At 62.1% G+C, this 114,508-nt stretch carries 104 protein-coding genes and 3 pseudogenes (1 of these 107 cut by a window edge); 55 read left to right on the top strand and 52 right to left on the bottom strand.

Annotated features, from left to right (window positions below; genetic code table 11):
* Window positions 1-481, top strand: a 481-nt coding sequence (locus tag IVA74_RS06150; protein WP_247340803.1) for a transposase, incomplete at its 5' end; no start/stop codon positions are given.
* A 122-nt stretch (window positions 482-603) separates the two neighbouring features.
* Here IVA74_RS06150 and IVA74_RS06155 read toward each other — a convergent pair.
* From IVA74_RS06155 to cysS, 4 genes are all read right to left on the bottom strand, one after another.
* Entirely contained in the window at window positions 604-981 is a 378-nt protein-coding gene (locus IVA74_RS06155; protein WP_247340804.1) for a VOC family protein, read from the bottom strand.
* Between the two features lie 154 nt (window positions 982-1,135).
* Window positions 1,136-2,734: a citramalate synthase gene (cimA, locus tag IVA74_RS06160; protein ID WP_247340805.1), complete on the bottom strand. Its 1,599-nt coding sequence runs from the start codon at window positions 2,732-2,734 to the stop codon at window positions 1,136-1,138.
* Window positions 2,731-3,240 (bottom strand): GNAT family N-acetyltransferase, encoded by a 510-nt coding sequence (locus IVA74_RS06165; protein ID WP_247340806.1) that lies wholly within the window; start codon window positions 3,238-3,240, stop codon window positions 2,731-2,733. The genes cimA and IVA74_RS06165 overlap by 4 nt, the downstream gene beginning before the upstream one ends.
* Window positions 3,240-4,634: a cysteine--tRNA ligase gene (cysS, locus tag IVA74_RS06170; protein WP_247340807.1), complete on the bottom strand. Its 1,395-nt coding sequence runs from the start codon at window positions 4,632-4,634 to the stop codon at window positions 3,240-3,242. Before cysS ends, IVA74_RS06165 begins: the two co-directional genes overlap by 1 nt.
* A 294-nt stretch (window positions 4,635-4,928) precedes the next feature.
* On the opposite strand from cysS, the gene IVA74_RS06175 reads away from it, so the two are divergent.
* Window positions 4,929-5,234 (top strand): hypothetical protein, encoded by a 306-nt coding sequence (locus IVA74_RS06175; RefSeq protein WP_247340808.1) that lies wholly within the window; start codon window positions 4,929-4,931, stop codon window positions 5,232-5,234.
* A 129-nt stretch (window positions 5,235-5,363) separates the two neighbouring features.
* Window positions 5,364-6,551 (top strand): DUF2865 domain-containing protein, encoded by a 1,188-nt coding sequence (locus tag IVA74_RS06180; RefSeq protein WP_247340809.1) that lies wholly within the window; start codon window positions 5,364-5,366, stop codon window positions 6,549-6,551.
* Between the two features lie 51 nt (window positions 6,552-6,602).
* Here IVA74_RS06180 and IVA74_RS06185 read toward each other — a convergent pair whose 3' ends face one another.
* Complete coding sequence (locus tag IVA74_RS06185) at window positions 6,603-7,511, bottom strand: DUF2189 domain-containing protein (RefSeq protein ID WP_247340978.1); 909 nt, start codon at window positions 7,509-7,511, stop codon at window positions 6,603-6,605.
* A gap of 587 nt (window positions 7,512-8,098) precedes the next feature.
* On the opposite strand from IVA74_RS06185, the gene IVA74_RS06190 reads away from it, so the two are divergent.
* The 5 genes from IVA74_RS06190 to IVA74_RS06210 all read left to right on the top strand — a co-directional run bounded on the left by IVA74_RS06190 (window position 8,099) and on the right by IVA74_RS06210 (window position 12,630).
* Complete coding sequence (locus IVA74_RS06190; protein WP_247340812.1) at window positions 8,099-8,932, top strand: cytochrome c oxidase subunit II; 834 nt, start codon at window positions 8,099-8,101, stop codon at window positions 8,930-8,932.
* Window positions 8,933-9,010: 78 nt separating this feature from the next.
* Window positions 9,011-10,786: a cbb3-type cytochrome c oxidase subunit I gene (locus IVA74_RS06195; RefSeq protein ID WP_247340814.1), complete on the top strand. Its 1,776-nt coding sequence runs from the start codon at window positions 9,011-9,013 to the stop codon at window positions 10,784-10,786.
* Window positions 10,783-11,490 carry a cytochrome c oxidase subunit 3 gene (locus tag IVA74_RS06200; RefSeq protein ID WP_247340815.1) on the top strand — a complete coding sequence of 236 codons (708 nt, stop codon included), beginning with the start codon at window positions 10,783-10,785 and terminating at the stop codon, window positions 11,488-11,490. Before IVA74_RS06195 ends, IVA74_RS06200 begins: the two co-directional genes overlap by 4 nt.
* Window positions 11,491-11,505: 15 nt before the next feature.
* The gene (locus IVA74_RS06205; protein WP_247340816.1) at window positions 11,506-12,228 is read left to right on the top strand and encodes a heme-copper oxidase subunit III family protein; all 723 of its coding nucleotides are present in this window, start codon (window positions 11,506-11,508) and stop codon (window positions 12,226-12,228) included.
* 9 nt (window positions 12,229-12,237) lie between these two features.
* Complete coding sequence (locus IVA74_RS06210; protein ID WP_247340817.1) at window positions 12,238-12,630, top strand: cytochrome C oxidase subunit IV family protein; 393 nt, start codon at window positions 12,238-12,240, stop codon at window positions 12,628-12,630.
* Between the two features lie 27 nt (window positions 12,631-12,657).
* Here IVA74_RS06210 and IVA74_RS06215 read toward each other — a convergent pair whose 3' ends face one another.
* The 3 genes from IVA74_RS06215 to IVA74_RS06225 form a co-directional block, all read right to left on the bottom strand.
* Window positions 12,658-14,415, bottom strand: coding sequence for an NAD+ synthase (locus IVA74_RS06215; RefSeq protein WP_247340818.1), 1,758 nt, complete (start codon window positions 14,413-14,415; stop codon window positions 12,658-12,660).
* A 98-nt stretch (window positions 14,416-14,513) separates the two neighbouring features.
* Complete coding sequence (locus IVA74_RS06220; protein WP_247340819.1) at window positions 14,514-14,867, bottom strand: diacylglycerol kinase; 354 nt, start codon at window positions 14,865-14,867, stop codon at window positions 14,514-14,516.
* A 4-nt stretch (window positions 14,868-14,871) separates the two neighbouring features.
* Window positions 14,872-16,260, bottom strand: coding sequence for a 3-deoxy-7-phosphoheptulonate synthase class II (locus IVA74_RS06225; protein WP_247340820.1), 1,389 nt, complete (start codon window positions 16,258-16,260; stop codon window positions 14,872-14,874).
* Window positions 16,261-16,440: 180 nt separating this feature from the next.
* On the opposite strand from IVA74_RS06225, the pseudogene IVA74_RS06230 reads away from it, so the two are divergent.
* Window positions 16,441-17,336, top strand: a pseudogene (locus tag IVA74_RS06230) (alpha/beta fold hydrolase).
* Window positions 17,337-17,345: 9 nt separating this feature from the next.
* On the opposite strand, the gene IVA74_RS06235 reads toward IVA74_RS06230, so the two are convergent.
* Both IVA74_RS06235 and IVA74_RS06240 read right to left on the bottom strand, forming a co-directional pair.
* On the bottom strand, window positions 17,346-17,609 hold the full coding sequence (locus IVA74_RS06235) for a hypothetical protein (protein ID WP_247340821.1): 264 nt from the start codon (window positions 17,607-17,609) through the stop codon (window positions 17,346-17,348).
* Window positions 17,610-17,796: 187 nt separating this feature from the next.
* Window positions 17,797-19,281, bottom strand: a complete 1,485-nt coding sequence (locus IVA74_RS06240) for an aldehyde dehydrogenase family protein (protein WP_247340980.1) — start codon at window positions 19,279-19,281, stop codon at window positions 17,797-17,799.
* Between the two features lie 113 nt (window positions 19,282-19,394).
* Here IVA74_RS06240 and IVA74_RS06245 point away from each other — a divergent pair, with 113 nt between their 5' ends.
* Window positions 19,395-20,477: a substrate-binding domain-containing protein gene (locus tag IVA74_RS06245; RefSeq protein ID WP_247340822.1), complete on the top strand. Its 1,083-nt coding sequence runs from the start codon at window positions 19,395-19,397 to the stop codon at window positions 20,475-20,477.
* Window positions 20,478-20,597: 120 nt separating this feature from the next.
* On the opposite strand, the gene IVA74_RS06250 is transcribed toward IVA74_RS06245, so the two are convergent.
* The 5 genes from IVA74_RS06250 to IVA74_RS06270 form a co-directional block, all read right to left on the bottom strand.
* Window positions 20,598-21,185, bottom strand: coding sequence for a TIGR00645 family protein (locus tag IVA74_RS06250; protein WP_247340824.1), 588 nt, complete (start codon window positions 21,183-21,185; stop codon window positions 20,598-20,600).
* Between the two features lie 33 nt (window positions 21,186-21,218).
* Complete coding sequence (locus IVA74_RS06255; RefSeq protein WP_247340826.1) at window positions 21,219-21,857, bottom strand: TerC family protein; 639 nt, start codon at window positions 21,855-21,857, stop codon at window positions 21,219-21,221.
* The gene (locus IVA74_RS06260; RefSeq protein ID WP_247340828.1) at window positions 21,854-22,216 is read right to left on the bottom strand and encodes a hypothetical protein; all 363 of its coding nucleotides are present in this window, start codon (window positions 22,214-22,216) and stop codon (window positions 21,854-21,856) included. Before IVA74_RS06260 ends, IVA74_RS06255 begins: the two co-directional genes overlap by 4 nt.
* Window positions 22,217-22,218: 2 nt before the next feature.
* Window positions 22,219-22,692: a tellurite resistance TerB family protein gene (locus tag IVA74_RS06265; RefSeq protein WP_247340829.1), complete on the bottom strand. Its 474-nt coding sequence runs from the start codon at window positions 22,690-22,692 to the stop codon at window positions 22,219-22,221.
* A 303-nt stretch (window positions 22,693-22,995) separates the two neighbouring features.
* On the bottom strand, window positions 22,996-23,376 hold the full coding sequence (locus tag IVA74_RS06270; protein WP_247340830.1) for a nuclear transport factor 2 family protein: 381 nt from the start codon (window positions 23,374-23,376) through the stop codon (window positions 22,996-22,998).
* Window positions 23,377-23,546: 170 nt separating this feature from the next.
* Here IVA74_RS06270 and IVA74_RS06275 point away from each other — a divergent pair, with 170 nt between their 5' ends.
* The 4 genes and pseudogenes from IVA74_RS06275 to IVA74_RS06290 all read left to right on the top strand — a co-directional run bounded on the left by IVA74_RS06275 (window position 23,547) and on the right by IVA74_RS06290 (window position 27,639).
* Window positions 23,547-25,304, top strand: a complete 1,758-nt coding sequence (locus IVA74_RS06275) for an MOSC and FAD-binding oxidoreductase domain-containing protein (RefSeq protein ID WP_247340831.1) — start codon at window positions 23,547-23,549, stop codon at window positions 25,302-25,304.
* 171 nt (window positions 25,305-25,475) lie between these two features.
* Window positions 25,476-25,814: pseudogene (locus IVA74_RS06280) on the top strand (winged helix-turn-helix domain-containing protein); the annotation flags it as partial.
* Window positions 25,814-25,990, top strand: a pseudogene (locus IVA74_RS06285) (FMN-binding negative transcriptional regulator); the annotation flags it as partial. The pseudogenes IVA74_RS06280 and IVA74_RS06285, both read left to right, overlap by 1 nt.
* Window positions 25,991-26,499: 509 nt before the next feature.
* A complete protein-coding gene (locus IVA74_RS06290; RefSeq protein ID WP_247340832.1) occupies window positions 26,500-27,639 on the top strand; it encodes a hypothetical protein in 1,140 nt (379 codons plus the stop codon).
* A gap of 9 nt (window positions 27,640-27,648) precedes the next feature.
* Here the strand turns inward: IVA74_RS06290 and gor are convergent, their stop codons facing one another.
* From gor to rpiA, 3 genes are read right to left on the bottom strand one after another with little or no spacing between them, the layout of a single operon-like run.
* The gene (gor, locus tag IVA74_RS06295) at window positions 27,649-29,037 is read right to left on the bottom strand and encodes a glutathione-disulfide reductase (RefSeq protein WP_247340833.1); all 1,389 of its coding nucleotides are present in this window, start codon (window positions 29,035-29,037) and stop codon (window positions 27,649-27,651) included.
* A gap of 46 nt (window positions 29,038-29,083) precedes the next feature.
* Window positions 29,084-29,602, bottom strand: coding sequence for a DUF2059 domain-containing protein (locus IVA74_RS06300; RefSeq protein WP_247340834.1), 519 nt, complete (start codon window positions 29,600-29,602; stop codon window positions 29,084-29,086).
* 2 nt (window positions 29,603-29,604) lie between these two features.
* A complete protein-coding gene (gene rpiA, locus IVA74_RS06305) occupies window positions 29,605-30,318 on the bottom strand; it encodes a ribose-5-phosphate isomerase RpiA (RefSeq protein WP_247340835.1) in 714 nt (237 codons plus the stop codon).
* 167 nt (window positions 30,319-30,485) lie between these two features.
* On the opposite strand from rpiA, the gene IVA74_RS06310 reads away from it, so the two are divergent.
* The 5 genes from IVA74_RS06310 to IVA74_RS06330 all read left to right on the top strand — a co-directional run bounded on the left by IVA74_RS06310 (window position 30,486) and on the right by IVA74_RS06330 (window position 35,375).
* Window positions 30,486-31,160 carry an HAD family hydrolase gene (locus IVA74_RS06310; protein ID WP_247340836.1) on the top strand — a complete coding sequence of 225 codons (675 nt, stop codon included), beginning with the start codon at window positions 30,486-30,488 and terminating at the stop codon, window positions 31,158-31,160.
* Window positions 31,161-31,313: 153 nt separating this feature from the next.
* Window positions 31,314-31,802, top strand: a complete 489-nt coding sequence (locus IVA74_RS06315) for a hypothetical protein (protein WP_247340982.1) — start codon at window positions 31,314-31,316, stop codon at window positions 31,800-31,802.
* Window positions 31,803-31,905: 103 nt separating this feature from the next.
* Complete coding sequence (moaA, locus tag IVA74_RS06320; protein WP_247340839.1) at window positions 31,906-32,940, top strand: GTP 3',8-cyclase MoaA; 1,035 nt, start codon at window positions 31,906-31,908, stop codon at window positions 32,938-32,940.
* A gap of 169 nt (window positions 32,941-33,109) precedes the next feature.
* On the top strand, window positions 33,110-33,691 hold the full coding sequence (locus tag IVA74_RS06325) for a TRAP transporter small permease subunit (protein ID WP_247340840.1): 582 nt from the start codon (window positions 33,110-33,112) through the stop codon (window positions 33,689-33,691).
* Window positions 33,692-33,719: 28 nt separating this feature from the next.
* Window positions 33,720-35,375, top strand: a complete 1,656-nt coding sequence (locus IVA74_RS06330) for a TRAP transporter large permease subunit (RefSeq protein ID WP_247340841.1) — start codon at window positions 33,720-33,722, stop codon at window positions 35,373-35,375.
* Between the two features lie 77 nt (window positions 35,376-35,452).
* On the opposite strand, the gene IVA74_RS06335 is transcribed toward IVA74_RS06330, so the two are convergent.
* The 3 genes from IVA74_RS06335 to IVA74_RS06345 all read right to left on the bottom strand — a co-directional run bounded on the left by IVA74_RS06335 (window position 35,453) and on the right by IVA74_RS06345 (window position 38,839).
* Window positions 35,453-36,541 carry a TRAP transporter substrate-binding protein gene (locus IVA74_RS06335; protein ID WP_247340842.1) on the bottom strand — a complete coding sequence of 363 codons (1,089 nt, stop codon included), beginning with the start codon at window positions 36,539-36,541 and terminating at the stop codon, window positions 35,453-35,455.
* A 245-nt stretch (window positions 36,542-36,786) separates the two neighbouring features.
* On the bottom strand, window positions 36,787-38,097 hold the full coding sequence (locus tag IVA74_RS06340; RefSeq protein WP_247340985.1) for an ATP-binding protein: 1,311 nt from the start codon (window positions 38,095-38,097) through the stop codon (window positions 36,787-36,789).
* A 67-nt stretch (window positions 38,098-38,164) separates the two neighbouring features.
* Window positions 38,165-38,839, bottom strand: a complete 675-nt coding sequence (locus IVA74_RS06345; protein WP_247340843.1) for a response regulator transcription factor — start codon at window positions 38,837-38,839, stop codon at window positions 38,165-38,167.
* 342 nt (window positions 38,840-39,181) lie between these two features.
* On the opposite strand from IVA74_RS06345, the gene IVA74_RS06350 reads away from it, so the two are divergent.
* The 4 genes from IVA74_RS06350 (at window position 39,182) to IVA74_RS06365 (ending at window position 42,993) form a co-directional block, all read left to right on the top strand.
* Window positions 39,182-40,243 carry a class I SAM-dependent methyltransferase gene (locus IVA74_RS06350; RefSeq protein WP_247340844.1) on the top strand — a complete coding sequence of 354 codons (1,062 nt, stop codon included), beginning with the start codon at window positions 39,182-39,184 and terminating at the stop codon, window positions 40,241-40,243.
* Between the two features lie 179 nt (window positions 40,244-40,422).
* Entirely contained in the window at window positions 40,423-40,689 is a 267-nt protein-coding gene (locus IVA74_RS06355) for a hypothetical protein (RefSeq protein WP_247340845.1), read from the top strand.
* Between the two features lie 137 nt (window positions 40,690-40,826).
* Complete coding sequence (locus IVA74_RS06360) at window positions 40,827-41,684, top strand: metal-dependent phosphohydrolase (RefSeq protein WP_247340846.1); 858 nt, start codon at window positions 40,827-40,829, stop codon at window positions 41,682-41,684.
* Between the two features lie 250 nt (window positions 41,685-41,934).
* A complete protein-coding gene (locus tag IVA74_RS06365) occupies window positions 41,935-42,993 on the top strand; it encodes an alpha/beta hydrolase (RefSeq protein ID WP_247340847.1) in 1,059 nt (352 codons plus the stop codon).
* 175 nt (window positions 42,994-43,168) lie between these two features.
* Here the strand turns inward: IVA74_RS06365 and IVA74_RS06370 are convergent, their stop codons facing one another.
* From IVA74_RS06370 to IVA74_RS06385, 4 genes are all read right to left on the bottom strand, one after another.
* Window positions 43,169-43,513: a hypothetical protein gene (locus tag IVA74_RS06370; protein WP_247340849.1), complete on the bottom strand. Its 345-nt coding sequence runs from the start codon at window positions 43,511-43,513 to the stop codon at window positions 43,169-43,171.
* 442 nt (window positions 43,514-43,955) lie between these two features.
* Complete coding sequence (locus IVA74_RS06375) at window positions 43,956-45,047, bottom strand: TRAP transporter substrate-binding protein (RefSeq protein ID WP_027517246.1); 1,092 nt, start codon at window positions 45,045-45,047, stop codon at window positions 43,956-43,958.
* A gap of 218 nt (window positions 45,048-45,265) precedes the next feature.
* Complete coding sequence (locus IVA74_RS06380; RefSeq protein ID WP_247340851.1) at window positions 45,266-46,423, bottom strand: Mrp/NBP35 family ATP-binding protein; 1,158 nt, start codon at window positions 46,421-46,423, stop codon at window positions 45,266-45,268.
* Between the two features lie 53 nt (window positions 46,424-46,476).
* The gene (locus IVA74_RS06385) at window positions 46,477-46,914 is read right to left on the bottom strand and encodes a VOC family protein (protein WP_247340854.1); all 438 of its coding nucleotides are present in this window, start codon (window positions 46,912-46,914) and stop codon (window positions 46,477-46,479) included.
* 199 nt (window positions 46,915-47,113) lie between these two features.
* Between IVA74_RS06385 and IVA74_RS06390 the strand changes: the two genes are divergently transcribed.
* The 5 genes from IVA74_RS06390 to IVA74_RS06410 all read left to right on the top strand — a co-directional run bounded on the left by IVA74_RS06390 (window position 47,114) and on the right by IVA74_RS06410 (window position 51,850).
* The gene (locus IVA74_RS06390; RefSeq protein ID WP_247340855.1) at window positions 47,114-47,986 is read left to right on the top strand and encodes an NAD(P)-dependent oxidoreductase; all 873 of its coding nucleotides are present in this window, start codon (window positions 47,114-47,116) and stop codon (window positions 47,984-47,986) included.
* Window positions 47,987-48,008: 22 nt separating this feature from the next.
* Window positions 48,009-49,286: a sodium:proton antiporter NhaD gene (gene nhaD / locus IVA74_RS06395; RefSeq protein WP_247340856.1), complete on the top strand. Its 1,278-nt coding sequence runs from the start codon at window positions 48,009-48,011 to the stop codon at window positions 49,284-49,286.
* Between the two features lie 137 nt (window positions 49,287-49,423).
* On the top strand, window positions 49,424-51,019 hold the full coding sequence (locus tag IVA74_RS06400; protein WP_247340857.1) for a HAMP domain-containing sensor histidine kinase: 1,596 nt from the start codon (window positions 49,424-49,426) through the stop codon (window positions 51,017-51,019).
* Window positions 51,020-51,063: 44 nt separating this feature from the next.
* Window positions 51,064-51,267, top strand: coding sequence for a DUF1289 domain-containing protein (locus IVA74_RS06405; RefSeq protein ID WP_247340858.1), 204 nt, complete (start codon window positions 51,064-51,066; stop codon window positions 51,265-51,267).
* A 28-nt stretch (window positions 51,268-51,295) separates the two neighbouring features.
* A complete protein-coding gene (locus tag IVA74_RS06410) occupies window positions 51,296-51,850 on the top strand; it encodes a TIGR02281 family clan AA aspartic protease (RefSeq protein WP_247340859.1) in 555 nt (184 codons plus the stop codon).
* 122 nt (window positions 51,851-51,972) lie between these two features.
* On the opposite strand, the gene dusA is transcribed toward IVA74_RS06410, so the two are convergent.
* The 4 genes from dusA to IVA74_RS06430 all read right to left on the bottom strand — a co-directional run bounded on the left by dusA (window position 51,973) and on the right by IVA74_RS06430 (window position 55,500).
* Window positions 51,973-52,968: a tRNA dihydrouridine(20/20a) synthase DusA gene (dusA, locus tag IVA74_RS06415; RefSeq protein ID WP_256467592.1), complete on the bottom strand. Its 996-nt coding sequence runs from the start codon at window positions 52,966-52,968 to the stop codon at window positions 51,973-51,975.
* A 458-nt stretch (window positions 52,969-53,426) separates the two neighbouring features.
* The gene (locus IVA74_RS06420) at window positions 53,427-54,386 is read right to left on the bottom strand and encodes an OmpA family protein (RefSeq protein ID WP_247340861.1); all 960 of its coding nucleotides are present in this window, start codon (window positions 54,384-54,386) and stop codon (window positions 53,427-53,429) included.
* Window positions 54,387-54,601: 215 nt separating this feature from the next.
* Window positions 54,602-54,922 carry a hypothetical protein gene (locus IVA74_RS06425; protein WP_247340862.1) on the bottom strand — a complete coding sequence of 107 codons (321 nt, stop codon included), beginning with the start codon at window positions 54,920-54,922 and terminating at the stop codon, window positions 54,602-54,604.
* A 173-nt stretch (window positions 54,923-55,095) separates the two neighbouring features.
* A complete protein-coding gene (locus tag IVA74_RS06430) occupies window positions 55,096-55,500 on the bottom strand; it encodes a hypothetical protein (RefSeq protein ID WP_247340864.1) in 405 nt (134 codons plus the stop codon).
* Between the two features lie 872 nt (window positions 55,501-56,372).
* Between IVA74_RS06430 and IVA74_RS06435 the strand changes: the two genes are divergently transcribed.
* From IVA74_RS06435 to IVA74_RS06445, 3 genes are all read left to right on the top strand, one after another.
* Window positions 56,373-58,238 carry a caspase family protein gene (locus IVA74_RS06435; RefSeq protein WP_247340867.1) on the top strand — a complete coding sequence of 622 codons (1,866 nt, stop codon included), beginning with the start codon at window positions 56,373-56,375 and terminating at the stop codon, window positions 58,236-58,238.
* A gap of 274 nt (window positions 58,239-58,512) precedes the next feature.
* Window positions 58,513-58,854 (top strand): hypothetical protein, encoded by a 342-nt coding sequence (locus IVA74_RS06440; protein ID WP_247340868.1) that lies wholly within the window; start codon window positions 58,513-58,515, stop codon window positions 58,852-58,854.
* Window positions 58,855-58,991: 137 nt separating this feature from the next.
* The gene (locus IVA74_RS06445) at window positions 58,992-59,336 is read left to right on the top strand and encodes a hypothetical protein (RefSeq protein WP_247340869.1); all 345 of its coding nucleotides are present in this window, start codon (window positions 58,992-58,994) and stop codon (window positions 59,334-59,336) included.
* A 24-nt stretch (window positions 59,337-59,360) separates the two neighbouring features.
* On the opposite strand, the gene IVA74_RS06450 is transcribed toward IVA74_RS06445, so the two are convergent.
* The 3 genes from IVA74_RS06450 to IVA74_RS06460 are packed head-to-tail and all read right to left on the bottom strand — an operon-like array spanning window position 59,361 to window position 63,586.
* On the bottom strand, window positions 59,361-60,008 hold the full coding sequence (locus IVA74_RS06450; RefSeq protein WP_247340870.1) for a DUF4384 domain-containing protein: 648 nt from the start codon (window positions 60,006-60,008) through the stop codon (window positions 59,361-59,363).
* A gap of 17 nt (window positions 60,009-60,025) precedes the next feature.
* Complete coding sequence (locus IVA74_RS06455) at window positions 60,026-61,804, bottom strand: caspase family protein (protein WP_247340871.1); 1,779 nt, start codon at window positions 61,802-61,804, stop codon at window positions 60,026-60,028.
* Window positions 61,805-61,861: 57 nt separating this feature from the next.
* A complete protein-coding gene (locus IVA74_RS06460; RefSeq protein WP_247340872.1) occupies window positions 61,862-63,586 on the bottom strand; it encodes a hypothetical protein in 1,725 nt (574 codons plus the stop codon).
* Between IVA74_RS06460 and IVA74_RS06465 the strand changes: the two genes are divergently transcribed.
* Both IVA74_RS06465 and IVA74_RS06470 read left to right on the top strand, forming a co-directional pair.
* A complete protein-coding gene (locus IVA74_RS06465) occupies window positions 63,585-64,028 on the top strand; it encodes a hypothetical protein (RefSeq protein ID WP_247340873.1) in 444 nt (147 codons plus the stop codon). The two genes, IVA74_RS06460 and IVA74_RS06465, sit on opposite strands and share 2 nt — an antisense overlap.
* 98 nt (window positions 64,029-64,126) lie before the next feature.
* A complete protein-coding gene (locus tag IVA74_RS06470; protein WP_247340874.1) occupies window positions 64,127-65,110 on the top strand; it encodes a DUF4424 domain-containing protein in 984 nt (327 codons plus the stop codon).
* Between the two features lie 9 nt (window positions 65,111-65,119).
* On the opposite strand, the gene IVA74_RS06475 is transcribed toward IVA74_RS06470, so the two are convergent.
* From IVA74_RS06475 to tssI, 9 genes are read right to left on the bottom strand one after another with little or no spacing between them, the layout of a single operon-like run.
* Complete coding sequence (locus IVA74_RS06475; RefSeq protein WP_247340875.1) at window positions 65,120-66,925, bottom strand: serine/threonine-protein kinase; 1,806 nt, start codon at window positions 66,923-66,925, stop codon at window positions 65,120-65,122.
* Entirely contained in the window at window positions 66,922-67,698 is a 777-nt protein-coding gene (locus IVA74_RS06480; RefSeq protein WP_247340877.1) for a protein phosphatase 2C domain-containing protein, read from the bottom strand. Before IVA74_RS06480 ends, IVA74_RS06475 begins: the two co-directional genes overlap by 4 nt.
* Before the next feature lie 6 nt (window positions 67,699-67,704).
* Window positions 67,705-68,406, bottom strand: coding sequence for a type VI secretion system-associated protein TagF (tagF, locus tag IVA74_RS06485; protein ID WP_345947003.1), 702 nt, complete (start codon window positions 68,404-68,406; stop codon window positions 67,705-67,707).
* Complete coding sequence (gene tssM / locus IVA74_RS06490; RefSeq protein ID WP_247340880.1) at window positions 68,403-71,939, bottom strand: type VI secretion system membrane subunit TssM; 3,537 nt, start codon at window positions 71,937-71,939, stop codon at window positions 68,403-68,405. Before tssM ends, tagF begins: the two co-directional genes overlap by 4 nt.
* 43 nt (window positions 71,940-71,982) lie before the next feature.
* Complete coding sequence (gene tssL, locus IVA74_RS06495; protein WP_256467591.1) at window positions 71,983-73,509, bottom strand: type VI secretion system protein TssL, long form; 1,527 nt, start codon at window positions 73,507-73,509, stop codon at window positions 71,983-71,985.
* Window positions 73,506-74,843: a type VI secretion system baseplate subunit TssK gene (gene tssK, locus IVA74_RS06500; protein ID WP_247340881.1), complete on the bottom strand. Its 1,338-nt coding sequence runs from the start codon at window positions 74,841-74,843 to the stop codon at window positions 73,506-73,508. The genes tssL and tssK overlap by 4 nt, the downstream gene beginning before the upstream one ends.
* Window positions 74,844-74,891: 48 nt before the next feature.
* On the bottom strand, window positions 74,892-76,271 hold the full coding sequence (gene tagH, locus IVA74_RS06505; protein WP_247340987.1) for a type VI secretion system-associated FHA domain protein TagH: 1,380 nt from the start codon (window positions 76,269-76,271) through the stop codon (window positions 74,892-74,894).
* Window positions 76,272-76,283: 12 nt separating this feature from the next.
* The gene (locus tag IVA74_RS06510) at window positions 76,284-76,847 is read right to left on the bottom strand and encodes a hypothetical protein (RefSeq protein ID WP_247340882.1); all 564 of its coding nucleotides are present in this window, start codon (window positions 76,845-76,847) and stop codon (window positions 76,284-76,286) included.
* A 5-nt stretch (window positions 76,848-76,852) separates the two neighbouring features.
* On the bottom strand, window positions 76,853-78,721 hold the full coding sequence (gene tssI / locus IVA74_RS06515; RefSeq protein ID WP_247340883.1) for a type VI secretion system tip protein TssI/VgrG: 1,869 nt from the start codon (window positions 78,719-78,721) through the stop codon (window positions 76,853-76,855).
* A 347-nt stretch (window positions 78,722-79,068) separates the two neighbouring features.
* On the opposite strand from tssI, the gene IVA74_RS06520 reads away from it, so the two are divergent.
* The 9 genes from IVA74_RS06520 to IVA74_RS06560 all read left to right on the top strand — a co-directional run bounded on the left by IVA74_RS06520 (window position 79,069) and on the right by IVA74_RS06560 (window position 91,149).
* Window positions 79,069-80,382 (top strand): type VI secretion system ImpA family N-terminal domain-containing protein, encoded by a 1,314-nt coding sequence (locus IVA74_RS06520; protein ID WP_247340989.1) that lies wholly within the window; start codon window positions 79,069-79,071, stop codon window positions 80,380-80,382.
* Window positions 80,383-80,509: 127 nt separating this feature from the next.
* Window positions 80,510-81,037, top strand: a complete 528-nt coding sequence (gene tssB / locus IVA74_RS06525) for a type VI secretion system contractile sheath small subunit (protein ID WP_247340884.1) — start codon at window positions 80,510-80,512, stop codon at window positions 81,035-81,037.
* 16 nt (window positions 81,038-81,053) lie between these two features.
* The gene (gene tssC / locus IVA74_RS06530; protein WP_247340885.1) at window positions 81,054-82,556 is read left to right on the top strand and encodes a type VI secretion system contractile sheath large subunit; all 1,503 of its coding nucleotides are present in this window, start codon (window positions 81,054-81,056) and stop codon (window positions 82,554-82,556) included.
* A 50-nt stretch (window positions 82,557-82,606) separates the two neighbouring features.
* The gene (locus IVA74_RS06535) at window positions 82,607-83,092 is read left to right on the top strand and encodes a type VI secretion system tube protein Hcp (protein ID WP_247340886.1); all 486 of its coding nucleotides are present in this window, start codon (window positions 82,607-82,609) and stop codon (window positions 83,090-83,092) included.
* A gap of 182 nt (window positions 83,093-83,274) precedes the next feature.
* Window positions 83,275-83,823, top strand: a complete 549-nt coding sequence (tssE, locus tag IVA74_RS06540) for a type VI secretion system baseplate subunit TssE (RefSeq protein ID WP_247340887.1) — start codon at window positions 83,275-83,277, stop codon at window positions 83,821-83,823.
* A 1-nt stretch (window position 83,824) separates the two neighbouring features.
* Window positions 83,825-85,792, top strand: coding sequence for a type VI secretion system baseplate subunit TssF (gene tssF / locus IVA74_RS06545; protein WP_247340889.1), 1,968 nt, complete (start codon window positions 83,825-83,827; stop codon window positions 85,790-85,792).
* Window positions 85,756-86,820, top strand: coding sequence for a type VI secretion system baseplate subunit TssG (gene tssG, locus IVA74_RS06550; RefSeq protein WP_247340891.1), 1,065 nt, complete (start codon window positions 85,756-85,758; stop codon window positions 86,818-86,820). Before tssF ends, tssG begins: the two co-directional genes overlap by 37 nt.
* Before the next feature lie 97 nt (window positions 86,821-86,917).
* The gene (tssH, locus tag IVA74_RS06555) at window positions 86,918-89,557 is read left to right on the top strand and encodes a type VI secretion system ATPase TssH (RefSeq protein WP_247340893.1); all 2,640 of its coding nucleotides are present in this window, start codon (window positions 86,918-86,920) and stop codon (window positions 89,555-89,557) included.
* A gap of 5 nt (window positions 89,558-89,562) precedes the next feature.
* Entirely contained in the window at window positions 89,563-91,149 is a 1,587-nt protein-coding gene (locus tag IVA74_RS06560) for a class I SAM-dependent methyltransferase (protein ID WP_247340991.1), read from the top strand.
* Window positions 91,150-91,237: 88 nt separating this feature from the next.
* Here IVA74_RS06560 and IVA74_RS06565 read toward each other — a convergent pair whose 3' ends face one another.
* Window positions 91,238-91,813, bottom strand: coding sequence for a hypothetical protein (locus IVA74_RS06565; RefSeq protein ID WP_247340895.1), 576 nt, complete (start codon window positions 91,811-91,813; stop codon window positions 91,238-91,240).
* 250 nt (window positions 91,814-92,063) lie between these two features.
* Between IVA74_RS06565 and IVA74_RS06570 the strand changes: the two genes are divergently transcribed.
* The 4 genes from IVA74_RS06570 to IVA74_RS06585 all read left to right on the top strand — a co-directional run bounded on the left by IVA74_RS06570 (window position 92,064) and on the right by IVA74_RS06585 (window position 95,752).
* Entirely contained in the window at window positions 92,064-92,942 is an 879-nt protein-coding gene (locus IVA74_RS06570; protein ID WP_247340898.1) for a hypothetical protein, read from the top strand.
* Window positions 92,943-93,151: 209 nt separating this feature from the next.
* Window positions 93,152-94,150 (top strand): LysM peptidoglycan-binding domain-containing protein, encoded by a 999-nt coding sequence (locus IVA74_RS06575; RefSeq protein WP_247340900.1) that lies wholly within the window; start codon window positions 93,152-93,154, stop codon window positions 94,148-94,150.
* A 414-nt stretch (window positions 94,151-94,564) separates the two neighbouring features.
* Window positions 94,565-95,302 carry a hypothetical protein gene (locus IVA74_RS06580; RefSeq protein ID WP_247340901.1) on the top strand — a complete coding sequence of 246 codons (738 nt, stop codon included), beginning with the start codon at window positions 94,565-94,567 and terminating at the stop codon, window positions 95,300-95,302.
* A gap of 96 nt (window positions 95,303-95,398) precedes the next feature.
* Window positions 95,399-95,752: a hypothetical protein gene (locus IVA74_RS06585; RefSeq protein WP_247340902.1), complete on the top strand. Its 354-nt coding sequence runs from the start codon at window positions 95,399-95,401 to the stop codon at window positions 95,750-95,752.
* Between the two features lie 420 nt (window positions 95,753-96,172).
* Here IVA74_RS06585 and IVA74_RS06590 read toward each other — a convergent pair whose 3' ends face one another.
* From IVA74_RS06590 to IVA74_RS06630, 9 genes are all read right to left on the bottom strand, one after another.
* Window positions 96,173-96,808, bottom strand: a complete 636-nt coding sequence (locus tag IVA74_RS06590; protein WP_247340903.1) for a response regulator transcription factor — start codon at window positions 96,806-96,808, stop codon at window positions 96,173-96,175.
* Between the two features lie 154 nt (window positions 96,809-96,962).
* A complete protein-coding gene (locus tag IVA74_RS06595; RefSeq protein ID WP_247340904.1) occupies window positions 96,963-97,580 on the bottom strand; it encodes a response regulator transcription factor in 618 nt (205 codons plus the stop codon).
* Window positions 97,581-97,691: 111 nt separating this feature from the next.
* Window positions 97,692-98,423 carry an ATP-binding protein gene (locus IVA74_RS06600; protein ID WP_247340905.1) on the bottom strand — a complete coding sequence of 244 codons (732 nt, stop codon included), beginning with the start codon at window positions 98,421-98,423 and terminating at the stop codon, window positions 97,692-97,694.
* Window positions 98,424-99,173: 750 nt separating this feature from the next.
* Window positions 99,174-99,929: an outer membrane beta-barrel protein gene (locus tag IVA74_RS06605; RefSeq protein WP_247340906.1), complete on the bottom strand. Its 756-nt coding sequence runs from the start codon at window positions 99,927-99,929 to the stop codon at window positions 99,174-99,176.
* A gap of 267 nt (window positions 99,930-100,196) precedes the next feature.
* Entirely contained in the window at window positions 100,197-100,379 is a 183-nt protein-coding gene (locus tag IVA74_RS06610; protein WP_247340907.1) for a hypothetical protein, read from the bottom strand.
* A 151-nt stretch (window positions 100,380-100,530) separates the two neighbouring features.
* Complete coding sequence (gene arcA, locus IVA74_RS06615; RefSeq protein ID WP_247340908.1) at window positions 100,531-101,778, bottom strand: arginine deiminase; 1,248 nt, start codon at window positions 101,776-101,778, stop codon at window positions 100,531-100,533.
* Window positions 101,779-101,801: 23 nt separating this feature from the next.
* Window positions 101,802-103,235, bottom strand: a complete 1,434-nt coding sequence (locus IVA74_RS06620) for a basic amino acid/polyamine antiporter (protein WP_247340909.1) — start codon at window positions 103,233-103,235, stop codon at window positions 101,802-101,804.
* A gap of 92 nt (window positions 103,236-103,327) precedes the next feature.
* Window positions 103,328-106,414 carry an efflux RND transporter permease subunit gene (locus tag IVA74_RS06625; protein WP_247340910.1) on the bottom strand — a complete coding sequence of 1,029 codons (3,087 nt, stop codon included), beginning with the start codon at window positions 106,412-106,414 and terminating at the stop codon, window positions 103,328-103,330.
* Entirely contained in the window at window positions 106,411-107,475 is a 1,065-nt protein-coding gene (locus tag IVA74_RS06630) for an efflux RND transporter periplasmic adaptor subunit (RefSeq protein ID WP_247340993.1), read from the bottom strand. Before IVA74_RS06630 ends, IVA74_RS06625 begins: the two co-directional genes overlap by 4 nt.
* 456 nt (window positions 107,476-107,931) lie before the next feature.
* On the opposite strand from IVA74_RS06630, the gene IVA74_RS06635 reads away from it, so the two are divergent.
* The 7 genes from IVA74_RS06635 to IVA74_RS06665 all read left to right on the top strand — a co-directional run bounded on the left by IVA74_RS06635 (window position 107,932) and on the right by IVA74_RS06665 (window position 112,724).
* On the top strand, window positions 107,932-108,426 hold the full coding sequence (locus IVA74_RS06635; protein WP_247340911.1) for a Na+/H+ antiporter subunit E: 495 nt from the start codon (window positions 107,932-107,934) through the stop codon (window positions 108,424-108,426).
* Window positions 108,419-108,709 (top strand): monovalent cation/H+ antiporter complex subunit F, encoded by a 291-nt coding sequence (locus IVA74_RS06640; RefSeq protein ID WP_247340912.1) that lies wholly within the window; start codon window positions 108,419-108,421, stop codon window positions 108,707-108,709. Before IVA74_RS06635 ends, IVA74_RS06640 begins: the two co-directional genes overlap by 8 nt.
* Window positions 108,706-108,996: a monovalent cation/H(+) antiporter subunit G gene (locus tag IVA74_RS06645; RefSeq protein ID WP_247340913.1), complete on the top strand. Its 291-nt coding sequence runs from the start codon at window positions 108,706-108,708 to the stop codon at window positions 108,994-108,996. The genes IVA74_RS06640 and IVA74_RS06645 overlap by 4 nt, the downstream gene beginning before the upstream one ends.
* Complete coding sequence (gene mbhE, locus IVA74_RS06650) at window positions 108,993-109,931, top strand: hydrogen gas-evolving membrane-bound hydrogenase subunit E (RefSeq protein WP_247340914.1); 939 nt, start codon at window positions 108,993-108,995, stop codon at window positions 109,929-109,931. The genes IVA74_RS06645 and mbhE overlap by 4 nt, the downstream gene beginning before the upstream one ends.
* Window positions 109,932-109,933: 2 nt before the next feature.
* Window positions 109,934-110,275, top strand: coding sequence for an NADH-quinone oxidoreductase subunit K (locus IVA74_RS06655; protein WP_247340915.1), 342 nt, complete (start codon window positions 109,934-109,936; stop codon window positions 110,273-110,275).
* 50 nt (window positions 110,276-110,325) lie between these two features.
* Complete coding sequence (locus IVA74_RS06660; protein WP_247340916.1) at window positions 110,326-112,047, top strand: proton-conducting transporter membrane subunit; 1,722 nt, start codon at window positions 110,326-110,328, stop codon at window positions 112,045-112,047.
* 173 nt (window positions 112,048-112,220) lie between these two features.
* Window positions 112,221-112,724, top strand: coding sequence for a DUF1269 domain-containing protein (locus tag IVA74_RS06665; protein ID WP_247340917.1), 504 nt, complete (start codon window positions 112,221-112,223; stop codon window positions 112,722-112,724).
* Between the two features lie 219 nt (window positions 112,725-112,943).
* Here IVA74_RS06665 and IVA74_RS06670 read toward each other — a convergent pair whose 3' ends face one another.
* Window positions 112,944-113,654 carry a Bax inhibitor-1/YccA family protein gene (locus IVA74_RS06670; protein WP_247340919.1) on the bottom strand — a complete coding sequence of 237 codons (711 nt, stop codon included), beginning with the start codon at window positions 113,652-113,654 and terminating at the stop codon, window positions 112,944-112,946.
* Between the two features lie 221 nt (window positions 113,655-113,875).
* On the opposite strand from IVA74_RS06670, the gene IVA74_RS06675 reads away from it, so the two are divergent.
* Window positions 113,876-114,070: a hypothetical protein gene (locus IVA74_RS06675; protein ID WP_247340920.1), complete on the top strand. Its 195-nt coding sequence runs from the start codon at window positions 113,876-113,878 to the stop codon at window positions 114,068-114,070.
* A gap of 197 nt (window positions 114,071-114,267) precedes the next feature.
* Window positions 114,268-114,508: the 5' portion of a basic amino acid/polyamine antiporter gene (locus tag IVA74_RS06680; protein WP_247340921.1), read on the top strand. Its footprint extends 1,199 nt past the window's final position; 241 of the gene's 1,440 nt are visible here — the first part of the coding sequence; it begins with the start codon at window positions 114,268-114,270; its stop codon lies beyond the right edge, outside the window.

A 114,508-nucleotide genomic window follows, 5' to 3' on the forward strand; every position in this document is an offset into this window, starting at 1 on the left:
GGCCAAGCTTTGCTATATGGGCCACGCCACCATGGAGAACCGGCATGGGCTGGCGGTGGCCGGCAGGGTCACGCATGCCAATGGCACCGCCGAACGCCGGGCTGCGGAGGTCATGCTGAAGGCGAGACGCAAAGCCGCAGGTCGCCGCATCACGGCTGGTGAGGACAAGGCATACGATACGGCCGATCATGTCGCCAACCTTCGCGCCATCGGCGTGACGCCGCATGTGACACAGAACCAGGCCATCACCAAAACCGGCAAGAACCGTAACAGCGCGATCGACGAACGAACCACGCGGCATCCGGGATACGGCATGTCGCAATCGCGCCGGGCGATGGTCGAGTGCATTTTCGGATGGGGCAAGCAGCATGGCACCATGCGCAAGACCAAACATCGGGGCATCGCTCGCGTCGCCGCCGACTTCCTGCTTAATCTGATCGCCTATAACCTGATCCGAATTCCCAAACTGCTCGCCGCATAGCCACCCCGCGCCGGGGCACACTCAATAACAAGCTAGAAATTACATCCAACTCTACCGCGCCGCTCCAAAAACGACCGGCGGAAAAATGAAAATTCTCCATTTCAAGGTTTTTCAGCAGACTACTAGTCCGCAGGAAACGTCACCGCCTCGATCCGATTGCCGTCGGGATCGATGACGAAGGCCGCGTAATAGCGCACGCGGTCGTGCGGGCGGATACCCGGCGCACCGTCGGATGCACCGCCGGCGGACAGTGCTGCAGCGTGAAATGCATTGACCTCGGCGGTCGTCTTGGCCCGCAGGCAGATATGCACGCCGCTCTCTGGCGTGACGTGCGTCATTCCCTCGCGCAGATTGATCCAGAATTCGGGATAGGCCTTGCCGAAGCCGATCGTCCGCGGTCGCGTGACGAGGCGCGTGAGCCCGAGGGCGGCGAGCGTCGATTCGTAGAATGTAGCGGAACGTTCGAGATTGCTCACGCCGACGGAGATGTGGTCGATCATTGGTCGCGCTCCCCTCTCTCCTCGTCATTGCGAGCGAAGCGGCGAAGCGAAGCAACCCAGACCGGCTCTGCGGAAGCAGTCTGGATTGCTTCGTCGCTTCGCTCCTCGCAATGACGGCGTTTTATGGCGCCGCCATAGCTCACCTCACTATCCCCTACGCCGGCGCCCCCGACTTCACCAGCTTGTAGATCACCGAATCCATCAGTGCCTGGAACGAGGCGTCGATGATGTTCGGGGACACGCCGACCGTGGTCCAGCTGTCGCCGTTCTCGTCCTCGCTCTCGATCAGCACGCGCGTGACCGCGCCTGTGCCGCCGTTGAGGATACGCACGCGGTAGTCGATCAACGTCAAACCCTCGATGTATTTCTGGTACTTGCCGAGATCCTTGCGCAGCGCAACGTCAAGCGCATTGACGGGGCCGTTGCCTTCAGCCGCCGAGATCAAATGCTCGCCGGCGACGTCGACCTTCACGACAGCGAGCGCCACAGTGACGCGCTCGCCGTGCGAATTGTAGCGCTGCTCGACATTGACGTCGAACTGCTCGACCTCGAAATAATGCGGCACCTTGCCGAGCGTGCGGCGCGCCAAAAGCTCGAACGAGGCGTTGGCGGATTCATAGGCATAGCCTTGCGCCTCGCGCTCCTTCAGTTCCTCGACCAGCCGCGTCAGCTTCGGATCGCTCTTCTCGTAAGCGATGCCGGCGCGGTCGAGCTCGGCGATGACATTGGAGCGGCCGGCCTGGTCGGACACCAGCACCTTGCGGTGGTTACCGACCAATTCAGGCAAGATGTGCTCGTAGGTCTGCGGATCCTTCAGCACCGCGGAGGCATGGATGCCGGTCTTGGTGACGAAGGCGCTCTCGCCGACATAGGCCGCATGCCGGTTCGGCACGCGGTTGAGCATGTCGTCGAGCGTGCGCGAGACTTTGACCAGGGTCGCGAGCTTCTCGGACGTGACGCCGATCTCGAAGGCGTCGGCAAATTCATGCTTCAGCTTCAAGGTCGGGATCAGTGAGCAGAGATTGGCGTTGCCGCAGCGTTCGCCGAGGCCGTTCAGCGTGCCCTGGATCTGCCGCGCGCCGGCGCGCACCGCGGCGAGCGAATTCGCCACCGCCTGCTCGGTGTCGTTATGGGCGTGGATGCCGAGATGATCGCCGGGGATCTGCTTTGCCACCTCGGTGACGATGGCCTCGACCTCGTTTGGCATGGTGCCGCCGTTGGTGTCGCATAGCACCACCCAGCGCGCACCGGCCTCATAGGCAGCCTTGGCGCAGGCGAGCGCGAAGGCGGCGTCCTCCTTGTAGCCGTCGAAAAAGTGTTCGCAGTCGAGCATGACCTCGCGGCCGGCGGCCTTGGCCGCCCCGACGCTGTCGCGGATCGAGGCGAGATTTTCCTCCTTCGTCGTCTCCAGCGCGACACGCACCTGATAGCCTGAGGCCTTCGCCACGAAGCAGATCGCGTCCGCCTTCGCCTCCAGTAGCCCGGCGACGCCGGGATCGTTGGAGACCGAGCGCCCTGCCCGGCGCGTCATGCCGAAGGCGGTGAATCGCGCATGATGGAGCTTGGGCTTGGCGCCGAAAAACTCGGTGTCGGTCGGATTGGCACCGGGATAGCCGCCCTCGACATAGTCGATGCCGAGATCATCGAGCATCGCCGCGATGACTTGCTTGTCCTTCAGCGTGAAATCGACGCCGTTGGTCTGCGCGCCGTCGCGCAGCGTGGTGTCGAAAAGATAGAGACGCTCCTTGCTCATTGCAGTGCTCCCGACGCGGGTCCGGTGCCGAGCGTCTTCTGCATGGTGGTGTTGGCGAGCCACTCGTCGTTGACGGTGATGCTGTTGCGCTGCATGGCGACATAGCCGCGCTTGGCAAAAAAGCCCTGCGCGTTGTCGCTGGCGTCGACCGTCAGCTTGTCCGCGCCGCGGCCGCCGGCAAGCTTTTCCAGCGCATCGACGAGCATCGTCGCCAGGCCCTGCCCGGCCACGGCCGGATGCACATAGAGCATGTGGATATGATCCTTGCCGCGCAGCGACGCGAAGCCCACCGGCGATCCCTCCAGCGTTGCGATCAGCGTCAGGTCTGAGGCGAGCCGCTTGCCGAATTCTTCGTCCTCCGCCGCCGCCATCCAGGCTTGCTGCTGCGCTTCGCTGTAGTCGTCGCCCGTCAGCTCCTCGATGCTTGCTATGAAGATCGCGGCGAGAACCGGCACGTCCTCCGGCAGGAACGGCCGCAAGCCGGGCTTTGGAAGCGCATGTGCCATCACGCCAGCTCCCAGGTCGTCACCGGCTTGCCGTCGGCGTCCTTGCCATCCTTGAGCACCACGCCCTTGGCGACGAGCTCGTCGCGAATGCGGTCGGACTCCCTAAAGTCTTTTTGCGCACGCGCAGCCGCGCGCGCCGCGATCAAGCGGTCGATTTCGCCGGCGTCGACGCCAGTTGCCTGCTGCTTGCGGCTTTCCCATTGCGCAGCGCTCTCGGACAGGAAGCCGAGCAGACGCAGCGACCCCGCCAGGGCGCTGACATCGGTGCCACGCAGGCTGTGCAATGCCGCGATCGCGAGCGACGTGTTGAGGTCGTCGAGCAGCGGCTCGACCACGGATGCGGCCGGCTGGCCGGGCGCGACGTCGGCCGCGACGCGATACCAGTCGTCGAGCGTCCTGGCGCTCTCCTCCAGCGACTTCATGGTCCAGTCGATCGGCGAGCGGTAATGCGTCTTGAGCATATTCAGGCGCAGCACCTCGCCCGGCCAGTCCGCAAGCAGCTCGTGGATGGTGACGAAATTGCCGAGCGACTTCGACATCTTCTCGCTCTCGACCTGCAGGAAGCCGTTGTGCATCCAGTAGTTCGCCATGCGCTCTCGGTGGAAGGCGCAGCAAGTCTGCGCGATTTCGTTCTCGTGATGCGGAAACACGAGATCGATGCCGCCACCATGGATGTCGAAATGTTCACCGAGATGTTTCCAGGCCATCGCCGAGCACTCGACGTGCCAGCCCGGCCGCCCCTGCGCGGCGATGCCGGCCGGCGACGGCCATGACGGCTCGCCCGGCTTGGAGGGTTTCCACAGCACGAAATCGGTATTGCCCTTCTTGTAGGGCGCGACATCGACGCGGGCGCCGGCGACCATCTCGTCCAGCGAGCGATTGGACAGCGCGCCATAGCGCGGCAGGACGGAGTTGGCCGCGTTCATCGCCTGCGGCGAGAACAGCACATGGTCCTCGGCGACATAGGCAAAGCCGCCGGCGACCAGCCTTTCGATGATCTCGCGCATTTCGGCGACATGCTCGGTCGCGCGCGGCTCGACGCTCGGCCGCAGCGCGCCGAGCGCATCGACGTCGGCGTGAAATTGCCTGCCGGTCTGCTCGGTGACTTTCCGGATCGCTTCGTTCAGCGGCAGGCCGGGGAAATCGCGCGCGGCGCGGTCGTTGATCTTGTCGTCGACGTCGGTGATGTTGCGGACATATTTGACGTGGGCCTCGCCATGGAGATGGCGCAGCAGCCGAAACAGCACGTCGAACACGATCACGGGCCGCGCATTGCCGATATGGGCGAAGTCATAGACGGTCGGCCCGCAGACATACATGCGGACGTCCTTCGCATCGAGCGGCACGAAGCTGCGCTTTTCCCGGCTCAGCGTATCGTAGAGGCGCAATTCCATATGGATACCCGTCGGCTGTTGGCCGGGCGTCCAGTGCTCTCAATGTTTTTGAGATAAAGACGGCTCCAGCCAGCGAATCGCTAGCTAATAATCTCGCGGCAAATGGCGCAAATGGCGAGGAGACCGTTCATGCGGCGACATATGGGCCACGAAGGGCCCACGCGTCAAGGGAGCCGCGGAAATGCCGTCTTATCTCCGCATTGCGCGGCAGCTCCGCCTTGATGGTTCATCATCCTTAACCATTTGAGCCCATTCTGGAACTGGCAGTTCCTTCTTTTTGCCCCCGGTGTTTTCATGCGATCATTGCTCGCGCTCATTTCCTGCGTCTCCATCCTTGCGGCATCCAGCGCTTTCGCCGAGACTCGCGTCTTCATCATCGCCAATCAGGCGGACGGCTACGGTGTCGACCAGTGCCTCGCCAAAAGCGAGAAATGCGGCGCACAGGTCGCGCGTACCTATTGCCAGTCACGCGATTTTGCCCAGGCTTCGGCCTATCGCCGGGTCGATCCCGACGAAATTACCGGCTCTGTCCCCAAATCCGGCGCAAACTGCTCCCATGGCCATTGCGACGAATATGTCGCAATCACCTGCCAGCGCTGAATTCGCTCGGAACTGGCGTATCTTAGGCGCAATCTTTGGCCCCTGAAACGACGTGACGATGCCGCAGGAAGCGGCTATGGGAGGGCGCGCTTCGCCCCCCAAATCACGCGTGGCCGTGACCTCGCTAGAATGGCGGATATGCCTGAATTTTTGTCTCTCCCCCGTGCTCGCTTCCTCCTTGCCTGCACCGTGCTCCTAAGCACGGTCGTGCTTGTCACCGGCGCTTTCGCACAGGCCGGCCCGCCCGGGCCGCCGCCGCCTCAGCCCGGCCAGAACGGGCTTGGACCGAATCCGATGTGCGTGCGACTGGAGGGCCAGCTCGCCGCGCTCGATCGTAGCGGTGGCGGCGGTGACCCCGCGCGCGAAGACCAGATCCGCCGCTACCAGGAGTCCCAGACCCGGCAGCAGGCCGAGCTCGACCGCGTCACCATGCAGGCCAAGCGCATGGGCTGCGATTCCTCCGGCTTCTTCTCGCTGTTCAGCGGCCAGTCGGCGCAATGCGGTCCGGTCAACACCCAGATCCAGCAGATGCGCGCCAATCTGGACCAGATCACCGGCAATCTCGAACGCCTGCGCGGCAGCGGTCCCGGCGGCTTCAGTCCGGAGCGCGACAACCAGCGCCGCTCGGTGCTGGCGGCGCTGGCGCAGAACAATTGCGGCCCGCAATATGCCAACGCCGCGCAGTCGCAAGGCGGCAACTTCCTGAGCAATCTGTTCGGCGGCAACAACCCCAACAGTCCACAAGGCGTGCCGCCCACCGATCTTGGGCCGCAGTCAGGCACCTATCGCACCGTGTGCGTGCGCACCTGCGACGGTGCGTACTTCCCGGTCTCGTTTGCGACCGTGCCGGCGCGCTTCCCCGACGACGAGAAGACCTGCAAGGCGCTGTGCCCGGCTGCGGAAGCCGTGCTCTACACCCATCGCAATCCCGGCGAAGACATGAACTCCGCGGTCTCCATCAGCGGCCAGCCCTACACGGCGCTGCCGACCGCGTTCAAATTCCGCAGCGAGTTCAACCCGTCCTGCTCCTGCAAGGCCGCGGGCCAGACCTGGGCCGACGCGCTGAAATCGGCTGACGACAAGGCGTCGGCCGAGCAGCAGGGTGACATCATCGTCACCGAGGAGAGCGCCAAGAAGATGCAGCAGCGGCAGCTCACCAAGGGCACGCCTGCAAATGCCAAGAAGGGCGCAGCGCCGGCACCGGCCACGGCCGGCACACCGGCCGCCGCACCGCCCGCCGATACTGGCACCGCTGCGACCACCGAGAACAAGCCGATCCGTTCGGTCGGACCGACCTTCATCCCACCGAAGCAATAATTCTGCACCAATCTCGAGCCAAGTGGGCCGCCGGGAGCGGCCCTCTTGCTGTTACGGCTCGCCCTCGCGGCTCCACGGGAAGAGATTGGCCGGAAAGTCCGCCGCATAGCGCCGCCCCTTCGGGGGCGGCGGCGGTTCATCAGGTGGATTCGGATTCGGCTCGACCACCCTCCGGTAAAGATGCCAAGTGGCATGACCGAGCACCGGCAGAACGACAGCGAGACCGACGAAGAGCGGCAGTGAGCCGATCACGAGCAGTGCCGCGACGACCAGCCCCCACCCCGCCATCGCAACCGGATTGGCCGCCACCGCCCGCAGGGAGGCCCGGATCGCATCGATCGCCGTCGCATGCCGATCGAGCATCAATGGAAACGATACGACGCTGACGCATAGGGCCGCGACGGCAAACAGGAAGCCGACACCGCAACCGACGATGATGAGCGACCATCCTTCCGGCGTCGTCAGCACGCGGGTTGCGAAGTCAGGAATGCTTGCGGCCGCCGCGTGACCGAAGATGGCGACATAGATCGCGTTCGCGACGCCGATCCAGACCCCGAAAAGGACGAGCAAGAGCACGCCGAGCTCGAGCATGGCGCCGAAGGACGGTGCACGCAAAACCTTGATCGCGTCCCACGCCTCGACCTCCTCGCCGCGCTCGCGGCGACGGCTGAGTTCGTAGAGACCGATCGCGGCAAAGGGCCCTATCAAGGCAAATCCGGCCGCCAGCGGAAACAGCAGCGGCAGGACCGAATGGCCGAGGACCATCCTGAACAGGACGAGACCGAGAACGGGATAAATCAGGCATACAACGACCGCGTGACTCGGCATCGCCTGGAAATCCTCCCAGCCCAGGCGCAGCACCTCTCTCAGGTCGGACAAGCCGATCTTGCGAATGGGATAAGAGACCGCCTCGCCGAACAGGTGCCGTTTTACGATGTTGTTGGAATAAAGAGTGGCCATGGACACACCCTCCTCTGCTGAAGTCGCCGCCGCGAACCGCGCGCTTTCCGGCCGCGCGCATCCGCCTTTATGTGCGGGAGACGCGATCGAGCCGAATACGGCAGTTCCAGGCTCAACGAGGAAGGAGCTTAGCCGGACGAAACCCGTCGCGACCTGCGCCGCAAGCTTAGCGCGGGCGCATCGGAATGACCAGCGCTCCCACTTGGTGAATTGTGTTTCGCATATTTTGTGCGATGCATCACATCGAGAATGCAACTGGCGCTCGCCAGCTTGCACCGCGACAGGACCAGCTTGCACCGCGACAGGAATCGTCGCGCCAGCTAAGCGCGTTGACATGCTATTGACGTCGGGTTCGCGGGGGATCATCTTAAAAACCTAGACGCCCCCAGCAGTGAGCGGTCGCGATCTTTCTCTTGAATGTCGCGACCGGTTGAATGGGCGAGACAAGAGGCGCGGCGATGGCGCATATGTCAGTATAGATGCCAGCACAACAGAAGAGTCCGCCATCGCGACCAATGTGAGCTTCGCCCTGGATTCGTATCCGCAGCCTTCGATGGCGCAGCCTTCGATGGCAAGGATGGATCAGGATGGCTGTCGCACTGATACTGCTTCTGGTCGCGATCGGCTCGGTGCTGTTTCACCTTTACAGCCCGTGGTGGTGGACGCCCATTGCCACTAACTGGAGCTACATCGACCAGACGATCAACATCACATTCTGGATCACCGGATTCGTCTTTACCGCGGTCGTTGCATTCATGGCCTATTGCGTCTTTCGCTTCCACCATAGGGAGGGAAGACAGGCAGACTACAATCCCGAAAACAAAAAGCTTGAATGGTGGCTCAGTATCGGGACCGGAATCGGCGTCGCCGCCATGCTCGCACCCGGCCTGGTCGTCTGGCACCAGTTCGTGACGGTGCCCGCAGACGCCACCGAGATCGAAGTCATGGGCCAGCAATGGCAATGGAGCTTCCGCTTGCCGGGGAAGGATGGTCGGTTGGGCACGTCCGACGTCGGCAACATCAGTCCAGACAATCCGATGGGCCTCAATCGCAGCGATCCGCATGGCCAGGACGACGTCGTGATCGAGAACGGCGACCTGCATCTTCCAACGGGCAAGCCCGTCAAGGTTCTGCTCCGCTCCGTCGATGTCCTGCACGATTTCTATGTGCCGGAGTTCCGGGCCAAGATGGACATGGTCCCAGGCATGGTCACCTATTTCTGGATAAGGCCGATCCGAACCGGGACCTTTGATGTTCTCTGCGCGGAACTATGTGGCGCCGCTCATTATCAAATGCGGGCCAAGGTGATCATCGAGGAAGAGAGCGACTATCACGCCTGGCTCGATCAGCAGAAGACGTTTGCCGAATTATCCGGCCCAAAGGCCGTCGTGAGGGCGACGTACCAATCGGGCGGCAAATAGGGAAATGCCGCTGCGAACATGGATCGGGCGCGTGAACCAACTCATCGCCCCCGAAGGAAACGACCGAGGAGGTGCTCTATGGTCGATGTTCCATATGATGGGATCACAGGCATTCCGCCTGCCGAAGTGCCTGAAGTCGAGCTCTACCATCCGAAAAGCTGGTGGACGCAGTACGTCTTTTCGCAGGACGCCAAGGTCATCGCCATCCAGTACTCGCTGACAGCCTCGGCCATCGGTCTCGTGGCCCTGGTGCTGTCGTGGCTGATGCGACTGCAACTGGGATTTCCCGGCACCTTCTCCTTCATCGATGCCAACCAGTACCTCCAGTTCATCACCATGCACGGCATGATCATGGTGATCTATCTGCTTACCGCATTGTTCCTCGGAGGCTTCGGCAACTACCTGATCCCGCTGATGGTCGGAGCACGGGACATGGTCTTCCCCTATGTGAACATGCTGAGTTACTGGGTCTACCTGCTCGCGGTCCTGGTGCTGGCTTCGACCTTCTTCGTGCCCGGCGGCCCCACCGGCGCCGGCTGGACGCTGTACCCGCCGCAGGCGATTCTCTCCGGCACGCCCGGACAGGAATGGGGCATCGTCCTCATGCTGTCCTCCCTGATCCTGTTCATCATCGGCTTCACCATGGGCGGGCTGAATTACGTGGTGACCGTGCTGCAGGCACGCACCCGCGGCATGACCTTGATGCGTCTGCCCTTGACGGTGTGGGGCATCTTCACCGCCACCGTTATGGCGCTGCTGGCATTCCCTGCGCTGTTCGTTGGCTCGGTGATGTTGCTGCTCGACCGTCTGCTGGGAACCAGCTTCTTCATGCCGTCGCTGGTCGAGATGGGCCAACTCAGCAAATATGGCGGTGGCAGCCCGCTGCTTTTCCAGCACCTGTTCTGGTTCTTCGGTCATCCCGAAGTCTACATCGTAGCTTTGCCCGCCTTTGGCATCGTCTCCGACCTGATCAGCACGCATGCGCGAAAAAACATCTTCGGCTATCGCATGATGGTCTGGGCAATCGTGGCGATTGGCGCGCTAAGCTTCGTCGTGTGGGCGCACCACATGTATGTGAGCGGGATGTACCCATATTTCGGGTTCTTCTTCGCCACGACGACGCTGATCATCGCCATTCCCACCGCCATCAAGGTCTACAACTGGGTCCTGACCCTTTGGCGTGGCAACATACATCTCACGATACCGATGCTGTTCGCGCTTGGATTCATCGTCACCTTCGTGAACGGTGGGCTTACCGGCCTATTCCTCGGCAACGTCGTGGTCGATGTGCCGCTTTCGGATACCATGTTCGTCGTCGCGCATTTCCATATGGTGATGGGCGTCGCGCCGATCATGGTTGTGCTAGGGGCGATCTATCATTGGTACCCGAAGGTCACGGGGCGAATGTTGAACAACGTTCTGGGCCAGTTTCATTTCTGGGTCACGTTCCTCGGCGCCTACCTGATCTTCTTCCCCATGCACTATCTCGGGCTGCTCGGCGTTCCGCGCCGATACTTCGAGCTCGGCGAGGCGGCGTTCATTCCGCCGTCCGCCCACTCGCTCAACCAGTTTATCACCGTGGTCGCGTTGACGGTTGGCTTCGCCCAGATGGTGTTCCTGTTCAATCTGGCCTGGAGCCTGTTCGAGGGCGAGCCGTCGGGAGGTAATCCTTGGCGAGCGACGACGCTGGAATGGCAGACGCCGGAGACGCCGCCAGGGCACGGCAACTGGGGCAAGGAGCTCCCGGTCGTCTATCGTTGGGCCTATGACTACAGCGTGCCGGGTGCTGCTGAGGACTTCATTCCACAGAACCAGCCGCCCACGACGGGGGCCATTCAGGGAGCTGCTCCGTGAGCGCCGTTATCCTGTTCCTGGGCGTGATCGCGGTCATCGCCGGATGGTGGCTCTCGCAGCAACGGCTGACTGCCAAGCCGTGGCTGGAGGCGGGTCCGATCGATGACTTCCCAGGCACGGGCGCAATGACCTGGCCGGCAGCGAAGGTCGGACTTGGCGTATTCCTCGCCGTCGCCGGCTCGCTGTTCACACTTTTCATCAGCGCCTACTCCATGCGCATGAACATGGCGGACTGGCGGACAATGCCCGTGCCGACGGTACTGTGGTTCAACACGGGCGTGCTGGTCATAAGCAGTGTCGCATTGCAATGGGCGTACGTTGCGACGCGCCGGAACGACATCGACGGCGCCATCGTCGGTCTGCTCGCCGCTGGAGGGGCAGCGATCACGTTTCTCGCAGGACAGCTTCTGGCGTGGCAACAGCTGAACGCCGCCGGCTATTTCGTGGCGTCCAATCCGGCCAATGCCTTCTTCTACATGATCACCGCGGTGCACGGGCTGCACCTGACCGGCGGCTTGCTGGCGCTCGGCAGGACCACAGCCAAGGTATGGCACCGTAACGCCGCGACGGCCGAGATGCGCCTGAGCGTGGAGCTCTGCACCATCTACTGGCATTTCCTCCTGCTGGTCTGGGTTGTCCTGCTCGGTCTCCTGACGGGTTGGACGAACGATTTCGTCGACATCTGTCGCCAGTTGCTGAGCTAGGGAGGGTGAAAACAGATGGCTGAGACTGTGCTGACGAACACGGGGCAAGGTGCTGGGCGACTTCCGGGCTGGCAAGGCATCGCCGCGGACTGGGCTTCTGATCAGCGCGCCTTCAAAAACGTGTCCTGGGGCAAGGCCATGATGTGGATCTTCCTCCTCAGCGACACCTTCATTTTCAGCTGTTTCCTCCTGTCCTACATGACGGCACGGATGTCGACGACCGTGCCATGGCCCAACCCAAGCGAGGTCTTCGCGCTTAATCTCGGCGGCAAGGACGTCCCCCTTATCCTGATCGCCATCATGACCTTCGTCTTGATCAGCAGCAGTGGGACGATGGCGATGGCCGTCAATTTCGGCTACCGCAGGGATCGCGTCAGGACCGCAATCCTGATGCTGGTCACGGCAGCATTCGGCGCGACGTTTGTTGGCATGCAGGCCTTCGAATGGACAAAGTTGATCATGGAGGGCGTTCGCCCCTGGGGCAACCCGTGGGGCGCGGCGCAGTTCGGCTCTTGCTTTTTCATGATCACCGGATTCCACGGCACCCACGTCACGATCGGCGTGATCTTCCTGATTGCAATTGCGCGCAAGGTCTTGCGGGGCGACTTCGATGTCGAAAGGCGCGGCTTCTTCACGAGCCGGAGAGGCTATTACGAGATCGTCGAAATCACCGGCCTGTACTGGCACTTCGTCGATCTCGTGTGGGTGTTCATCTTTGCGTTTTTCTATCTTTGGTGAGGTCGGCGCATGACAAATGCCACGGTACACATGGAAGGACAGCTCCAGGCCCATGTGCATGACGCAGTCGCAGCGGCGGCGGCACACGCCAAGGGCCAGCAGCACCCGATCAAACTCTACCTCGTGGTCTGGGCATGGTTGTTCGTGCTCAGCACCTGCTCCTATCTCGTCGACTATTTTGGCCTGCACGGCAGTCTGAGATGGTCGCTGATCCTGCTGTTCATGGTGTTGAAGGCCGGCCTCATCGTTGCCGTCTTCATGCATATGGCCTGGGAGCGGCTGGCCCTGGCCTATGCCATCCTGCTACCGCCGGTCGCGGTGTTGGTTTTTGTGTCGATCATGGTGCTTGAGTCCGAGTACACGCACTTGCTTCGAGTGGTGTTTTTCGCGACGCCGTTGTAGAACCCGCGGGCTCGCAAGGCCGGGAATTCACCCCTCGAACGCGTCGATCGACGCTTTGCTCCCACGCGACACCAGCGTCTCGTCCGGGGCGGCTAGCTGCTCGCCTTTGTCGCGAAAGCGGTTGGTGATGGGATAGCGGCGGTCGCGGCCGAAATTCTTGGCCGTCACCTTGACGCCGGGTGCCGCCTGGCGGCGCTTGTATTCGGCGACGTTGAGGAGATGGTCGATGCGCACCACCGTCTCGCGGTCGAAGCCGGCGGCGATGATTTTGTCGAGCGGCGCTTCGCGCTCGATGAGACGCTCGAGAATGGCATCGAGCACCTCGTAAGGCGGCAACGAATCCTGGTCAGTCTGGTTCTCGCGCAGCTCCGCCGTCGGCGGACGTGTGATGATATCGGGCGGGATCACCTCGCCGGCCGGCCCGAGCGCGCCATCGGGCTTCCAGACATTGCGCAAGCTTGCCAGCCGAAACACCTGCGTCTTGTAGATGTCCTTGATCGGATTGAAGCCGCCGTTCATATCGCCGTAGAGCGTGGCGTAGCCGACCGACATTTCCGACTTGTTGCCGGTGGTCATCACCATCAGCCCGGTCTTGTTCGAGATCGCCATCAGCAGCGTGCCGCGGGTGCGGGCCTGGAGATTTTCTTCGGTGATATCCGGCGGCAAATTCTTGAAGATGCCGGACAATATGGTCTCGAACCCGGTCACGGCTTCGGCGATCGGCAGCACCTCATAACGAATCCCGAGATGGCCGGCGAGCTCGCCGGCGTCCGCGATCGAGCTTGCCGCAGTGTAGCGGTAAGGCAGCATCACACCGTGCACCTGATCGGCGCCGAGCGCATCGACCGCGATTGCCGCGCAGAGGGCAGAGTCGATGCCGCCGGAGATACCGAGCAGCACACCGGGAAAGCCGTTCTTGGCGACGTAATCACGCAAGCCGAGCACGCAGGCTGCATAGTCGGCATAGTCGCCCTCGGGCTGCTCCGCGACAGGACCGGTGCAGCGCCAATCGTCGCCGTTTCTGGTGAAGCGCAGTGTGGTGATGCTTTCCGCGAACGCCGGCAATTGCGCCGCGAGCGAAAGATCGCCGTTGAGCGCGAAGGAAGCACCGTCAAACACCAGCTCGTCCTGGCCGCAAACCTGGTTGAGATAGACCAGCGGCAAGCCGCTCTCGGTGACGCGCGCGACCGCAACCGACAAACGCACATCGGCCTTGTCGCGGGCGTAGGGCGAGCCGTTCGGCACCAGAATGATCTCGACGCCGGTCTCGGCCAGCGTCTCGACCACGTTCTCGTAATCCTCGGACTCTTCCAGCCAGATGTCCTCGCAGATCGGCACACCGATCCGAACGCCGCGCACGGTCACCGGCCCCGCGGCGGGGCCGCGCGAAAACAGCCGCTTCTCGTCGAACACGCCGTAATTCGGCAGGTTGCATTTGAAGCGAAGCGCGGCGATACGGCCGCCATCGAGCAGCGCGCAGGCATTGTAGAGTCTGCCCTCCTCCACCCAGGGCGTGCCGACCAGCATGGCCGGGCCGCCATCAGCGGTCTCGCGCGCGAGCGCCTCGATCGCGGCGCGGCAAGCGGCCTGGAAGGAAGGCTTCTGCACGAGATCTTCCGGCGGGTAGCCGGCAATGAACAATTCCGGAAACAGCACGAGATCGGCACCGTCGGACTTGGCCTGCGCGCGCGCGGCACGCGCCTTGGCGGCATTGCCGTCGATGTCGCCCACGGTCGGATTGAGCTGGGCGAGCGTGACCGCGAATTCGTTGAGACGTTCGGTCATGGCCGCCGCGCTCCGATCAGAGCATGATCCGGAAAAGTGTGAAGCGGTTTTCCGAAAAGATCATGCTCAAAACAACAACCTAAAGCGCGATTAGCGCTTTAGAGGAACCCCAACCGCTCGATGATGGCGATGATCCAGAACGCGCCGGCCATCAGGAGCGCAACACCGACCGCGGCCGAGCCCATGTCCTTGACCCGGCCGATCTGTTTGTCGTGATCCATGGTCAGCCGGTCGGCAAGCTTCTCGATCGCGGTGTTGAGCAGCTCGACCACCAGCACGAACGCGACTGAACACACCAGCTCGACCGCGCGCATCGCGGTCGCGCCGACGAACCACGCCAGCGGCAGCGACAAAAGGAGCGCGACAATCTCCTCGCGGACGGCCTGCTCCGACCGGAACGCAAAGGCCAGACCGTTGCGGGAATTGACCGTGGCCTTCAAGATCCGCAGCAAGGTCTCAGAGCCCCGCTGCGGCCGGCACCGGCATGACCTTGCCGGCGCGCTCCTGCTTGAGCAGCTCCGCGATCAGGAAAGCCATGTCGATGGATTGCTCGGCATTGAGCCGGGGATCGCAGACCGTGTGATAGCGATCGTTGAGATCCTCGTCGGTGATCGCGCGGGCGCCGCCGATACACTCAGTGACATTCTGGCCGGTCATCTCCAGATGCACGCCGCCGGCGTGCGTGCCTTCTGCCGCGTGGATGGTGAAGAACGACTTCACCTCGGACAGGATGCGGTCGAAGGGGCGCGTCTTGTAACCCGACGTCGAGGTGATGGTGTTGCCGTGCATGGGATCGCACGACCAGACCACCACTTTGCCCTCGCGCTTCACGGCGCGGATCATGTTCGGCAGGTGCTCGCCGACCTTGTCGGAGCCGAAGCGACCGATCAGCGTCAACCGGCCCGGCTCGTTGTCGGGATTGAGCACGTCGATCAGCTTCAGCAGTTCGTCGGGCTTGAGCGACGGACCGCATTTGAGCCCGATCGGGTTCTTGATGCCGCGGAAATATTCGATATGGCCGTGATCGAGCTGGCGGGTGCGGTCGCCAATCCAGATCATGTGGCCCGAGGTCGCGTACCAGTCGCCCGTGGTGGAATCGACGCGGGTCATGGCCTGCTCATAGCCGAGCAGCAGCGCCTCGTGGCTGGTGTAGAAATCGGTGGCGCGCAGCTCGGGGTGAGCTTCGAGATCGAGGCCGCAGGCGCGCATGAAGTTGAGCGCGTCCGAGATGCGGTCGGCCAATTCCTTGTAGCGGCGGGACTGCGGCGAGTCCTTGAGGAAGCCGAGCATCCACTGATGCACGCTGCCGAGATTGGCGTAGCCGCCGGTCGCGAACGCGCGCAACAGGTTCAGCGTCGCCGCCGATTGCCGGTAGGCCATCAGCTGGCGCTGCGGATCAGGGACGCGCGCTGCCTTGGTGAAGGCGATGTCGTTGACGATGTCGCCGCGATAGCTCGGCAGCTCGACGCCGTCGATCTTCTCGGTCGGCGACGACCGCGGCTTGGCGAACTGACCGGCGACACGGCCGACCTTCACCACCGGCACGGCACCGGCATAAGTCAGCACCACCGCCATCTGGAGCAGCACGCGGAAGAAGTCGCGAATGTTGTTGGCGCCGTGTTCGGCAAAGCTCTCGGCGCAGTCGCCGCCCTGCAGCAGGAAGGCCTCACCGGCAGCGACTCGCGCCAGCGACTTCTTCAGGTTGCGCGCCTCGCCCGCGAACACCAGCGGCGGAAAGGTCGCAAGCTGCGCCTCGACGTCGGCCAGGGCCTTGGCGTCGGGATAGTCGGGCACCTGTAGCACCGGCTTGCTGCGCCAGGACTCGGGCGTCCACCGCTCGGACATCGCAATCTCTCCGTGAAGCAAAAAGTGCAACCTGATCTGTGGGTTGCGAGGGCCGCCTTATACACAGGCTAATCCTTGGCCGCCAGTTGTAAATCCATCTGGCACTGCAAACCCTTGCGGGAAAAGCCAAATTCGCATTTGCTGGGAACGGCGAGGAAACTGGCAGGATACCTTCTGCCCATGGACGCGGCATTGGACGACGTTTTCGTTGACGAGATCAGCTTCCCGGCGACCGACGGGTATGCGCTGAGCGGCACCCTGTTCCTGCCGCGCGGCACCAAACGCCATGCCGTACTGATCAACTCCGCCACCGCCGTCCCGCGGAAAATCTATCGCGGCTTTGCCTCCTATCTCGCCCATCGCGGCTGCGCGGTCCTGACTTACGACTATCGCGGCATCGGCGACTCCCGGCTGCCGGCGATGGTCGGCTACAACCAGCCGAAATCACTGGTCGGTTTCAAGGCCTCGATGTCGGACTGGGCCGCGCTCGACGTCACCGCCGCCGTGCACTGGATGCGCGCGCTACCGCACCCTTCCCCTGGCCTATGTCGGCCACTCCTTCGGCGGCCAGGCGCTCGGGCTGATCGCGAACAGCGTGGACATCTCGCGCGCCGCGTTTGTGGCCTCGCAGGCGGCCACCTGGCGGCTGATGACGTCGCCGGAAAAATACCGGGTCTTCGCCTTCATGAATTTTGTCGGAGTGCCGCTCGTCCACGCGCTCGGTTACGCGCCGGGCTGGGCCGGCATCGGCGAGGATTTGCCCAAGGGCGTTTTCCTGCAATGGGCCGAGTGGGTCTCGAGCCCGCGCTATCTCTTCGATTCAAAGCTGCCGGCGCTGGAGAATTTTGCCAAAATTCAAGGGCGAGCTGCGCACACTCTGCTTCTCCGACGACCCGTGGGCGACGCGGCCCGCCGTCGAACTGCTTGCGAGCGGGTTCACCGCGATCAAGCCAGAGGTGGTGACGGTCAAACCGTCAGAGGTCAGCGCCAAGGGAATAGGCCATTTCGGCTTCTTCCGCCCCGAGCATCGCGACACGCTGTGGCGCGGCGTGGCGGAATGGATCCAGGGGGAGTGAGGCGGACACTTAACGAATGATCGTCGTCAGCGACGAGTAGCGCTTGTTCGGCTTGCCTTCGCCCGGCGCGAATTGCGCAAACGCCTCGCTGACGCGGACCGCCGGCGGCGTATCGCCGGCGAAACGAAACTCCTTCGGCTGCGGCGCGTAGAAGCTGCCGCTGTAATAGGCGTCGTCGAAGCGCGCCTCGCCGACCCCGAACAATGCGTCGCACGCGATCAGGAGCGCGTAGACTCCCGCGACCGCGACGACGACCTCCCTGAGAACTGACATGCTGGTGCCCCACACTGTTGCAGGCAGGATGCACGCCGGTTCCAAAGCCGGGGTTTAAGGCCGCGTGGTTCTTGTCCGCAGGGTTTGCCGCCGCTGAGCGGAATGCAGGCAATTTTACCGATCTCGAAAAAAGAGCCCGCCGGATCGGGCGATCAGGCGGGCTCCAGGCTTGGCCGCTCGGGAGGTATCAGACGGCCAGGTTCATCCACACAGCCTTCGGCTCGGTGAAGTTGTCGAGCGCGGCGCTGCCGTGCTCGCGGCCGAGGCCGGAGTCGCGCTCGCCGCCCCAGGGCAGGCGCACGTCGGTGTAGCCATAGGTGTTCATCCAGACCGTGCCCGCGCGCGCCCGCTTGGCGAAGCGCTGGAGCTTACCGATGTCGCGGCTCCACACGCCGGCAGCCAGGCTGTAGGCCGTGCCGTTGGCGATCCGCAGCGCGTCGGCTTCATCCCTGAACTTGATGACACTGACGACGGGGCCGAAGATCTCCTCCTGCGATATCCGCATCTCGTGCGCGACATTTGCGAACACTGCGGGGCTGATGAAGTAACCACGCTCGCCGACACGTTCGCCCCCGGTGACGAGGGTCGCGCCCTCCTTCCGGCCGATGTCGACATAGTCGAGGATCGACTTCATCTGCTTCTCGGAGATCACGGGCCCGAGCACCGTCTTGCGGTCGAGCGGATCACCGATCCTGAGCGACTTTGCGCGCGCCACCAGTCGCTCGACGACCTCGTCATAAACCTTCTCCTGCACCAGGACGCGGGAGCCGGCCGAGCAGACCTGGCCGGCATTGAAGAAGATGCCGGAGGCCGCTGCTTTGGATGCGGCTTCGAGATCGGCATCGTCAAAGATGACGTTGGCCGACTTGCCGCCGAGCTCGAGCGAGACACGCTTGAAGTTGCTTGCGGCGCCCTTCATGATTCCACGACCCACGCCGGGTGAGCCGGTGAAGGTGACCTTGTCGACGTCAGGGTGATTAACCAGCGCATCGCCGACGACCCGGCCGGGCCCCGTGACGACGTTGAAGACGCCCGCCGGCAGGCCGGCCTCAAGCGCGAGTTCGGCGATGCGCAGCGCCGACAGCGAGGTCAGCTCGGCCGGCTTCATCACGATGGTGCAGCCGCAGGCCAGCGCCGGCGCCAGCTTCCACATCCCGATCATCAGCGGGAAATTCCAGGGCACGATGGCGGCGACCACGCCGACCGGCTCGCGCAAGGTGTAGGTCAGGGCGTCGTCGCGCACGGGCACGACGTCGCCGCTGATCTTGTCGGCCCAGCCGGCGTAGTAGATCAGCGTGTCGACCGCGGCCGGGAAATCCTGCCGCGAGGTCGCGGCGATCGGCTTGCCGGCATCGATCGACTCGAGTTCGATGATCTCGTCGGCGTGCTGCTTGAGCAGGTCTGCCCAGCGCAGCAGGATCTGGCCTCGTTCGGATGGCCGCATCGTGCGCCATGGGCCTTCGAAAGCCCGGCGCGCGGCGGCAACCGCATGCTCGACATCGGCCTCGTTGCCTTCGGCGACGACGGCGATGAGCTGCCCGGTGGCCGGATTGAGCGATTTGAAGGTGCGACCGGAGCTTGCGGGGACGCGGCGGCCGTCGATCAGCAGATGCTGGGGCCGGGACATGAACTCGGTGGCCGGTGAGTGTGCAAAGTCATATGCAACAGACATCATATTTCCTCCAGTTCTGGTATACCAGACTAAGCGCCGGTTGACCGGAGTAAATATGATATGATTTGCAAATGGGCGCCCCACATATGAAGCGCAGTTCATAAGGATAAGAGATGCTTCAGATCGAGATCGAGGCCGTCTGGCGGTTTCGCCGCGAGGGCAATCCGCGCACCGCCATCATCATGCTCGGCGTCCTCAACGAAATCAGGAGGACCGGGAAGATCACCAGCGCGGCCCGCGACGCGCACCTCTCCTATCGCCACGTCTGGAATCTGATCGAGCAATGGTCGGAGTTTTTCGGCACGCCCCTGGTCGAGACCCAGCGCGGCAAAGGCTCGAAACTCACGCCGTTCGGCGAGCGGCTGGTGTGGGCGGGTGAGCGCATGCAGGCCCGCCTCGGACCTCAGCTTGAGAATCTGGCGCAGGAGCTGGCGAGCGAGATCAAGCCGTTCCTCGAGCAGCGCCCGTCGGTGATCCGCGTGCATGCCAGCCACGGCTTTGCGGTCGCAAAACTGCGCGAATTCCTCGACCGCGAGCCGGGCATCGGCGTCGACCTGCGCTATGTCAGCAACCAGCATTCGCTGGTCTCGCTGGCGCAGGGCGCCTGCGATCTCTCCGGCCTGCATCTGCCGCACGGCGCGCTGCGGGCCCAGGGCATCAAGGCTGCCCGCGAATGGCTCGATCCGCGCGAGGACCGCATCATCAGTTTCGTCACGCGCGAGATGGGGCTGATGGTCGCGCGCGGCAACCCGCTGCGCATCGCTTCGCTTGATGATCTGACCGGACCAAAAGTCCGCTTCGTCAACCGCGACCACGATTCCGGCACGCGGCTTCTGTTCGACCAACTGCTCGCGGCAAACGGCATCGAGGAGAGTCGCATCAACGGTGCGCAGCAGATCGAATTTACCCACGCCGCGGTCGCGGCCTATGTCGCGAGCGGCATGGCGGATGCGAGCTTTGGCGTCGAAGCCGCCGCCCGGCATTTCGGCCTCGATTTCATCCGGCTCCTGACCGAGGATTATTTCTTCGTCTGCAAGCGCGCGTTTCTGGACACCGGGCCGATGCAGCGCATCCTCGAGATCATCCGCAGCGCTGATTTTCGCGCAGCGGTGGCTACCCTGCCCGGCTACGTGCCGTCGGACACGGGCACCGTCACCGGCGTGAAGGCCTTTCTGGAGATGCACGCCGTGCGATGATCATGGCGCGTTCACCTTGTCCGTGACGGGCAGGAATGCCAATCTCCGCAGCAATGATCCAAGAGAGTCCGTCATGCCGCGCGCGAGCGCCAAATCGGCGCCTGAGAAGGCCGATCGCGCTCAGCCGTGACGGGCCGCCTTGTTGCGGTGGCCGCTCTCGCTGAGGCGGTCGACCCAAGCGATGCCGATCGCGGAGATGATGAAGGTCAGGTGGATCAGCACCTGCCACATCACGCCGGACTCGGTGAAATTGCTGCGCGTCGTGCCGAGATTACCCGCCTCGATGAAGGTCCTGAGCAGCGAGATCGAGGAGATGCCGATGATCGCCATCGCAAGCTTGATCTTGAGCACGCTGGCATTGACGTGGCTGAGCCATTCCGGCTCGTCCGGATGACCGTTCAGGTTCAGGCGCGAGACGAAGGTCTCGTAACCACCGACGATCACCATCACCAGCAGGTTCGAGATCATGACGACGTCAATCAGCCCGAGCACGACCAGCATGATCTGTTGCTCGCTGGCGTCGAACGAGTGCACGACCAGGTGCCAGAGCTCCTTCAGGAACAGCAGCACATAGACGGCCTGCGCGACGATGAGACCGACATAGAGCGGGACCTGCAGCCAGCGCGAGCCGAAGATGAGCTGGGCAAACGGGCCGATTTGCGGCGCCGGCACCGGATCGGCCGAAAGTGCTTTGGGTTCAGACGTCATTGATCACTCCGGATGATAGACAGAAGCGTTGCCCTACAGGCTCGCGATGACAGGCGCGAGCTCGAGCGAGCCGCGATAGATCATCTCGAAGGCGACGTAGACGATGATAGCGAGACCGACATAGCCGATCCAGCGCTGCTTCTGAAGCACGCGGCCGAGCAAATCGGCAGCGACGCCCATCAGCGCGACCGACAATAGCAGGCCGAAGGCGAGGATGTAGGGATGCTCGCGCGCCGCGCCCGCGACCGCGAGCACGTTGTCGAGCGACATCGAGACGTCGGCGGCGACGATCTGCACCGCCGCCTGCCTGAAGGTCTTGCGCGGAGCGGCAGCAGCGCTCCCGTCTCCGCCATGGCTGAACGCGAGCTCGTTCGCATGCGCGGCCTGCTCGCGCAGCTCCCGCCACATCTTCCAGCACACCCAGAGCAGCAGCACGCCGCCGGCGAGCAACAGCCCGATCACTTGCAGAAGCTGGGTCGCGACGCCGGCAAAGACGATGCGCAAGGCGGTGGCGGCGATGATGCCGACGACAATGGCGCGCCGGCGCTGCTCGGCCGGGAGGCCGGCTGCGGCAAGGCCGATGACGACGGCGTTGTCGCCGGCGAGCACGAGGTCGATCAGGACGACCTGAAAGAGCGCGGTCAGCGCTTCGGTGGTGATGAATTCAGTCATGATTGATCGCTTTTAGGTGCGGACGGATCGAGCCATTGCGGCTTCTTCCGCTCGACCCAATCCAAAACCTTGCCGCGCGCGGATCGCAACGCGGGCACGTCTTCCGCAAGCAAAGCGAGGCCGAGCGGCAGCATCCAGACGCCGAGCACCGGCAGGAAGGAGAGCACGCCGCCGACAATGAGCAGCGCGCCCGAGGGGATTCTCACCCAGCGGCTGGACGGCTTGAGCAGATAGGTGACGGTGTCGCCCATGCGCGGCGGCAGGCGCCGGACAAGCTTGTCGAGACGCGGGTCGCCGCCGGCCATCTGGCCGGTAGCGCCCGCAGCCCCTGTCTTATCCTCGTCCGAAACTGCGCTCATGCTTACTCCTCGGCGGCAATGCGCTGTTCGGCACGCACTGCACCCGGCGCCACCTGCTTTGCGCGCGGCAGCACCAGCGTCAGCAGGCGCAACAGCTTGATCGCCTGCAGTTCATGGGGATGGACGTCCTCGTCCGCGGCCGCGACGCGCTCCGACAGTTCCACCAAATGAGCCGACAGCCGCAGGTCCGAGACCGGACGCAGATTGTCGATCACCACATTGGCGAAATCCGGTTCCTCGAGCCGTTCGGCAAGCTCGTCGAACATCGCATAGAGCCGGTCGTCCGGGATGTGCGGTGCCAGCTTGCGATCCCGGATGAAACGGACGACCTCGTCGCGTTCGACCGGTGAAACTTGCCGGTCGGCGACCGCAACCAGCGCGCCGACGATCACCAGCGCCACCGCAGCCTGCTCGTTCAGGCTGGACGGCTCGGTGATCTCGATTTCGATCGGATTTGAATGCTTGGCGTCAGACATCGTTGCTCCCTTATCTTGCGAAATGACCGCACGGAGCTGCGATGGGGACGATTGGGTCGGAGAGACTCTCAAGAAGGCCCGACGATCGGCCGATCCATCGCATTCGCGCGGGACAGGTCATCCGACATCACGAGGTTTTGCCGACAGCGTCGACTTCCTCGCCAGAGGGGCCCGGATTCTTGTTCCTTTCACACATAAAGATGGGCCTGTCGGAATCAAGGCGACGACACTGCGACCAGCCGCCGCATCGGGTTCCGTGTTGGTCTGTTTGGCAGACGCACCGTCATTGCGACGAAGCCCGTGTTACTCCACCCGCTCGACAAGATGCGCCCGCGAGGGCGACCGCTCGAACTTGTCGCCAAAATACTGCGTCTCCTGCGCCACCAGACCGTCGCGGAATTCCATGATGCTCACCACGTAAGACGGCACCCCATCATACGTCAGCACGAATTCGCTCACCCACAGATCGCCGCCCCCGACGATGCGCCGAACTGTGAAGCGCTTCTTGTTCGGCTGCACGAAGCGGCTCTCCTGAATGTTCCTGCGGCCGCGGATGCGCTCGCCGGACTGCGGATAGTCGAGCACCGCGTCCTCGCGATAGATGTCGTGCTCGGCCTCGAAATCGTTGGCGTCCGACGCGTCCCAATGACGCTGGAGCGCGGCCAGCTTGCCCTGATCATCCATCGCGATCTCCCTCTTTGCGGACTTTGTCTCGTGACGCCCATCTGAAATTGGCCTGAGGGCCGCCGGTGGCAAGGCTTGCTCGCAACGTCTAACAACGCCTAACGAGCCAAAAACCCGGTCCGGGTGCAAGGATGACGGCAGAGCCGCGCAGTCACGGTTGGGAACACGCAATGGCACGTTTGCTTTCGGTCAATGTCGGCCTGCCGCGCGACGTCGCCTGGCAGGGAAGGACCGTCCACACCGGTATCTGGAAGGCACCAGTCAAAGGCCCGCGCAAGGTGCGCCGGCTCAACATCGATGGCGACGGCCAGGGCGATACGGCCGGTCATGGCGGCGAGCATCGTGCCGTATTCGTCTATCAGGACGATGCTTATCGATACTGGCAGGAACATCTGGGTCGATCGAACCTCGTTCATGGCGAGTTCGGTGAGAACTTTACGGTCGAGGGCCTTGCCGACAGCAACGTGTGCATCGGAGACCGCTACAGGATCGGCTCGGCCCTGTTCGAAGTGACGCAGCCGCGCGTCACCTGCTACCGGCTCGGCATTCGCATGGACGAGCCGGACATGGCGGCGCTGGTGGTCAGGCACGGCCGGCCCGGGTTCTATTTTCGTGTGATCGAGGAAGGCGACGTCGAGGCCGGTGACGAAATCATTCAGATCGCCGTGGGGCCCGAGCGCATGAGCGTGTTCGAGATCAATGCGCTGCTTTACCTGCCGCCTCATCCGCGCGAACGCCTGGAGCGGGCGCTGCGGATTCCGGCGCTGAGCCGCGGCTGGCACCGCTCTTTCGAGGCGCTGCTCGAGCAGCGCAAGGAGAACAAAGCGGCGGGAAACGCCGGGCTCGGATCGGCGGCGAGCCCACCTCCGGCCTGGCGCGGATTCCGGCCGTTTCACGTAGCCCGCAAGATCGCAGAAAGCGGCAACGTGACGTCGCTGATCCTCGAACCCGTCGACGGACATCCTGTGGCCGCCGCCCTGCCCGGTCAGTTCGTCGTTGTCCGACTCGGGCCGCTGGCTGCGCAAGCGATGACGCGCAGCTATTCGCTCTCGAGCGGCTCCGATGCCGCGCCCTATCGGATCAGCATCAAGCGCGAATCGCACGGTGCCGCCAGCCGTTACATCGCCGATGATCTCGGAATTGACGACGTCGTGCAGGTCGGTGCACCCCGCGGCAGTTTCACGCTCCGGCAAGATGCGCGCCCCGTCGTCCTGTTGAGCGCCGGAATCGGCGTGACGCCGGTGCTCGCAATGCTCCACGCGCTCGCCGCTGAAGAGACGACGCGGGACGTCTGGTGGCTTCACGGCACTCGCGACGGCCGCAAACATGCGTTCGCCGCCGAGGCGCGCGAATTGCTAAGTGGGCTCGCTCATCACCATAGCCACGTCTGTTACAGCGCGCCTGACCCGGGCGATCGTCTCAATGTGGAGTTCGATACAGCCGGACATCTGGACGCACGCCTGCTCCAGAGTCTCAGCGTGCCACGTGACGGCGATTTCTATCTGTGCGGACCGGCCGCTTTCATGAGCGATCTGAAAGCTGGCCTAACCACGTTGGGCGTCGCGCCGGATCGCATCCACACCGAATTGTTCGGCGCCGGACCATCCTTGACGCCCGGCATAGCGTCCTCCCCGCAGAAGCGAGCGCACTCGCCGGCCGGCGCCCCCGGCCCCGGCCCGATGGTTTCGTTCGTCCGAAGTGGACTCAATGTGTGCTGGGGACCGGCCTACGCCAGCCTGCTGGAGCTGGCCGAAGCCTGCGACGTCCCCGTGCGCTGGTCGTGCCGGACCGGCGTCTGCCACAACTGCGAGAGCGGACTGATCGCGGGAGCGGTCAGCTACGCGCCGGATCCACTCGACCCGCCAGCGGAGGGCAACGTCCTGATCTGCTGCTCGCGGCCCCGAAGTGATGTCGTGATTGATCTGTGAAAGTGGAGACTCATTATGCGAGTCGGCGCCCGGTCTCAGGGCGCTGTGGGACCAGGGCCGCAAGGAGCATTTTTATCCCTACGGCAAGGCTTACGTCGAAACTCTCGGCGAACCGGACTGGAACCACATTCCGACATCGTCCGCTCGGGCGAATGCCGGCTTGGAATGTGGATGATCCAGATGAAGACCAATCCCGCTCCCCGGGCCGGCCGCATGGGCGCGCGCCAGATCTACGATGCCCTGAGGGATCAGATTTTGGCGCGGGTATACGGGATCGACGGGTTGCTGCCGTCCTCGCGCGCGCTTGCCGGCGAGATGGGTGTGGCCCGCTCGACCGTCAGCGTCGCCTACGAACAGCTCGCCGCCGAAGGCTTTATCGAGACACGCCATGGCGCGCGGCCGCGTGTGGCTCGCGCCATCGTCGAGCGAGGACGCACGCGCGTGGCGTCGGGGCCGTCGGCGCGGAAGGTACGGCCGTCGGTCTTCGGCGAGCGGTTGCTTCGGGACCCGCTGCGCAGCTGCGCGGAATCGTCGGCGTGCGCATTCCCGTCGTGCGGTTCGAAGGCAAGCGCAAGATGAGCCAGAACCGTCCCGAGGCCGACCGTGTCGGCGTCGCGCAAGGACTTGCGGCGAGCGAGAACGCGCTTGATCGGGAGGTTGCGCCCCTCATTCCGGTGCCGATGTGAGCGAAGTTCGGCGCGCCGAGGCGCGCTTGAATAGTTGCAGGGCGGCGTCGTTTCGATCCGCATGTAGCAGACCGGAGCCATCCTGGCGTCAGGCTGCCGTGGACATGGCGAAGTGGGCCGACAGTCCGTACGGCAAGCCCGAGCGGACTGTCCGTCGGTCGTTCGAATGAATGGCATCAGACACCCGGCCGCTGGCACTTGCTGATCGGCGCAGCTGCACGTCCGCGCAGGACGTGCCGACAAATTAGACAAGACGCGTCTCGTCACTGGATCTGCAGGCTTGGCGAAGAGGGCCATGCAGGCCCGTGAAGCGGGTCATCTAACATCAGGTGCAACCTCGATTTTTCTTGGCGTGGCGGCGAGCCGAAGAGCCCGCGTGCTGCGCGTCACCTCGACTGGCCCAAATTTCGCAAGGCAGCATCAAGCCTGATTCCCTGCTCTCCCACGATTGGAGCGGCAAGATGCGTGCGCCGAGAGACCGGGTGAGCGGCCCAGAATCGGAGAATGCCATGAACGTGCATGCCGCCGGCGATCTCAAATTCACCGGGCTGACCCGCCCGGACGGCGCGCCCGTTCGCCTCAACGCTCGGGATTTCGTGGCGATCGATCGCGACCGGAATGCGAAGTTCGAAGCGACGTACCGGCCGCAAGCGCTCTACAATCGCGCCAACGAAGGCTTTCACGCCAACAACGAAACCTTCCTGCTGCACGAAGTCGCGACCAATCTGCCGATCTACCGTCCGGACACCGGCCCTACCGATTTCCACCTGCATCTTCCGCCGGGCGGCTTTCAGCTCGTGCTGGTCACCTCCGGCGCGTTCACCTTCGACTATGACGGGCGCTTCCACAGTGTCGGCCCTGGCGCGGTGATGTTGCAGAGCGCGATCGTGCACCGCCAGCTGTTCTACACCTGGTCGGGACTGTCGACCGAAGAGAACCTGAAGACGCCGCAGACGGTGGTGCCGGATCCGATTTCCATGGGCTATTCGGGCAAATTCCTCGAAGCCTTCGTGACCGATCCCACCACCTTTCCAAACCCGAGCATCGTCGGCCCGGACCAGATCAACGAGGCCGAGACGCCGCGTGTGGCCTGGAGCCACTCACTGCATGATCGCCCGGCCGATGCAGGCTTCTGGCTTCAGGATCCCCTGGCGCTGGATGCGCTGTTCAAGCCGTTCACCGACAGCCCTGTCAAATCGGCGATGCCGGTCTATGTGCGCGATATCGGGATCGAGGCCCCGAGCGGCCATCTCGTCACCGGCCACATCATCGCGACCGACCCGCGTGGCCAGTCACTTTTGCCGAAGAGCACATCGGCTGCAGCCGATGGTAGCTGTTTGGCCAAGGGCGAGGTTGCGATCTATCGCGTCATTCGCGGCACGGCTGAATTCAAGAGCAAGGCCGGCGAGACCTTTGAGCTCGCGGCTGGCGATGTGGTGACCGCCGGCAACAACGCGATCAGCCTCACAGGCATCGGTGACAACACGCAAGTTCTCCGGCTCGGCCTTCTCAAGGGCATGAACGACCTTCGCAGCTGGACGCCGACGCAGCGCGACGAGATCGACGGCCTCGCCGGCCAGATCATCACGCAGAAGGACATCCGTCCCCTGCGCACCGAAGGCAAGCAGGTCGGGTATCTGTACGGCTGAGCGCGGGGGTTACTCCGCCGCCTGGCGCACATGCCGCGCGGTCGGGGTGCGCATCGTGACGAGCTCTTCGGCCGCGGTCGGATGCAGCGCAATGGTCGCGTCGAAATCGGCCTTGGTCGCCTTCATCTTCACCGCAATCGCGACTGCCTGCGTGATCTCGGCCGCGGCATCACCGACGATGTGACAGCCGAGCACGCGATCGGAGGCACCGTCGACGACGAGCTTCATCAGCACGCGGGTATCGCGGCCCGACATCGTCGCCTTGATGGGGCGGAACGTCGTCTTGTAAATGTCGACATGGCCAAATTGCGCCCGCGCCTCGGTCTCGGTGAGGCCAACGGTGCCGACCTCCGGCTGCGAGAACACGGCGGTCGGGATGGTGGCGTGATCGACCTGCACCTCGCGCTTGCCGAACACGGTATCGGCGAACGCATGGCCCTCGCGGATCGCGACCGGCGTCAGGTTGAAGCGGTGGGTGACGTCGCCGATCGCATAGATGCTGTCGACCGAGCTCCTCGAGAAATGATCGACCGCGATGCCGCCATTCCTGGGATTGATGGCGACGCCGGCCTTCTCCAGGCCGAGATTGGCCACCGCCGGATGGCGGCCAATCGCGAACATCACCTGGTCGGAGGCAAGGCTCGATCCGTTCGACAGATGCGTGGTGAACTCCTCGCCGTGCCGATCGACCTTCGCTACCGTGCAGCCGGTGAGGATGGTGATGCCCTGCTTCTCCATCTCGGCCCGGACGTGCGTGCGAACATCCTCGTCAAAGCCGCGAAGGATGTTGTCGCCGCGATAGATCACGGTGACGTCGGAGCCGAAGCCGGCGAAGATGCCGGCGAATTCCAGCGCGATGTAGCCGCCGCCCTGGATCACGATCCGCTTCGGCAGCTTGGTCAAGTGGAAAGCTTCATTGGAGGAGATCACGTGCTCGATGCCGGGGATCGAGGCGCCGTGATTGGGCGCGCCGCCAGTGGCGATCAAAATGTATTTTGCCGTGATCTTCTTGTCGTTTTCGAGCAGGCGGACGGTGTGCTTGTCCTCGATCACCGCACGGCTCTTCACGACCTGCGCACCCGCCTTCTCGACGTTGGCAGTGTAGATCGCCTCGAGCCGGGCGATCTCCCTGTCCTTGTTGGCGATCAGTGTCGGCCAGTCGAAGCTGGCAGGCGGAACGGTCCAGCCGAAACCCGCGGCATCCTCGATTTCATGACGGAAATGCGAGCCGATCACGAACAGCTTCTTCGGCACGCAGCCGCGGATCACGCAGGTCCCGCCCATGCGGTACTCTTCCGCGATCGTCACACGGGCGCCGTAGCCGGCCGCGATGCGGGCGGCACGCACGCCGCCCGAACCACCACCGATGACAAAGAGGTCGACGTCGAATTCAGCCATTGTCCACTCCGACCTCTTTCAGCAACTCCTGATCAGATAGTATCTGTCAGATCTCCTTGCCACGCTTGCGCATCTCGGCGCGGAAGTTGCCCATCACGGTCTCGGAGAAATTTTGGGCCCAGGAGTTCATGAAGGCCATGCTCAACCCGATTGCGCGCGGCTCGGCCTCGATCAGCTTCTTGCCCAGCGGCGACTTGTAGAAGGTGACGAGATCCTTCAGCTCCTGCTCGGTGAACTCGCTGGCATAGACCTGCGCCATGCCGTCGCCGATTTCGCTCTCGCGGCCCTTGAGCTGCTGGGCGACGATCTGTGCGACCTCGTTGAGGTCCTTCTGGTAGTTGAGGTTCTGCTGGATCAGCGTGATCTTGGTCTTCTCGACCATGCCGGGCACCGCGTTGGCGTACATCGCGCCGGCGTTCTTGATCGCCAGGATCTCCTTGGCGGCCGCGATGGCGCTCGGTGAGGATTTCGGCGGGGCCGCCTGCTGGGCGAGCGCCGGGGCGGCCGAGAGGGCCAGTCCCACAGCGAGAGTCAGGACCGGCAAGAACTTCAAAACGCTCTTCATTCCTAGTCTCCTTTCGGCTTTCGCCGTTCAACCACGCGGATTCCCTCGCCACCCGCCAAAACAGCCGAGCTGGCCAAGCCGATAAACAACCCATGCTCGACCACGCCGGGGATCGCGCTCAACGCCTTGGCGAGGCGGGGCGGATCCACGATCTGTCCGAGCTGGGCATCGACGATCCAGTGGCCGCCATCGGTGACGAAAACGTGGCCGTCCTTGCCTTTGCGGACCGCCATTTGCCCGGAAACGCCGCATTCCGCAAATGCCTTCTCGATCGCACGCCGCGTTGCGCCGAGCCCGAACGGGATGACCTCGACCGGCAGCGGAAAGCGGCCGAGCGTCGGCACCCACTTGGTGTCGTCGGCAATCACGATCATGCGATCGGAGGCGGCCGCCACGATCTTCTCGCGCAAAAGCGCGCCGCCACCGCCCTTGATCAGGTTGAGCGCGGGATCGATCTCGTCGGCGCCGTCGACGGTGATGTCGAGATGGTCGATCGCGTCCAGCGTGGTCAGCGGCACGCCGCAGCGCTCGGCATCGAGCCGCGTCGCCTCGGAGGTCGGCACGCCGATCACCTTCAGCCCGGCGCGGACCCGCTCGCCGAGCAGCTCGACGAAATGTTTGGCGGTCGAGCCGGTGCCGAGCCCGAGCTGCATGCCGTCACGGACATCTTCGAGGGCGCGCGCCGCAGCCTGCCGCTTCAACTGGTCCATGTTCACGATGCGCCCGCCTCTGGATTAGGGAGTGTGCCGACGATAAAGCTCGCTTGCGGCGGCCTATGTAGCCCCGTTTCCCCTCGGAGAACAGGGTCTGGGAACAGCTCTATAAGCTGATCTTATGGCGCCGCCCCTTGCGCCTATACGGCCAGGCCGGTAGCGCTGGGATCATGACCTCTCCTCACACCATCGTCTTCGATCTCGACGGCACGCTTGTGGATACGGCGCCCGACCTGATCACCGCGCTCAATTACGTGCTCGACCGCGAAGGGCTGCCGCCCGTGCCGATGGCCTCGGCCCGCAACATGATCGGCGCCGGCGCCCGCAAGCTGATCGAGCGGGGGCTGGAGGCCGAGGGCCGCAGCGTCACGCCCGCCGACATGGACCGGCTGACGGCAGATTTCATCGTCTATTACGCCGACCATATCGCCGTCGAATCCCGGCCCTTCGAGGGGCTGGAAGCCGCGCTCGACCATTTTGCGGCCCAGGGCCATCGCCTCGCGGTCTGTACCAACAAGCTGGAATGGCTGTCGAAGCGGCTGCTGGACCAGCTGGACCTGAGCCGGCGCTTCGCGGCGATCTGCGGCGCCGACACTTTTGGCGTCCAGAAACCCGATCCGGCCATTTTTCGCGAAACGGTGGCGCGGGCCGGCGGCGAGGTCAAAGCCAGCATTATGGTCGGCGATGCCGGACCCGATGTCGGCGTGGCCCGGCGCGCTGGAGTTCCCGTGATCGGGGTCAGCTTCGGCTATACGGACGTGCCGATCGCCGAGCTCAAGCCGGACCGGCTGATCCATCACATGCGCGACCTGCCGGCGGCAGCCCACAGCCTGATGACGGCGTAAGAACACATCAAGCCACTGAAATCACGTGGTTATTTTTCTGTACCTGCGTTAACCATCTATTAATTATGCGCGGCCCGCCGGTTGCTTGCCTGGAACGACGCTCCTAGGTTTAGCCGGGGATGTGGCGGTTCGTCGCAGCAGAAGTGGATGGTCATGCGTCGTGTCATCGCGATTGCGTTAACTGGGGCAAGCCTCCTGGGGGCAACAAGCCTCGCCGGCTGCTCCTCGATGTCCTTGGACGTGTTCAAATCGGCCCCGCCGACGGTCCAGGTCCGGCTCGAATCCAATCCTCCGGGTGCTGACGCCACAACCTCGCTCGGTCCGGGCTGCAAAACCCCCTGCTCCGTCTCGGTTCCGGCCGCCGACGCCTCCTTCATGGTGGCTTTCGCCCTGCCAAAATACCAGCCGGCGAGCGTGCCGGTGAACGTCATCAAAAATCCGGGCGATTTCACCACACCCGCCTCGGTCACAACCGACCCGAGCCCGGTTTTCGCTGAACTCCAGCCGGCCACCCCGCCAAAACCGGTCCGCAAGCCGCACCGGCCCAAGAAGCCGAAACCGGCGGCGTCCGCCACTGCCCCGGCTGAGGCCGCACCGGCCGCGGGTTCGCCGTTCCCCGATCCGAATGCCGGCAAGCGCTGACCTCCGTTCCCAATTGTCTCTGACGCCCCTGATGCTTAGATTGCTTCCAGAGCACCGCTGACGCAAAGCTGCGCCCGTTGCCGTAAGGGACAAGGCATTTGGTATGAACGGACTTTCCGCGAGCCCCCGCGCCGCGCTGTCGAGCGCGATGACCGATCCGTTCGGACGGACCATCTCGTATTTGCGCGTCTCCGTCACCGACCGCTGCGACCTGCGCTGCTTCTACTGCATGTCGGAAGACATGACGTTCCTGCCCAAGGCGGATCTGCTGACGTTGGAAGAACTCGACCGGCTCTGCTCGGCCTTCATTGCCAAAGGCGTGAAGAAGCTGCGGCTCACCGGCGGCGAGCCGCTGGTCCGCCGCAACGTGGTGACGCTGGTGCGTTCGCTGTCGCGGCATCTCGAGAGCGGCGCGTTGGGCGAGCTGACGCTGACCACCAACGGCACCCAGCTTGCGAAACATGCCAGTGAGCTCGCCGATTGCGGCGTCCGCCGCATCAACGTCTCGCTCGACACGCTCGACCCGCAAAAGTTTCGCGAGATCACCCGCTGGGGCGAGATCGACAAGGTGCTGGAAGGCATCGAGGCCGCACGGGCCGCGGGGCTTGCCGTGAAGATCAACGCAGTGGCGCTGAAGAACCTCAACGAAGACGAACTTCCCGACCTGATGCGCTGGGCCCACGGCAAGGGCATGGGCCTGACGCTGATCGAGGTCATGCCGATGGGCGAGATCGGATCGGGACGGCTCGACCAGTATCTGCCGCTGTCGCTGGTGCGCGCGCGCCTCGCCCAGCAATTCACGCTGACGGATCTGGCCGAGAGCACCGGCGGGCCGGCGCGCTATGTCAGCGTCGCCGAGACCGGCGGCAAGCTCGGCTTCATCACCCCGATGACCCACAATTTCTGCGAATCCTGTAACCGGGTGCGCGTCACCTGCACGGGAACGTTGCACACCTGTCTCGGCCACGAGGACGCCTCTGATTTGCGCAAACCTCTGCGTGCATCCGATGACGATATGCTGCTTGCGGATGCGATCGACCGCGCCATCGGGCTCAAGCCCAAGGGCCACGACTTCATCATCGACCGCCGCCACGACCGCCCCAGCGTTTCGCGGCACATGAGTGTCACCGGCGGCTAGCATCGGCTGGCCGGCCGCGACTTATTCCCCTTAACTATCAACAAACTTCCGATTGACTGGCGGCACGCTCACTGGTTTGGTGCGGCTGCCTCATGCCTGCGCGGCGAGACAAGCCAACGCGCCACTCGGCGCAGTCAAGACGGCCGGGGCAAATCGGGGAGGACCAATCTTGCAAGCGCTCCTGAAGCTGAGCAATGGAATTGACGCGTTCACACGTTGGACGGGCAAGCGCCTGGCGTGGCTGATCCTGGTTGCCGTCGTCATCTCGGCGCTGAATGCGATTATTCGAAAGACGTTGGACACGTCCTCCAACTCGTGGCTCGAGCTGCAATGGGTGCTTTTCAGCATCGTGTTCCTGCTGTGCTCGTCCTGGACGCTGCTCGATAACGAGCACATCCGGATCGACATCTTCAACAGCATGATGCCGAAGCGGGTTCGCAACGTCATCGACGTGATCGGGCACCTCTTCTTCCTGATACCGCTGACCGTCGTCATGATCGTAACCGGCGTACCGTTCTTCCTGCGTTCGCTCCAGATCAACGAGCAATCCGGCAATGCGGGCGGCCTGCCGCAATGGCCGGCCAAGTCACTCGTCATGATCGGCTTCACGCTCCTGCTTGTTCAAGGCATCTCCGAACTGATCAAGCGGATCGCCATCATGCGTGGCATGATTCCGGATCCCCACGAGTCGCAGATTTCGGCGCTGGAGGCCGAAGTCGAGCACCTCGTTGAAGCGATCGAACAGAAGTGATCGCCAAGCGGCATCGTAGGGGGATTCAATGACCGCGTTTCTCATCGCCAATATGGCGCCAATCATGTTCGCCACGCTGGTGATCGTGCTGCTGCTCGGCTACCCGGCGGCATTTTCGCTCGGCGCCGTCGGCCTCTTCTTCGCTGTGATCGGCATTCAGCTCGGCGAATTCCATCCGGATTTCCTGCAGGCGCTGCCTGAGCGCGTCTACGGCGTGATGAACAACGACACGCTGCTCGCCATTCCCTTCTTCACCTTCATGGGACTGGTGCTCGAGCGCTCCGGCATGGCCGAGGATCTGCTCGACACTATCGGCCAGTTGTTCGGCACGATCCGGGGCGGCCTCGCCTACGCGGTGGTGTTCGTCGGCGCCCTGCTTGCAGCGACGACCGGCGTCGTGGCGGCTTCGGTGATCTCGATGGGCCTGATCTCACTGCCAATCATGCTGCGCTACGGCTATGACCGCCGCGTGGCGACCGGAATCATCGCGGCCTCCGGCACGCTGGCGCAGATCATTCCACCCTCGCTCGTCCTGATCGTGATGGCGGACCAGCTCGGCAAGTCGGTCGGCGACATGTACGAGGGCGCCTTCATTCCGGGCCTGGTGCTCGCGGGCCTCTACGCGGGGTACGCTTTTCTCGTCACCCTGATCTTTCCGAAAGCGGCGCCGGGCCTTCCCAAGGAGGCGATCGGCTTCCGCGAGGAAAGCGGCGACCGCGGCCTGAAGTCGCTTGGCGTGCTGTTCCTCGCGAGCTGCGTGTTCGGCTGGTTCATGATGCGGAATTCGGAGACCCACGGCGCCGACTTCGTCGTGCTCAGCATGTTCTTCGGCATCCTCTTCGCGTTCGCCGTCGCCGTCGCGAACTGGGCCATCGACAAGCTCACGGGCTTCCGTTTCCTCTCGAAGATGGCGCAACAAACCACCTTCGTCATGGTGCCGCCGCTGTTCCTGATCTTCCTGGTGCTGGGCACGATCTTCATCGGTGTCGCGACGCCCACCGAAGGCGGTGCGATGGGCGCAGCCGGCGCCCTCATTCTCGGTGCCATGAAACGTCGGCTGACCTGGGACCTCGTTCGTCAGGCGGTCGAATCGACGGCAAAGCTCTCCGCCTTCGTCGTCTTCATCCTGGTCGGGGCACGCGTATTCTCGCTCACCTTCTACGGCGTCAGTGGCCACGTCTGGGTCGAGCACCTGCTGACCTCCCTGCCCGGCGGCCAGGTCGGCTTCCTGATCTTCGTCAACGCGTTCGTGTTCGTGCTGGCGTTCTTCCTCGATTTCTTCGAACTCGCCTTCATCGTGATCCCGCTGCTCGGGCCCGCCGCGGAGCATCTCGGCATCGACCTGATCTGGTTTGGCGTGATCCTCGGCGTCAACATGCAGACTTCGTTCATGCACCCGCCGTTCGGATTTGCGCTGTTCTATTTGCGCTCGGTCGCGCCAAAGGAACGTTATACCGATCGCGTCACCGGCAAACGCATGGAGCCGGTCACGACGGGACAGATCTATTGGGGCGCGGTGCCGTTCGTCGTCATCCAGCTCATCATGGTGCTGCTGGTGATCATGTTCCCGTCGATGGTGATGCACTACAAGGGCGTGCAGTCCACCGTCGATCCCAACAGCATCAAGATCGAAATTCCGCAGATCGATCTGCCGCCGCTCGACTTCGGCCAGCCGAAGCAATAGCGCCCGGCCCGCCCGCAAAAAAAGAACCCGGAGCTTTCGCTCCGGGTTTTTTCGTTTGGCCGATCGCGGCTCGCAAATCAGCTCTGCGAGTTGCGCGCCATGAAGTTGTCATAGCCGACTTCGGCGACCTGGAACCACTGATATCCGTTGTTCGAGAACGCGGTCAGCGATTCGTAGACCTTCTTGAAGTCCGCGTTGCTGGCCGAGACTTCGGTGTGCAGCTCCTTTGCCGCCTTGAAGCAGGCTTGCATGACCTCCGGCGAGAACGGATGCAGCTTGGCGCCCGCTGCTAGCAGGCGCCGCAACGCCTGTGGATTGGCCTGGTCATACTTCGCCATCATCCAGTTGTTGGCGTAGTGCCCCGCTTGCTCGAGGATGCTCTGATAGTGCTTCGGCAGCGCGTTCCACTTGTCCTGGTTGACGAAGGCCAGAAGCATGGGCCCGCCTTCCCACCAGCCCGGGAAGTAATAATGCGGCGCGACCTTGACGAAGCCGAGCTTCTCGTCGTCATACGGTCCGACCCATTCGGCGGCGTCGATGGTGCCCTTCTCCAGCGCCGGATAGATGTCCCCTCCGGCGATCTGCTGCGGCACCGCGCCGAGTTTGGCCATCACCTTTCCGGCGAAGCCGCCGATGCGGAATTTCAACCCGCTGAAGTCCTGAGGCGTCTTGACCTCCTTGCGGAACCAGCCACCCATCTGACAGCCGGTGTTGCCGGCAAGCAGCGAAACGACGTTGTACTTCTTGTAGAACTCGTTCAGGACGTCCCTGCCGCCGCCCAGCATGTACCAGGCCTGGTTGATGCGCATGTTCGGTCCGAACGGCACGGCCGAGCCGAAGGTGAAGGTCGGGTCCTTGCCGAAATAATAGTAGGACGCGGTGTGGCCGATTTCGCAGGTGCCGTTCTGCACGGCATCGAGCACCTGAAGGCCCGGCACGATCTCGCCGCCGGCAAATGTCTGAATCTGGAATTTGTTGTCGGTCGCTTCCGCGACCATCTTGGCCATCATCTCGGCGCCGCCATAGAGCGTATCGAGTGATTTCGGCCAGCTCGTCGGCATGCGCCATTTGATCTCGGGCATCGATTGCGCGATGGCTGGAGCGGCGAGCGTCGCGGCACCCGCCGCACCAAGCCCGGTTACCTTGATGAAGTCTCTTCTTTTCATGATTTCCTACCCTGATGGATTGTGATGATGGGCCTTCTTGCCGAGGCTTGGAGGCCAGCATGGAACATGTCTCATCCGATTTCCATCCCGACGATGGCGAGGGACACAAATGCCCAGCTCCCACGCCAACCGGTCCTGCGACTTTAGGCTTAGACGATCAGCCGGAGATCGAAGGACGGAGCACGAAGTGATGCAGACCCGTTGGGCGCCTGGTGGCCACACGCCGCGATCGAGACGGCGCAGGTTCAGCCCGCCGCCGGTCCGGCCGCCTGCATCCCCTCCGCCAGCCTGAACCGCAGCGTGAACTCCGCGCCGCCGCCCGGAAGGTTCTCCACCGCGACTGTCGCCGTGTGATCGTCGGCCACGGCGCGCACGATCGAGAGCCCGAGGCCGGCGCCGTCGCTGCGCTGGCGGTCGGCGCGCCAGAAGCGCTGGAAGATCAGTTCGCGGTCGGCGTCCGCGATGCCCGGGCCGCAATCGCGCACCCGCACCGCACCGTCCTCGCTCACCTCGACGTCGACGGACGTGTCTTTTGCCGTGAACTTGATGGCGTTTTCGGCGAGATTGAAGATCGCGCGCTGGAGCATCTCGGAATTGCCATGGACCAGCACCGGCGCCTCGGTGCCCTTGAGGGCGATGTCCTTGTGCTGGGCTAGCGCGAACGGCGCGATCGCACCGACCACCTCGGCGCAGACGGCGCGCAAATCCGCGGACTCGCCGGGATCGAGCACCAGCGTGTCGAGCTCGGCGATCTCCAGCAGCTGGGCGACGATGCGGCTCATGGCTTCGATGTCGGCATGCAGCGCCTGCCGTGCGGCGCCGTCGCCAAGCGTCTCGATGCGCGTCCGCAGGATCGCGAGCGGCGTGCGCAATTGATGCGCGGCATCGGCCGTGAACTGCCGCTGCACGCGAAAGCCATCCTCGAGGCGATCGAGCGCCTGGTTGACGGCGGTGACGAGCGGGATGATCTCGCGCGGGATCTGCTCCGTCGGCAGGCGGATGTCGGTGCGCGCCGGCCCGATATTGCTGGCCTCCTCCGAGGCCTTCCACAGCGGTGCGATGGCGCGGCGGAAGATGATGATGTCGGCGGCGAGCAGGATCAGCAGGATCGGAATGGTGATCCACCCTACCCGCCGGAAGAAGTTCGAGATGATGTCGTCGATGATGACGTCGCGATGCGCAAGGTCCTCGGCGACGCGGATACGCACGATCTTGCCGTCGATGATGCGCGTGACGCCGGCGCCGGAAATCGTCTCGGACAGCGGCGGCGCCTGTGCCGCGGCGCCCGTCTTGCGGCGGGACGAAAACAGCAAACGGCCGTCGGCGTCGCGGATATCATACAGATACCGGCCATAGGCTTCGGAGTAGAGACCGCGCAGGCTGTCCGGCAGATTGAACGTCAGCAAGCCGTCCGGCTGCGCGACGATCCGTTCCCCCAGCACTTCGGCCTGCGCCCGCATGGCTTCGCGGTGCAACTGGTCGACTTCGGAATTGAGCAGCCAGAACATCACCAGCGGCAGGAAGATGGCAACCACCGCGACCGCCACGATGTGCATGAACACGATGCGCCAGATCAGCGATTTGAACGTCGGCGATCTCGCATAGATCCCGGCGACCCCCACGCTATTTCTCCTCGGCCATGAGATAGCCGACGCCGCGGATGGTGTGGATCACGACCTTCGCGCCGTGCTCGGTCAGCTGCTTGCGCAGCCGCGAGACGTAGACCTCGACCGCATTGGAGGCGACCTCGCCGTCGAGCCCGAAGATGTGGTCCTCGACGTTCTTCTTCGGCACCACGCGCCCCTGCCGGCGCAGCAAGATCTCCAGCACCGAGGTCTCGCGCGACGAGATGATCCGCGGCTGGTCGTCGACGAAGATTTGGCGGCTTTCGGTGTCGTAGGCGAGATTGGCGAGACGCAGCGAGCGGCCGAGCAACTGGCCCGGGCGGCGCAGGATCGCCTCCAGCCGCGCCACCAGCTCCTCCATCGCGAACGGTTTTGCGAGATAGTCGTCGGCGCCGCTGCGCAGGCCGCTGACGCGGTCCTGCAAGCCGCCGCGCGCGGTCAGCACCAGCACCGGCAGTGGCTCCATCTGCCGGCGCAGCTCGCGCAGCACCGAGAGGCCATCGCCGTCGGGCAGACCGAGGTCGAGGATCATCGCGGCATAGTTGACGCTGCTCACCGCCTCGCGCGCCTCGGCCGCGCTGCCGACGATATCGCTCTCATAGCCGGCCGCCGACAGCCCGCCGGCCACCAGCCGCGACAGTTCGGCATTGTCCTCGACGATCAGAAGGCGCATCGCATTTCCGCCGGATACCCACGTCACCCCACGGCCCTTGCCGCATCTTCGCTCTCTTCCACCATTCCGGCCACCTCGGCCAGCGAAAAAGCACCCGACAGACCGGTCACCTCTTCTGTCAGCTTCGCGTCAGCCAACCAGGCGCGCGCCCCTGCGGCGCCCGTGTCGGTTGTTGGACGCGAGCAGACATCCCCTGCCCGATCAAGCGTTACCGCTCCTGACCCAAATCTGGCATCGGACGGGGCTATTCGCTGAAACGTGAACGCGTTCACACTTGCAATCCGCCGGTCGTCCTAGGCTCTTTAACCGACGGGGGGCTGTTCTCGAAGCGGAGAAGCTGCAATGCGTGAACCAAACCTTGAAAAGTTGAACGCGCTCGTAGGAAAGCTTGTCGGCGACCTCGGCATCTCGCTTGGCGGCGCAAGCATCCTGCTCGGTGATCGCCTCGGGCTCTACAAGGCGATGGCCGATGGTGCGGTGGTCACTCCGTCCGAGCTTGCCAAGAAGACCGGTCTGCATGAGCGCTATGTGCGCGAATGGCTTTCCGGGCAGGCTGCCTCCGGATACATCGACTACCACCCCGAAAAAAACGCGTTCTCACTCTCGGCAGAGCAAGCCATGGCGTTCGCCGAAGAGGGCTCGCCAGCCTTCTTTGCCGGCGCATTCGATGTCGTGCAGTCCACCTACCTCGACGAACCCAAAGTCGCCGAAGCGTTTCGAACCGGGAAAGGCGTTGGTTGGCACGAGCATTCGAAGTGTCTTTTCTCTGGCACCGAGCGCTTCTTCAGGCCGGGCTATAACGCCAATCTGGTTTCGAACTGGATTCCGACGCTCGAAGGCGTCGAAGCGAAACTGAAAGCTGGCGCCAGGGTCGCCGACGTCGGATGCGGCCACGGCGCCTCTACGATTGTGATGGCGCAGGCCTACCCCAATTCAGAGTTTTTCGGGTTCGATTACCACAAGCCTTCGATTGAACGCGCGAAGGTCTTAGCGCAAGAAGCAGGAGTTGGAGACCGCATCACGTTCGCGCAGGCCAGTGCCAAGGATTTTCCGGCCAAAGACTATGATCTTGTGGCGTTCTTCGATTGCCTGCATGACATGGGCGATCCCGTGGGTGCAGGCAAGCATGTCAAGGAAACGCTGGCCAAGGATGGGTCGTGGATGATCGTCGAGCCGTTTGCTCATGACAATCTCAAGGACAATCTCAACCCGGTCGGATGCGTCTACTATCACGCCTCGACATTCATTTGTACGCCGGCATCACTGTCTCAGGAAGTGGGCCTGGGGCTCGGCGCACAGGCGGGTGAAAGCAGATTGCGTCAGGTGGCCACTGAAGCAGGCTTCAGGCGCTTCCGCCGCGCGACCGAGACGCCGTTCAACATGATCTTCGAAGTGCGTTCTTGACCGATCCGGCCGTTGTCCGGGTCCTGCAAGCCGCCGCGCGATAGTGGACAGGTGTCCCTGGCATCGCGGCCACACCCTTGATCCAGGTCAAGCATCACCTATCCTTTGGCCTCACGTTATGTTCAGCCTGAGGCAGCTCCGTCACTCCTTCAGCTCGCAGCAGGAAGAGGAGGATCACGATGCATCCGAACAAGCGTCTTTCGATCAAGTCCGCAACGATTGCAGGGATTGCTGCCAGCGCCCTGTTGGGGATTGCGGGTCTCACTCTCAATTCCGCACCAGCCGGGGCGGTCGTGTACTGCCAGTACGTTGATTATCCGCCTAGTTGCGTTGCGAGGGCCGGCGTCGTGCTCAGGCCACGCCCCGTGGCGCGAGCGGCGGTCCGGGCAGGCACCGCTGGCCCACGCAACATAAATGGCGGGGTCAATCGCGTCGGCATACGGTAGCGGTTCTGGTTTGTGAGTTGCGAGCCCTTGCTGCAATCGCACCCGTACGCACATTTCTGCGGCGGGTCGCGGCGCGCTAGCAACTTCCAGGTTGGCATCGCATTTGTTCATGCCTGACGAACGTGAGGAGCTTGCCGGTGATAACGATTCCAGAACTGACGTCCCAGGCGCTCGGTGCGTTCCTGATCTCGGAGACAAGAGGCCGCTTCGGCTCGTCGCATGCCACCTTGCCGGAATTGCTCCCCTACGCGGCAAAGCTGGCCCTGGAATGTATCGGCAACAGCGATGCATTATACCACAACGTCGAGCACACCTTGTTGGTCACGCTGGTCGGGCACGACATTCTGATCGGCCGCTCTCTCCTGAGGCCAACGACGGCCAGCGATTATGCTCACTTCATCCTCGCGTGTCTGATTCACGACATCGGCTACGTTCGGGGAATAATTCATGGAGACCAAGAGGGAGCCTATGTCGTTGATGGTAGCGGCCGAACAGTCGAATTGCCGATTGGCTCTTCCGATGCAGCGCTTGCACCCTATCACGTGGACCGCTCAAAATTATTCGCCGTGGAGCGTCTCGACGCAGTCGACCAGATCGACGCCGCTCGCGTTGCCCGGGCGATCGAATATACGCGTTTTCCCTATGCGGACGCTCCTACGAGCGAACTCAAGGATGACTTGGACGAGGAGGAAGGTTTGTTGCTGCGCGCCGCTGATCTGATTGGTCAGCTCGGCGATCCGAACTACATGAAGAAATCAAATGCGCTCTTCTATGAATTCGACGAGATAGGGCTCAACAAATCGCTCGGATACGCCACGCCCGCGGATGTGGTCTACAAATACCCTCAATTCTACTGGACCAAGGTTGCCCCCCAAATCCAGGCCGCCATCCGCTGTTTGAATGTAACCTCGAGCGGAAGGCAATGGATCAGCAGCCTGTATGGAAACGTCCTGCGCGCTGAGCGAGAAGTCAGACTATCTGGTCCACAGCTATAGATCGGCGTTCGCAAACCGTGGTTTTCGGCAAAGAGGCCGACACAGCCTGAGAGGGCACCCTGATCGGCTACTCGTGTCCCCTATTGCACGCGCGAGTTTGCACCACCGTCCGAGGCCGTTCGCCGGGGGCTTCGCGCCGATTTTCGTCTGCTTTTGATCAAGGAACCAACACCCCCGCATCCCCGTTTGCCTCGGCTGCAACATTACTCATTCGCATGAGGCGTCGTGCAGACCACCCAAGGTAATGCACATGCGGATTGCACGACGAACACGTTCCGGCTCGTTTAGATCGGACTGTCTGACCGCCTTCACGCGACATCCGGGCGCCACCGCGTTTGCTGCCGCAGGTACCCTCATCGCGGCTTCCGCAATCGTAAACCGACTGCTCGCGAGCAAAGCGCAACACGATAACCCTCCGCAGGGACGGTTCATCGACGTCGAGGGAGTTCGCCTGCACTATTTGGAGCGCGGCAGGGGCAAGCCGCTAGTTTTGTTTCACGGCAACGGCAGCATGATCCAGGATTTCCACTCGAGTGGGTTGATTGATCTCGCAACCGAGAACTACAGGGTCATCGTGTTCGATCGCCCGGGTTTTGGGCATAGCTCGCGGCCGAGGGACGTCGTCTGGACTCCGGATGCCCAGGCAGACCTGTTCAAGAAGGCGCTCGATCAGCTGGGCGTCTCTCAAGCAATGGTCCTGGGTCATTCGTGGGGGGCGTCGATTGCGGTTGCATTGGCGATCAAACATCCTTCGTTCGTGCAGGCTCTCGTGCTGGCCTCGGGATATTATTTCCCAACTCCCCGCTCGGACAGCGCGGCGTCGATGCTGTCCGCCGTACCGGTGCTCGGGGACGTCATCAGCTACACGATTTCGCCGCTAGCCGGCCGGATGATGTGGCCCACGATGTTGCGCAAGCTGTTTGGCCCCCGGCCGGTCCCAAAGAAGTTCGCGGGTTTTGCCAGGGAAATGGCGCTCCGCCCATCACAGATGCGGGCGACGGCGGCTGAAGCGACGATGTTGATCTCCGCCGCATTCTCGGGTTCGAAGGCGTATGGAGAACTCAAGATGCCTACGATCATTATCGCAGGCCAGCGCGACCGTTTGATCGATATCAAGCAGTCGGTCAGGCTGCATGGCGAGGTCAAGCAAAGCAAATTGCGCCGGATCGACGGAGTGGGACACATGATTCATCATTCCGCAACTGCTGACGTCATGGCGGCCATCGACGAAGCCGCTGCAGAGGCGGTGTTGATCCATGGAAGGGAAGGTCCGGGCGTACAACAGCCCGAAGAGACTTCCAGCGCCTGACGGGCGCGAGATGGTGGGCGTACTCTTTTCGACGGCCATGCCATTACCTGATTTCTTCACCATGAGGTACTTGTCGTTGCAACGCCTCCCACGCGAATTACGCGAGGATCGAGACCGTAGATTTCAAATCCATTGCGCTTGTAAGTTCTGATCGCTTCCCTGGTGGCCCCAAGCTTTACTTCGCACGATGCTCCTGAAAAGCCGCTCTGAGTTCAGCCAATACATCGCTTGTCGCGCCCAATTCCGCATCTGCACGGCTTGCAGGTAAATCCTTGTATGCAATCGGTTGATCGAACTGGCTTGCCGTGAAGTCATACCGCCGGCCTCTGATGCGATTGGAAAAATGTTCGCCGGCCGGCAGAGGCGTCTTCAGCAAGTCGCCGCCGAAGAGCTCGTGAAGGAGCAGCGCGGTGACGTTGCATTGCCCTGCCGCCGGATTGCTCGCCGTCCATTGGCTGGCGGTTGCCAATGACCAAGCCTTGCGCAGCGCGCTTTGTACCTCATCGGGATCGAAGCTCATCGTCACCCCCAAAGGTCGTGTCGAACTTAATTTCGGATTTTACGATAATCCTTTTTGCCACTGTATTGCCCGACGAGTCAAACGGCTTCGCTGCCCATAGGATCGACAGAGCGAAGCACTCGCTTGGTTGCTCCTGGGCAACGATGGCATCCGTGGGCCTGATCACCCCGCTTTGGCTCTCAAAATGCGGAGTTGCCCACGACCGCGCAATGATCGGGCCTTCCTTCTAATTAGCCCCATCGCGTCAAACTGTTAGCCGCATTCACAGCGCCTTGTCTTCTCGCCCCTGGTCTACTGTGCATGGGGTTGTTTTGCAGATTTTTTGTTGGACACCCTTCGTACCGCGGCCTCCGCGGCGCCCATCCCGATCACGTCGCGCCAAAGAAAAAGCCCGGCCTCGCGAACGAGACCGGGCGTATCGCCTTTCGACTTCTTGCGAAGATCAGCCGCGGGTGCGCGAGCGGATCATGAAGCTGTCGTAGGTGTATTCGGCGACCTGCCACCACAGATATTCGTCGGAGCGGTAGGCCTGCATGGCGTCGATCGACTTCTTGAAGTCGGGGTTCTTGGCCGAGATCTCGCCCCACAATTCGTTGGTCGCCTTGAGACAGGCTTCCAGAACCTCGTTGGTGAACGGGCGAAGCTGCGTTCCCCCGGCCACCAGACGCTTCAGGGCGCCGGGGTTCACCATGTCGTAGCGCGCGGCCATCCAGGTGTTTGTGTTGACGGTCGCGTTGGTGAGGATCGCCTGATAGTTCTTCGGCAATTCGTTCCACTTGTCGATGTTGGCGAAGGCGTGAACGGTCGGACCACCTTCCCAGAAACCCGGGTAGTAATAGTACTTGGCGACCTTGGCGAAGCCGAGCTTCTCGTCATCGTAGGGGCCGACCCATTCGGCCGCGTCGATGGTGCCCTTCTCGAGCGACGGATAGATGTCGCCGCCGGCGAGCTGCTGCGGCACCACGCCGACCTTCTGGAGCACCTGGCCGGCAATGCCGCCGATGCGCATCTTGAGGCCCGAGAGGTCGGCAACGGTCTTGATCTCCTTGCGGAACCAGCCGCCCATCTGGGTGCCGGTGTTGCCGCAGGGGAAGCCCACCACGTTCGACTTCTTGAAGAACTCGTTGGCGAGCTCGTTGCCGCCGCCCTGGTACAACCAGGAATTCTGCTGACGTGCGTTGAGGCCGAAAGGCACCGACGCGAAGATTGCGAAGGTCGGGTCTTTGCCGACGTAATAATACGACACTGTGTGGCACATCTCGACGGTGCCCTTCTGCGTCGCATCCAGCGCCTGCAGACCCGGAACGATTTCACCCGCCTGGAAGACCTGGATCTGAAACTTGTTGTCGGTCATCTCGGCGACGTACTTCGCCATCTGCTCGGCACCGCCATAAATGGTGTCGAGCGACTTCGGGAAGCTCGACGTCAGGCGCCACTTGATCTCGGGCGAGGACTGCGCGATCGCCGGCGAGGCCACCGCGGCGGTCGCCGCCGCGCCGGCTGCCGACACTTTCAGGAAATCACGACGCTTCATCTTCAGTCTCTCCTTGTTGGGGCGTTTCCCCTAACTTCCTCTTTGCTGCCGCACATTCCGGCGACGCGTTTTTGGGCCGCGTCGAACCGAAGGGGCTTGACTGCCGTGGGCCTTTAACACGGAAGCCCCGCTTTCGAAACGCGACATTGGCATGACAGGGCTCTACGAAAGTCGCATGTCCCCAGGGTATTGGTTTGAAGGGATTGGCTTGGATCCGCTCAGGCCGCGGCGATGACGCCCTTGAGCTGGTCACGGACCTGTCCTGCAACGGCGCGGTAGATCGCCGCATGGGGACCGTCCGGCTCGCTGTCGACCACGGGCGTGCCGGCATCCGAGGTGGCGCGAATCGCCATGTGCAGGGGGATCTCGCCCAGGAACGGTACCCCGAGCTTCTCGGCCTCGTGGCGCGCGCCGCCATGGCCGAAAATATCGGATTTCGTGCCGCAATGCGGGCACTGGAAGTAGCTCATGTTCTCGACGATGCCGAGCACGGGCACGTTGACCTTCTTGAACATCGCAAGTCCCCGCCTTGCGTCGATCAGGGACAGGTCCTGCGGGGTCGAGACGATCACGGCGCCCTTCAAGGGGACGTTCTGCGCCAAGGTGAGCTGGGCATCGCCCGTGCCCGGCGGCATGTCGACGACGAGCACGTCGAGCGTGCCCCATGCGACGTCGCGCAGCATCTGCGTCACCGCCGACATCACCATCGGCCCGCGCCAGATCATCGCGGTCTCTTCCTCCACCAGGAAGCCGATCGACATGATGGCGAGGCCGAAACGCCGGAGCGGAATCATCTTGCGCTCGTCGTTCAGCGCCGGCTTGTCGTGCAGGCCGGTCAGCCGCGGCACCGAGGGGCCGTAGATGTCGGCATCAAGCAGCCCGACCTTGAGGCCGAGGTCGCGCAGGCCCAGCGCCAGATTGAGCGCAGTGGTGGACTTGCCGACGCCGCCCTTGCCCGAGGCGACCGCGATCACGGCAGCGACGCCCGGAATCTCGGACTGCCGTGCCATCGGCGATTGACCGCCCTGTGGCGGCTTGTGGGCGTGGACCGGCTGCACGCCTGGCGCGCCGCGGCTCGGCGTTGGCGGCGAAGGCGGAGGCGGAGGCGGAGGCGGCGGCGCGGCGCCGGCCTTGCGCTCGGCGGTCAGCGCCACCATGACGGTGGTGACGCCGGGGATGGCGCGCACCGCGGCCTCGGCTTCGGCCCGGACGGATTCCCAGGCCCGCGCCTCGGCGGCATCGACATTGATCGAGAAGAACACCTTGCCGTCGGTGGCGTTGATCGCGCTCAGCACATTGGCATTTGCGAGCGCGACCCCTCGGGGCGACTTGATCTTGGCGAGGCTGTCGAGAACCTGTTGCTGCGTCACGGTCAAAGCGCATCTCCTCGAATTCAAGATGCCCCATTAGAGCGGAAACGCCCAAAAGGCTACCGCCTGCCGATATCGCCAGCCATCTCGGCGGACGCCGCCCCCTGCTCCGTGGCTGCCTCGTAATTCAGCTCGATCAGGACCCCATTGGGGTCGTAGACGAAGATCTGCCAGAGGTCGCCGCCGGGCACCTGGCGGGAGTCGAACCTCATGCCCTTGGACGCCAAACGCTGCTTCATGCCGTCGAACCCGCGGCTGACGAAGGCGACGTGGTGGACAACGCCGGAATCCGGTTTTTGTGGCTCCGCGGTCAGCGAAATATCGACGAGGTGCACCACCGGCCTGCCCTCGCTGTACATCCAGGCGCCGGGGAAGGCGAAATTCGGCCGGGCGCCATTTTCCAGGCCCAGCACATCCTCGTAGAAGCGGACGGTCTCGGCCAGATTCCGGGTCCGGATGTTGAAATGATCGAGCACGCCAACGCTTACGCTGCCCATGCTTTCCCTCCCTTTTATTGAAGTCCTTAGGTCCGCCATCCTAGCACAGGAGGGCATCAAACGAAGCCGTTGCCCTCCGGCCTCAACGGTTTATGGTGCGCGCGATCTGCCGCAATGGCGGAACTTTTGAGGGCGTCGATTGGCGCCCCCTCGCCCGGCAAAAAACCGTAAAACCCGAACTACGGACAAGGTACCCCACATGGCTAAAGTCGCTTTCCTCGGTCTCGGCGTCATGGGCTTCCCCATGGCCGGACACCTCGTGAAAAAAGGGGGCCATGAGGTCACCGTCTACAACCGCACCGCGGCCAAGGCGAAGGAATGGGCGGACAAGTTTGGCGGCAAGACCGCGGCGACGCCGAAGGCTGCAGCCGAGGGCCAGGATTTCGTGATGTGCTGCGTTGGCAACGACAATGATCTGCGCGCGGTCACGATCGGCGCCGACGGCGCGTTCGCCGGCGTGAAAAAGGGCGCGACCTTCGTCGACCACACCACCGCCTCCGCCGAGGTCGCGCGTGAGCTTGATGCTGCCGCGACCACGGCCGGCTTCAAGTTCATCGACGCACCCGTGTCCGGCGGCCAGGCCGGCGCCGAGAACGGCGTGCTGACCGTGATGTGCGGCGGCGCCCAGGATGCCTATTCCGGCGCCGAGCCAATCATCACAGGCGCCTATGCGCGAATGTGCAAACTGCTCGGGCCGGCCGGCTCGGGCCAGCTGACCAAAATGGTCAACCAGATTTGCATCGCAGGCCTGGTTCAGGGACTCTCCGAGGGCATCCACTTCGCCAAGAAGAGCGGCCTCGACGTCGCCGCCGTGATCGAGACCATCTCAAAAGGCGCGGCTCAGTCCTGGCAGATGGAGAACCGCTACAAGACCATGAACGACGACAAGTACGATTTCGGCTTCGCGGTCGAATGGATGCGCAAGGACCTCTCGATCTCGCTGGCCGAAGCCCGCCGCAACGGCGCCAATCTGCCGGTCACCGCGCTCGTCGACCAGTTCTACGCCGAGGTCGAGAAGATGGGCGGCAAGCGCTGGGACACGTCGAGCCTGCTCGCGCGCCTTAATCGCTGACACCTGACGAAGTGATCCTGCCTTGCTGATCGCACTCGCCGCAATCTTCGTCCTCGCCTATGCGGCGATCGCGCTCGAGCATCCGATCGGGGTGAACAAGAGCGCGTCTGCGCTGCTCGGCGCGGGCGTGCTCTGGACAATCTACTCGCTCGCGACGGGCGACCACACGTTGGTCAGCCGTCAGCTTGATGAGTCCGTCGCCTCCACCGCGCAGATCGTGTTCTTCCTGATTGGCGCGATGACCATCGTCGAGGTCATCGACGCCCATGACGGTTTCGAGGTCATCACCTCCCGCATCAGCACGACCAGCCAGATCCGTCTGATATGGCTGATTGGCTTCGTGACCTTCTTCCTCAGTGCGATCCTCGACAATCTGACCACCACCATCGTCATGGTCTCGCTGATCCAGCGGCTGATCGCCAAGCGCGACGACCGCCTACTGTTCGCCTCCCTCATCGTCATCGCCGCGAACGCCGGCGGTGCATGGACCGTGATCGGCGATGTCACCACGACCATGCTGTGGATAGGCGGACAGATCTCGCCGCTAAAGATCATGGGCGCGGTGTTCCTGCCCTCGCTGCTCAACCTGCTGGTGCCGCTCGCATTCATCAGCTTTTCGCTCAAGGGCAAGACCATCGCGTCGCCGCCGAAAGAGGACGGATTGCAGAGCGTCGATCCGGTCGAGCGGAACGTGATGTTCTATCTCGGACTCGGCGTACTGATCGCGGTGCCCGTCTTCAAGACGGTCACGCACCTGCCGCCCTTCATGGGCGTCCTGCTCGGGCTTGGCATCGTGTGGTTGGTCGGCGAGATCCTTCATCGCAACAAGGATGAGCATGTCCGTGGCCCGCTCACGCTTGCGCATGCGCTGACGCGGATCGACATGGGCTCGATCGTGTTTTTCCTCGGGATCTTGCTCGCGGTCGCCAGCCTCGAACATGCTGGCCTGCTCTCCATGCTGGCCAAATGGCTGGACGCCGCGATCGGTCGCCAGGATCTCATCGTCATCGTGCTCGGCCTGCTGAGCGCCGTCATCGACAACGTGCCGCTGGTGGCCGCGACCATGGGCATGTACGACCTCGGCCACTATCCGCCCGACAGCTTCCTCTGGGAGTTCATCGCCTATTGCGCCGGCACCGGCGGTTCGATCCTGATCATCGGCTCGGCCGCAGGCGTCGCCGCCATGGGGCTCGAGCGCATCGAGTTCCTCTGGTATGCCCGCCGCATCGCCGTCCCCGCGCTCGCCGGCTATCTGGCGGGAGCCGTGGTGTACATCGCGCAGCATGCGGTGCTGCAATGAGCTACTCAGGCCGGATCCAAAATTAACGCCGGGTTAACGTAATTCTTTAGCTCCTTAAGTCACCTCTTAAGGATTTCTTGCCAGAGATAGACAATGCAGAAGGCCCGCCTCGCGCGGGCAGGAATTGTTGTTGTGCGATGAGTAAACCCGCTGAAAAGCCCGAGGTTGTCCAGCTTCCGGCCGAGCCGGTGAGCGCGCCGTCGGCGAGCAGCCGAAGGGCTGCGGCGCAGCGGGTGCGCGAGGCGCGCGACAAGTTAACGTCGACCAGCGGAACCCGGCCGGCTTTCGACGCCGAGATGCTGCGCCAATATGCCCAGACGCGGCTGTCGGCCTCCTATGTCGCGATGCTGCTGGTCGTTGCCACCGGCGTGCTGTTCGGGCTGTGGATGCAGCCGATTCCGGCCGCAGCCTGGACCGCCGGCATGCTCTGCATCCACGCAGCGATGATCCGCAGTTGCCACCGCTTCCTGGCCGCGCCCTCCTCGCCAACCGCGACGCGCGCCTGGCGGACGCGCTTCGTCGTGCTCGACCTGCTCTATGGCCTATGCTGGATGGCGATCCTGATCCATCCCGTGCTCGACCTGGTCACGGAAACGCTGATGATGTTCCTGATGCTGCTGGTCATCGCAGTATCGAGCATGCTGGCGGCCAATCTGCCGATCGCGGCCCTTGCCGCCACGGCGCCGGTCGCGGTCGCGATGGCGCTGAGTTTTGTGATGACCGGCTCGCTGGACAATTACATCCTGGCCGGGCTCGCGCTCGCCGCCGAAGGCTATTTCGTGCTGCTGGCGCACCGCCTGCACTCCTCGACTTTCGCCACGCTCGAGGCGCGCGCCGAGAAGGACGCGCTGATCGGCGAGCTCGAACAGGCCAAGGCGATCTCGGATGAAGCCCGTCACCGCGCCGAATCCGCCAATGTCGCCAAGTCGCGCTTTCTCGCGCAGATGAGCCACGAACTGCGCACGCCGCTGAACGCGATCCTCGGCTTCTCCGAGGTGATGAAGAGCGAGATTTTTGGCGCGCATGCCGTGCCTGTCTACAAGGAGTATTCCGGGGACATCCATAATTCCGGCGTCCACCTGCTCAATCTCATCAACGAGATCCTCGACCTGTCGCGGATCGAGGCCGGCCGTTATGAACTCAACGAGGAAGCGGTCTCGCTGGTCGGCATTGTCGCCGACTGCCATCATTTGATGAAGCTGCGCGCCTCGAGCCGCGGCATCACCATCCACGAGGTGTTCGAGCAGGCGATGCCGCGGCTCTGGGCCGACGAGCGCGCGATCCGCCAGGTCGTGCTCAACCTGCTCTCCAACTCGATCAAGTTCACGCCGCAGGGCGGCGAGATCTGGCTCAAGGCGGGCTGGACGGCCTCGGGCGGACAATATCTCTCGGTGAAGGATTCCGGCTCCGGAATCCCCGAGGACGAGATCCCGGTCGTGCTCGCCTCGTTCGGCCAAGGCTCCAACTCGATCAAGTCGGCCGAACAGGGCGCGGGTCTCGGCCTGCCGATCGCAAAAAATCTAATCGACCTGCATGGCGGTACGTTCACGCTGAAATCGAAGCTGCGCATCGGCACCGAGGTGATCGTTACCTTCCCGCCCGAGCGCGTGATGAGCGCGCTGGCGCCGATGTCGGATGATTCTCCGCCGCTTCAGCCGGACAGTTCCGCGGTGGCGGACGAGAAGCGCAGGCCGCGTAACAAGCCGATCATGAGCGCAGGTACAGGCTCGTAACGAGATGCTTGCAGACATGCCCGACGATCCCTCACTATGCCCGAATGAGCAAAGAAACGCCGTGCGTCGCCGTCTGCATGATCGATCCCAAGACAAAACTGTGCTTCGGCTGTGGACGCACCTTGCCGGAGATCGCGCGCTGGCATGCTATGGAAAGCGCGGAACGGCTGGCGGTCATGGCGCTGTTGCCGGTGCGCATGAATCAGGCTGGACTTGCGCCCATCGCGGGATCGCCGAAACGCACTTGACCGGCCGGCGCGCATCCGGAGGTGCGCGATGATCCGCTTCCTGCTCGTTCTCATCATGCTCGCCGGCACGGCGGGCGCCGTCGTTGCCTATGGCGATTCCGACCAGCTCGCGCGCGCGAGCAGCAGGGTCTCGCACATCTTTCGCACACAGACCGCATCGCCTGCCCCCGCCGTGCAGATCCAGCGCGGCCAGGGCGGCGAATTCGCGTTGCGCGCGAAGATCAACGGCGTCGTCGCACCGATGGTCATCGACACCGGCGCGACCTCGGTGGTGCTGACCTGGGAAACCGCGAAAGCGATCGGGCTGCCACTCGAGATGCTCGAATACGACGTCAATCTCGAAACCGCGGGCGGCCACACCAAGGCGGCCCGCCTCACGCTTGAGCGCCTCTCTGTCGGCCACCTCGTCGAGAAGTCGGTGCCGGCCCTCGTCGTTCAGCGCGGGCAGATGAAGACGAACCTGCTCGGCATGAGCTTCCTCGACCGCCTGGAGAGCTGGGGCGTGCGCGCCGACAAGCTGATGCTCACCGGCTATCCGGAGCTCCAGACCGGTCACCGCCGCTCGCGTCTGGCAGTCGACTAGACTCCCCACGAGAGCCGCGCCGCCACTGCCGACAGACGCGATCACGCGGGCTGCCATCCATCACGGACGCAACATCAAGCGGCGCGCCGCGGACTGGAATCCGGCTCTTCAAGTGACTACGGCTAGGCTGCCGCCTCCGCCGGCGCACGCGCACCGACACGCGCGATCGCATCGCGCAGCACCTCGAGGCCGGCGCCCGGCTTCGCCCCCTGCTCGGAAAGATGGCGGCGGAAGGCGCGCGCGCCGGGAACGGCGTGGAATGCGCCGACGAAATGCCGCGTGATGGCGTGCAGCCGCGTGCCGTGCGCGAGCTGCTGCTCGATGTAGGCCATCATCGCCTCGATCGCATCCTGCATCGAGGCATGCGGCGCCGCCTCGCCGAAAATGTCTTGATCGACCGACAGCAGCCGCCATGGCTCCTGATAGGCGGCGCGGCCGAGCATCACGCCGTCGACGTGTTCGAGATGTGCTCTCGCCTCGTCGATGCCGGGGATGCCGCCGTTGATGATGACGGGCACGTCAGGCATCGCGCGCTTGAGGCGATAGACGCGATCATAGTCGAGCGGCGGGATGTCGCGATTCTCCTTCGGCGACAAACCGTTGAGCCATGCTTTCCGGGCATGCACAATCAGCGCATCGCAGCCGGACGCGACGACCGCGCGCGCGAGCTTGTCGAGCGCGATTTCCGGATCCTGGTCGTCGATGCCGATGCGGCACTTCACGGTGACCGGCACGGCAACCGCACGCTTCATCGCCTCGACGCCCCCCGCCACGAGATCAGGCTCCGCCATGAGGCAAGCGCCGAAACGGCCGTCCTTCACGCGATCGGAGGGGCAACCGACATTGAGGTTGATCTCGTCATAGCCGAACTCCTCGCCGATCCGCGCCGCCAGCGCGAGCTCGCGCGGATCCGACCCGCCGAGCTGAAGCGCCACTGGGTGCTCAACCCTGTCGAACCCAAGCAGCCGCTCCCGGTCACCATGGATGATGGCGCCAGTGGTCAGCATCTCCGTATAAAGCAGCGCCCGCCTCGTCAGGTGACGGTGGAACACCCTGCAATGCCGGTCGGTCCAATCCATCATCGGGGCGCAAGAAAATTTCCAACGTAAGTCATTCATTTCGTTGATCTGTTTCATCTTCACCCGGTCCTATGACGGATCGAGCCAATCTTTATTGTCACTCAGTTGCTCGGCAAATCGGCGCTTTGTCACTGGAGCAGTTCTTTTCTCCATTCACATGCAACGCGAGCGCCCCAAAGAACGTCCCACATTCAACCGAAATCAAGAATCAGCTTTGGCAAATGAAATCAATGTTGATCCGAGGCTTCGAGGGAGAAATCACATGCGCCGCAACATGAGCGTGGTCGGGGAAACTCCTCAATAGAGCGTGAGCAGCATGATGAAATTGGACCACATGGCCGGTCAACCCGGAGCACATCAAATCAAGCACGTTGGGCACGAGCACTCCATAACTGCGACCGGATTCTGCGCCCGCTCGGTCTGGAGACGTCATGCAACGCATCGAGCGAAAGCTCGCCTCGCCGATGGCGGCTAAAGGTTATGATGAGCCGGTTCACTCACGGCCCGCCAAACGGCTTCGGTCGCTCTAGCGGGACGAAAGCGCTCAAATGGGCTGGGTATGTCGACGCGCCGCCGCCTATGGTCGTGCCCGTGCTGATGCTCAAGTAGACGTCCTTCACTCCCCTGGGCGTTTCCAGCAGGATCCAGTTCTTGCTTACATCCCCTATGCCGATAGTCGTAAAGCGCATCGACTTGCCGAACTGCGAACAGGAGATTGGCTTTTCGGTCGTAAACGAATTCCAGGGGCCATGCAGGGTACCCGATCTGCCGCCGGTCTTCGGAAGGCTTAAGCCAAAGCCCAGGCCGACCGCCGCATAGACGTAGGTGCACTTCAAATTATTTTCCGTATCCCATATGGAGAACAACGCGCTGGCAAACGCAATCCCGGCTCCAGCCCTGCCCTTCACGATGCGCTTGATTGCCGCTCTCGCTGCAAACGAGATCGAACCGTCGACCTCAAGCAGCATGGCTATCTTGAAATTTCGACTGACCTTTGGTCTCGGCGGAACGGGTCGCGGCAAATCTGGCTTTATGATCGGTTCGAAATAGACCTTAGGCAGCACCCAAAGGACCACGGATCTATCGTTGTCTTCGTCCAGCCTGTGATTTGCCGTCTGCGTATTGCCGATCGCGTGCGTCTGCATTTGCTCCGGGTGGATGCCCATCTCGGACAGAGACTTCGCGACCGTAATCACGCGGTTGGCTGATGTCGTCATATTCCAATCAGCCGTACCGATCCGGCTCGCGGATCCCGTCATCCAGATCTGACCAGCGTCGTGCTCCAGCAGGGGAACCACTTTGTTCTTCAGAAATTCGGAGTGCTCTGTCTTCAAGCCCCGAAACTGGTAGCCGGCAAAGTCATCGAAATCGAAATTCCAAAGCCGCGCGTGCAGAACCCCCACTCCCGAAAAATCCAGATCGACGTCAACCTTGCCCCGACCAGTTTTGTGGAACATGTCTCTTCAACCTGCAATCGACAAATAGGAACTCGTCGGTGATCGGCCGGACGGCGCAGGACCACCTTGTTTTTAGTGCTGGCAAGAAAAGAGAGGTTCATGAAATCGACAGCTGCAACGAAGGTTGTGATCTTGTTCCCATTTCGATCTGGCACCGAGGCAGTATGGGCTTGTGCAATACGCGACATCACTGTCGCGATCGGAGCAGCGACGATCTAAGGGAGTCGCGATAGGACGGGCCCTGGAATTCGTACAGCACGACGACTTCGCGGAATCGCCCTAAACTTGGAGGCCCCTACCCAACCGCTCTTAAAGCAGCGCATCTGGAGAATACCTTTACCGGCTTGCTCTACGTCTGCCTGATCGCCCATCAAAAATAGAGCGAAACGGTAAGCGTCGTCCAGCAACCGCAGCGCAATATCCCGGAAGCACTTGATATGGTCGTTGGTGATTTCATCGTTGAGGTCATTTGCGTATCGATTGCGCATGGCTTTTCGCAAAGCGGGCGAAATGGTTACGAGCGTGATCGCAATCATGGACTCTCGCGCTCAACGCCTGGATTGGAGCGACGAGGATCTCGCGAATAGGAACCTGGCGCCGTATCCTCGATCTGCTCCCTCTTTAAGGCTGTCGCCGCCATGGCCCGTTTCCCGCGGGCGCGCGATCTGCAGAACGACGGAGGTGACGACTTCTGCGGTCGGCCGCCGACTTATCCGCCAAATCGCTTGACCAGCTTTGAGCCCTTGGCTGCATCAATCTGCTGGCCCGTCAGGTCAGAGCCGACGCTCAATCCTATCGTCATGAGGTTCTTGACACGCTGCGCCGCCTGCTTCTCATTGGAATAGTCGATCTCGACGTGATCGAGGCTCATCAGATGGCCAAGCTCGTGAGCCCAGGCGCGTCCATTGGCGTGGTCATTGCCATACCACTGGACGAAGCTTGCCGGCTCCGGTTGGCTATTGGGGTATGAGCTTCCGCCGGCGGACAGATTTTCAATCGAATTAACGAGGTAGATGTGGACGGCATTGTCCGGATCGTGCCGAGAGGCAAGAACGCCCAGCAATCGCTGATCATTGCTGCGCGCGCTCTTTGCCATGTCGAGCGGCTTCTCCATCAAGCAATCGCTGATCACGAACGCGATCTTGGCCTTTGACCAGATCGTATTGACCACGTCGAGCGCCTTCTTGGCCGTCTCGCTGCTCCATTGCCCGGGCTCAACGTTCCCCCTCTCGGCAAATGGCGTGATGTAAACCCTCAACGGAATTGGCATCAGCTTCTCCGAAGTTCGGAATTGCGATTGTATCCCCGTGCGCCGTCCTTCGAAATGGAGCGGCTTACATTCAGCGCCTTCTGATCAAGCCGGCTGACGACTTGCGCTCCTACGACCTTCCGGTAGCGGCTACCGACGCGATCGACTGGTTGACCATGGCCAGCCTTCGCAATTCGGAGGACCTTCATTTCAACTCTACCGCAGGAACAATTTCCGGGCCGGGCGCTCCGGCGGGAACATGAAGGTGACGATCGCCTGGGGAGATGGAAAGCCGAACTAACCGGCTCCTGACCTCCGTGCAAGCTGTAACCGAGACGATCGACCCGCAAGCCGGCCCCCAAGAGTTCACGTCCCCTCGATCTGCCGTCAGCGGAACTTTCGTTTGAACTAAGCCAGAGCCTTCCGCCGCGCTGTCGCGAGCACACCATAGGATGCAATAATCGTGTAATTTCAAAAACTTAATTCATTCGCGCGAGACATAGGCACTGGCGGGTACCCATCATCCACACGAAACCGCCCACAGCGCCGGGCCGCGATTATCTTCCGTGCCTTTTGAACGCGTCCGCATTTCAAGACAACACATAGGAATGGATCGGGCTCGAGATTGGTACTGTAGGCCGATAGGTAGCCGCCACTGGCGTACGAATTCAGTAATTATTTCTTACGCGGCCGTCCTCGCGACGTTACCATTTTATGGGCATAGTTGGGTGTTCGCCATGAGATTATACAGGCGCCTTCGAATTTTGCTTCTCCTTGCCGCTTCGCTGTTACTGGCAGCTCAACCAGCCTGGGCGACAAAGCGCGTGGCTTTGGTGGTTGGCAATGCCAACTATCAGAACGCCCCTCTGCTCCCAAACCCGGCCAACGACGCTGCGGCCATCACCGCAACCTTGAAGGAGGCAGGTTTCGATGTGGTTGACTCAAGGCTCAACCTCGCCGCGACTGATATGCGGCGGGCCCTGAGAGAATTCGCCGATCAGGCTCGCAATGCGGACATAGCCCTGGTGTACTATGCTGGCCACGGTATCGAGATCGACGGGACAAACTATCTGATCCCGACCGACGCCAGACTCGAACGTGACACTGATATCTATGACGAAGCATTCTCGCTCGACCGCGTCCTGCTGGCAATCGAGCCTGCGAAACAGTTGCGCGTGGTGATCGTCGACGCGTGCCGCAACAATCCGTTTGCCGATTCGATGAAGCGTACAGTTGCCTCTCGATCAATCAGCCGCGGGCTGGCCAGGGTCGAACCCGCCGTCTCCAACACGCTGATCGCGTTTGCCGCGAAAGCCGGACTAACCGCACTCGATGGCAACAGCAAGAATAGTCCGTATGCGACGGCTCTCGTAAAGTACATCGCAAAGCCGGGGCTCGACTTGCGCAGGGCCTTCGGCTTCGTCCGCGATGATGTCTTGCAAGCCACGGGCAACCGACAGGAGCCCTATGTCTACGGCTCGCTGGGCGGCGAAGACGTTGCACTTGTTCCCGCTGCCAAGGCTGATGAGCCGGTGCAAGCAGCCAATCCCCAGGCAGAAATTCGTCGTGATTACGAATTGGCCTTGCAGCTACGCAACAAGCCCGCTCTGAACGCGTTCCTGGACCAGCATCCGGACGGATACTACGCAAATCTGGCGAAGCTGCAGCTTAATCAGCTCGATGCTGAGGACGCACGCGTCGCGGCAACAGCGAAGGCGCAGCAGGCTGAACAGCAGAAAACTCGCCTGATGTCGCAGGGCGCCCAGCGTGCCGACCAGGAGAAGGCGGCCGCGGATCTGAAGGCTGCGGAAGAGGCCCGAATTGCCGCCGAGAAGGCGAAGCAGGCGGCGCAGGAGCAGGCCACCGAGGCGGAACGGAAACGGACTGCGTCCGAATCTACAATCGTCGCTGCTCTCTCCGGGAATAAGCCGGCTGTTGGGAGTGCCTTCGCGGATAACCCTACAGCCGCTGCACCCGCTGACGACAATACGCCGCCAAAGCTTGCCGCACTCAGCGCCGAGCCGCGCCAGACCGATATCGCAAAAGCCGATATCACCAAGTCCGTACAAAGCGAATTGAACCGCGTCGGCTGCTTCACCGGTACCATAGATGGCCAATGGAATGCGGCCTCACAGCGCTCGTTGGCTCTGTTCAACCGGCACGCGGGAACGAAATTTGATGCCAAGCTCGCAAGTCTCGACGCGCTTGACGCAATCAAACTCAAGCCAACCCGGGTCTGTCCCGTGATCTGCGATCATGGCTACAAGGCTAACGGCGACCAGTGCGTCAGGATCACGTGTGCCGAGGGCTCGTTCCTCAACGATGACAACGAATGCGAGAAGCGGCGCGGAAAGAAGCCAGTTGCCAAGCGCAACACGGACGAAGGTTCGTCACGTGCCGATCGTTCGGCGCGCCAAAGATCTGAGCCCATGGCAGACGTTCCGCGGCGACAAGCCACTGCGAAGGCAAGTGGCGGAGGCGGCAGCGGCCAGGTTGTTTGTGACCAATATTTGTGCCGTCAGGTCCGTCGCGGCTGCCACCTCGACTACCGTGGCGGGGGAGGCCCGGGTGGCAACACCGGGAATGTCGAGGTATGCAATTAGCAAGGCGCGAGTTCGCCACGCCAATAGGAAGCCGTATCGAGGATATGGCGAACAATTGAGTGCAACACCGGGTCGGCCCAAATCCACGTCCGATCTGGTCGACGCGGAGCGACCTTCGTGGTGGCGTGTGAGCTCGAACAGAAGGACGCCACCTCCTTTCCAGGGGTGACGCTCTTTACGAAGCGGCTAGCGCCCGGCATGAAGCCGACGGCGGTCTATCTTCCGCCAAAGGACGTAACCGCTGCCACCAAGCTCGATATCGTAATCTGGCTGCATGGCTTCTACGTCAAAGACCACGAATTCCTGTTTCACAACGATCCAGCGCGGCTCCGCGAAACAAGTTCGGGATTCCGGCAAGGACGTCGTGCTCGTAGCGCCTTTTCTGGGCTATGAATATGCCGTTGGCGATACCTTTGCTGGAAATTATAGCGTCAAGGATCTGGCAACGTCGAACTGGGGGGAACGCTACCTCGAGGAAATTCTTGGAGCTCTGGCCCGGTTCCTGGGAGGCTCTTCGACGTCCATTCCTCAACTCCAAATTGGCAAGCTCATCATCGCATGCCACTCCGGCGCTGGTAACGGCATGCGCAATCTGGAAAGTATCAGGCGAAGCTGACTGCTTGTTGGGGATTTGACTGTCTTTACGGCGCCAAGGCGCGGCCAGACGATGCGACCTTCTGGTATCAGTGGCTGGCTGGACAGAGCGGCCCTGCGCTTGAGATCGTGTATGGTCCGTCAACGCTGCCGCAGTCCGTGAAGTTGGATCTGATAGGACGCGGGCTGGCGATCTCCGACGGCAATCAAGCGCATCCTCAGCGCCCGGCCCTCAAGGACCTCCGCGTGACCGTAGGTCACTACGATCAGTTCCCGGCATTCGGTCAGATGGTCAGAGTCGCCGATCTGGACGAAGCTTTCGTGGATCGGTTCGTGCTACCTCAGGTCGCCGACCAACCACGGTTGCATCAGAAGCCTGCGCCGGCGAGTGGTGAGTTCCTCCAACACGCGATTTCCAATGCTCGCAGCGCGTTTCCCTTCCCCAGCGACATTCATTACATGATCGCCCGCGGCGGCTTCTTCAGCCGGCTCAGCAAGCTTTGAGCTGGGCGACTCGTCCGGACGAGTTCACCTGATGGAATAGGATTTGACGTCGAACGACCAATTGTTCGGCAACAGCTTTCCGCTGGCGTTGTCCAGCACGCGCAGCTCACTGGTCCAGGCCGATAGATAGCTCAACGCGTCGGCCTGACCTTCCAGCTTGCGGGGCATGTCCGGCAAATCGAGCAATTGCACGCGCTGCTCGCTCAGGATGGCGATCATCACTGCGGACCCCGTCGGCGGTGCGACGACATACTCAAAACCACGCTGCCGCGCCGCCGGAGCAGGGACGACAAATTCGACACCCGGCTTGACGAGATTGATGTCGCGTTGGTTCGATTGCGCCAATAGCTCGGGGGTCGGAAAGATCTGGGACATCCGCCCTTCCGCGTCGACGTCGACCAAAATGAGATATCCAGGCTTCCTGGCGGTGACGCCGAACGAGACCTTGCCGCCGACGTTGACGGTCTGACTCGGCAGGATCTGAAGGGACACACTCGCGGTATTGGTCTGCCTGCGCACCGCTTGTACGGGCCAAAGCCAACGTGCGTACGTCGTGCCGACATGCAACGAGCCCGTCGGCAACGGTGCTGCGGACGCAACTCCGCTACCCGCCAGTAGCAGCAGGAATGCGAGCCATGGTCGCTCCTGGCGGATCGGCTGCGATGACGGCATGGCCTGCCCCCTAAGAGTCAGGGAGCACTGAAGAAGCCGATCGAGGCGATTCGCGCGTCCGCGGGCAAGTAACGCTCGAGACTCTTGATCACCTGCCCCGAGGCGCGACGCCGGTTGAACTGCACTAGGGCTGTCTCAAGATCGACCATGCGTTGCTGCGAGGTCACCGCAACGATCTGTTCCGCACCGAACGGCTCGCCGACCCTGAGCGGTAGGCGCAAACTCGCCGATCGGGCCAACGCCGCATCAGCACCCACCGGATACAACAATTGGATGGTGCCATCGCCGGACACATTGAACAGCAGCACCGCCCTTGATGCCACATCAGACAGGTCAACTTCGATGGTCTGGCCAGCACGTTGTTGGCGATCGTCTGGCCAAATACGCATCACCTGCGGCGACCGGGTCGCAATGCGCTTGAGTTCACGAATTGCCGCAGTCCGATCAATCACCGTCGGCAGGCTGGCAACGTCCATCCCATAGGCGACCACATCACCCCAAGCGATCACGTCGTGCGACACTGGATCCCAGATCAGGTCGGGATTATCCGTCGGTTGAACAGCCTGCACGGGGACATCTTGTGGCTTCACGCTTACAAAATAACTCGTCTTGCCGTCGAGCGCCGCCAGCCGGATTGGTGCAGCGAGGCGGAGGGGCCCCGGCGCGTCGCCAGTCGGAAGTTCCTTGGTCGCCCCGGCAAGGGTCGGAACGGCTGGTGCCTTGGCCGTGACAACCGACGGTGCGGGCGCCTGTCCCTCGACGGGCACCCCGGCTCCGGCGTGACCCGAGGCCGCTCTCGCGGCCGGCCCCTGAATCAGTACGACACCGCGCGTCAATCCGAAGGCGACGTCGGTATCCGGCGTCTGAGCTGGCGATGATATGGTCACGATGTTCTGGCGCTGGTCCGAGAGCTGATAGACCACCTGCCGAACATTGCTGAAAAGCTCCTTAAGCGTCACCTTCCCATCGTGGTTGATGTCCGCGCTGCCTTCCACCGCACGCGCGACCGCATAGCTGAGAGCCCCGCGTAGGCCATCGATGCCAGGGATGCGGACTTCCGGCGCCTTGGTGTAGCGGTCCACCGCAGCCAGAAACGCCGTGTGGTCAAGGTCGAGTTCGGATCTCGGATCGTTGCTGTCCGACACCGGCTTCAATTCGTCAACCAGCAACGTGTAGCGCGGGACCTGCCGAAAGCTCATCTCAGCGGCACGCGGATCGATATCGCGCACCATACCGCCGCCGTGGCAGGTATCAGCCACGAAGATCACCCTCGCTCCGCGCAGCTCGAACTGCCGGATGAAATGGTTGAACTCGCTGCCCAGAACACGCTCAGCGGACCCGGTTGGCGTGATTTCAAAGCCTGGCAGCAGGAACACGTTCTCCATCCCGTCCGGCTCCGCGCCCTTGAGGCGCTCCGGCTCCTGGGTGCCATGACCGGCGATCGACAGAAAGATGAGGTCGTTGTTCTTGGTCCGCTCCACCAGTGCACTGATCTCGCGCAGGACGCCTGCCCTGTCGGCCTGGGCGTTAGTCAGTTCGATGACGTCGTCAACCCCCATGGATTTCAGGCTGGTCACGATGTCCGTGGCGTCAGCGACCGCACCCTTCAATTTGCGCACGTGCTGATAGTCGTCGATCCCGATCACGAGCGCGCGCACTGCCGCCCCGTCTGGATTGCTGATCGACAAATCTCCTGCCGCATGCGCCTGCGGGATTACCAGTCCGATCAACGCAGCGAGCCCGACGGTGGCGCATAGCCGCCCGATCCCGCAATCAAGTCCTCTGGGCATCCGCATCGTGATCCACCTCGACATCATGCCTACCCATTTTGTAGCTCTGGCGACACGCTGGGTTCAGCGCCTTTTGCTTGCCGTTTTGCGGCCCGCCGGCGGTTGTTCGGTCTCCTGATAGGCGCCCGCTGAAACCGTCGTCTGATCATCCGCGAACGCCCGAAAGCGGACCGGAACATAGCCGCGCGCGAGCAGGCTCGCCAACGGATAGACGTTGCGACAGACGCGGCCGTTGCAGCCACCGGTCGAGGACTCCATCACCTCGGCCTTGCGATCGGGAGTGAACCGCAGGAACAACATCACATGCGAGCCCGGCTTGTTCAGCGCATCACCGGGCCTCAGGTCCCAAGGATTTGCCACGGGCGCTGCGATCGCGGGGATGGCGGCAGTCGTGTAGTGGACGGAGAGTCCCCACGCGGCGCTGACGAATGCCGAACAGTCGACTCCAGCCACATCCGGCCGTGGCGCATTGCGAGTGCACACATTGCCAGCCAGCGTTCCGCTCTCGATCCGCTGCCGGAAGTTCGCGAGCGAACCGTGGCAGCCCCAGCAATAGGGTACACCGCGCACCTCCTGGTTCACTTTTCCCTGCAGATACCACGGCCGACGAACACGGCTGAAGCCACTGCATTGGCTATCGGGATCGTTGCCGTAGTTCGCCTGCGTCAATTTCCACTGGATGCCCTCGAACGCAAACGCGGTCTCGATCGCCTGCTGGCGATTGGACGGCCTCACGGCGGCCGAAGCGTCAAATTTGACGTCGGATTGTGGTGCCGGCGCTGTTGTCGTTCGCGACGGCCGCACGTCGATAATCGAGGCATTGGTCAGAGGTCGGAACCCGACGCCCACCACTTCGATACCGTCCGGCTTGGTTCGCAGGAAATAGACGTCGCCATCACCCGAAACCGTGACGAACCGTCTGGTCAGCGGCGTATTTTCCAGAGGAAGCTCATAGATTCCCTCGAGACGCCCATTCGCGGCATAGCGTGCGACGAACGTGGAGGCGTTCTTTCCCGATGGCGGAACGTCCTCGGCCAGCACGTAGAAGCGGTCGCTGTTGTCGATCTCGAGAAACTCCACCGTGCCGAGTTGGTTGCGCACGCGCAGGCCGAGCTGGCCGATGGTCTCGTTGGTGACCATGGTCTGGATCTCGACCCGTACGCTGGCATTGCCCTTGTCAGGAATGATATCGGCGATCACCGAGCCCTTGCCTCGGGAAGCCACATATTGCCGGTCGGGCTGCCGAGTCATCTTGATGATGGCCGCGCGAGTGTTCTGACCGAGCAGGTCTGCCGCGCTGCCGGGCGCCTGCGATCCCATCTGGGCGAAAGCGGAGACGGCGACCTGGTCGTCCGCCCCACGGCTCGAGACCTCCTCAAGCTGGATCACGTCACCACCGAGTCCGCGGGTGGATTGCCCCGGCGCTGCCTTCAGCGTCCGTACGCCGCCGTCCCAAACCATTATGTCGTCATCGTGGACGACGAGATCAGTCGGCTGGACGTCTTTAGGCATCTTGAGGACGTCAGGATAGGAATTTGGCTGTTTCGGGTCAAACTGGAGGATGCGACCGTTGATCTGATCGAGCACAAAAAGGGTGCCCTGCCCGTTGGCGCTGAGCGCTTGCGGTCCCGCGAGTTCCACGTCCTCGCTGGCCGGGACGATGCCGACCATGGAAGCAGCCGAACCGCCGGCAAAGCTGCGTACGACAGTATCGTCTGCGTGCGCCTTGGTTCCGAAAAGGCCAGCGCCAACGATGAAGACCCAGATCCAATGATTTGGACGAAGCATGTTCGCCTCAATGTACCCCGAACCGATCGCCGCGCCGGATCGACTAATCCGAGATGCCGTTGATGCGGCGCGTCAATTAGTGGTGAGCAATCTCAATCACGTTCAATTCTATCACTGGACGGTGATCGTCCGAAATTTCTTCAGCTTGCGGTGGAAAACCATGGCCCGGAATAGATTTGAGCAAGTGAACGAAGTCCAGCCCGACGCGATCACGCTACTCCTGAAACGCGACAATGACGGCGCCTCCGGATCGATCGTGCTGCCTGCCGCCGCGAGCCAGGGACGGCTGACCACCGACCAGGTCAGCGCGCAATTGCCGGCTCAGGATGCTTTTCGCGGCGCGATCCGGCTGGCAAACGACGTCAAGCTCGCGCTCGTGGTGTGCGATCCAGACGGGGTCTGGAAGCCCGACTGGGGCGATCTTTATCAGCCGATCGATTGACCCGCATCGGATGGAGCCAGCATATGCTGCGACGCCGCATAGAGACCACCTTGCCGAACGGACCCTCTACCCGACTGTCGTTCCGGATACGGGCCCTGATGGTCGCGCTGCTGGTTGCGACAGGCTCGCCGGCACGCGCCAACGACTCGGCTGCGGAATTATCGATCGGTGGGCTCCAGTTGGTACGCACCAATGACGTGGCCATGGAGAGCGAGAACCTTCGTATCGCGCTCGACAGGATCAGCGTTCGCTACCAATTCGCCAACGTCACCGCCAAGCCAGTCACGCTTACTGTTGCCTTTCCGCTGCCCGACATCGACCTGTCGGAGGCTGAGAACGTTGCACTGCCGTCAAATGATCCGATCAACTTCGTCGACTTCGAGACCAAGGTCGACGGCAACCCGGCGCCGCTGACCGTCGATCAGCGCGCCATGGTCGGCAACAGGGATGTCAGTGCCCTGCTCCGCGAACTCAAGTTGCCGCTGCTGCCGATTGGTGGCCGCGAGATCCGGGTGACCGATCTACCCGCGGCGACCCGGACCCGGCTCGTGGACAACGGACTTCTGGTGCCTGCCGGAATGAGCGACAACGGTCGCCAGCAGTATGCGCCGGGTTGGGTTATCAAGACCTCGGCTGTGCGCCAGCAGGTGTTTCCGCCCATACGCGCCGTCACGGTCGAACACCAGTACCGGCCGAGCGTCGGCTCCAGTCCTGACACCATTCTGCGCTCGAGCCTGCGCCGCAGCAGCGCACTCGGTCAGGAAGTCGCGCGTTACCGGAAAGAATACTGCGTCCAGGATACGTTCCTCGCCGAGCTCGATAAGCGCGCGGGCGGTAACCAGACCAACAGCGCGAATCTGCAGGAGCGGCGCATATCGTACGTGCTCAAGACCGGCGCGAATTGGGCTGGGCCGATCCGGTCATTCAAGCTGATTATCGACCCAGGCGGCAGCGACCGTTTGGTGAGCTTCTGTCCTGGGCGGCTAAAGGCCTCGTCGGCTACTGGAAACACGCTTGAATATACGGCAAGCGACTTCAAGCCGGATGCCGACCTGAAAATCCTGGTGATCGGAACATTCTGAGCGTGCCGGTCAATTGGTGAGCAGCACGTAGCGCGCGGCCGCGATGACAGTCACCTTGTTGCGCTGAGCCTCGCTTAGCGCCTGCAGGAAGAACGTGTCGGCCGCCATCGGTCGCGGCTGGCGCAATGAGTCCAGAACCTGCGGGACCGCCACGACCAACAGCAATTGCGGACCGCTCGCGCGCGCTGTCGGGAGCGTAAACGAAAGTGAGTCGATGCCCGGCTTCAGAAGATAAGAGAGGCTCTGGACTTCGCCGCGATCCGACACCATGAGCAGCTCCACCACGCGGTTGGCAAAGTTCTCGATGGTCCCATTGAGGATTTCACCGCCCTTCAGCTCTGTCGCTGACAAGGTGATGCGTGGCATTCGCGCCTGATCGCTCCCGACCTGATTCAAGAACTTGACGGCTGGGCATTGCGCTTGGGTCACTTGCCTGACGCCGACCGAAGCCTCGAAACCCTGATCACGCCGAAACGCTTTGTCGAAGGTGTCGAATGGGGCGGTCGAGGCACCGAACCCTTCGATGACAGCGGCATTTGGGCTCACGGCAATCGGCAAGACGAAGAAGCAGTCACCGCCGGAATATTGGGCCACGTATTTGCGGATGCGCTCAGCGCGCCCGGACCCATCGAGTGCCCCAGACTGCGTCGCCGTCGGCTGCGCGGACAGCTTCTCCGGCTCTTGGCGTCCGGGCTGTGGTCCAGCGGGCTCGATCTTCGGCGGCGCCATTGTTCCGGCGAGTTTCGGAGGTGGCGGCAAGACCGCGCGGCCTGGCGCTGACCAGACCAGCTTGTAGAAGGCATATCCACCGCCGACCAGCAGCAACAGAGCCGCGACGCCCGCCCCCAGCCGTAGGCTGCGCGGACTCCGCGCGGTCGACGGCATACGGTCCTGCGGCGCCGGCGCCGCGCTTTCCGGCCGCCGTAGCGGATCGAAGCCAAATAAAGGCGCGGCCGGCGTCTGGGCCGAACCGGTTGGCGTCCAGCTGGCGACCTCCCCCATAGTCGGGCGCAATGCCGGATCAGGCTGCAGCATCCGCTCCAGCAAAGGCCGAATGCGCATATCCACCGCGCCGAGATCGGGCACTCGCCGGCGCTTCTCCACCAGTTGAAACTGGCTGCCGCCCATGTCGAGTTTCTGTCCGGTCAGCGCATGGAACAGCACAAGACCGAGGCTGTAGACATCGGATTTCGCAGTCACGTCATTGCCGTACAACCCTACTTGCTCCGGCGATGCGTAGTTGTCCTTGCCAGCGAAGCCCGAGCCGATGATGGTCTTGTCACCCATCTGGGTCGACCGGGCGATGCCGAAGTCGATGATCTTGGCCCGCCTGACGTCGTCGAGCGGAACGATGATGTTGTCCGGAGACACGTCGCGATGGATGATGCCGTGCTCATGAGCGGCCTCCAGTCCCGATGCGACACGCTGCATCAGCCTGATCAGCGCCTCGAAGGTCAACGGCCCATCATCGAGCATGTTCGAGAGCGAGCGGCCATTCACGAACTCCATCGCGAGATAAGGTCGCTGCAGCACCGGCTCCACGGTAAACAGGAAGTAGCGAACGATCGCGTCATGCGGAAGATTGTGGAGTGCGGCGGCCTCTCGACGGAACAGCGCGAGCGCGGCCTCGTTATCAACCACGTCGGGCAGTAGCATTTTCACCGCAACAGGCGATCCAGTTTGGATCTCACGGCATTTGTAGACCTCACCCATGCCGCCCGCGCCGATCACCGCTTCGATCTCGTAAATGCCGTTGAGACGGGTGCCGGGCGGCACGCCGTGATAGGACGATCGGAACGGATCGTTAGGAGTCATGGTTGCGGCTCCCGATTGAGCGGAGATCTTGTCGTCTCCTGAGATCGTGGCGTCAGCAGTCGCACGATCACAATCGTCAAATTGTCAAGCCCGCCACGAACAAGAGCCAGCGCGAGCATGTCATCGCAAGCCGCCTGGGCGCGTCGCGTAGCCGCGTGCTGCAGGATCTCGTCGTCCTGCACGTGCCTGGTCAGGCCATCGCTGCAGATCACGAAGATATCCTCCGGCTCGGCCGGGCCTGTCACCACCTCAAATTCCGGATCATCGGCGACACCGACGGCACGCGTAATGGCATTGCTCGGCCAATCATTCACGTCTTCGCGCGACAGCGCACCTTCTGCGATCAGCTCCTCCAGTTCGCTGTGATCATGCGACACCTGGCGAATTGCGCCGCGACTGATAAGGTAGACCCGGCTGTCACCCGCCCATATGCAGGCATAGTAGCTATCGCGAACGAGCAGAACCGCCGCTGTGGTCCCGACGGTGGCACCCTGTCGTTCATGACTAAGCGCCAGTATCTGCTGGTTTGCGCTGAAAAGCCGCTCCTCGCATTCCGCCAGCAGGTCTGCGGCTGATTCTGGCGTGCCGATCGCGTCAAGCGACTGCACTACGATGCGACTGGCGAGATCACCGGCCTCGTGCCCCCCCATACCGTCGGCGACCGCCCACAGGCCAACGTCGGTTCGTACCAAACATGAATCCTCGTTCCGCTCCCGCACCCGTCCGGCATGGGTGACGCTACCAACATCGAACAAGGACGGAATATGCACCATCGCGCGTCATCCATTCCCCGATGCCGCGAGGCCGAGATCACCGGTCAGCAGCGTGACGTAGTGAAACGGATCTGGCAATCCGCGACAACTCAGCGCCATTGGCGGGAAGCCTTCCCCTCCGGCGGTCCACCAGAAGCTAGCCGCGGCGTAGACCTGTGGGTTGGCAGCGCAAAGTGCTGCAAACGACCCCGCGAAGGCTTCGACCGCCGAAGCCCTCCCCATTGCCGCAGTACCAAGCGACGTGACCGGCGGATCGCCGGCGATGGTCTCCTGCAGTCGTGGCACCGCAAGCCGATCCAATGCATCGGAGATCTGCTCGAAGGTTGCGGCCCGATCCAGGGTCGAAAGCAGGAACGCCTCCACTTGCCCGAACCATTCGTCCTGCGGATCAATGCTCGGCGGCGGCAGCGAGACGGCCTCGCCGGTCACCGCATGCAGGGTCAAGGGATAGTATCTCCCCACCCCATCGAGCGAGGGCATGATCGCACCCGCCACTGTCGTGCCGCAGATCGCGGCGCCGAGCCAAAACCGCCAGACCGGCGCGGTCAGAAAGGCCTGCTGCCATCCTGGGCCAAGCTGGTGGCGACTTGCTGACAGCGCAGCCTGTACCCATGGCTCCCAGGCTTCCAGGAAGCTGCGCGGGGTCGCGATCGCGATGAAATCGCGCTTCGCACCGATTTTGCCGAATATCCCGCAACGCATGGTCATATCCCGGTCGGGCAACGAAACTCGCGCAGCACTGACAGGTTCAGCGGGTTACGCAACGATCCAGTCGAAATTTGATAGTTGAGCTCGCGCCCGGCGACGATGAAACTCGCGCTGGCCGTTTCCGCTTTCACCACTAACGAGCCTGCCTCCAGCATCCGAAACAACGACCAGGGACCAATGCGCTCAAGCACGGATGGCGGGCCGGTGTCGTTACTGACTGAAATTGCCGTTCGCGGCGCTGGGCCCGGCCATAGGACGGTAGTCGGCGAGTTGCTCTGCGGCTGTGGCGGTGGCGTAGGTTGCGGGCCGCCGAACAAGGACGAAGGGGCCGATCCGGGAATGGTTGGGCTCGCAATCGTGGTGCCACCGATCTCGGTCTTAACTGTCACGCCTGGCCCCGGTGCCCCAGGGGGTCGGATCGCGAATGAAACGGCGGGCACACCGCCGCCCGTCTGGAAGAACGCATCCCGGATATAAGCCGCATTCTGGAATTGTTTGAGCGTGTCGGGCGAGAACGACCGACCAACGGGGCTCTCCTTTCGCCAAGCCCAGTCCGACCGCGACGTGTCGGCATAAGGTGCCAGGTACTGGGTGAAGAACCTGTCCATAACGCCATTCGGACTAAACAATTTGGCAAAATCCGCGAGCGGAACTTCCTGGCCGCTGCCGCGGATAAACGGGTAGCGGTTAGTCACGGTCTGTTGGCAGACCGGCGTGACCTGATCGCGCAACGTTTGCAGGATTTGCCCGGCGGTCGAAGCCGCGATGCTGCCTTCGAACTCCGCGGCTGCTGCTCGCAGCATGTCGGAGAATGGCGGCGGCATGCGCGAGGCATTGTTGCGGAGCGCTGCGACCTGGGTCTGAAGCGCGGCTGTGGCCTGTGCGGCCAGTTGGGGATTCTCGATGATTAGCGTCAGGTTCTGCGCGATGTCGTTCAGGTTCGCGACGGTCGAGTCGATCGGCCGGCGGGTGCTCTCGCCTTCGAGCGCCGCGTGGTAAGGTTTGAACTGCGCCTCGATTATCGCGCCAGGCGGTCCATCCTGGGCATTCGTGAAGAGTGCTGGCGCCGGTGCGGCAGCTGGGGCCGAAGCGCTCGCCGGCTTCGCCCGTTCCTTGGTCAGCACCGTCTCGTCGCGCACCGATTCCAGAATTTGCCGCATCGGCGAGGTCGGCGCCGAAAGCGCCCGCAGCACCTCATATTTCGGCTTGTCGGCGAGCAGCTTCTTCAGGCGCAGGCTCCCGAGCGCCGTTCGCCAGGTCGTCACGAAATCGTTGGAATAGATGCTGAGCAGATCGCCGGCCAGATTGTCGTACTGCTGGTCGATGGCCGACTGCTGGCCGGCATCTCCCAAAACCCATCGCTCCCGCTTCATCCGCTCTGACAATCCGGACAGCCGGGCAACGAACTTCTGATGGAAGCCGTTATACGTGAAAAACTCAGGTACCCGCACGGCGTCCAAAGGCTGCCCCGTCGTGGTTTCGAACACGACACCCATGTCGGGGCCGCCATGGCGGCTGGCGATCCAGTCGCCGGCGATCGATGCGCGAGCCTCTGATTTCAAAAACTCGTAGGCTCGTTGCGACACGCTCAGGCGCGCCAAGGAGCTTTGGGCCTGCTTGATCAACCGGCCGTCGAGTTCGACCAGCGGCTGCTGTTCGGTCTCGAGGTCGAACATTGCCACGAGGTTCTCGTCGAGCAGACGCCGCCCTTCCGCGTTGGTGACGCCAGGATAGAGGTTATCCGCCCAGTCACGTTGCATCCAGGAGCGGATCAGCTCGCGATCCGGCGACTGCAGGCCGCCGATCATCAGATAGACCTTGAGCGCCTCATAGACGAAGGCAGGCTCGTTTATGCGCGCATTGAGCTGCTCCTCCAGGCGATACAGCAGGCGCGGCCGGAACATGCGCTCAAGCGCCGCATGATAGGCTGCCTTCGAGGGCGACAGCAGCCGGGCGTGCTGACTGAGCCCGTAGCGAGCCGACAGAGGCACCGACTCGCCGCGCGATCCGTAGCCTGCGGGGGCGTTGCGGAGGCGGTAGAGTAGCGGCAGCACCTTGTCGAGATCATGATCGGCAATCAATGTCTGCTTGATAAGTGGTGCGCCGGCGGCTGCATACTCGCTATCCGCCTGCAGGCTTTGCTCGATCAAATCGGAGTTCCGCTTGTAGCTCATCAGCCAAGCTGCGATCAGTCCGATCGAGACCAGACCGATCAATGACAGGGCTGCGGCCTTCAGGATCAGCGTGCGGCGCACCGCGGCACGGTCGGTCGAGACCCAGTCGGCTTCGCCGATGATGACCTTGGAAATCAGATCGGCGAGGAAGAAGCTCTTGCCCGTGCCCGAATAGGATCCGGAACCGATCTCCTCGGCGCCGAACGTGCGTGCCAGCGACCCGATCAATTGGTCGATCGGCGTGCCCTGCTGCGTACCCGAGGTAAAGTAGAACCCGCGCAGGTTCGCGTTCACGTGATAGCGCGTCGGCTCGAAGATCAGGTTGAGAAAATCGTGAATCTGGGGCTTGAGCCGCGCCATCTGTGCCGGAAAGCCGAACAATTGCACGCGGTGCTGGGGCGTCGGCTCGTCCTGCAAACGGTCGAGCGTCTCCTCGCTCAGGCGCTCCAGCAAACGATCGAACTCGACCGGGATCTGCCCCACGAGATTCTGGGTTTTGTCGGCGGTCTGGAACGTGGCACCCCAGACCTGGCGGCGGCCGGCCTCCCCGAGATAGGCGAAATACTCGGTGAAGCCGGCAACGAGATCCGCTTTGGTAAATAGCGCGTAGACCGGAAAGCTGACCTTGAGCCTCTGATGCAGCTCGAGCAGGCGCATCCTGATGGCATCGGCATGAAGTGCGAGCTCCTGCTTCGGCAGCGTCAGGATGTCTTCGATACTGATGGCGACAAGGACGCCGTTGATCGGTTGGCGCGACCGGCTTTTCTTCAGGATGTCCAGGAACGCCAGCCAGCTGTCCTTGTCGGCCTTGCTGTTGGAGTCCTGGGTGGTGTAGCGGCCGGCGGTATCGATCAGCACCGCCTCCTCTGTAAACCACCAATCGCAGTAGCGGGTACCGCCGACCCCTGCGATCGCCGCGGGCGTCGCCCCGCGGGCGAGCGGAAATTTGAGCCCGGAATTGACCAGCGCCGTGGTCTTGCCGGCGCCAGGCGGACCGATGATGACGTACCAGGGGAGATCGTAGAGATAGCCCGACTTGTTGCCGCTGGCGGTCTTCAGCGTCGCGAGCGCATCCTTCATGCGCTCCTTGAGCACCGGTTCATCGCTGACGGGCTGGTCTGCACCAGCGATGCCATCGGCAATCTCCTTGGCACCCTTGCGCCGCTTGAACAGATTGAGGCCAACGATGCCTGCCACGGCCGTGGTGAGCAGCAGAATAGCGATCTGCCGGACGATATGGTTCTCCAGCGGCCGCCAATCGCCGAACGCGATGAAGGGACCGGCGAAATAGATCACCGCTCCGAGCGAGCTGAGCCCGACTCCGTAGAGAACGATGCGGAGAATGTCCTTGGCAAGCATCTAACCGTACCCGTCGCAAACCACCTGATCCGGCGGTGTGTGCCTATTCGCTGCGTTCGATAAAGATCTCGACGCGCCGGTTCTTGGCGCGTCCCTCGGGCGTTGTGTTGCTGGCGATTGGCGCATCTGCTCCTTTGCCCTCGACGTCGACGCGCGAACCATCGGTCAAACCAGGTTTCAGTGCCGCGGCAACCGCCTTGGCGCGCTCGACCGACAACTCGAAATTGGTCGGGAAGCGGACTGTGCGGATCGGCGAACTGTCAGTATGGCCGACGACCCGGATCCGTCCCGGCTCCTTGTCGAGGGTTGCTGCGACGCGGAATGCGATCGGCTTGAAGCCGTCGAGGATGGTCGCCTGGCCCGACGCAAACAAGGCTAGGTCGCAGACCCTGATCACGATGAAGCTGGGGGTCTGGTCCGCCGTCATGGCACAGGCGGTGTTCTCCTTCGCGAGCGCATTGCGGATGCGTTGCAACTGGGTAATGCGATCCGGCGGCGGCGGAGGCGGCAGTGGCGGGGGTGGTGCAACGACCTGACGCTTGAGCTCGATCGGGCCGGCCGGATGGAGCGCGAGCGCCACCTCGGCAGCATTCTCTGCCCGCCCAGCGAGGAGCGTCCGCAGAACGAAATAGGACCCGGTCAGCAGCGCGGCAACGATGGCTGCCACGAGCCAAACCGGAACACGCAGACGCTGCCGGCGTCCCGCCAGCGCCTGCCCGCGCCAGTTGGGCGACAGGTCGCTCATCGTTTTCGGTCGGACCCGGCGCAGCAATTCATAGAGGTTGCGCTGGATCAGTTGCAGGTTCGCAAGTCCGCCCCCTGACGTCCGGTGGATGCCCTGAAAACCAAGCGCAAGGCAGGTGTGCTGAAGTTCGAGGACCGGATAGTTGACCAGTGGATCAACCTTCAAATGGTCGAGGATCTCAAAGAAACGGACGCCGCCGACACGCTCGCCGAAGAACCGGCTCAGCATCGAATATTGCGTCCAGACGTGACGCTCTTCGGTTGGGATGTGCTGCACGATATCGTCGGCAGTGGCACACAGGATGTATTTCGCTGTGTTGGCCTGGTGCTCGGAAATGCCCGCTGAACGGATGTCCTTCTCAAAGAATTTGATCGCGTCTGCGACCTGCTCCATCAGGCTGGCGAATGACGCTCGCATGAGCGCCACCCGCAATCGACCGAGCAATTGCAGCAACGGGCCCGCAGCGCGCATCACCGGATTGGCATTTGGCGCGACCAGATCGTCAACGCGCAACGGCGGCCCTGGCGGCAACATGGGTTGCGGCACGTGGCCTTGCGCGGGTGTCGAGATCCATTCCTCGGCTGGATGGCTGGCCGGCGCGGAGGCGTAGTTCGAGCCCTGTGGAACGGGCGAAAAGGATGATGGTGGCGCTGGCGCGCCGGGAGAGGGTACGGGTGATGGCGAATAGGCCGGGCGTGCTGCAGGCCCCTCGCCCGGCGGAGGCTGAGAGGTCGGCGCCGGCGGCAACTTCCCGCCGGGATTGGGACGGATGATCGTCCGTTCGCCCCGACCGAAAGGATTGACCGGCTTGTCCTTGTCGCTCATGGCCTGTCTTCCAGGATAGCCCAAAGATACAGCTCAAGCTCGGGCCAGTCGCCGGAAAAGTGCATTCCGATCGACGCAGCCGTACTGAACTCGGGCCACAGCGGCGACTTGCGGTCGAGATAGAAATAGACGTGATCCGTGATGGCCCGGATATGCGGCGGCGGCGTCGGCAAATGCGCCAGCGTCAGGCCCGGCAGGTTTGCGTGCACGATCTCGTTCATCTTGGTGTTCGGCCCGACCTTGAACAGGTGCGGGAAATCGTTCTGGATCTCCACAAGCGGCCGCCGTGCGGCAACCTCCAGCACCAGGGTCGCATTTCGGAATAGCGCTCGATCGCGGATCGGCGATACGAACGCATTCTGTGCGCGCTCGATGATCTCCAGGCGGATCGCCCGCCGGCCCAGCCGCGCGCTCAAGAAGTCCTGGACGTCGCTGACCAAGGGTGTGAAGACGTTCTCGATATCGTCGTGATTGTACGCCGGATAGTTGCGCGCCCGCCGTTCCGCCGTGGAAAACGTCGCAAGTTCACCCGCGAACCTCAGCAATTCCTCGTACAGGCGCTCGGGGTGCACGCTGCCGGAGCGCTGGAAATGAGTCAGCACGGGAATGGTACGGTTCAGCACTTGCAGGACCAGATAGTCGACACTCTGCAACCCACCACCGGATGACGGATCGACCGCATAACGCGCCAGCTCGTCGAGTTTAGTCTCAACCCAGCCGATGATGCGGTTGAGCCAGCCATCGATGATTGGATGCGCGGCGCAGACCAGCATCGGCGGCACGAACTTGTCGTCGAACAGGATGTTCTTGTCGCGCACCTCGAGAATGCGCGCGATGCCGAGGCCCATGTATCCGGGCTTGCTCGTCTTGCGCAGTTCGAACGACAAGCGCGGATAAGCGATGTCGATCTCTTCCTCGATGCGTAGCGCCGAGGTCGAGTCAATGAAGGTTTCCGAAGTACGGACATAGCGACTGGCGCTGTCGGTGCGGTCCTCGTCGACCTCGCGGGTGTTTGGCGCCGCGACCGGCATCATCAGCCAGACGATCTGGCCTGCGGCCGTCTCCGGCACATCGATCGATTCGGGTATTGGGCTGTCCGCAGGGATATCGAAGGGCGTACCGTCCGGCATGACGCCGGACGCATTGCGCACCGCGAATTTGCTCTGTTCGGTAAGATCCTTATCGATCTCTAGCCGGGCAAAGCCCCAGGGGTATGGTGTCGTGTAGCGAACGCGCTTTTCCAGCAAGTGTTCGATGTAGCGGTCGTTCTGCTGCAGATGATGCGGCCGCAGAAACAGACCTTCCGACCAGAAAACCTTGCTGTACCAAGACATTCCTACATCCACTTAGAAATTGTCGGCAACCGCGTGGTCGCCGAAAGTTTACTTTGAACCGGGCTTGTCACCGCGGTCGTAATAGTCCGAGAAAAGCAACATAAAGGTTTCGATCGGCGCGCTGTTGTCGCGGCCAAGATGCGCCTTCCAGCGCGTCAAGAACTCGTCCCAGAGTTTGCCCTTGTTCGTGCCGAGCCAGGAGCTTGCGCCACGCTGAAGCTCGAGCTCGCGCGCCATCAGCGTCGGATCTATGCCCGCAATCAGCTCATGGACAGCGTGCTGCATCGCCATATAGGTCCTCAATTGATGTGACTTGAGATCACTGAATCCCTGTGCAAAGGCGCGCTGTGCGTCGAGATAGCTGCGCGTCGGCGGCCCAAAGAGGATGCGCATCGCTTCTTCCGAGGTCGGCGAAAATTTCAGCGGATTATTTTCGAGCGCTTGGACGGTGGTCTGGCTGGTGCTACGGGTCAGCTGCTTGGCTTGGGTTCGCGCCTGCAGCAGCGCCATCAGATTGTCCACGGTCATACGCAAGATGATGCCAAGCTGTTCGGCGAGTTCGGCATCGGACTTGCTGGCAAAGAAGTTGTCCGGCAATCCTGCAGCGCGCGCCACCAGTCGCGCAAAGTCGGTACCACCGACTGGCTTGGCCGTGACAGGGCCCTCGTCTGCTGCTTGCGCCGGGCGCGGCGTCTCAACCTGCGGGTGCGATGGCGATGCTAGCGGCTGGGCGGCGGCTGATTCATCATCGATCCACACCGACGGCCGGCGTGGAGTCGGAATGGCTGGCGGGCGCTCGACTTGCGGTTTCGGCGCGGTGACTGGACCGGCTGCCCAGTTCATGTCGTCGTCCTGCACGGACGGTTGGTACGGAGACATCGGCGATGACCGTCGAAATGGGTCCACACCCGGCGCCGGGACGCTCGCCGCCCAATCCAGGAACCCCGGATTGACGGGCCGCGGAGCCTCGCGTGGCTTCTTCAACAGTTGCGGATCGATCGGCGGCGGAACGTCACGATCGGCCGTCCAAAGCTCTCCGTAATCCGCATGCTGCTGGCCCGAGGGTTCGTGCAGTTGCGCCTCATGGTGTGGGGTGCGCCCGCGAGCCTCAGCCTCCAGCGAAACTCCGATGATGTAGTGGCCGATCGTGAGCCGATCGCCGTCGCGCAAGCGGTGCGGCCCGCGTATGCGCTGGTCGGCACCATTGAGAAAGGTGCCGTTGGTCGAGACGTCGTGCAGCCAATAGCCACCGTCGCGAAAGTGCACCTCGCAATGCTTTCCGGAAATCGTCCGCGCCGGATCCGGCAGCGTCCAGTCGAGGTGACGGTCCCGGCCAATATCGACCGAACGCCTGCCGGTGACCGTAAACGACACAGGTCCGCCGTCCGGAAGATTCGGTTCGTTCTCGATATTAAAGCGCAGCACCATCACATCGTCTCGTTAGCGCGGAGGGCGCGGTTCGCCGCGTGCCAATTGAATACCATCCTCCAGGCATGACGTCATTATCTGGTCCCGGGAGTCACGGGGGAGCCGGCAGAGGCCAATCAGCAGTGCTGTACGCACCGCCCGTGCGGCCTGATCTGGCTTGGCTTCCACAGGCGCAAATTCCGGGGGAACCACGCTTCCGCCGGACCAGCCGGCCGCCAGCGCCAGCCACGTTGCTGGCTGCTCGGGATCGTTGGCATTGCCGACAGCCAGCGCCTTGTTCCGGGACTGCTCGTCCGGTTGCCGGACCCAGGTCTCCACAATATTGAGCGACCTGCTATCGCTGGCATCGAAATGGTCGAACATCCGTCGCAGAGAGCGACATCCCCAGCCAATTGCCACGCGCCTTGGAAGCAGGTAGGCACAGTAAGACACGGCGGGGTGCCAATTGCACGCGTCGGCGGCCTCCTGAAGGAAATCCAGCGAAGGCTTGTCAGCGTCGGCTCTGCCGACATCATAGCGCGCCAAGGGATAGGCCTGAAACAGATCCTGTACCGTGCCGAATCTAACCTGCCCCATGATCGTCAACCGACAAGAGTTGGAGTGCCGTGAGCGACCAGCGGACCGCCTGCAGCAAGCGCCATGCCGGCCTGCGCTGTCATGGCGATCGTCGGCGCGTTGATGACGATACCCGCCGGGGTCAGGATAATCTGGCTCGGACCAACCTGCAGGGTGATATTGGCGTTGGCCATGAGCGTGATGCTGATGCCCGCATTGACGGACTGGTCCATGGCCAGCGTGATGTGCTGACCGCCCAATTCGATATCGAGTTTGTCATTGCCTTTCTTGAGCGTGGTCTTGCGGGTGTCGCCGCCGAATGCAGCTTCGCCGATGGTCCGTGTCTCGGTGTCGCGGACCGTCACGTCATGGTCCTTCTCGGCATGCACCGTGATCTTCTCGGATCCCTTCTTGTCCTCGAAATTCCACTCGTTGAAGCCGCCGCCGCCTTTGGTGGAGTCGGACTTCAATCCCGCAATCGTCTTCTTCGACGGCAGATCGTAGGGCAGCTTGTATTCGTCGTTGTACACGGTGCCGATCACCAGGGGCCGGTCCGGATCCCCCTCCAGGAATTCGACAACGACTTCCTGCCCGACGCGTGGGATGATCTGACCGCCCCAGCGCTTGCCAGACCAAACCTGGGCGACACGCAACCGGCACGACCGCTTCTTCTTGCGATCCCAGAAAAAGCGGACGTAGATTTCGCCGAGCGACTCGACGTCGATTTCCTCGCTCGAATTGTCGTCTTTGGTCACCACCTTGGCAGTCTGGATGCCATTGATCCTTGGCTTCGGGGTCAGCATCGGCGCTCGAAACGGCCGATCGCTCGGCAGAAACTCGTAGCTGCCGAAATAAACGTGTTGCCCGGCGTCGCTCGGACCGCCGGTGCGATAAGATTCGATCGAGAACGAGTGCGTGGCGCGCACCACGAGATATTCCACGTTCTGCGAATCCTTGGAGTGCTTTTCAAGCTTCGTTAGCCCACCGGGGAACAGGTTGACGGCGTCGCCATTGCCGCGGCGCCTCCGGTCCATTGCCTGCTCGGCCTGAAGCTGGATTTTCGCGTAGCGCTCGCCGTCGGACTTTTCCTTGAACTTCCCTGGATAGTCGTAAAACTCCATCTCCGACCGGGTGTAGTGCTCGGAGCCCTTGGCGTCGCTGACCATCTGCGCGTTGGGCTTCTGATAGTTGTAGTCGTTGAGCTCGATCTTGCCGGTCCGAAACCGGCGCTCCGAGACCCATTCGTAGATATGCTGCTCGCCTCGACGATCGGCCCCCGTCAATGGGATATAGGGAATCGTAGCAAGACCGTTGATCGGGCTATGCGACGATTTGGAGTCCGCCAACACCAGCGTATGTTTGCCGCCCTCGTGCTTGAAGAAGTAGTAGATGCCGTGCTGTTCCATCAGCCGGCACACGAAATTCATGTCAGTCTCGCGGTACTGAACGCAATATTCGAGCTTCGGACAGGACCCCTCTTCGGTCAGTTTGGATTCATAATCGGTGAAGCCGCGTTCGTTGAAGACCTCCTTGATGATGTCGGGCGCTTTCTTGTCCTGAAAGATCCGACAATCGGTGGTCCGCGACAACAGCCAAAACCAAGGCCTCAGCACGATCCGGTAGCTGAAATAGTCGTTGTTTACCCCGAGCCACTGGGCCTCCGTCAGAATGCCACTGAACTCACGCTCCTTTTCATGCAGCTTTATCGTCAGCGTACATTGCTGACCAATCGCTCGGTCGAAGTCGAGGTCGGCATCCTCACTGAGACACTCGATGCGATACTCGAACAGTTCACTGAGACCTTCCGAGCCTTCGAATCCGGCAAAAACCAGAACGTCCTTGCCAAGAGGCGTCTTGAGTTCGCAGAGGCGGGTATCCTGAGTAAGCTGGCCCATGTGGGCTTAAACTCCCTCCTTCGATCGAATGACCCGCTGCAAAGAGCTGATCAGACGTTATGCAAGAACCGCGGAAATCCTGCCTGCCACTGGCAGTGCCGGCAAGTCCGCCCCGGGGCTGGGCCTCCTGACGTTTCACGACAGCAGTCCAAAGAACCACCCTGGCCATCAAGTAGTCGGCTCCAAGAGCTTGCCGGTTCACGCGAAAATGGCATCTTCGGAAATGAACCAAGATCAGCAGGCATCTGACCCATAGGTATAGAATCGGATCATACGCCCCCGCGAGATCCCCTAGTCGTCACGGGCTCGGCAGCGGGGCCGTGACCGAGCAGATGGACGATCCTCGCATGCTTGATGTCGCCTCCCTGACGCTGCCCATTACCGCTGACGATCCCTGCGGGCCGGATCTCGACGCCATCGGAGACGTCCAATATCTGAACTTCTTCGCAGGTGCGGAATCCCTGCTGCCAATGTCGTTCTTCGAGGTCGTCAATGCCAATGGGGAGCGTGGACGCTTCGATCCAAAGGCAGTCGATTTTGCCGGCCAATTTGCCGCCGCACAGCCCCTTCTGGCGCGTACCCGCGATCTGCGCCTAAACCTGCTGCTGGCCAAGTTTTCAATCCTCGACCGCGACCTCGACGGCTTTCTTTACTGCCTGAGGGCGACCAACTTGCTGCTGCGCGAGCAGTGGGAAGCGGTGCATCCGAAGGGCGAGGACGGCGACTACGCGCTTCGGGCCGTCACGGTCGAAGCAATCGACGTGTTTCCGACCGTGATCAACCCGCTCCAGTTCCTTCCCCTGATTGAGAACCGCAGACACGGCAACCTCAACTACCGTGCCTATCAAATCGCCCAGGGCGAAATTCCCGCCGGTGACGCCGACGCCGACGGGCTCGATCTCGCGACCATCGAGCGCATCGTCAGCGAGACCGATCTCGACACTCTCAAGGCAACCAGCGCGCGGTGCTCCGCGGTCGCTGCTGAAATCGCAGGCATCAAGGCGACCTGGCGTGAGAAGATGAACTCGGGGCAACCTATCAGCCTCGACAGGCTCTCCGGTTTGGTTAACGGCATGGCTGCCTGGCTTGCGGGTCTTGTCGCGTTGCGTGATCCCGCGGCGATTACCGCAACTGCGGAAGATGCCGGTTCCGTCGATATACAGGTGCCGCTGGACACCACCGGGATGTTGGCTTCATCTGCACAGGCGTCCGCAGCGCTCGGCGCAGCGGCCGCCTATTTTGCCCGAATGGAACCATCCAACCCGGCGCTGTTGCTGGTACGTCAAGCGCAGGAGATGGTCGGCAAATCATTTATTGAAGTGATGCGGATGCTGGTGCCGTCCCACGTGGAGAGCGCTGCGATCAACATCGGGCGGGACAAGGTCTTCGAGCTGCCGATCGAACGGATGGCGGAGCTCGCGATCCCGCTCTCATCGACGATCGATGAGAGCGCCCAAGATATTGTTTTTTCGGTGGAAAACAGAGCGCAGGCCTTGGGTCTGCTGACGAAGGTGGCGTCGTTTTTCCGAACCGCGGAGCCGTCCAGCCCGATCCCCTTTTTGGTCGATCGCGCGCGCGACCTTGCACAACGAGATTTCCTCAGCCTTTTGAATGATGTTTTACCTGAGGGAGCGCTTAAAACAATCGACAGATCGCGTTGAACCGAGCTTTCGGTCGAGGGCACTAATTGGACACAAGCATGTTTGCCGACCGCAGCAACTTGAAGCGCCCTAGTCAATCTGCGTCGCGCAAATTCGATGTTTAAAGCGATTTCGTAGTGAGGGAACCATGGCTACAGACAGCGGTCAAAAATTCATTCGACGAAACCGCGCACCGCGCGTGCACATCACATACGAAGATCCTTATGACGCCGAGCGACTTATAGAACTGCCGTTCGTCATGGGCGTCCTCTCCGACCTTTCCGGCAATAACCCCGGCGTCGAGAAGACGAAGGTCGAGGAGCGTAAATTCCTCGAGTTCGACATGGACAATTTCGACAACCGCATGGCCGCAATCCAGCCCGGCGTGACGGCGCGCGTCGCCAATCGCCTCAGCGATGGATCCGACGAAAAGATCTCGGTCAACCTGCACTTCAACAAGATGGCAGACTTCACTCCGGTGGCAGTCGCCCGCCAGGTGCCGGCCACCGCCAAGCTGCTCGAGGCGCGCGAACAACTCGCCAACCTGCTGCGCTACATGGATGGCAAGGTGGCCGCCGAGGACCAGCTGAAAAAACTTCTCGCCGATCCTCAACTGATGGCAGCGCTGCGGGAACGCGCGACAAGCCAGTCGACCGAACCTGGCACCGAGAGCTAAGGAAGGAATGGGGACCATGGCAAAAGAAGCTGTTCACAAAGAGAGCACTACCCAGGTCAAAACCGTCGAAGCTGATGAGTTTGCCAGCCTGCTGAAGCAAAGCTTCAAACCGCGCACTGAACGTGCTGCAACCGAAGTCGAAAACGCCGTATCCACGCTCGTTCAAGAGGCGTTGAAGGATACGAGCGTCATCAAGTCGGACGTCCTCGATACCATCGAGGAGATGATCGCGCGGATCGACCAGAAACTGACCGCGCAAATGAACGAGATTCTTCATACACCTGAGTTCCAGGCGATCGAAAGTGCGTGGCGCGGCCTCCACTACCTCGTCTTCAATTCCGAGACCGACGCCAACCTGAAGATCCGGGTGATGAACGTCTCCAAGAACGAGCTGTATCGGAATCTGCGGCTTTATCCCGATGCACGCTGGGACCAGAGCCCCCTTTTCAAGCAGATCTATGAGTATGAATTCGGCCAGCTGGGTGGCGAGCCTTTCGGCTGCCTGATCGGCGATTATTATTTCAGTCACCTCCCCACCGATGTACAACTGCTCCGCGATCTCAGCAAGATCGCCGGCGCCGCACACGCCCCCTTCTTCAGCGGCGCCGAGCCGACGCTGATGGGAATGGACTCTTGGACCGAGCTGTCCAACCCTCGCGACATCGGCAAGGTGTTCGACACGCCGGAATATGCCGCATGGAAGGGACTGCGCGATCAGGACGACTCGCGCTATCTCGGCCTGTGCATGCCGCGCGCGCTCGGCCGCCTCCCCTACGGCGCGAAATCGGAGCCAGTGGAAGAGTTCGCCTTCGAAGAGGAGACGGACGGACACACCGGCGACAAATACGGCTGGATCAACGCCGCCTACGCAATGGCGGTCAACATCAACCGCGCCTTCAAGGAGTTTGGCTGGTGCACGCGCATCCGCGGTGTGCAGTCCGGCGGCGAAGTTATCAACCTGCCGACGCACACATTCCCGACCGATGACGGCGGCGTCGACCTGAAATGCCCGACCGAAATCGCCATCAGTGATCGCCGCGAGCACGAACTTGCAAAGGCGGGCCTCATCCCGCTGATCCATCGCAAGAACACCGACAAGGCCGCCTTCATCGGCGCCCAGTCACTCTACAAGCCGAAGAAGTACTTCGGCGAAAAGGGCGTGGATGCCACCGCGTCCGACAACCTGTCGTCACGACTACCTTACATGTTCGCAGTGTCCCGCTTTGCGCACTATCTGAAGTGCATGGTTCGCGACAAGATCGGATCCATGAAGGAGAAGGATGAGCTGACGATCTGGCTGCAAACCTGGATCAACGAATACGTTGATGCCAACCCAGCCCTCTCGTCAGAAGCTCAGAAAGCGCGCAAGCCACTGGCCGCTGCGAAGGTTGAAGTCATCGCAAACGAGGAGAATCCGGGATATTACAACGCGCGCTTCTTTCTTCGTCCACACTTTCAGTTGGAGGCGATGGACGTCGGCCTCAGCCTGGTTTCACGCCTACCTGGCCCCGGTTCCTGACGCCGCAACATCGCAACCGTAACCACGCAGAAATTTGAGAGGACTATGCTATGGCTGTCGACATCTTCTTGAAACTCGACCCGATCAAGGGCGAGTCGCTGGACGACAAGCACAAGGACGAAATCGATATTTTGAGCTGGTCTTTCGGCGAGAGCCAGTCAGGCACTTTCCACAGCGGTTCGGGCGGCGGCGCCGGCAAGGTCAGCATCCAGGATCTGCACTTCACGCACTTCGTCGACAAGGCCACGCCGGAGCTTTTCAAAGTTTGTGCGAACGGCAAGCACATTGATACGGCGATTCTCACGGTCCGCAAGGCGGGTGAAAATCCGCTGGAGTATCTCAAGATCGAGATGAAGCACATTCTGGTCTCGAGTGTATCGACGGGCGGATCGCACGGCGAAGATCGCCTCACCGAAAACGTGAGTCTGAATTTCGCGAAGGTCAAGATGACGTACAAGACCCAGACGGAAAAAGGCGGCGCTGGAGCGGCGCCGGTGTTTGGCTGGGACGTTCCCGCCAACAAGGAATGGGCCTGATTGTCGGCTTCTGCTTGGCGCCGGTTGCGATTAGCGCGAACCGGCGCCGCACGGTGCGATTGCGGTTGACGTCTCGGCGGGAGCGGTCGCGAGCCCGACCGCCTGCCGAGGCGACATCATCATGGAGACCAGCTGATGCTCCGCGAAAGGGCATAGCGAGCCTGGCGTCTTGGGGACGGTAAATGACCATTACTCCAAAGAGGGATCGTCTCTCTCCCCCGCTAATGCTGGCCTTTCGCTTGGCTCATGAAGCTCGCGATGCGCGCAAGAAGCTCAATTTACGCGATGACTTCGGTGAACGGGTCATTGCCGGGCGGCGTAGCGCAGGCCGCTTTCCGATCTCGGAAACGCTGTTGCGGCGGGAGGTCTCTCATGACCTTGAAACACTTCTCAATACCATTGCTCTGGAATCGACCTTGGATCTGAGCGACCGGGATTGCGTCCGGACATCGATCCTGAACTACGGCTTCCCCGATATCGCCCACCGCTCGATCGACGAGGTTACGGACGACGAACTCACCGACGCGTTGCGCGAGACGCTAGCGACCTACGAGCCCAGACTGGATCGCAAGACGATCCGGGTTCGTCGCGACGGCTCGGTCGGTCCTGAGCAGCTGAAGCTGCGCTTCATCGTTCACGCCGACCTCAAAGCTGAGCCGCTCAACGTCCCCGTGGAATTTGTCGCCGACGTCGACCTCGACAGCGGCGACATCCAGATCAATCGACTTTAGCATGAATCGCGAATTCCTCGATTTCTACAATCGTGAACTGTCATTGCTGTACGAGCAGGCGGGAGATTTCGCCGAAGAATATCCAGGTATCGCAGAGCGCCTCGGCGGCCTGATCCGGGACCGCTCGGACCCGATGATCACGGGACTGCTGGAAGGCGCTGCGTTTCTTGCCGCCCGCGTTCAGCTCAAGCTCAAGCACGAGTTCCCGGAATTCACTGCAAACCTGCTCGAGCAACTGGTACCGAACTATCTTGCGCCGACACCTTCGGCCATGCTGGTCACCGCGCGGCCACCCTATGCCGACCCGGCACTGCGCGACGGCAGGAAGATCGCGCGCGGCGCCTATTTCGACGCGACCTATCGCGAGAGAGAACGAAGTCTTTCCTGCCGGTTTCGACTTTGCCGCGACATCGTGCTCTGGCCATTTGACGTCACAAGCGCCGAGTATTTCTCGACGGCGGGCGCTCTGCAGGCGCTCGGTATCCCGGTCGGCAGTGATGTCATCGCCGGGCTGAGGCTATCGTTGACCCATCGTAGTGCGGCCCGGCTCGACGAGGAGCCGCCGGACGCAGAGGCCCGGACCAAGCCGGAAACCTGGTTCGCAGGCTGCCGCGTGAGCGAGCTTCCGATCTACCTGTCCGGTGCGGAATCCGACGCCATCGCGCTTTACGAGCAATTGCTCTCGAATTGCAGGGGGGTCTACTTCCGGCATCTCGACGACTTCGGCGATCCGGTGGTGACTCGTGCCCCCCATGACAGCGTGCAGCAAATTGGCTTCGACGAGAACGAGTCTCTGTTTCCTAACGACAACCGGATCTTTCGTGGCTCGGAGCTGCTGCGTGAATATTTCATGTTTCCACGCAAGTTCCTCGGCATTACCCTCACCGGACTTCGCAGCGTGATGTCACGGCTGCGCAGCAAATCGATCGATATTGTCTTCGCATTCGATGAACACAATTCACGGTTGGCCGCCTCGGTGCGCCCCGAGACGTTCAGGCTCTATACCGCGCCGGCGATCAATCTGTTCGAGAAGACGAGTGATCGCATTCCGGTCAAGTCGAATACGCACGAGTACCATGTGGTGCCAGATCGCAGCCGCTATCTGGAATACGAACCGCACCAAGTACTCGAAGTCTACGCGCACCTTCCGGCAGAGAAGGATAAGCGGCCCGTGCGCCCGCTATATTCGGCCGCCGTCGACCGGACCAGCGGGTCGGTCGACGGGCTTTATTTTACCGTCCGCCGCTTACCTCGGCGCCGCACAGTGGAAGAAAAGACATACGGTTCTTCCTCCGACTACACCGGGACGGACATGTTCCTGTCACTGCTCGAGCCCGTTGAATTGAGCGGCAAAGGCTCTGTCGCCGAACTGAGCGTTCGGGCTCTCTGCTCCAATCGCCATCTCACGGAGCACTTGCCGGTCGGCCAGGGCGGCGCCGATTTTCGCCTGCTGGACGACACATCCCTTGATCTGATGTGCGTCGCCGGTCCCACGCCGCCGCGCGAGCCAGTGGTGGCCCAATTGCGCAGCCGCAGCGAAATCGCCAACAGCGGGATTGTCAGCTGGCGGCTGATCAACATGCTCAGCCTCAACTATCTTGGCCTCGTCGAGCGCGGTGGCGGCAAGAACGCCGCAGCGCTGCGCGAGATGCTGTCCTTGTTCGCCGACCAATTCGACGACGCCACGGAACGCAAGATCCGCGGCGTGCGCAGCATAGAAAGCCGCCCCGTGGTGCGGCGCGTGCGTGAGCGCACCGGCAGCGGCGCAGCACGGGGCCTGGAGATTACCGTCACGCTCGACGAGAAAGCATTTGAGGGCAGCGGCGTATTTTTGCTCGGGGCGGTGCTGGAACGCTTCTTCGCCGACTATTCCGGCTTCAACACCTTCACCCAGACGGTCATCTCGACGCCGGAGCGCGGCGAGATCATGCGATGGCCGCCGCGCATGGGCACGCGGAGACCGCTATGACGCTGATCGACCAGATGAAGGCCGAGCCCTGGCGTTTCGATTTCTTCCATACGTTACGCCAGTTCGAGCGCGCCAACCCGGATCGACCGCGGATCGGTGACAGTGCCGCGCGCCGCGACGAATATATCGAACTCGGCCAAGTGCCTTATCTGGAGTTCCCCGCCTCGAACCTCGCGGCGGTGGACGACCAGAGTGGCCGGCTCAGGATACTCGTCAAATTTCTCGGCCTCCTGGGCCCGCAGGGCGCCCTGCCCATTGCCACCACCGATGAAAGTCTCAGCTGGTGGCTGATGCGGGATGACGCCTTCCCGCGCTTTCTTGACCTCCTCAACGGACGCTTCCTGCAACTCTTCTTTCGTGCCTGGGCCGACGCGCGCCCGATCGCGCAGCATGACCGCCCCGCGGACGATCGCTTCATTGCCTATGTCGGCTCCTTCGCCGGCTTGGGCTCCGCTGTTTTCGCCGATCGCGATACGGTACCTGACATGGCGAAGCTCAGCTTCGCTGGACTGGTCGCGCCCAGGGCGAAGTGTGCATCACGGTTGACTCGGTTCCTGCAAGGACTGTTCGAGGTCAAAGTCGAGATCGACGAATTCGTCGGCACCTGGCTCTCATTCGACCCAAGTCACTGCAGCCGGCTCGGCGGAACGCATGCGAGGCTCGGTCAGGACGCCCTTCTCGGCTCACGTGTGTTCAGCGTCGAGGACAAGATCAGAGTTCGGATCTTTGTCAGAACATTTGCTCAGTACGAACAATTCCTGCCGACCGAAACACCCAACCTGTCGGAGCCACTGGCCGACGCCGTTTTCTTCTATATCGGCGACGAATTGGAATGGGAGGTCGAGCTCGCCATTCCTGCGGGAGAGGTTGTACCGGTCAGGCTCGGACAAAGTGGTCGACTTGGATGGACCTCCTGGGTCTCACCGAACTGGGCCTCCACGGAAGAATATCGCCGCGATGCCCGCTTTCAGCTCGGCGAGCGATTGAGAGCCCGCCGGAGCGCCGCAGCCAATGCCGCGGCGATTTGAACCTATCCATCGCGCCGATCGCCTAATGCTATGGAATTTGAAGCAATTTCCGCGTGATGGCAAGCATCCGCGGAGGAATTGAGCAGGAGGAGCCGCCGTGACCGACATCAGCATTGAAGCTGTAACGGGCAAGCTGAACCGGGCCGGCTATGATGCCTTCATACAGGCCCTGCGCCATGCAAAGAGCGCCGGCAATCGCAACGTCGAGCTTGCGCACTGGCTGTTTCATATTCTGCAGCAGGAGCGCAACGATCTCAGCCTCTCGGTCGATCACTACAAGCTCGACCGCGCGCGCTTATTGTCGGACCTTGCCGGCGTGATCAGCGGCTTTTCTAAGAACGAGACCGACATGCCGGGCGTCGCGAATTCGGTCATCGATCTGCTCGATCGCGGCTGGCACTATGCCACGCTCTTCTTTGGCGAGACCCAAATCCGCACCGGTCATCTGCTTGTGGCAGGCCTGAAATCGAACGATATTCGTCGCACGCTGAACAACCTCTCGCGGGAATTTGCCAAGGTCAACGTCGACGCACTGGCGGCTGAACGCCGCGCTGTCTGGACCGGCTCCGACGAGGAGACAATGCGGCCGATGGACGGTTCGGGCCTGGTTGGCGCCGGCACGGAAGGCGCGGCCCAAGCGGGTCCGAAGGGCACGACGCCGCTCGACCGGTTCTCCCAGGACCTCACCGCCAAGGCCAAATCGGGCGAAATGGATCCGATCCTTGGCCGGGACGAAGAAATCCGCCAACTGATCGACGTGTTGATGCGTCGGCGGCAGAACAATCCAATTCTCACCGGCGAGGCTGGCGTCGGCAAGACCGCAGTTGTCGAAGGCTTCGCGCAGCGCATTGCCGCGGGCGACGTGCCGCCACCGCTGCGCAATGTAAGGCTCTGCGCACTCGACATCGGCCTGATGCAAGCCGGCGCCTCCATGAAGGGCGAGTTCGAGCAGCGCTTGCGGTCGGTGATCGACGAGGTCCAGAGCTCACCTACCCCCATCATCATGTTCATCGATGAAGCCCACACACTGATCGGCGCCGGCGGCACGGCCGGCACTGGTGATGCGGCCAATCTCCTGAAACCTCCCCTCGCCCGTGGCACGCTGCGCACGATCGCTGCCACCACATGGGCGGAATACCGCCAGTATATCGAGAAGGATCCCGCGCTTACACGACGTTTCCAGCCGATCCAGATCGACGAACCTGATGTGGAGACCTGCTGCATCATGCTGCGCGGACTTCTCGGTCCGATGGAAAAGCACCACGGCGTTCGCATCTCGGATGCTGCGATCGTCGCAGCGGTCAACCTGTCCCACCGCTACATTCCTTCGCGGCAGTTGCCGGACAAGGCGGTCAGCCTGCTTGACACCGCCTCGGCACGCGTGGCCATCAGCCAGAGCGCGACGCCGGCCCTGATCGAGGATGCACGCGTTGCGATTGCCGCTCGTGAAGCTGAGAGATCAGCACTCGTCAGCGACAGCGATCTTGGGATTGAGGACAGCGACCGCATCACGGCGATCGACAAAGACATTGCGGCACTGAAGGACAAGCAGACAAACCTCGAATCCGATTGGGCCACAGAGCGGGAACTCGTCAAGGATATCCGGAGCATTCGAGAGATTCTGTCCCAGCCCAAAGAAGGCGAAGATCCGACTGTCAGGCGCGCGGAGCTGCGCGGCAAGTTCGACACACTTGAGACCATCAATCCGGAAAAGCGAATGGTCTATGCCCATGTAGATCAGCAGTCGGTGGCGTCCGTTGTCTCTGATTGGACCGGCATCCCGGTCGGCCGGATGATGCGCGACGAGATCGAAACCGTGCTGAAGCTACCGGAGATCCTCAACCGCCGCGTCGTCGGCCAGTTCCATGGGCTGACGATGATCGCCAAGCGAATTGAGACCAGTCGCGCCAAGCTGGACAACCCGTCGAAACCGATCGGCGTGTTCATGCTGGCTGGCCCGTCCGGTGTGGGCAAGACCGAAACCGCCCTGGCGCTTGCCGAGACTCTTTATGGCGGCGAGCAAAACATGATTACGATCAACATGTCAGAGTTCCAGGAAGCGCACACCGTCTCGACCTTGAAAGGCGCACCTCCCGGCTATGTCGGCTATGGCGAAGGTGGGCGCCTCACCGAGGCCGTCCGGCGCAAGCCCTATAGCGTCATTCTGCTCGACGAGGTGGAGAAAGCTCATCCCGACGTCCATGAAATCTTCTTTCAGGTATTCGACAAAGGAACCATGGAGGACGGCAACGGGCGGCGGATCGACTTCAAGAACACGTTGATCATCCTTACCACCAACGTCGGCACCGATCTGATCATGGGCCTATCACGCGATCCAAAGTATCGCGACGAGCCGGAAGAGCTCGCTAGGATGTTAAGGCCGGAGTTGCTGAAGGTGTTCCCAGCGGCGCTGCTCGGACGCATCGTCTCGATACCGTACTTCCCGCTGTCGGACGAGATGCTGTCCGGGATCGTGCGTTTGCAACTCGACCGCATCGGACGGCGCCTTCGCGACAATCATAACGCGACCTTCGGTTATGACGGCGCGGTCGTCGAGCACATTGTGTCGCGTTGCAACGACCCGGACTCCGGTGGGCGAATGATTGACAACATCATCACCAACACCCTGCTCCCCGAGCTGTCGCGCGAATTCCTCAGCAAGTCGCTCGCCAAGGAAGAGGTGAAGGGAGCACGCGTATCGATCGAGAACGACAAGTTCGCATATTCGTGGAATTGAGCACGATGAACATTCAAGCCGAGCATCGTCCCCCGAACATCGGTCCAACGCCATACGACGAGGTCTACTACCCGGGCCATGTTTATGGGCTTACTCATCCCAACCATCTTGCTACCATGGCCGCCGTTTACGGCATGCAGCCGGCGCCGGTCGAGCGTTGCCGGGTGCTGGAGCTTGGCTGCGGCGTCGGCGGCAACCTGTTGCCGATGGCCTTTCAATACCCGAACAGCGAATTCGTCGGTGTCGACCTGAGCGGCGTGACGATCGAGCGCGGTCAGCAAAATGTCGCTACATTGGGCCTGGAGAACATCAAGCTTCTCCACTGCGACATCATGAATGTCGATGCAAGCTTCGGACGGTTCGACTACATCATCGCGCACGGCGTTTATTCCTGGGTGCCACCGGCAGTGCGCGAGAAGATGATGATGGTCTTCAAGCAGAACCTGGCTCCGCGCGGGGTCTGCTACGTCAGCTACAACGCGCACCCATTCTCGCATCTTCGCGACATGGTCCGCGACATGATGCGGTATCACACCCGCCGCCTCACCGGCATGGAGGAGAAGGTAGGACAGGCCCGCGCGATCCTGAAGTTCCTGAGCGACGGCTCCAAGGCCGACTCGGTGCACGGCGCGGTTATGCGCGACCAGTACAACCGCGTCCTCAAGTCGCCCGACGAGCTTTTATTTCACGACGATCTCGATGATGGCGCCGAGGCCTTCCTGCTGCATGAGGTCGCCGAAGACGCAAGCCGCCATGGCCTGCAATACCTGGGCGACGCTGATTTTTCACGACGCTATCTTGCCGGCTATTCCGAGGAGGTTCGCGCAGCGCTGCAGCGCTTCCCGGAAAGCGAGTTCATGGCGCGCGATCAATATCAGGACTTCATCGACGGCAACGGTTTTCGGCGCACCTTGCTCTGCCACGACAGCATTTCGCTATCCCGCCAGATCGACCTCGATTTCGTTACCCGGTTCCATTTGCTGAGCACGACCAACCCGGTCCATTCCGACTCCTGCGTGACAGACGATTCCGCGATGGAATTCGAGAACCAGGACGGCAGCAGGGTCACGCTAATCAATCCGCTCTTGAAGGCCGCGTATCTATGTCTCGGCCGAGCTTGGCCGCGGGCATTATCATTTGACGAGTTGCTCGATGGCGCCCGCGCGCTGCTGGGCGACCGGCAGGCATATGATGACAAAAAGGTGTTGACTGAGGCGATGTTCATCCTGGCTTGCAGCGGCGAGGTTTCGTTCCTGCTGTCGCGTCCCTTTTTGTTGAAGGAAGCTACGGAGCATCCGCAAGCGAGCCTGCTCGCGCGAAGACAAGCGCAAACAGGTCCGCTGGTCACCAACCTCCTCCACCAAACAGTGCAGTTGGAGGACGACCGGACCAGGGATTTCCTGCAATTGCTCGACGGTGCGCGGACCATCGACCAGATCACGGCCGAAATGACGGAAAAATTCGGCCCTACCATCCGGATAGGCCAGAAGGATGGAGCCGGGCAGCCAGCCGAGCCGTTACTGCTGCCAATGCGAGAAAGCGTTCAACGCTCGCTTGCGATGGTCGGCAAGCTGGGCCTGCTGGTCGCGTGACGCGCTCAAGTGCACGGCTCCGTTGGCGATGAACGGCAGGAGTTGGAAGCTCCCGCCGTTTCCTGAAACGGATGCGGTCCCCGGCACTCTAGCCGTCGTGGGTATATTGCTGGCCGAGGAGCCATCCCGTGAGAATACCGCCAGGGCCGCTGGTATAGACCGGATCAAAGCCAACACCTGCGCGCAGCATTTTCCATTCATGCTCCCCGACCCAGGGAATCCCGGGATCGCCCTTCTGATACTGGGACAGCAGTGTTCGGGCGACTTCTGCGGCATTGGCGTAGATCGGCCCGTTGGCCCAGCGAGGGCGGGGCAGGCCAGTCATGCGGCAATAGAGCGCCGTGCAGACATAGGCAGACGCCTCTTCCGCATTGGCATCAAGGCCGGTACGCAACAGATCGTATGCCGCGTGCAGGCTCTCGTGGACGATATAGGCTGCGTCCAGCCGGCCCGTCGCCGACACGACCTCAAGCGTATTAGCCGCAACCGCTGTGCCGTCGGCTCGGGTTCGCGCGACATCGTTATATTGCGCAGCAACACCCGCTGCGAGATCGGTCGGAACCGCGACTGTGACCTGCCCCAACCGGATCGCCCGGGCAACGTGATGAAACGTTTGCGGCGCAATCGTCACGTGGCTGCCGCGGATCGGAAACCGAAAGCGCATGCGTGCGACCGCCGGGCCATTGAGCACGTCTAATACCCTGCTCCGCAGTGACATTGATCGTCCTCACTGTTCACACTACCCCACGGATGGTGGTCGCCGTTTCCGATCGGCAGGTTCAAACACTGCGCTGGCGCGACATGACTTCGCATGACCTGGGCCGGGCGCCAGCTTCATCGAATGCGCCGGCATTGAACCCGAACCCGTTCGGGCGAGACTAATCTGAGGCGAGGATTGCCGCGGAAGGCGCCCCATGACGACGACCGATCCGACGACGACGGACACTTACCGGAAGATCGCGGCACGGCTGACCATGTTTCGGCCGCAGATCGATTTGACAAAGTATTTTGCGGGGCCCAACCCGGATGTGCGGCTCTACGACGAAAAGCCCTACATCCGACACCAACTCGAGAAGTATGGTGTCGCGGCTGCGACGAACACACTCGATGGCGTCACCTTCCTGCCGAAGCACTGGAGAGATCTGACCAAGACGCTGCGTATCGCCAAGACGCCGGAAGGATTCGACGCCTTCGCCGAAGGCCAAAGTGCCGAGAAGCCATCGCACTGGGCTCTTGACCTGTCGATGGCCGCCACAATCGGCAAGGGATTTCGGGAGATCTGGCGTCCAAAGCTCTCCGACAGGCCACTCTCAACGCGCGATCTTCCGGGGCGGCACGGTTTCGGGCTTGGACGCGATCGCGGACAGTGGGGCGACGCCTACAGCTCGCAATTCGGCAAGGACCCGCAGCCACAAGACATCACCTCGCTACATTTCGCGGTGGCACCCGATCGGGTAAACGTTCACATCGACGAAACGGGCTTCGCGTTCGAGGGTGTAGGTGGTGCACTGACGGTGGGCCCAAACTTTTTGCATCACGCCGGCAATGAACTGTTCTGGAAGAGCAACAAGCATATACCGCAATGGGCGGCAGAGCATATCGACCTGATTCTGCCGAACAGCGCGAACGACTTTTCGCGCCTGGGCATTTCGGTCGACATGTACCAGCGCAAAGATTTGCGTGTCACGGTCACCGGCTCCTGCGGAATTTTCGGCGGTTTCGAGTGCTCGGGAACCGTGAGCATCAGCGGAACGCATGATCTGCTCGGTTCGAGCTCAAAGGGCCGGCGCTAAGCGGATATTGCTCATTCGACATTGCTCATTGTCTACGCCTTCATGCTACGAATGAAGCTCCTCGATTTGCCACTCCCAGTTCGCGCATCGAATGAATGGAACCATCGAACCGCCTCGAGGTAGTGGCGACTAATAGATATTGGTGGAGAACGCGTAGTTCCGCAGGAATCAGCAGGGGAGGCTTTGCATTGCCGAACCAGGAAAGGCCCTTGAAGCCTGTCGTCGAAAGCTATGTACCGCCAGCAGGAATCCGGCATGCCGTGACGGCGGGCGAGACTTGGATATCCCTCGCCAAGCGGATCGGCATCGACCCCTGGGATCTCATCGAGTTCAACTTTCCGGGCACCAAGCTCGTCAAACAGCGCGATTTCCAACAAGCCACACGACAGGTGAACTGGTACCTGGCCGAGTATGTAGGCTGCCGCACGATGTCGCCCGACCGCCAGAATTTTGCGTTCTCTTCCGGTACGACCGGCGGGAAAGGTGGGTGGCGAGGGGGATTCATCTATCTGCCGCCAGGTACGCCGCCTCCCCCGCCGATTGCGCCCACTCCACCGGTTGCGCCCACCCCAGCGGCTCCGACCCCGCCGGCATGTGAAGGAAGCCGACCGGACTTCGCGCGCGTGCTGGACGTCAGCGAGCGGAATTTCGCGCGCAACGTCTTTGGCCCGACGCTGCCGCCGTGGGAGACAATTGCGATTACCAATGGCCTGGGAGCAGGCGGAAGACCGTGGACGAACGATGGGCCGTTCTTTAGGGGAAGCAATCCCATGGTGCCAAGCATGCGGTATGCCATCAATCTTGGCAATGTCGCGTTCAGTAACATGGCATCGCCTAACCCCACCTTCGGCCTCTTGTGCGACGATTTCGGTCGCATCTGCGACCTCTTCGTGCACGAAATGACCCACGTGTGGCAGGCGTTCAACGATTCAAACTGGACGATGGCGCGCTCCTTCTGGGCGCAGACAGTCGGTGCCGGCTACGAGTACACGCCGGGCGATTCCTGGGACTCATACAACGTCGAGCAACAGGCACACATCGTTGAAGATTGGCACAAGTACAAGATCAGTTATCCGATGCTTGCCGAGGAACGCTATCCGTACGTCCGGCTCGTGATCCGCTCTGGACGCCTCACTTTTCCTCGCAGGCTGGATCTGGTGGCGTTGAAAAAGGACGTTCAAGATCTGCGCGCAAGGCACCTGGACTAGAAATCTCGGTCACTTCTTGCACCACAAACGAAACATGCCCGGGAGTGGACACCATAGCCGAAGTGATATTTTGCTTTCCAGTGGCATGGAAAGCTTGTCCTTGGACAAGCAACTCGTCACCAACTTCAACGCATGGTAAGAGCACTCGTTCTCGGCATCCCTTCAGCACGTTGAGGCTGCGGTCAGCGCCGGCACTTCGTTGAATTCCGAACGCCTGTTTAAGAGCCTGCGCTATCTGCGACAATGTCGGCTTGGACCGCAATATCGGACGCCTGCGCTGCGGTTGAGAGCCAGAACCGGGCTTGCCGCATCCCCAAAAACTGCGCTGGCACCGCGTGAGGTTCCGCCTACGAAATTGAACCGTCATCAATCGAGCGGGGACTAACCTTTCAGCGCGGCTGGGTCTGACCGCAAGTGAGAAAAGGCCGCGAATCCGCAGCAGCCGAATACCTCATATGGAACGTCTCCATGTCCGACACCCATACACGCGACCCCTCGTGGAAAACCGATTTGATCTGGCACTATTTCCACGCCGTCAGTACGGCGGCCAAGGTGCCCACCTATCGCAAATTCTACAGCAACCAAGACCCGAGCGACGAATTGGACAACCGCCATCGCGTCTATGAAATGCTGGTGGATGAGCCGCTGCACACCCATCCCACGCTGTCGACGACCTCGGACGAGTCGATGGAAAACTACAAGAAGAGCAAGCTGCCATGGAACCAGAACAATGGCGGCTTCCTCAAAGCGGTGAACAATGAATGTTGGTGCGGTTCGATCCTCAAGATCGTGTTCGTCCGCTATATGGGCTGGAAAATGGCCGAACCGACGGCGCGCGACCAAGTGAGCGTGGGAAGGGATCCCAGCAAAGCGGTAGACTGGACAATCAAGAATCTCGAAAACAAGATGCCGGTACGAGCGTCCCTCGGCGGCGCCCATTATGTCGGCATCGTCGGCCACCGCACTACGGGGGCCGACAACAAGGTCACCGAGTTTCTGTGCCTCGACCCATGGGCCTATGGCATCGACGGCGGCAATCAGGCCATGAAATATGCCGGTACGTCGACCGCCTTTCTCGGGATCGAGAAACGCGACGGCGCGGCATGGACCTATAGCAACAAGGCCGTCGCCTTCGTCGAACGGCCGTCCTAGGAATTATGGCAGCGAGTTGCCATCATGCTCGCTCGGCGCCGAGCTGTTTTAGTCGTCTACGAAATAGGATGTTTCTGAAACCCCACCAAGTGCCGATTGATCTCAGTACTAAAAGCTGGGACAACTGGTAAGTCTGTCGAGAAACACAATTGGTCCTATCCTGAAGAGGCGCTCGAGGGTCGCTTCAAAAGGACCATTTTAAAAATCAACTGTGATCAGTTCACGGCGCATGAAATCGAATACATCGCGCTGATCCAGCGGTATCGCATCGCCAAAGATCTTGTCCGCGAAGCCCGCGAAAACCCGGCAAGCGCGCGCCGCAAAATGCATCTGGTCGTGCGTCTCCCGGATGATCTCGTGGTCCGAGTTCTACATGATCGCCATGCGCTCAGTCTGCGCATCGAGCAGACCGGCGCTCGCCCCTCTGGAGAGCCTTCGTTCCTGCTCTAACCGATCGGAATAGCTGGCGAGAGCGCTCATTTCTCCGGAGGACGCAGCGGGCCGTCCGCCCACTTGCGCGCTGCAGGATCACGCAGCGGGTCGTCGTCGCATTTGGCGCAGACGTAGCGCAGCCGTCCCTCCGCTGCTTCGTCCGGCAAACCCTTCATTGGCCTGCCGCAGCCAGGGCAAGCCTTTCGGACCGCATAGCGCCGTGCCATCATTGTTTTATTTTCCCCGCAAGGCACTCTAGTCCCGCAATGATGGCGAACTCAACCGGATCGCGGAAACTTGTCCGGCTGGGGGACCTTAAATGCGTCTGCGCCGGCCGCCCGGTCCGGATCCTCGGAATTCGCTGCCAGCATGCGCGTGTGCTTCGACGAGACGACGAAAACTAGCCTCGGAGCGCAGCGTCGGTCGCTGTCGTCGCACTCATGGCGCGACCAGTTTCTTCCGGATCGCATAGCGAACAAGCTCCGCCGTCGATGACATCCCGAGCTTGCGCATCGCCGCGGCGCGATGGGTCTCGATGGTTTTCACACTCAATTTCAAGATGGCGCTGATCGATTTGTTCGTATGCCCCTCCGCAATGAGCTGGACCACGCTCTGTTCCCGCGAGGTGAGCAGTACGCCCGACTTGTTCTGCTTGTTGAGTTGGAAGTCCCGCAGAAGCTTTTCCAGCAACACGCCAGTGAAGTACGGCCTGCGATCAAGCAAGGCGTCTATCGCGGATATCAGGTGCTCTCTGGCATCAGACTTGAACAGGAAGCCGCGAACGCCGGCCAGAATGGCCTCCGTCAACAGTTCCTCGCTGTCATGCATCGTCAGGATCAACACCTCGGTTCGCATATGCATAGCGCTGAGGCGGCGACTCACTTCGAGTCCATTCATGAACGGCATCGAGTAATCGGCGATCAGGATGTCCGCACGCGTTTCGATCGCCAAAGCCAGGGCCTGCTCGCCGTCGCAAGCCTCGCCGCCGACGACCCAATCGGAGCGCATTTGGACGATCGCGCGCAGCCCCGACCGTACAACCTCATGATCATCGGCAATGACGATGCGCTTCACGACGGCGCTCCCGTATGTCGACCCAGAACCTATCGGGCAATCAACGGAGATGACTGGCAGCCAAGTCGGCTGACTGTATCGACCCTCTTCCGGAAAGTTATCCCACAAAACCCTGAGATCGGGTCGCGGATGTCCCGATCGCCGGAATGCTCCATCACTCGTCGACCAGTTTGGCTCTAACCGCGTATCGGACCAGACCGGCTGTCGAGTTCACATCGAGCTTCCGCATCGCGGCGGCCCGGTGAGCTTCTGTGGTCTTCACACTGAGGTTCAAGATGGCACTGATGCCCTTGTTGCTGTATCCGTCGGCAACGAGCTTGACGACCAGTTGCTCGCGGGGCGTCAGCCTCGCCTCATCGAGCGGTGCGCAATCCATATGGTCAACCCCGCTTCCAACGCCGAACGACTTGTGAACCAGGAGTGAATCGACAGCCGCAAGCAGCAGCTTGTTCGCCTCCGACTTCGACAAGAAGGCCCGCGCACCGGCCTGATAGGCCTGCTGCGCCAGCAGGCTAGAGCTGTGAACGGTAAAGATCAGGACCTCGGTGGGGAGCGAGCACTCCCTGATCCGCCGGGTCACCTCAACTCCGGTCATGCGCGGCATGGAGAAATCCAGAATGGCGACATGCGGCCTGCTCTCGATCGCGGCGGCAACTGCCTTTCTGCCGTCGCTCACCTCCGCCACGACCTCCCAATCGGCACGTTGCCCAAGCACCGCTCGGATACCTGAACGGACAGCCTCATGATCATCGGCGATCAGGATACGTTTCATGCAAAGTGCTCCTGCTTCGATCGCCGCCGCTTCGAGTACCGCAAGCCGATGGCCATATCGGAGCGCGACGGTCGCCCGACGGATCTCGTCCTTGGAGATGCGCGTCGGCTCTCATGACTGCAACAACAAGCGCCGCTTGTGCCGCTTCGCCTCGTTGCGAACCGGGATAACCGCGTACAACGTGGTCCCGGAGCTTTCCGGATCGGATCGAATCTCGAGGCTGCCGCCAAGGCGCGCGAGCCTCTCCCTCATGGCGGGAATGCCGACACCCATCGACGTCGTTCCGCCGCCTCGTTCAGCGCGGTGAGCCGCGAAGCCGCGTCCATTGTCGCTGATGGTCAGTCGAAACTGCCCGCGGGTTGCCTGGACGAGGATTTTGACCTCCGTCGCGCTCGCGTGCCGGAATATGTTCGCGAGTCCTTCCTGAACGATCCGCAGCAATGCCCTTTGGCTGTCGTATGACAGCCCGTCCACTCCAGCGTCGACGACGCTCCGGGCGCGCAAGGCGGTGCGCGCAGCAAAGCCGCGGACATAGCACTCGATCGTCGCCTTCAGTCCTTCCTCCATCACGTCCTGTGGATGCAGCAAATATGTAAGCGAGCGGATATCCCTCAGAGCGCGGTCGATCGATGCATCAACGTCGTCGCAAAGCCTATCGACGCCGTTTGCTCCGCCGACGCAGGCGCGGATTCGCATCAACCCAAGACTTGCCGCGACCAAATATTGACAAGTCGAATCATGAAGTTCCGAGGCAATCCGCTGCTGAATACCCTCCTGTATGGAAGCCAAATCACGACCGGTTGGGTCATCCGGCTGTTCTTCAGAAGACTCAAGAACGCTCATCCGGTGTCGACCGAGGCGCTTCGCGGTTCCATGTGGCTTCAACAGGCTCGCAGGAAGGCTGCACGGCTTCATTGGACGCATCCAGCTTTTAAGTCCGTCCTGGACATCGACTGTCGCCAATCGACGACCTAGATAATGACCCGTTCAACATGTCCCATGAGGGCCGCAATTCGACGCGCACCCCTAAGGGAATGACGTGCACTATCATACCTCCTGGTTTTCCGTACAACCAAGGGGTTAATTCATAATACTTCAAAACCTGCGCATGACTGACATGAGTTTTCGTCCGGTATATGCAGTTTGTGCCAATCGCTGGAACCAACGCGATAAAATGAGACAATGACTGCTAAAATTCTTCGTCGCGCATCCGGACACGACCGAACGTCGCCTTACGGTCCAGACCATCAGGGACGAGCTTTATGGAAATGCAAGTGGCGTCGTTTCTGGCACATCGCCAGATGCCCGAACTATCGCACGACGACGCCCTATCGACCGCTATCTTTGGCTGAGCCAGACTTCTTCTTCGTCCGAGAGAGCGGAGGAGTTTGCGGGGCCGGTACTATCACCAGTGGATGAGCGGGAACTCGCAGGCGATTCTGCCCGATGTCATCCCGGAGTGCGTCGGTATCCATGCGCTGGCTCCGCTCGACGGAGTCACGGGGGTCCGCCAACGCGGCGGTTGCCGCCGTCATTCCGAAAACCGCCCACAGCAGGACGAAGAGTCGTCTCGTTGACATTTCGTATTCTTTCTCAGAAGGCGAAGTCGAGCCGCGGACCGATCCGAAGATCCCTGTAGTGCCGAATCGGAACGTTGGACGTCCGGGCCTCGTACAGCACCGTGGTCGTGAGCGACAGATTGCTCGCGAAATTATACTTCAGACCGATATCCGCCGAATAGAGCTGGTCCTGCCGTCCTGAATTCAATCCATCGGTAAACCAATAGGCTTCGAACAGAGGCGTGCTCACGACCGACCATTTGGGGTCGAGCTGCACTTCGATTCCGAGAACGGCATCGAAGCGCCAGCGGCGCGCTTCCGCAAGATCGGAAAACCGGTAGGTCAGCAGCAACAATGGGGACAGGGTGACGTTGTTGATGCGAAAGTCGCGGGCCACCGATCCCATCACGTCGTTCGAGGTAAACGCCAGGCCGCGGTAGACGCCGTCGAAGTCGTAACGATTTTCGTAGATCGCAGAGAACCGCCAGCCATTCCAGTTCTCGGTCAATCGTCCTCCCAAGCGGGCGATTGCGGCATTCCCGTCCTTCTCCGTTGCGAATGCCTCATACTGCGCGCGGGCGTAGAGGCGATAGGACAGTTCGTTCGTTAGGTATCCGTCCAGTCTGGCGCTGATATCGGGCTCGTAATAACCGTCCGACTTGCGGGCGTCGCGTGTGAACAGAGCGTTGTCGGTAAACATCGACGACACGGAACCGACCACACTCCACGAAGGCAGCGGCAGTGCCGGCGGATCCGCCCTGAACTCTTTCAGGTCCACGTCCGCGGCCATTGCAGCAGTCGCACCCAAGGCTCCAACCAGCTGCAGAAGAACTCCAGATACACGCATCTGAACCTCGAGACTGTCGACCCCGCCTTCCCCAACGACGCGACCATAGGCCCCGCAGTAGTTGTGTCAAGCGACGCCGACAACGCACGACCCTTTCGCGGAATGTTGTTACTGCGTGACCACACAATCTCGGATCACACAAGCTCGGAGACTGCCGAAAGAAACGTGCACATCACTTCCTAAACCGCGCCACCGTAGACCGGCGCAGATTCATTCTGGGAGAGGTCCATCTCCGAGCATCAATGAAGCAAGCCATCCGACTGCCAGACAGATCGCGAGGACGACGATGCCGATGATCAGTGAGCGGCGCCCGGCCTTAAACAGCGCCTGCGTGGGGTCGAGCGTGTGAAACAGCTGCAAGGAAGGCGAGAGCCTCGTGACGATCCTGCCCATTGCGGGCTCGGGGCCGTCGATGCAAGCTCCTGCATGTGCCGAGTCCGCTGAACGGCCGCGAGGCCGGCCGAGCTTCCCGAACTCACGGCCTACGATGCCTTGGGCTTCGCCCAGGCTTCATCCTGGCTTCACCCGCCAGGGTGCCTCTGCGCTAGTAGTCCACGGCGTCACGGATGATCGGGCACGTCATGCAGTGGCCGCCACCGCGACCACGGCCCAGTTCCGCCCCGACGATGGTGATGACCTCGATACCTTCTTTGCGCAGCAGTGTGTTGGTATAGGTGTTTCGATCGTACGCGTACACCACGCCTGGCGACGCACAGACGAGGTTGGCGCCGCTGTCCCATTGCGTGCGCTCGCGCTGATAATCGCTTCCTCCCGCCTCGACCACACGAAGCTTCTTAAGACCCAGCGCTTCCTCGACGACACTGACGAATGGCTTGTTCTCGGGGTGCAACTCGACGCCACTCGGTTGGTCGCTCGGGCGATAGGAGTAGGCGCGGGTCTGATTGATGAAGTCGGGCGCGGTCAGTACGCAGTCGCGGTCGGCGAAGGTGAACACAGTGTCGAGATGCATGGCTGCGCGGATCTTGGGCATCGCCGCGACGATCACGCGTTCGGCCGCCTTCTTCGCAAACAGCGTCGCCGCGAGTTGGCTGATCGCCTGACGGGATGTACGTTCGCTCATCCCGATCAGCACGACTCCTTTGCCGATCGGCATCACGTCGCCGCCCTCCAGAGTAGCCAGCCCATGGTCGTGCGTGGGGTCGCCCCACCAGACATTGACCTTGCCGGCGAAATCAGGATGGAACTTGTAGATCGCGGTTGTGAGGATCGTTTCCTCGTGTCTGGCCGGCCAATAAAGCGAGTTGAGCGTCACGCCTCCATAGATCCAGCAGGTGGTGTCGCGCGTGTACAGCGTGTTCGGCAGCGGCGGCAGCAGGTACTCGGTGGCACCCGCCGCCTCCTTGACCATCTTGATCGCCTGGCCGCCATGCTCTTCAGGAAAGTCATGAGTCGACAGGCCACCGATCAAGGTTTCCGCAAGCGCGCGATTGTCGAGGCCGGAAAGGTAGCTCCTCAATTCGTCGATGAAGCCGAGCCCGACCTGATTGGGCACGACCTGATTGTCGAGTATCCACTTTTTACCCTCCGGTACCGCCACCGTTTCGGCCAGTAGGTTGTGCATTTCCACCACATCGACGCCCCGGTCGCGCATCTTGGTGACGAAGTCAAAATGGTCACGCTTGGCGTTCTCCACCCAGAGAACATCATCGAACAGCAACTGATCGCAGTTCGACGGCGTGAGCCGCTGATGCGCCCGACCTGGCGAGCACACCATCACCTTCCGGAGCTGACCGACCTCCGAATGAACGCCGAAGGCTGAGGAATTCGCCATTGGTGGCTCCTTTCGTACTGGGGCTAGATGCTGATATAGCCGGTAGCGAGGCCATGGATACCGACGACACATCCGATCACCGCCACCGCGAACAAGACCCATTCGGCCGGCGTGAAGAGCTGTTTGCCCTGCTCTTTCCGCGTGATGTAGTACAGGATCGTGCCGGGGGCGTAGATGATGAAGCCGAGCAGCAGGAACTTCGTCCCGCCGGCGAACAACAGGAATATCGTGTAGATCGTCGCCAGAACCGCAATGATGGTGTCCTTGCGGAGGTCGCGCGGGTCCTTTTCGTAAGTCTCTCTGCGAAAAACCAGCATCAACGCAAAGGCCGCTGACAGAAAGTACGGAATCAACGAGAGGTGGCTGCAGAGCGACAGCGCGAAGGTGAAGGCGTCGTCTGAGAACAGCGTGGCGACGAGCACCACTTGAATCAGCAGCGTGGTCATCAGCAGCGCCGATGACGGCACTTGATTGGCATTCTCTCGTGCCAGGAAGGCCGGCATGTCCAGTTTTTTGGCGGCCACCGAAAGCACCTCGGCAGCCATCATCGTCCACGCCAGATAAGCGCCAAGAACCGAGACGATCACGCCGGCCCCGATAAACACCGCTCCCCAATGGCCGACCGCGGCCTCGAGCACGCCACCGACAGAGGGCTGGCGAAGCTGCGCGATCTCCGTGCGTGGCAGGACGCCGTAGGCCAATATCGACACCGACGCGAACAGCGCCAGCACGCCGAGAAATCCCGTGACGGTAGCGACACCCACGTCCTCGCGCTTCTCCGCGAAGCGCGAATAGTTGCTCGCACCCTCGATGCCCAGGAACACGAAGACGGTCACCAGCATCGTCGCCTTGACCTGCTCGAACAGGTTACCATAGTCGCCCGCCGCGCCGCCCCAGAGGTTGTCCACGAACACGGACGGCTTGAGGAAGAAGATCGACAACACCAAGAACAGCAGCAGCGGAATGATCTTGGCGACTGTGACGATGGCGTTGATTCCGGCTGCTTCCTTCACGCCGCGCAGCACCAGAAAATGGAATGCCCATATCCCGACCGAGGAGATCAGGACTGCGGTCAAGGTATTGCCCTGGCCCAAAGCGGGAAAGAATGCGCCGAGCGTCGACTTGATCAGGATCCAGTAAGACACGTTGCCGACGCAGGCGCTGGCCCAGTAGCCGAACGCCGAAAAGAAGCCGACATACGGCCCGAATCCCGCCCGCGCATAGGCGTAGACACCGGCATCGAGATCCGGCTTGCGGTTGGCCAACGTCTGAAACACGAAGCAGAGCATCAGCATGCCGGCACCGGCAATGGCCCAGGCGATGAGGGCCCCGTAGATGCCCGTCGCCTGCGCGAAGTTGCGCGGTATCGAGAATACGCCGGCACCGACCATGCCGCCGACCACCATGGCAGTCAGGGTCCGCAGCGGCAATCTTTGGACGTCCTTATTGGTGGTCATTGGAAGCGTCCCGATTATCTGTCGTCACAGATGCACCCATCACGGAGCGGAAAAACATAGGGTTGACTACCTAGCCGATGACGAGGATTCCCCTATCCGGCTTTGCTTTGCCCCTCTGACGGCTTGCGCAGAGCGGCGCCGCCGGCCCGCTCGGTCGCGCCGAACCACGCGACGTAAATCGTCGGCAAGAAGACGAGCGTAAGGACCGTCGCCACCAGCAAGCCGCCCATGATCGCGAATGCCATCGGTCCCCAAAACACCGTCGGCGCGATCGGGATCATCCCGAGGACGGTGGATACGGCCGTCAACATGATCGGCCGAAACCGGGAGCTGCTGGCGTCGACTGCCGCGTCCCAGGGCGTCTTGCCGAGGGCGCGTTCCGCGTCGATCTGACCGATCAGGATGACCGCGTTCTTGCTGATCATGCCGAGGAGCGCGAGGACCCCCAGAATGGCGACGAAGCCAAGCGGCCTTCCGGACAACATCAACGCTGCGACGACCCCGATCAGCCCCAGGGGAGCCACGCTCAAGACCATGAACAGTCGAGGGAAGCTTTGGAGCTGCACCATGAGGACGGTGAACATGACCAACAGCATCACCGGGACGACGGCCAGCACGGATGCCTGCGACTTCTGACTTTCCTCCACTGTCCCGCCCACCGCCACGCTGTACGATGGCGGAAGCGTCTTCTGGAACTTCTCGATCGCCGGCAATAGCGAGGCGACCACGCTTTCCGGCAAGCTGTCACCGGCGATGGCGGCTTGGACCGTCAAGGTCGGAACCCTATCTCGCCTCCAGATGAGCGGAAACTCCTGATCATACTCGAAGGACGCAAATTGACTGAGAGGAACCGTTTGTCCGCCTGGCAGTCCTACCTGCAGATTGCGCAGACTGTCCAACGAGACCCTCTGCTCGTCGGTAGCCCGCGCCACCACGTTGACCAGGTAGATATCGTCACGGACCTGGGTGATGGGCGTGCCCGTGATGACGGCGTTCAGGACGGTCGCGGTTGCCTGCGAGCTCAGGCCGAGTTGCCGGGCCTCGTTCTGGTCGACGCGGATGCGCACCTGTCGGTCGGGCTCCATCCAATCGAAATTCACCTGCTTGGTGTCCGCACTGGACGCGACGATTTTCCCGACCTGCAGCGCGATCTCGCGCACCCGCTCAACGTCAGGCCCGCTGACCCGATACTGGATCGGCCAACCGACCGGCGGCCCGAGCTCGAGCGGAGATACGAACGCGATGGCCTTGGGAAATTCTTCGGCGAGCAGCTTTTCAAGCTTGGAATGCAGGCGTTCGCGTGCGGCGACATCCTTCGCGATCACGACGGTCTGCGTGAAGAAGTCGTTCGGGAGCTGGACGTTGAGGGGCAGATAGAAGCGGATCGCCCCCCGTCCGACGTAGGTGCTCCACCGCGCCACATCGGGATCGCTCGCGAGCGCGCCATCGAGGCGCTTCGCCGCAGCTTCGCTCGCGTAGATCGAAGCGTTCTGAGGCAGGCTGACATCGACCAGCAGCTCCGGCCGATCCGACGAGGGAAAGAACTGCCGCGGGATCAACGGCATCGCCAGAACCGAGGCGACGAAGAGCGCCACCGAGATCGCAATGGTCAGCCATTTCGCGCGCATCGCCGATGTTAGGAAACTGCGGTAGATCCGAAAAATCCTGCCCGGGTCGGCTGAGTTGCCTTGCTTGGGCGGGACGAGGATCGCAGCGCCAAGCAGCGGCGTGAAAATGACCGCGACGAACCACGACACCAGCAGCGCGATCGTCACCACCGCGAACAGCGAAAACGTGTATTCGCCGGCCGAGCTTGCCGCAAAGCCGACCGGGATGAATCCCGCGATCGTCACCAGCGTGCCCGCGAGCATCGCCATCGCATGGGTCCGGTAGGCGAAGGTTGCCGCCTCGACTTTGCTGGCGCCCTCCGCCAGTTTGGTGAGGGTCGCGTCGGTGGTCGTCATCGCATCGTCGACCAGCAACGCGAGCGCGATAATCAGCGCGCCGAGCGATATCCGCTGCATGTCGATGCTCAGCAGACCCATGATCGGCAGGACGATCGCCAGCGTGAACGGTATGGCAAGCGCTATGATCAGGCCGGGTCGCACGCCGAGGCTGATGAAACTCACCACCATGATGATGGCGATCGCCTGAAGCAGCGAGACCATGAACTCCCGAATGGCGTGGTTGACCACGACGGGCTGATCCGCGACCACGCTTGGCTCGATCCCGATCGGGAGGTCCGCGGTAATCTGCGCCATCGCCTTGGTGATGTTCGCACCCAGCGCAAGAATATCCCCGCCGTCCCGCATGGCGATTGCGAGTCCTATCGCCGGCTTCCCATTGACCCGAAACATCGGGTGGGGCGGGTCCGTGTAACCGCGACGCACCCGCGCGATGTCGCTCAGGCGAAGCATACGTCCGCTCGCGGAAAAATTGATGTCGGCGATGTCCCGTTCCGACTGAAACCCGCCAGATACCCGTATCGAGATGCTGTCGGCGCTCGTCTGTATCGTTCCGGCCGGACGTACGATGTTTTGCGACTGGAGGGCCGCAATAAGGGCGGACCGGTCGACTCCGAGTGCCGCAAGCTCCTTCGTGGAGAACTCGACGAAGATCACCTCGTCCTGTTCGCCCAGGAGCTCGATCTTCGACACGTCGGGCACGAGAAGCAGCCTTGAGCGGATATCTTCGACCCGGTCGCGCAGCTCACGCTGGCTGAAGCCGTCGCTGGTAAAGCCGTAGATAATTCCGAAAGTATCGCCAAATTCGTCGTTGAACCCAGGCCCGATCACTCCGGCGGGTAGCGTATGGCGCATGTCGCCGATCGACTTGCGCACGTGGTACCAGGTGTCTGTGACCTCTCGTGCGCTGGCACTGCCTTTCAGATTCACGAAGACGGTCGAGACGCCTGCCCTGGTAAAACTTCGCAGGAAGTCGAGATGCGGCGTCTCCTGCAGGCGGCGTTCGAGGCGCTCCGTCACCTGCTTCATCGTTTCCTCGACGGACGCGCCCGGCCAAGCGGCCTGAACGACCATGGTCTTGATGATAAAGGCCGGATCTTCGTTGCGACCCAGGCGGAAATAGAACAGCCCACCCGCAACCACCGCGATGATCATCATATAGACAACCAGCGAACGGCTTTTCAGCGCCCAATCGGACAGATTGACCCCGCTCATTGCTCTGATCCGAGAACCCGGACCTTCTGGCCCGGATGAAGCGCCTGCACCCCAGCGGTAACAACGATCTCGCCGGTGTCCAATCCTTGCGAAATCACCGCCTGGGCCTCGTCGAACCGCAGAACGTCCACATTGCGCACCGACACCGTACTGGCGGTTGGATCGACGATCCACACGGCGGGTCGCTGGTTCATCCTCGTCAGGGCTGAGGCCGGAATATCGATCATCGGCCCCGCGCTCGTGCTCACCCGCCCGACGACCGTCGCACCAAGGCGCATCGCCGGCGGTGGGTCGGTCAGGCCGACCCTGACCTCGAAGGTCCTGGTCACGGCGTTGGCCTGCGCGCCAACCTCGCGGATGCGCCCCTTGGCCTTGATGGTCGGATCATCCGCCAGGCTGACCTCGACCTCCGGATCGGCCGAAGCCGATCTGACCAGTTGAGAGGGAACGTCGAAGACGGCATCGCGACCGTCTTGCCGCGCGATCCTCGCGATCATCTGTCCGGCCTGCACCACTTCGCCGGCTCCCTGACCGGTGGCGGTGATCACGCCTGGGGCATCGGCTTTCAGTTCGGTGAAGCCGACGAGGTCATGCGCGGCACTCAGCGCGGCTTCGGCGGCGTCGACTTGCGACCGCGCCGTTTGCTGGGCCTGCGTCGCGGCATCGTAGTTGACCCGTGTGGTCCAACCCTGCGCCAGGAGCGTCTCCTGACGGTCGAAATGATTGCGCGCCTGTGTCAGCTGCCCTTGTGCCGCGGCAAGCGACGCCTGCGCCTGGCGCAGCGCGTTCAACTCGTTCTGGGACTCCAATCGCGCCAGTACCTGACCGGCTTTGACCCGATCGCCGATCTTGGTGTCGTTGTTCAACAGCCGACCCGAGATCCGGAATGCCAGATTGACTTCATCTTCCGCTTCGATCCGTCCGGAGAACGTCAGGGGCGTCGTGAGCTTGCGCTTTTCCACGGTCGTCGTGCGCACTATACGAGGGGCTGGCGTGTCATTCGCTGCCGTTTCCCTACCGCAGGCTGCCAGCACCGGCGAGAGCGCCGTCAAAATGACCATAGCGCTGATGCGTCTGAAAGAGGAATGGCTGCTGCGGTTGAACATGAGCTCTTCCGTTCCGGTGTGAAACGTCGCCTGGCAAATCGGCTTTCCGCAGGCCTCGGTCTTCTGACGATCCCCGCCGCCATTTTCGCCGGAAGCGCTGGTCCCGGACATCGGTAAATCTACCCGATGCATCCGGATGTAATCGCGGTTTGCCCGAGTTCGTGGCTTGGGAGATTCCTGAGACCCGATCAGGCAATCACCCGATATCGCCGCCTACGCCCAGGATACATGATGGAATCGTCCGGCGAAGCACCGGCACGCTGGCGCCGGACGAACGACCTATGATGTATCGCTACGCGCGGTCGCGCCCCAACGCGAAGGCTGATCCCTTCAGGTACCCTGAAGCTCGACGATGCGATGTGATGCCGATGGAGGATTTCCAGCATGAGCGGATCCTCAGGACAACGAAACGTGCCGGCGGGCACCATCACCCGAGGGTGGTGGTCGAGCGTTGCTTCGCGTGCGGTCGGGTTCGGCTGCCTCTGGCTCGTGCTCGCTGGCGCTCAGGTCGGAGACGTTCCTGCCGCAGCGGTCGCAATCGCGGTAGCAACCTGGACAAGCTTGTACTTGCTGGAGCCGGGCAGTTCGCGGCGGTCGCTCCCAGCCATTGCCCGTCTGGCGTCGCTTTTCCTGTATCACTCCGTCGTCGCCGGAATAGACGTGGCAGGCCGCGCGCTGAACCCCCGATTGCCTCTGCGTCCCGGGTTCGTAGCCTATCCGACGCGGCTGCCGCGAGGCGTGCGGCAAAACGTTTTCACGACACTGACCAGCCTGTTGCCCGGAACAGTGCCTGCCGGCGAGGAGAACGGACAGATCATCTATCACTGCCTCGATGTCACGCAGCCGGTCCTTGCCGATCTCGCCGCCGAGGAAGCGGCACTCATTCGGGCCCTCTACAATGACTGAATTCCTGACCGCCGCCGTCGGCTTGATCCTGACGCTGCTGGCCCTCGGCCTTGTGTCGATATTGCGCGGTCCGGGCGATGCCGATCGGATGATGGCTGCGCAGCTGATCGGCACCGCGGGCATCGCCGTGCTGCTGCTCCTCGGCACCGTGACAGGCGTCCGGGCGGCCGTTGACGTGGCGTTGATCCTCGCGCTGCTCGCCACTTTCGCGTCCATCGCGTTCGTCAAAAAAGGGCTGTCCCGCCTGGAAAGCGACGGCGTCGGTTCGGCGGAGGGCAAATGAACCTCGCGCGGGACATCATGACGATTGCGTGCGTGTCGACGGGCGCGTTCTTCTTCCTGGCAGGTACAGTGGGCCTCCTTCGCTTCCCCGACACCTTGACCCGCCTCCACGCGCTGACCAAGGCAGACAACCTCGGCCTCGGATTCGTCGTGCTCGGGTTGCTCCCGCAAGCTGAAGGCCTTCGCGACGGGCTGAAGTTGATCAGCATCTGGATGTTCGCACTGCTGGCGGGCGCCACCGTCTCGCAATTGATCGCGCGCGCGGTGCGCCGAAGCGGGGCCAGATGAGCATCGCAACGGTCTTCGAGATCGCACTCGCCGCCGTGGTACTGGGCCTCGCCATCTGGACCATCGCCGTCCCCGAGACGTATTCGGCGACCGTCGGTTTCGTCGCCTACGGTCTCCTGGTTGCGCTGATCTGGGTCCGTCTCGACGCGGTCGATGTCGCACTGACGGAAGCCGCCATCGGCGGCGGCTTGGGCGGCGTCGTGCTGTTGGGTGCGGCTGCCCGGTTGCGCGATGCCGAGGCGACGGCAGCCGAACGACCAGACCGTTCTACACGTCTGATCGCCGCTATCCTGTCCGCATCGATCGCGGCAGCCCTGGCGTTCGCGATCCTGATCCTGCCCGATTATGCTCCGACGCTGGCACCGGCGGTCGTCGCGAATGCCGGAGCGACCGGAATGGCCAATCCGGTCACCAATGTCCTCATGGCATTTCGAGGGCTGGACACCATGCTCGAGAAGGTCGTGCTCCTGTTGGCCGTCGTGGGCGTCTGGTCGCTCGCGTCGGACCGGGCCTGGGGCGGCCGTCCGGGACCGCGTCACGAAGCCGACCCAAATGGCGTTCTCGCCTTCCTCGCCCGCCTGTTGCCCCCGGCGGGGATCGTCGTCGGCATTTACATGCTGTGGACAGGCGCCGACCACCCCGGCGGAGCATTTCAGGGCGGTGCGGTTCTCGCGTCCATGTGGCTGCTGGTCATCATGGCTGGATTGGCGGACACACCACCGGTGAGCAGCCGATGGCTACGGTTTATCCTGGTCGCCGGGCCCTGCCTGTTTCTTGTCGTTGGCCTCGGCGGGCTTTGTTTCGGAGCGGCCTTCCTCGCCTATCCGGTTGCGTTCGCCAAACCGCTAATTCTCGGCATCGAGGTCGCGATGATCCTCACGATCGCAGCGACCCTCGCCCTCCTCCTCGCTGGCGCGCCGGAAAGGAATACATAGCGATGAGCAGCGTATCGGTGTTCGGATTGTGCGCGGCCGCTGCGGTCGGGCTTGGGCTTTACGGCCTGATCACGAACCCGCAATCGCTCCGCAAGATCCTCGCGTTCAACTTGCTCGGCAGCGGCGTGTTCCTTCTGTTCGGGATCGTCGGACGGAGGGGGGCTGCGGCGGGTGTTGGCAACGATCCGGTGCCGCAGGCCCTGGTAATCACCGGGGTCGTGGTCGCGTTTTCCGCGACGGCAATGGCGATCGCCCTTTTGCTGCGGTTGTTCCACACCAGCGGCTCCACGACGCTCGGCAGTCGCGCGCCGACGAGTTCGCGTTCCGACGCGCCCGGCGGCTGATGATGGCCACTCCCTCCGCGCTGGCGACGACGACGGCAGATCTCCTGCTGGTGCTGTTGATCGTCGTGCCAGTCGCGGGCGTGCTGCTGGCGTTCGCGCTCGGCGACCGCTATGTCCGGCGGGTCGCCTTCACGGTCATACCGGTCGGCCTAGCAATTTCCGGGGGCGTTCTCCTGGCGTTGCCGCAGAACGACGGTCACCTGGTCTATCTGCTGGGTGCCTGGCCGCCACCTCTGGGGGTGGCCCTGCGCGCGGACGGATTGTCGGCGGTGATGCTCGCCGCCACGGCCATCGTAGTCTGTGCGGTCGCCATTTTTGCCGCAGCCGATTTTCGTCTTGCAGCAGGATACGGCCGGGCACCGTTCGCATTCTGGATTCTTCTGCTGGCGGTTTGGGCGGCGCTGAACACCATCTTCGTCGGAGGCGACCTCTTCACCCTTTACGTTGCCTTGGAATTACTGACGTTCGCCGCGGTGCCGCTGGTCTCTCTGGAGGGCCGGGCGGAGACGCTTCAGGCAGCGTTGCGCTACCTTCTCTTCGCGTTGGTCGGGTCCGTCCTCTACCTGATGGGCACGGCGCTGCTCTACGGCCTCTACGGCACGCTCGATATCGTGCTGCTGTCTCATCGCGTCTCCGCGGAGCCCGGCGCGCTCATTGCGGCAGCGTTGATGACGACCGGCCTCCTCGCCAAGACCGCGCTGTTTCCGCTACACCTCTGGCTGCCGCCCGCTCACGCCGGCGCCCCGGCCGCAGCGAGCGCGATCCTGTCCGGCCTGGTCGTGAAGGGATCGTTCTTCATCCTCCTGCGGGTGTGGTTCAACGTGCTGCCCGGCGTGCCCGGCTTTGCCGCTGCACAATTTCTGGCAGCATTGGGAGCCGGCGCGATCGTGGTCGGAAGCATCGTCGCCCTGCGGCAGCAGCGCCTCAAGCTGCTCGTCGCATATTCGACAATGGCCCAGATCGGGTACCTTTTCCTGCTGTTTCCACTCGCCCTCGATGCCTCAGGACGGCTCGAAACGGGACAGGCCCTGGCGGGTGGATTGATTCAGGCGATCTCCCACGCCGCCGCGAAAGCGGCAATGTTCCTGGCAGTCGGGTCGATCTACGCAGGACTGGGCCATGATCGCATCACCGGGATCCGCGGCGCCGCACGCGCCCTGCCCTTGAGCGTCATGACCTTCGGGTTAGCCGGCTTCGCACTGATGGGAATTCAACCGAGCGGCGCGTCCCTCGCGAAGGAGTTGTTGCTCCAGGAGACGGCGAGGACGGGACAGTGGTGGTGGGCTGGCGTGCTCCAGGTCGGCGGGATGTTCACGGCCGCCTATGTCGTTCTGGTACTTGCCCATGCGCTTTCGCCTTCGGATCAGCCGGTCGCCCTCGTCGCGAAGCCGCCACGCGGCAGCGGTTTGGCGGCGCTTGCCTTGGCACTCTGCTCGCTATTGCTTGGCCTGCTGCCATGGGAGCCGTATTTGCCGATCACGTATACCGTGGAATCTAAACTGTTCGGAGACGAAGCGCTCGTCAAATTTCTCGTAACCGTGTTCGGAGGTGCAGCGCTTGCGATCCTGCTCAGCCCCTGGCCGCATCCGCTGGCGTTTTCGGCAGCCGGGAAAACGATCATGCAGCTGATCGCCCCCTTGCGGCGAACCTGTATCGGACTCGGCAGCCTCGTCGAAACGGGCGACGGCGTTCTTCGCCAATGGTCGACGGCCAGCATATCCCTCCTCCTGGTCGCGTTGCTGCTCGCCGCGCTGATGTTCGCCGCCAATTGAATCTCTAAGGCCGGCGAAGGATTCTCGTTCCGGCAGGTCCGGAACATCCTCCCTGCTCCCGCGGGTTTTCTCGGATGCCGGGCTGGCCTCTCACCTTCTAGTCTCGATGTCGCACCGTACAGCCGGAATCAGTCCCTTCTGGACGAGCTACCTCAATGTAAACGGAGGCCTCCATGTCTGATCTTGTCGCGATCGTGTACCCGAACGAGGCGAAGGCCGAGGACGTCCGCCAGCGGCTGCTCAAGTTGCAAAAAGAGTATCTGATCTCCATCGGCGATGCCGTCATCGCAGTGAAGACAGAAACAGGCAGCGTGAAGCTGAACCAGCTTGTCAACACCACGGCGACGGGCGCGATCTCCGGCAGCTTCTGGGGCCTCCTGATCGGCGTCCTCTTCCTCAATCCGATCATCGGTGTGGCGCTCGGCGCCGCGTCCGGAGCGCTGGGAGGCGCATTGACCGATTTCGGCATCAACGACGCGTTCGTGAAGGAGCTTTCGGCATCGCTCCACCCCGGCAACGCGGCCCTCTTCGTTCTGATCAAGAACATGACCGCCGACAAGGTCCTCAACGAGATCAAGGACGCCGGTGGGGTCGTGCTGAAGACCTCTCTGGACGAGACCAAGGAAAAGATCCTGCGCGACGCGCTCGCCAGCGCGGCGGAGCGACCGGTTTCCTGAAACCGCCGGTCTCTGCTTTCCAGCGTCGACCTGAGGCGAGGCGCGCAGTCATTTCTCGTGGTTGAGAGGGAGGCCCTGGGTAGTCGCACAGGCGGCGCGCGCGGCTACGTTCGGTGCCGTGGATAAGCTCGTCGTCGACATGGATGCAGTCGTTTCGGTCATGATCGACGAACAGGATAGCAAAGCCGGTCCGCGACAACGACCGGTCGAACTTAGCCTTCAGCGCCGACCGCCCAAGAGGCGCAGGAGCATCATGAACAGATTGATGAAGTTCAGATAGAGCGACAGCGCCCCGATCACGGACTTGCGACCTGCCGTGGTCTCGTCGTCCCTGTTGTCATACATCGCCTTGATCCGCTGGGTGTCGTAGGCAGTGAGCCCCGCGAAGACACCGACGCCGACGATCGAGATCAACCAATCGAGTCCCGTCGACCTCAGGAAGAGGTTGATCAGGCTTGCGACGATGACGCCGATCAGGCCCATGAACAGGAAGCTCCCAATCCCGGACAGATCTCGCCTTGTGGAGTAACCGAAGATGCTGAGCGCTCCGAACATTGCGGCCGCGATGAAGAAGACGCGCGTGATCGAGGCACTGGTGTAGATGTGCAGCAGGATCGAGAGCGAGACGCCGACCAACGCGGCATAGACGAAGAACAACAGCCGCGCGGTTGCCGCCGACAGCGTATTGATGCGCGCTCCGATAAAAAACACCAGCCCGAGCGGAGCTAGAATGAAAACCCACATCAGCGGGCTCTCCAGCAATGCGGGACCGGTAACCTCATAAGTCAGCCACGCAACAACGGCGGTCAGGCCAACGCCCGCGGCCATATAGTTGTAGATGCGCAGCATGTAGGCGCGTAATCCAACGTCGATCGCAGGCGACGTGCCAGCCGTGGTCGAGAAAGTCGCGTTCGGATCATAGTCGGACATCGCTTGGCCTGCTCGCGTCTGGGCAGGAAGTATGCACAATACCGGCCGGCCTGCGATTGGAACATCAGCTGATCACCCGATCGCAGGCAGATACAATACCTATCTCCGGACGCTGGTGGCCCGCGAACCATAGCGTGCGCGCGAGTTCCTCATCCATTTTGCCTAGATTCCTTACACGTTTGTCACTGGTAGCTCGCGGCACAGCGGCCTACTCAGTCCGCATGCGCTACTTTTTTCATATCGTCGACAAGTACGGGCTCTGCCTGGACGGGACCGGATATGAGCACGTGGATCAGGAAGCCGCGTTCGTGCACGCCAGACATATCGCAGCAGAAATCGCAAAAGCAGGCGAATTCTGCCGCGCCAGCTTCGTGCTGATCGTCGCCGCGGCGCCTGGACCGGCCAGTCGGCATTAGAGCACAGCTCCCCCCCGCCAGCGTCCCGCTGCCGCGGGGTCGCCGTCGGGCCGATTTCCGACATTGCCCTCTACATGGAATCCCTGATTTCCCGCCTCGGAGGCCGCCTCTAAGATCCCTGCCAAGGGTGGCCGGCCTATCCTGCTTCAATTCGAGGTCGCGCCCACTTCATCTCCGGCCGGAAAGCCATTCTCGTCATGGCTCCTTCGTCGAAAGAGGTTGGCGCGAAGCTTTCGCGTAGCGCGCTCGTCGCGCTCGTGGTCGGGTCGATGATCGGCTCCGGCATCTTCGCGCTGCCCGCATCGTTTGGACACGCCACGGGCGTCCTGGGGACGTTAATCGCCTGGGTCATCGCGGGCACCGGCATGCTGATGCTCGCCTTCGTTTTTCAGGCGCTGTCTCGCCGTAGGCCCGACTTGGACGCAGGCATCTACGCAT

The organism is Bradyrhizobium sp. 132 (assembly GCF_023074185.1).
Classification (GTDB): Bacteria; Pseudomonadota; Alphaproteobacteria; order Rhizobiales; family Xanthobacteraceae; genus Bradyrhizobium.

What these genes read in the sequence shown, in the direction of transcription:
- IVA74_RS06155 (WP_247340804.1), bottom strand. Translation starts at nt 981, where the DNA reads ATGATCGACCACATCTCCGTCGGCGTGAGCAATCTCGAACGTTCCGCT.
- cimA (WP_247340805.1), bottom strand. Translation starts at nt 2,734, where the DNA reads ATGAGCAAGGAGCGTCTCTATCTTTTCGACACCACGCTGCGCGACGGC.
- IVA74_RS06165 (WP_247340806.1), bottom strand. Translation starts at nt 3,240, where the DNA reads ATGGCACATGCGCTTCCAAAGCCCGGCTTGCGGCCGTTCCTGCCGGAG.
- cysS (WP_247340807.1), bottom strand. Translation starts at nt 4,634, where the DNA reads ATGGAATTGCGCCTCTACGATACGCTGAGCCGGGAAAAGCGCAGCTTC.
- IVA74_RS06175 (WP_247340808.1), top strand. Translation starts at nt 4,929, where the DNA reads ATGCGATCATTGCTCGCGCTCATTTCCTGCGTCTCCATCCTTGCGGCA.
- IVA74_RS06180 (WP_247340809.1), top strand. Translation starts at nt 5,364, where the DNA reads ATGGCGGATATGCCTGAATTTTTGTCTCTCCCCCGTGCTCGCTTCCTC.
- IVA74_RS06185 (WP_247340978.1), bottom strand. Translation starts at nt 7,511, where the DNA reads ATGGCCACTCTTTATTCCAACAACATCGTAAAACGGCACCTGTTCGGC.
- IVA74_RS06190 (WP_247340812.1), top strand. Translation starts at nt 8,099, where the DNA reads ATGGCTGTCGCACTGATACTGCTTCTGGTCGCGATCGGCTCGGTGCTG.
- IVA74_RS06195 (WP_247340814.1), top strand. Translation starts at nt 9,011, where the DNA reads ATGGTCGATGTTCCATATGATGGGATCACAGGCATTCCGCCTGCCGAA.
- IVA74_RS06205 (WP_247340816.1), top strand. Translation starts at nt 11,506, where the DNA reads ATGGCTGAGACTGTGCTGACGAACACGGGGCAAGGTGCTGGGCGACTT.
- IVA74_RS06210 (WP_247340817.1), top strand. Translation starts at nt 12,238, where the DNA reads ATGACAAATGCCACGGTACACATGGAAGGACAGCTCCAGGCCCATGTG.
- IVA74_RS06215 (WP_247340818.1), bottom strand. Translation starts at nt 14,415, where the DNA reads ATGACCGAACGTCTCAACGAATTCGCGGTCACGCTCGCCCAGCTCAAT.
- IVA74_RS06225 (WP_247340820.1), bottom strand. Translation starts at nt 16,260, where the DNA reads ATGTCCGAGCGGTGGACGCCCGAGTCCTGGCGCAGCAAGCCGGTGCTA.
- IVA74_RS06235 (WP_247340821.1), bottom strand. Translation starts at nt 17,609, where the DNA reads ATGTCAGTTCTCAGGGAGGTCGTCGTCGCGGTCGCGGGAGTCTACGCG.
- IVA74_RS06240 (WP_247340980.1), bottom strand. Translation starts at nt 19,281, where the DNA reads ATGTCTGTTGCATATGACTTTGCACACTCACCGGCCACCGAGTTCATG.
- IVA74_RS06245 (WP_247340822.1), top strand. Translation starts at nt 19,395, where the DNA reads ATGCTTCAGATCGAGATCGAGGCCGTCTGGCGGTTTCGCCGCGAGGGC.
- IVA74_RS06250 (WP_247340824.1), bottom strand. Translation starts at nt 21,185, where the DNA reads ATGACGTCTGAACCCAAAGCACTTTCGGCCGATCCGGTGCCGGCGCCG.
- IVA74_RS06255 (WP_247340826.1), bottom strand. Translation starts at nt 21,857, where the DNA reads ATGACTGAATTCATCACCACCGAAGCGCTGACCGCGCTCTTTCAGGTC.
- IVA74_RS06260 (WP_247340828.1), bottom strand. Translation starts at nt 22,216, where the DNA reads ATGAGCGCAGTTTCGGACGAGGATAAGACAGGGGCTGCGGGCGCTACC.
- IVA74_RS06265 (WP_247340829.1), bottom strand. Translation starts at nt 22,692, where the DNA reads ATGTCTGACGCCAAGCATTCAAATCCGATCGAAATCGAGATCACCGAG.
- IVA74_RS06270 (WP_247340830.1), bottom strand. Translation starts at nt 23,376, where the DNA reads ATGGATGATCAGGGCAAGCTGGCCGCGCTCCAGCGTCATTGGGACGCG.
- IVA74_RS06275 (WP_247340831.1), top strand. Translation starts at nt 23,547, where the DNA reads ATGGCACGTTTGCTTTCGGTCAATGTCGGCCTGCCGCGCGACGTCGCC.
- IVA74_RS06290 (WP_247340832.1), top strand. Translation starts at nt 26,500, where the DNA reads ATGAACGTGCATGCCGCCGGCGATCTCAAATTCACCGGGCTGACCCGC.
- gor (WP_247340833.1), bottom strand. Translation starts at nt 29,037, where the DNA reads ATGGCTGAATTCGACGTCGACCTCTTTGTCATCGGTGGTGGTTCGGGC.
- IVA74_RS06300 (WP_247340834.1), bottom strand. Translation starts at nt 29,602, where the DNA reads ATGAAGAGCGTTTTGAAGTTCTTGCCGGTCCTGACTCTCGCTGTGGGA.
- IVA74_RS06310 (WP_247340836.1), top strand. Translation starts at nt 30,486, where the DNA reads ATGACCTCTCCTCACACCATCGTCTTCGATCTCGACGGCACGCTTGTG.
- IVA74_RS06315 (WP_247340982.1), top strand. Translation starts at nt 31,314, where the DNA reads ATGCGTCGTGTCATCGCGATTGCGTTAACTGGGGCAAGCCTCCTGGGG.
- moaA (WP_247340839.1), top strand. Translation starts at nt 31,906, where the DNA reads ATGAACGGACTTTCCGCGAGCCCCCGCGCCGCGCTGTCGAGCGCGATG.
- IVA74_RS06330 (WP_247340841.1), top strand. Translation starts at nt 33,720, where the DNA reads ATGACCGCGTTTCTCATCGCCAATATGGCGCCAATCATGTTCGCCACG.
- IVA74_RS06335 (WP_247340842.1), bottom strand. Translation starts at nt 36,541, where the DNA reads ATGAAAAGAAGAGACTTCATCAAGGTAACCGGGCTTGGTGCGGCGGGT.
- IVA74_RS06340 (WP_247340985.1), bottom strand. Translation starts at nt 38,097, where the DNA reads ATGCACATCGTGGCGGTCGCGGTGGTTGCCATCTTCCTGCCGCTGGTG.
- IVA74_RS06345 (WP_247340843.1), bottom strand. Translation starts at nt 38,839, where the DNA reads ATGCGCCTTCTGATCGTCGAGGACAATGCCGAACTGTCGCGGCTGGTG.
- IVA74_RS06350 (WP_247340844.1), top strand. Translation starts at nt 39,182, where the DNA reads ATGCGTGAACCAAACCTTGAAAAGTTGAACGCGCTCGTAGGAAAGCTT.
- IVA74_RS06355 (WP_247340845.1), top strand. Translation starts at nt 40,423, where the DNA reads ATGCATCCGAACAAGCGTCTTTCGATCAAGTCCGCAACGATTGCAGGG.
- IVA74_RS06365 (WP_247340847.1), top strand. Translation starts at nt 41,935, where the DNA reads ATGCGGATTGCACGACGAACACGTTCCGGCTCGTTTAGATCGGACTGT.
- IVA74_RS06370 (WP_247340849.1), bottom strand. Translation starts at nt 43,513, where the DNA reads ATGAGCTTCGATCCCGATGAGGTACAAAGCGCGCTGCGCAAGGCTTGG.
- IVA74_RS06375 (WP_027517246.1), bottom strand. Translation starts at nt 45,047, where the DNA reads ATGAAGCGTCGTGATTTCCTGAAAGTGTCGGCAGCCGGCGCGGCGGCG.
- IVA74_RS06385 (WP_247340854.1), bottom strand. Translation starts at nt 46,914, where the DNA reads ATGGGCAGCGTAAGCGTTGGCGTGCTCGATCATTTCAACATCCGGACC.
- IVA74_RS06390 (WP_247340855.1), top strand. Translation starts at nt 47,114, where the DNA reads ATGGCTAAAGTCGCTTTCCTCGGTCTCGGCGTCATGGGCTTCCCCATG.
- IVA74_RS06400 (WP_247340857.1), top strand. Translation starts at nt 49,424, where the DNA reads ATGAGTAAACCCGCTGAAAAGCCCGAGGTTGTCCAGCTTCCGGCCGAG.
- IVA74_RS06405 (WP_247340858.1), top strand. Translation starts at nt 51,064, where the DNA reads ATGAGCAAAGAAACGCCGTGCGTCGCCGTCTGCATGATCGATCCCAAG.
- IVA74_RS06410 (WP_247340859.1), top strand. Translation starts at nt 51,296, where the DNA reads ATGATCCGCTTCCTGCTCGTTCTCATCATGCTCGCCGGCACGGCGGGC.
- dusA (WP_256467592.1), bottom strand. Translation starts at nt 52,968, where the DNA reads ATGAATGACTTACGTTGGAAATTTTCTTGCGCCCCGATGATGGATTGG.
- IVA74_RS06420 (WP_247340861.1), bottom strand. Translation starts at nt 54,386, where the DNA reads ATGTTCCACAAAACTGGTCGGGGCAAGGTTGACGTCGATCTGGATTTT.
- IVA74_RS06425 (WP_247340862.1), bottom strand. Translation starts at nt 54,922, where the DNA reads ATGATTGCGATCACGCTCGTAACCATTTCGCCCGCTTTGCGAAAAGCC.
- IVA74_RS06430 (WP_247340864.1), bottom strand. Translation starts at nt 55,500, where the DNA reads ATGGAGAAGCCGCTCGACATGGCAAAGAGCGCGCGCAGCAATGATCAG.
- IVA74_RS06435 (WP_247340867.1), top strand. Translation starts at nt 56,373, where the DNA reads ATGAGATTATACAGGCGCCTTCGAATTTTGCTTCTCCTTGCCGCTTCG.
- IVA74_RS06440 (WP_247340868.1), top strand. Translation starts at nt 58,513, where the DNA reads ATGGCTTCTACGTCAAAGACCACGAATTCCTGTTTCACAACGATCCAG.
- IVA74_RS06450 (WP_247340870.1), bottom strand. Translation starts at nt 60,008, where the DNA reads ATGCCGTCATCGCAGCCGATCCGCCAGGAGCGACCATGGCTCGCATTC.
- IVA74_RS06455 (WP_247340871.1), bottom strand. Translation starts at nt 61,804, where the DNA reads ATGCGGATGCCCAGAGGACTTGATTGCGGGATCGGGCGGCTATGCGCC.
- IVA74_RS06465 (WP_247340873.1), top strand. Translation starts at nt 63,585, where the DNA reads ATGTTCGCCTCAATGTACCCCGAACCGATCGCCGCGCCGGATCGACTA.
- IVA74_RS06460 (WP_247340872.1), bottom strand. Translation starts at nt 63,586, where the DNA reads ATGCTTCGTCCAAATCATTGGATCTGGGTCTTCATCGTTGGCGCTGGC.
- IVA74_RS06470 (WP_247340874.1), top strand. Translation starts at nt 64,127, where the DNA reads ATGGTCGCGCTGCTGGTTGCGACAGGCTCGCCGGCACGCGCCAACGAC.
- IVA74_RS06475 (WP_247340875.1), bottom strand. Translation starts at nt 66,925, where the DNA reads ATGACTCCTAACGATCCGTTCCGATCGTCCTATCACGGCGTGCCGCCC.
- IVA74_RS06480 (WP_247340877.1), bottom strand. Translation starts at nt 67,698, where the DNA reads ATGGTGCATATTCCGTCCTTGTTCGATGTTGGTAGCGTCACCCATGCC.
- tagF (WP_345947003.1), bottom strand. Translation starts at nt 68,406, where the DNA reads ATGACCATGCGTTGCGGGATATTCGGCAAAATCGGTGCGAAGCGCGAT.
- tssM (WP_247340880.1), bottom strand. Translation starts at nt 71,939, where the DNA reads ATGCTTGCCAAGGACATTCTCCGCATCGTTCTCTACGGAGTCGGGCTC.
- tssL (WP_256467591.1), bottom strand. Translation starts at nt 73,509, where the DNA reads ATGAGCGACAAGGACAAGCCGGTCAATCCTTTCGGTCGGGGCGAACGG.
- tssK (WP_247340881.1), bottom strand. Translation starts at nt 74,843, where the DNA reads ATGTCTTGGTACAGCAAGGTTTTCTGGTCGGAAGGTCTGTTTCTGCGG.
- tagH (WP_247340987.1), bottom strand. Translation starts at nt 76,271, where the DNA reads ATGGTGCTGCGCTTTAATATCGAGAACGAACCGAATCTTCCGGACGGC.
- IVA74_RS06510 (WP_247340882.1), bottom strand. Translation starts at nt 76,847, where the DNA reads ATGGGGCAGGTTAGATTCGGCACGGTACAGGATCTGTTTCAGGCCTAT.
- tssI (WP_247340883.1), bottom strand. Translation starts at nt 78,721, where the DNA reads ATGGGCCAGCTTACTCAGGATACCCGCCTCTGCGAACTCAAGACGCCT.
- IVA74_RS06520 (WP_247340989.1), top strand. Translation starts at nt 79,069, where the DNA reads ATGCTTGATGTCGCCTCCCTGACGCTGCCCATTACCGCTGACGATCCC.
- tssB (WP_247340884.1), top strand. Translation starts at nt 80,510, where the DNA reads ATGGCTACAGACAGCGGTCAAAAATTCATTCGACGAAACCGCGCACCG.
- tssC (WP_247340885.1), top strand. Translation starts at nt 81,054, where the DNA reads ATGGCAAAAGAAGCTGTTCACAAAGAGAGCACTACCCAGGTCAAAACC.
- IVA74_RS06535 (WP_247340886.1), top strand. Translation starts at nt 82,607, where the DNA reads ATGGCTGTCGACATCTTCTTGAAACTCGACCCGATCAAGGGCGAGTCG.
- tssE (WP_247340887.1), top strand. Translation starts at nt 83,275, where the DNA reads ATGACCATTACTCCAAAGAGGGATCGTCTCTCTCCCCCGCTAATGCTG.
- tssF (WP_247340889.1), top strand. Translation starts at nt 83,825, where the DNA reads ATGAATCGCGAATTCCTCGATTTCTACAATCGTGAACTGTCATTGCTG.
- tssG (WP_247340891.1), top strand. Translation starts at nt 85,756, where the DNA reads ATGGCCGCCGCGCATGGGCACGCGGAGACCGCTATGACGCTGATCGAC.
- IVA74_RS06560 (WP_247340991.1), top strand. Translation starts at nt 89,563, where the DNA reads ATGAACATTCAAGCCGAGCATCGTCCCCCGAACATCGGTCCAACGCCA.
- IVA74_RS06565 (WP_247340895.1), bottom strand. Translation starts at nt 91,813, where the DNA reads ATGCGCTTTCGGTTTCCGATCCGCGGCAGCCACGTGACGATTGCGCCG.
- IVA74_RS06570 (WP_247340898.1), top strand. Translation starts at nt 92,064, where the DNA reads ATGACGACGACCGATCCGACGACGACGGACACTTACCGGAAGATCGCG.
- IVA74_RS06595 (WP_247340904.1), bottom strand. Translation starts at nt 97,580, where the DNA reads ATGAAACGTATCCTGATCGCCGATGATCATGAGGCTGTCCGTTCAGGT.
- IVA74_RS06600 (WP_247340905.1), bottom strand. Translation starts at nt 98,423, where the DNA reads ATGAGCGTTCTTGAGTCTTCTGAAGAACAGCCGGATGACCCAACCGGT.
- IVA74_RS06605 (WP_247340906.1), bottom strand. Translation starts at nt 99,929, where the DNA reads ATGGCCGCGGACGTGGACCTGAAAGAGTTCAGGGCGGATCCGCCGGCA.
- IVA74_RS06610 (WP_247340907.1), bottom strand. Translation starts at nt 100,379, where the DNA reads ATGGGCAGGATCGTCACGAGGCTCTCGCCTTCCTTGCAGCTGTTTCAC.
- arcA (WP_247340908.1), bottom strand. Translation starts at nt 101,778, where the DNA reads ATGGCGAATTCCTCAGCCTTCGGCGTTCATTCGGAGGTCGGTCAGCTC.
- IVA74_RS06620 (WP_247340909.1), bottom strand. Translation starts at nt 103,235, where the DNA reads ATGACCACCAATAAGGACGTCCAAAGATTGCCGCTGCGGACCCTGACT.
- IVA74_RS06625 (WP_247340910.1), bottom strand. Translation starts at nt 106,414, where the DNA reads ATGAGCGGGGTCAATCTGTCCGATTGGGCGCTGAAAAGCCGTTCGCTG.
- IVA74_RS06630 (WP_247340993.1), bottom strand. Translation starts at nt 107,475, where the DNA reads ATGGTCATTTTGACGGCGCTCTCGCCGGTGCTGGCAGCCTGCGGTAGG.
- IVA74_RS06640 (WP_247340912.1), top strand. Translation starts at nt 108,419, where the DNA reads ATGACTGAATTCCTGACCGCCGCCGTCGGCTTGATCCTGACGCTGCTG.
- IVA74_RS06645 (WP_247340913.1), top strand. Translation starts at nt 108,706, where the DNA reads ATGAACCTCGCGCGGGACATCATGACGATTGCGTGCGTGTCGACGGGC.
- mbhE (WP_247340914.1), top strand. Translation starts at nt 108,993, where the DNA reads ATGAGCATCGCAACGGTCTTCGAGATCGCACTCGCCGCCGTGGTACTG.
- IVA74_RS06655 (WP_247340915.1), top strand. Translation starts at nt 109,934, where the DNA reads ATGAGCAGCGTATCGGTGTTCGGATTGTGCGCGGCCGCTGCGGTCGGG.
- IVA74_RS06665 (WP_247340917.1), top strand. Translation starts at nt 112,221, where the DNA reads ATGTCTGATCTTGTCGCGATCGTGTACCCGAACGAGGCGAAGGCCGAG.
- IVA74_RS06670 (WP_247340919.1), bottom strand. Translation starts at nt 113,654, where the DNA reads ATGTCCGACTATGATCCGAACGCGACTTTCTCGACCACGGCTGGCACG.
- IVA74_RS06675 (WP_247340920.1), top strand. Translation starts at nt 113,876, where the DNA reads ATGCGCTACTTTTTTCATATCGTCGACAAGTACGGGCTCTGCCTGGAC.